General features: G+C 70.6%; 106 protein-coding genes and 2 pseudogenes (2 of these 108 running past the window's edge). 54 read left to right on the forward strand and 54 right to left on the reverse strand.

What is annotated here, in order from left to right; all coding sequences use genetic code 11:
* Both OHA61_RS34535 and OHA61_RS34540 read right to left on the reverse strand, forming a co-directional pair.
* Positions 1-127, reverse strand: partial view of a DUF4139 domain-containing protein gene (locus OHA61_RS34535; RefSeq protein ID WP_406306321.1) — the 5' portion only. Its footprint begins 1,436 nt before the window's first position; only the first 127 of its 1,563 coding nucleotides appear in the window; it begins with the start codon at positions 125-127; the stop codon falls past the left edge of the window.
* A gap of 8 nt (positions 128-135) precedes the next feature.
* Positions 136-2,220 carry a DUF4139 domain-containing protein gene (locus tag OHA61_RS34540; RefSeq protein ID WP_406306322.1) on the reverse strand — a complete coding sequence of 695 codons (2,085 nt, stop codon included), beginning with the start codon at positions 2,218-2,220 and terminating at the stop codon, positions 136-138.
* Positions 2,221-2,330: 110 nt separating this feature from the next.
* Here OHA61_RS34540 and OHA61_RS34545 point away from each other — a divergent pair, with 110 nt between their 5' ends.
* Positions 2,331-2,873 (forward strand): FABP family protein, encoded by a 543-nt coding sequence (locus OHA61_RS34545; RefSeq protein ID WP_406306323.1) that lies wholly within the window; start codon positions 2,331-2,333, stop codon positions 2,871-2,873.
* A 56-nt stretch (positions 2,874-2,929) separates the two neighbouring features.
* Here the strand turns inward: OHA61_RS34545 and OHA61_RS34550 are convergent, their stop codons facing one another.
* Positions 2,930-3,391, reverse strand: coding sequence for a MarR family winged helix-turn-helix transcriptional regulator (locus tag OHA61_RS34550; RefSeq protein WP_406306324.1), 462 nt, complete (start codon positions 3,389-3,391; stop codon positions 2,930-2,932).
* A 96-nt stretch (positions 3,392-3,487) separates the two neighbouring features.
* Here OHA61_RS34550 and OHA61_RS34555 point away from each other — a divergent pair, with 96 nt between their 5' ends.
* Positions 3,488-4,327: an SDR family oxidoreductase gene (locus tag OHA61_RS34555; protein ID WP_406306325.1), complete on the forward strand. Its 840-nt coding sequence runs from the start codon at positions 3,488-3,490 to the stop codon at positions 4,325-4,327.
* A gap of 12 nt (positions 4,328-4,339) precedes the next feature.
* Here OHA61_RS34555 and OHA61_RS34560 read toward each other — a convergent pair whose 3' ends face one another.
* Positions 4,340-5,029, reverse strand: coding sequence for an HAD family hydrolase (locus OHA61_RS34560; protein ID WP_406306326.1), 690 nt, complete (start codon positions 5,027-5,029; stop codon positions 4,340-4,342).
* 25 nt (positions 5,030-5,054) lie between these two features.
* Positions 5,055-5,537, reverse strand: coding sequence for an Lrp/AsnC family transcriptional regulator (locus OHA61_RS34565; protein ID WP_406306327.1), 483 nt, complete (start codon positions 5,535-5,537; stop codon positions 5,055-5,057).
* A 282-nt stretch (positions 5,538-5,819) separates the two neighbouring features.
* On the opposite strand from OHA61_RS34565, the gene OHA61_RS34570 reads away from it, so the two are divergent.
* The 3 genes from OHA61_RS34570 (at position 5,820) to OHA61_RS34580 (ending at position 9,827) form a co-directional block, all read left to right on the forward strand.
* Complete coding sequence (locus OHA61_RS34570; RefSeq protein WP_406307579.1) at positions 5,820-7,322, forward strand: FUSC family protein; 1,503 nt, start codon at positions 5,820-5,822, stop codon at positions 7,320-7,322.
* Positions 7,323-7,565: 243 nt separating this feature from the next.
* Positions 7,566-8,705, forward strand: coding sequence for a nitric oxide synthase oxygenase (locus OHA61_RS34575; RefSeq protein ID WP_406306328.1), 1,140 nt, complete (start codon positions 7,566-7,568; stop codon positions 8,703-8,705).
* A 72-nt stretch (positions 8,706-8,777) separates the two neighbouring features.
* The gene (locus OHA61_RS34580) at positions 8,778-9,827 is read left to right on the forward strand and encodes a lactonase family protein (protein WP_406306329.1); all 1,050 of its coding nucleotides are present in this window, start codon (positions 8,778-8,780) and stop codon (positions 9,825-9,827) included.
* 139 nt (positions 9,828-9,966) lie between these two features.
* On the opposite strand, the gene OHA61_RS34585 is transcribed toward OHA61_RS34580, so the two are convergent.
* The 5 genes from OHA61_RS34585 to OHA61_RS34605 form a co-directional block, all read right to left on the reverse strand.
* Positions 9,967-10,884 (reverse strand): hypothetical protein, encoded by a 918-nt coding sequence (locus tag OHA61_RS34585; protein WP_361906374.1) that lies wholly within the window; start codon positions 10,882-10,884, stop codon positions 9,967-9,969.
* Positions 10,885-10,979: 95 nt separating this feature from the next.
* Positions 10,980-11,981, reverse strand: a complete 1,002-nt coding sequence (locus tag OHA61_RS34590) for an N-acetylglucosamine kinase (RefSeq protein ID WP_406306330.1) — start codon at positions 11,979-11,981, stop codon at positions 10,980-10,982.
* Positions 11,978-12,655, reverse strand: coding sequence for a uracil-DNA glycosylase (locus OHA61_RS34595; protein ID WP_406306331.1), 678 nt, complete (start codon positions 12,653-12,655; stop codon positions 11,978-11,980). The genes OHA61_RS34590 and OHA61_RS34595 overlap by 4 nt, the downstream gene beginning before the upstream one ends.
* 34 nt (positions 12,656-12,689) lie before the next feature.
* A complete protein-coding gene (locus OHA61_RS34600) occupies positions 12,690-13,775 on the reverse strand; it encodes a WD40/YVTN/BNR-like repeat-containing protein (RefSeq protein ID WP_406306332.1) in 1,086 nt (361 codons plus the stop codon).
* 123 nt (positions 13,776-13,898) lie between these two features.
* Positions 13,899-14,654: an SDR family NAD(P)-dependent oxidoreductase gene (locus OHA61_RS34605; protein WP_406306333.1), complete on the reverse strand. Its 756-nt coding sequence runs from the start codon at positions 14,652-14,654 to the stop codon at positions 13,899-13,901.
* A 42-nt stretch (positions 14,655-14,696) separates the two neighbouring features.
* On the opposite strand from OHA61_RS34605, the gene OHA61_RS34610 reads away from it, so the two are divergent.
* The gene (locus OHA61_RS34610; protein ID WP_406306334.1) at positions 14,697-14,837 is read left to right on the forward strand and encodes a hypothetical protein; all 141 of its coding nucleotides are present in this window, start codon (positions 14,697-14,699) and stop codon (positions 14,835-14,837) included.
* A gap of 192 nt (positions 14,838-15,029) precedes the next feature.
* Here OHA61_RS34610 and ddaH read toward each other — a convergent pair whose 3' ends face one another.
* The 3 genes from ddaH to OHA61_RS34625 all read right to left on the reverse strand — a co-directional run bounded on the left by ddaH (position 15,030) and on the right by OHA61_RS34625 (position 17,972).
* Positions 15,030-15,842, reverse strand: coding sequence for a dimethylargininase (gene ddaH, locus OHA61_RS34615; protein ID WP_406306336.1), 813 nt, complete (start codon positions 15,840-15,842; stop codon positions 15,030-15,032).
* 128 nt (positions 15,843-15,970) lie between these two features.
* Positions 15,971-16,462, reverse strand: a complete 492-nt coding sequence (locus tag OHA61_RS34620) for an Lrp/AsnC family transcriptional regulator (protein ID WP_324979545.1) — start codon at positions 16,460-16,462, stop codon at positions 15,971-15,973.
* A gap of 151 nt (positions 16,463-16,613) precedes the next feature.
* A complete protein-coding gene (locus tag OHA61_RS34625; protein ID WP_406306337.1) occupies positions 16,614-17,972 on the reverse strand; it encodes an FAD-dependent oxidoreductase in 1,359 nt (452 codons plus the stop codon).
* A 193-nt stretch (positions 17,973-18,165) separates the two neighbouring features.
* On the opposite strand from OHA61_RS34625, the gene OHA61_RS34630 reads away from it, so the two are divergent.
* Positions 18,166-18,687 carry a DUF6214 family protein gene (locus OHA61_RS34630; RefSeq protein WP_406307580.1) on the forward strand — a complete coding sequence of 174 codons (522 nt, stop codon included), beginning with the start codon at positions 18,166-18,168 and terminating at the stop codon, positions 18,685-18,687.
* 23 nt (positions 18,688-18,710) lie between these two features.
* Here the strand turns inward: OHA61_RS34630 and OHA61_RS34635 are convergent, their stop codons facing one another.
* Positions 18,711-19,385 (reverse strand): DUF305 domain-containing protein, encoded by a 675-nt coding sequence (locus tag OHA61_RS34635; RefSeq protein WP_406306338.1) that lies wholly within the window; start codon positions 19,383-19,385, stop codon positions 18,711-18,713.
* Positions 19,386-19,564: 179 nt separating this feature from the next.
* Here OHA61_RS34635 and OHA61_RS34640 point away from each other — a divergent pair, with 179 nt between their 5' ends.
* Positions 19,565-21,079: a hypothetical protein gene (locus tag OHA61_RS34640; RefSeq protein WP_361906389.1), complete on the forward strand. Its 1,515-nt coding sequence runs from the start codon at positions 19,565-19,567 to the stop codon at positions 21,077-21,079.
* Here OHA61_RS34640 and OHA61_RS34645 read toward each other — a convergent pair.
* The 6 genes from OHA61_RS34645 to OHA61_RS34670 form a co-directional block, all read right to left on the reverse strand.
* Complete coding sequence (locus OHA61_RS34645; RefSeq protein ID WP_406306339.1) at positions 21,052-21,720, reverse strand: TetR/AcrR family transcriptional regulator; 669 nt, start codon at positions 21,718-21,720, stop codon at positions 21,052-21,054. The genes OHA61_RS34640 and OHA61_RS34645 overlap by 28 nt on opposite strands.
* Before the next feature lie 192 nt (positions 21,721-21,912).
* Positions 21,913-22,608 (reverse strand): HAD family hydrolase, encoded by a 696-nt coding sequence (locus OHA61_RS34650; protein WP_406306340.1) that lies wholly within the window; start codon positions 22,606-22,608, stop codon positions 21,913-21,915.
* Positions 22,609-22,627: 19 nt separating this feature from the next.
* Entirely contained in the window at positions 22,628-23,314 is a 687-nt protein-coding gene (locus OHA61_RS34655) for a phosphatase PAP2 family protein (protein ID WP_406306341.1), read from the reverse strand.
* 34 nt (positions 23,315-23,348) lie between these two features.
* Positions 23,349-24,284: a M56 family metallopeptidase gene (locus tag OHA61_RS34660; protein ID WP_361906397.1), complete on the reverse strand. Its 936-nt coding sequence runs from the start codon at positions 24,282-24,284 to the stop codon at positions 23,349-23,351.
* 109 nt (positions 24,285-24,393) lie between these two features.
* Positions 24,394-24,942: a DUF5134 domain-containing protein gene (locus OHA61_RS34665; protein WP_406306342.1), complete on the reverse strand. Its 549-nt coding sequence runs from the start codon at positions 24,940-24,942 to the stop codon at positions 24,394-24,396.
* 119 nt (positions 24,943-25,061) lie between these two features.
* On the reverse strand, positions 25,062-25,448 hold the full coding sequence (locus tag OHA61_RS34670; protein WP_406306343.1) for a VOC family protein: 387 nt from the start codon (positions 25,446-25,448) through the stop codon (positions 25,062-25,064).
* A 120-nt stretch (positions 25,449-25,568) separates the two neighbouring features.
* Here OHA61_RS34670 and OHA61_RS34675 point away from each other — a divergent pair, with 120 nt between their 5' ends.
* Complete coding sequence (locus tag OHA61_RS34675; RefSeq protein ID WP_406306344.1) at positions 25,569-26,120, forward strand: GNAT family N-acetyltransferase; 552 nt, start codon at positions 25,569-25,571, stop codon at positions 26,118-26,120.
* A 6-nt stretch (positions 26,121-26,126) separates the two neighbouring features.
* On the opposite strand, the gene OHA61_RS34680 is transcribed toward OHA61_RS34675, so the two are convergent.
* A complete protein-coding gene (locus OHA61_RS34680) occupies positions 26,127-26,810 on the reverse strand; it encodes a glycerophosphodiester phosphodiesterase (protein WP_406306345.1) in 684 nt (227 codons plus the stop codon).
* A gap of 345 nt (positions 26,811-27,155) precedes the next feature.
* Between OHA61_RS34680 and OHA61_RS34685 the strand changes: the two genes are divergently transcribed.
* From OHA61_RS34685 to OHA61_RS34700, 4 genes are all read left to right on the forward strand, one after another.
* Positions 27,156-28,553: a DUF6421 family protein gene (locus OHA61_RS34685; RefSeq protein WP_406306346.1), complete on the forward strand. Its 1,398-nt coding sequence runs from the start codon at positions 27,156-27,158 to the stop codon at positions 28,551-28,553.
* 26 nt (positions 28,554-28,579) lie between these two features.
* Entirely contained in the window at positions 28,580-29,335 is a 756-nt protein-coding gene (locus OHA61_RS34690) for an SDR family NAD(P)-dependent oxidoreductase (protein WP_266488089.1), read from the forward strand.
* Entirely contained in the window at positions 29,332-30,402 is a 1,071-nt protein-coding gene (locus OHA61_RS34695) for a threonine aldolase family protein (protein ID WP_406307581.1), read from the forward strand. Before OHA61_RS34690 ends, OHA61_RS34695 begins: the two co-directional genes overlap by 4 nt.
* Before the next feature lie 435 nt (positions 30,403-30,837).
* Positions 30,838-31,539: a B3/4 domain-containing protein gene (locus OHA61_RS34700; RefSeq protein WP_266488086.1), complete on the forward strand. Its 702-nt coding sequence runs from the start codon at positions 30,838-30,840 to the stop codon at positions 31,537-31,539.
* A gap of 4 nt (positions 31,540-31,543) precedes the next feature.
* Here OHA61_RS34700 and OHA61_RS34705 read toward each other — a convergent pair whose 3' ends face one another.
* Positions 31,544-32,266 (reverse strand): lysophospholipid acyltransferase family protein, encoded by a 723-nt coding sequence (locus OHA61_RS34705; protein ID WP_324989194.1) that lies wholly within the window; start codon positions 32,264-32,266, stop codon positions 31,544-31,546.
* Between the two features lie 160 nt (positions 32,267-32,426).
* Positions 32,427-32,528, reverse strand: a pseudogene (locus OHA61_RS34710) (DUF4395 family protein); the annotation flags it as partial.
* A 61-nt stretch (positions 32,529-32,589) separates the two neighbouring features.
* Between OHA61_RS34710 and OHA61_RS34715 the strand changes: the two are divergent.
* The 6 genes from OHA61_RS34715 to OHA61_RS34740 all read left to right on the forward strand — a co-directional run bounded on the left by OHA61_RS34715 (position 32,590) and on the right by OHA61_RS34740 (position 39,008).
* The gene (locus tag OHA61_RS34715; RefSeq protein WP_406306347.1) at positions 32,590-33,018 is read left to right on the forward strand and encodes a TlpA family protein disulfide reductase; all 429 of its coding nucleotides are present in this window, start codon (positions 32,590-32,592) and stop codon (positions 33,016-33,018) included.
* A 195-nt stretch (positions 33,019-33,213) separates the two neighbouring features.
* Complete coding sequence (locus OHA61_RS34720) at positions 33,214-33,720, forward strand: flavin reductase family protein (protein ID WP_406306348.1); 507 nt, start codon at positions 33,214-33,216, stop codon at positions 33,718-33,720.
* Between the two features lie 189 nt (positions 33,721-33,909).
* The gene (locus OHA61_RS34725) at positions 33,910-34,695 is read left to right on the forward strand and encodes an electron transfer flavoprotein subunit beta/FixA family protein (protein ID WP_307664943.1); all 786 of its coding nucleotides are present in this window, start codon (positions 33,910-33,912) and stop codon (positions 34,693-34,695) included.
* A gap of 58 nt (positions 34,696-34,753) precedes the next feature.
* A complete protein-coding gene (locus OHA61_RS34730; protein WP_324989200.1) occupies positions 34,754-35,716 on the forward strand; it encodes an electron transfer flavoprotein subunit alpha/FixB family protein in 963 nt (320 codons plus the stop codon).
* A 152-nt stretch (positions 35,717-35,868) separates the two neighbouring features.
* Positions 35,869-37,167, forward strand: coding sequence for a DUF6986 family protein (locus OHA61_RS34735; RefSeq protein WP_406306349.1), 1,299 nt, complete (start codon positions 35,869-35,871; stop codon positions 37,165-37,167).
* Between the two features lie 71 nt (positions 37,168-37,238).
* A complete protein-coding gene (locus OHA61_RS34740) occupies positions 37,239-39,008 on the forward strand; it encodes a serine/threonine-protein kinase (RefSeq protein ID WP_406306350.1) in 1,770 nt (589 codons plus the stop codon).
* Here the strand turns inward: OHA61_RS34740 and OHA61_RS34745 are convergent.
* Positions 38,994-39,980, reverse strand: a complete 987-nt coding sequence (locus tag OHA61_RS34745; protein WP_406306351.1) for a LacI family DNA-binding transcriptional regulator — start codon at positions 39,978-39,980, stop codon at positions 38,994-38,996. The genes OHA61_RS34740 and OHA61_RS34745 overlap by 15 nt on opposite strands.
* 212 nt (positions 39,981-40,192) lie before the next feature.
* Between OHA61_RS34745 and OHA61_RS34750 the strand changes: the two genes are divergently transcribed.
* From OHA61_RS34750 to OHA61_RS34765, 4 genes are all read left to right on the forward strand, one after another.
* The gene (locus OHA61_RS34750) at positions 40,193-41,158 is read left to right on the forward strand and encodes an ROK family protein (protein WP_406306352.1); all 966 of its coding nucleotides are present in this window, start codon (positions 40,193-40,195) and stop codon (positions 41,156-41,158) included.
* A gap of 400 nt (positions 41,159-41,558) precedes the next feature.
* On the forward strand, positions 41,559-42,854 hold the full coding sequence (locus OHA61_RS34755; RefSeq protein ID WP_406307582.1) for an ABC transporter substrate-binding protein: 1,296 nt from the start codon (positions 41,559-41,561) through the stop codon (positions 42,852-42,854).
* A 130-nt stretch (positions 42,855-42,984) separates the two neighbouring features.
* On the forward strand, positions 42,985-43,893 hold the full coding sequence (locus tag OHA61_RS34760) for a sugar ABC transporter permease (RefSeq protein WP_361913739.1): 909 nt from the start codon (positions 42,985-42,987) through the stop codon (positions 43,891-43,893).
* Positions 43,890-44,813, forward strand: a complete 924-nt coding sequence (locus OHA61_RS34765) for a carbohydrate ABC transporter permease (RefSeq protein ID WP_406306353.1) — start codon at positions 43,890-43,892, stop codon at positions 44,811-44,813. Before OHA61_RS34760 ends, OHA61_RS34765 begins: the two co-directional genes overlap by 4 nt.
* Positions 44,814-44,847: 34 nt before the next feature.
* Here OHA61_RS34765 and OHA61_RS34770 read toward each other — a convergent pair whose 3' ends face one another.
* On the reverse strand, positions 44,848-45,024 hold the full coding sequence (locus OHA61_RS34770) for a hypothetical protein (RefSeq protein ID WP_389369020.1): 177 nt from the start codon (positions 45,022-45,024) through the stop codon (positions 44,848-44,850).
* Between the two features lie 242 nt (positions 45,025-45,266).
* On the opposite strand from OHA61_RS34770, the gene OHA61_RS34775 reads away from it, so the two are divergent.
* Entirely contained in the window at positions 45,267-46,298 is a 1,032-nt protein-coding gene (locus tag OHA61_RS34775) for an NUDIX domain-containing protein (RefSeq protein WP_389369021.1), read from the forward strand.
* Here the strand turns inward: OHA61_RS34775 and OHA61_RS34780 are convergent.
* Positions 46,271-46,654, reverse strand: a pseudogene (locus OHA61_RS34780) (MBL fold metallo-hydrolase); the annotation flags it as partial. The gene OHA61_RS34775 and the pseudogene OHA61_RS34780 overlap by 28 nt on opposite strands.
* Positions 46,655-46,815: 161 nt before the next feature.
* On the reverse strand, positions 46,816-48,171 hold the full coding sequence (locus OHA61_RS34785; protein ID WP_406306354.1) for a dipeptidase: 1,356 nt from the start codon (positions 48,169-48,171) through the stop codon (positions 46,816-46,818).
* Between the two features lie 142 nt (positions 48,172-48,313).
* On the opposite strand from OHA61_RS34785, the gene OHA61_RS34790 reads away from it, so the two are divergent.
* Positions 48,314-49,567 carry a geranylgeranyl reductase family protein gene (locus OHA61_RS34790; protein WP_406306355.1) on the forward strand — a complete coding sequence of 418 codons (1,254 nt, stop codon included), beginning with the start codon at positions 48,314-48,316 and terminating at the stop codon, positions 49,565-49,567.
* 162 nt (positions 49,568-49,729) lie between these two features.
* On the opposite strand, the gene OHA61_RS34795 is transcribed toward OHA61_RS34790, so the two are convergent.
* Entirely contained in the window at positions 49,730-50,179 is a 450-nt protein-coding gene (locus OHA61_RS34795) for a nitroreductase family deazaflavin-dependent oxidoreductase (protein ID WP_406306356.1), read from the reverse strand.
* A 127-nt stretch (positions 50,180-50,306) separates the two neighbouring features.
* Between OHA61_RS34795 and OHA61_RS34800 the strand changes: the two genes are divergently transcribed.
* The 3 genes from OHA61_RS34800 to OHA61_RS34810 all read left to right on the forward strand — a co-directional run bounded on the left by OHA61_RS34800 (position 50,307) and on the right by OHA61_RS34810 (position 52,992).
* Positions 50,307-51,008, forward strand: a complete 702-nt coding sequence (locus tag OHA61_RS34800) for a TetR/AcrR family transcriptional regulator (protein ID WP_406306357.1) — start codon at positions 50,307-50,309, stop codon at positions 51,006-51,008.
* 86 nt (positions 51,009-51,094) lie between these two features.
* The gene (locus OHA61_RS34805) at positions 51,095-52,330 is read left to right on the forward strand and encodes a sensor histidine kinase (protein WP_406306358.1); all 1,236 of its coding nucleotides are present in this window, start codon (positions 51,095-51,097) and stop codon (positions 52,328-52,330) included.
* A complete protein-coding gene (locus OHA61_RS34810) occupies positions 52,327-52,992 on the forward strand; it encodes a response regulator transcription factor (RefSeq protein ID WP_324989232.1) in 666 nt (221 codons plus the stop codon). The genes OHA61_RS34805 and OHA61_RS34810 overlap by 4 nt, the downstream gene beginning before the upstream one ends.
* Here the strand turns inward: OHA61_RS34810 and OHA61_RS34815 are convergent.
* A complete protein-coding gene (locus tag OHA61_RS34815) occupies positions 52,953-53,237 on the reverse strand; it encodes a DUF6332 family protein (RefSeq protein ID WP_406306359.1) in 285 nt (94 codons plus the stop codon). The genes OHA61_RS34810 and OHA61_RS34815 overlap by 40 nt on opposite strands.
* A 75-nt stretch (positions 53,238-53,312) precedes the next feature.
* Positions 53,313-54,791, reverse strand: coding sequence for an MFS transporter (locus OHA61_RS34820; protein WP_406306360.1), 1,479 nt, complete (start codon positions 54,789-54,791; stop codon positions 53,313-53,315).
* Positions 54,792-54,878: 87 nt separating this feature from the next.
* Here OHA61_RS34820 and OHA61_RS34825 point away from each other — a divergent pair, with 87 nt between their 5' ends.
* Complete coding sequence (locus OHA61_RS34825) at positions 54,879-55,277, forward strand: MarR family winged helix-turn-helix transcriptional regulator (protein WP_406306361.1); 399 nt, start codon at positions 54,879-54,881, stop codon at positions 55,275-55,277.
* A 6-nt stretch (positions 55,278-55,283) separates the two neighbouring features.
* Here OHA61_RS34825 and OHA61_RS34830 read toward each other — a convergent pair whose 3' ends face one another.
* Complete coding sequence (locus tag OHA61_RS34830; protein ID WP_406306362.1) at positions 55,284-56,027, reverse strand: maleylpyruvate isomerase family mycothiol-dependent enzyme; 744 nt, start codon at positions 56,025-56,027, stop codon at positions 55,284-55,286.
* A 142-nt stretch (positions 56,028-56,169) separates the two neighbouring features.
* Positions 56,170-57,414 (reverse strand): MFS transporter, encoded by a 1,245-nt coding sequence (locus OHA61_RS34835; RefSeq protein ID WP_406306363.1) that lies wholly within the window; start codon positions 57,412-57,414, stop codon positions 56,170-56,172.
* 76 nt (positions 57,415-57,490) lie between these two features.
* On the opposite strand from OHA61_RS34835, the gene OHA61_RS34840 reads away from it, so the two are divergent.
* The 3 genes from OHA61_RS34840 to OHA61_RS34850 all read left to right on the forward strand — a co-directional run bounded on the left by OHA61_RS34840 (position 57,491) and on the right by OHA61_RS34850 (position 60,962).
* A complete protein-coding gene (locus OHA61_RS34840; RefSeq protein WP_406306364.1) occupies positions 57,491-58,705 on the forward strand; it encodes an ROK family protein in 1,215 nt (404 codons plus the stop codon).
* Positions 58,706-58,866: 161 nt separating this feature from the next.
* Positions 58,867-59,718, forward strand: a complete 852-nt coding sequence (locus tag OHA61_RS34845) for a YhjD/YihY/BrkB family envelope integrity protein (protein ID WP_406306365.1) — start codon at positions 58,867-58,869, stop codon at positions 59,716-59,718.
* A 71-nt stretch (positions 59,719-59,789) separates the two neighbouring features.
* The gene (locus OHA61_RS34850) at positions 59,790-60,962 is read left to right on the forward strand and encodes an IS4 family transposase (protein WP_406301143.1); all 1,173 of its coding nucleotides are present in this window, start codon (positions 59,790-59,792) and stop codon (positions 60,960-60,962) included.
* Positions 60,963-61,412: 450 nt separating this feature from the next.
* Here the strand turns inward: OHA61_RS34850 and OHA61_RS34855 are convergent, their stop codons facing one another.
* On the reverse strand, positions 61,413-61,994 hold the full coding sequence (locus OHA61_RS34855; RefSeq protein WP_406306367.1) for a DUF4865 family protein: 582 nt from the start codon (positions 61,992-61,994) through the stop codon (positions 61,413-61,415).
* Positions 61,994-62,575: a TetR/AcrR family transcriptional regulator gene (locus tag OHA61_RS34860; protein WP_406306368.1), complete on the reverse strand. Its 582-nt coding sequence runs from the start codon at positions 62,573-62,575 to the stop codon at positions 61,994-61,996. The genes OHA61_RS34855 and OHA61_RS34860 overlap by 1 nt, the downstream gene beginning before the upstream one ends.
* A 174-nt stretch (positions 62,576-62,749) precedes the next feature.
* Between OHA61_RS34860 and OHA61_RS34865 the strand changes: the two genes are divergently transcribed.
* From OHA61_RS34865 to OHA61_RS34875, 3 genes are read left to right on the forward strand one after another with little or no spacing between them, the layout of a single operon-like run.
* Positions 62,750-63,040, forward strand: coding sequence for an SHOCT domain-containing protein (locus OHA61_RS34865; protein ID WP_406306369.1), 291 nt, complete (start codon positions 62,750-62,752; stop codon positions 63,038-63,040).
* On the forward strand, positions 63,037-63,798 hold the full coding sequence (locus tag OHA61_RS34870; protein WP_361913795.1) for an ABC transporter ATP-binding protein: 762 nt from the start codon (positions 63,037-63,039) through the stop codon (positions 63,796-63,798). The genes OHA61_RS34865 and OHA61_RS34870 overlap by 4 nt, the downstream gene beginning before the upstream one ends.
* On the forward strand, positions 63,795-66,365 hold the full coding sequence (locus OHA61_RS34875; protein WP_406306370.1) for an ABC transporter permease: 2,571 nt from the start codon (positions 63,795-63,797) through the stop codon (positions 66,363-66,365). The genes OHA61_RS34870 and OHA61_RS34875 overlap by 4 nt, the downstream gene beginning before the upstream one ends.
* A 51-nt stretch (positions 66,366-66,416) precedes the next feature.
* On the opposite strand, the gene OHA61_RS34880 is transcribed toward OHA61_RS34875, so the two are convergent.
* Positions 66,417-66,932 carry an ATP-binding protein gene (locus tag OHA61_RS34880; protein ID WP_406306371.1) on the reverse strand — a complete coding sequence of 172 codons (516 nt, stop codon included), beginning with the start codon at positions 66,930-66,932 and terminating at the stop codon, positions 66,417-66,419.
* Positions 66,933-67,111: 179 nt separating this feature from the next.
* Positions 67,112-67,435: a hypothetical protein gene (locus OHA61_RS34885; protein WP_266488005.1), complete on the reverse strand. Its 324-nt coding sequence runs from the start codon at positions 67,433-67,435 to the stop codon at positions 67,112-67,114.
* A 199-nt stretch (positions 67,436-67,634) separates the two neighbouring features.
* Between OHA61_RS34885 and OHA61_RS34890 the strand changes: the two genes are divergently transcribed.
* Positions 67,635-68,768: a PLP-dependent cysteine synthase family protein gene (locus OHA61_RS34890; RefSeq protein WP_406306372.1), complete on the forward strand. Its 1,134-nt coding sequence runs from the start codon at positions 67,635-67,637 to the stop codon at positions 68,766-68,768.
* Positions 68,769-68,772: 4 nt separating this feature from the next.
* Here OHA61_RS34890 and OHA61_RS34895 read toward each other — a convergent pair whose 3' ends face one another.
* From OHA61_RS34895 to OHA61_RS34905, 3 genes are all read right to left on the reverse strand, one after another.
* Positions 68,773-69,255 (reverse strand): SRPBCC family protein, encoded by a 483-nt coding sequence (locus OHA61_RS34895; protein WP_406306373.1) that lies wholly within the window; start codon positions 69,253-69,255, stop codon positions 68,773-68,775.
* A gap of 76 nt (positions 69,256-69,331) precedes the next feature.
* Positions 69,332-69,781 carry an SRPBCC family protein gene (locus tag OHA61_RS34900; RefSeq protein ID WP_406306374.1) on the reverse strand — a complete coding sequence of 150 codons (450 nt, stop codon included), beginning with the start codon at positions 69,779-69,781 and terminating at the stop codon, positions 69,332-69,334.
* 6 nt (positions 69,782-69,787) lie between these two features.
* On the reverse strand, positions 69,788-70,669 hold the full coding sequence (locus OHA61_RS34905; RefSeq protein WP_361903832.1) for a DeoR/GlpR family DNA-binding transcription regulator: 882 nt from the start codon (positions 70,667-70,669) through the stop codon (positions 69,788-69,790).
* Positions 70,670-70,895: 226 nt separating this feature from the next.
* Here OHA61_RS34905 and OHA61_RS34910 point away from each other — a divergent pair, with 226 nt between their 5' ends.
* Complete coding sequence (locus tag OHA61_RS34910) at positions 70,896-73,259, forward strand: hypothetical protein (protein ID WP_406306375.1); 2,364 nt, start codon at positions 70,896-70,898, stop codon at positions 73,257-73,259.
* Here OHA61_RS34910 and OHA61_RS34915 read toward each other — a convergent pair.
* From OHA61_RS34915 to OHA61_RS34925, 3 genes are all read right to left on the reverse strand, one after another.
* Positions 73,229-75,622 carry a right-handed parallel beta-helix repeat-containing protein gene (locus OHA61_RS34915; protein ID WP_406306376.1) on the reverse strand — a complete coding sequence of 798 codons (2,394 nt, stop codon included), beginning with the start codon at positions 75,620-75,622 and terminating at the stop codon, positions 73,229-73,231. The two genes, OHA61_RS34910 and OHA61_RS34915, sit on opposite strands and share 31 nt — an antisense overlap.
* 125 nt (positions 75,623-75,747) lie before the next feature.
* Positions 75,748-76,356: a hypothetical protein gene (locus OHA61_RS34920; protein WP_406306377.1), complete on the reverse strand. Its 609-nt coding sequence runs from the start codon at positions 76,354-76,356 to the stop codon at positions 75,748-75,750.
* 434 nt (positions 76,357-76,790) lie between these two features.
* A complete protein-coding gene (locus OHA61_RS34925; RefSeq protein ID WP_324982990.1) occupies positions 76,791-77,243 on the reverse strand; it encodes a DUF6643 family protein in 453 nt (150 codons plus the stop codon).
* Positions 77,244-77,496: 253 nt separating this feature from the next.
* On the opposite strand from OHA61_RS34925, the gene OHA61_RS34930 reads away from it, so the two are divergent.
* Positions 77,497-78,795, forward strand: coding sequence for a TerD family protein (locus OHA61_RS34930; protein WP_324982992.1), 1,299 nt, complete (start codon positions 77,497-77,499; stop codon positions 78,793-78,795).
* A gap of 4 nt (positions 78,796-78,799) precedes the next feature.
* Here OHA61_RS34930 and OHA61_RS34935 read toward each other — a convergent pair whose 3' ends face one another.
* Positions 78,800-79,975 carry a glycosyltransferase gene (locus OHA61_RS34935; RefSeq protein WP_406306378.1) on the reverse strand — a complete coding sequence of 392 codons (1,176 nt, stop codon included), beginning with the start codon at positions 79,973-79,975 and terminating at the stop codon, positions 78,800-78,802.
* A 57-nt stretch (positions 79,976-80,032) separates the two neighbouring features.
* Here OHA61_RS34935 and OHA61_RS34940 point away from each other — a divergent pair, with 57 nt between their 5' ends.
* The gene (locus OHA61_RS34940; protein WP_406306379.1) at positions 80,033-80,806 is read left to right on the forward strand and encodes a glutamate racemase; all 774 of its coding nucleotides are present in this window, start codon (positions 80,033-80,035) and stop codon (positions 80,804-80,806) included.
* A 106-nt stretch (positions 80,807-80,912) separates the two neighbouring features.
* Complete coding sequence (locus OHA61_RS34945; RefSeq protein WP_406306380.1) at positions 80,913-81,479, forward strand: hypothetical protein; 567 nt, start codon at positions 80,913-80,915, stop codon at positions 81,477-81,479.
* A 31-nt stretch (positions 81,480-81,510) separates the two neighbouring features.
* On the opposite strand, the gene OHA61_RS34950 is transcribed toward OHA61_RS34945, so the two are convergent.
* Positions 81,511-82,590, reverse strand: a complete 1,080-nt coding sequence (locus OHA61_RS34950; RefSeq protein WP_406306381.1) for an O-antigen ligase family protein — start codon at positions 82,588-82,590, stop codon at positions 81,511-81,513.
* Positions 82,591-82,859: 269 nt separating this feature from the next.
* Here OHA61_RS34950 and lnt point away from each other — a divergent pair, with 269 nt between their 5' ends.
* The 4 genes from lnt to OHA61_RS34970 all read left to right on the forward strand — a co-directional run bounded on the left by lnt (position 82,860) and on the right by OHA61_RS34970 (position 88,007).
* The gene (gene lnt / locus OHA61_RS34955; protein ID WP_406306382.1) at positions 82,860-84,479 is read left to right on the forward strand and encodes an apolipoprotein N-acyltransferase; all 1,620 of its coding nucleotides are present in this window, start codon (positions 82,860-82,862) and stop codon (positions 84,477-84,479) included.
* A gap of 129 nt (positions 84,480-84,608) precedes the next feature.
* Entirely contained in the window at positions 84,609-85,091 is a 483-nt protein-coding gene (locus OHA61_RS34960) for an NUDIX hydrolase (protein WP_406306383.1), read from the forward strand.
* Between the two features lie 55 nt (positions 85,092-85,146).
* Positions 85,147-85,962 (forward strand): 3-hydroxybutyrate dehydrogenase, encoded by an 816-nt coding sequence (locus OHA61_RS34965; protein ID WP_406306384.1) that lies wholly within the window; start codon positions 85,147-85,149, stop codon positions 85,960-85,962.
* 80 nt (positions 85,963-86,042) lie between these two features.
* Positions 86,043-88,007: a helix-turn-helix domain-containing protein gene (locus OHA61_RS34970; protein ID WP_406306385.1), complete on the forward strand. Its 1,965-nt coding sequence runs from the start codon at positions 86,043-86,045 to the stop codon at positions 88,005-88,007.
* A 71-nt stretch (positions 88,008-88,078) separates the two neighbouring features.
* Here OHA61_RS34970 and OHA61_RS34975 read toward each other — a convergent pair whose 3' ends face one another.
* Together OHA61_RS34975 and OHA61_RS34980 are read right to left on the reverse strand one after the other, a co-directional pair.
* On the reverse strand, positions 88,079-89,467 hold the full coding sequence (locus tag OHA61_RS34975) for an MFS transporter (protein ID WP_324983072.1): 1,389 nt from the start codon (positions 89,465-89,467) through the stop codon (positions 88,079-88,081).
* Between the two features lie 137 nt (positions 89,468-89,604).
* Positions 89,605-89,754, reverse strand: a complete 150-nt coding sequence (locus OHA61_RS34980) for a hypothetical protein (protein ID WP_406306387.1) — start codon at positions 89,752-89,754, stop codon at positions 89,605-89,607.
* Between the two features lie 53 nt (positions 89,755-89,807).
* Here OHA61_RS34980 and OHA61_RS34985 point away from each other — a divergent pair, with 53 nt between their 5' ends.
* Positions 89,808-90,188: a hypothetical protein gene (locus tag OHA61_RS34985; RefSeq protein WP_406306388.1), complete on the forward strand. Its 381-nt coding sequence runs from the start codon at positions 89,808-89,810 to the stop codon at positions 90,186-90,188.
* A gap of 4 nt (positions 90,189-90,192) precedes the next feature.
* Here OHA61_RS34985 and OHA61_RS34990 read toward each other — a convergent pair whose 3' ends face one another.
* On the reverse strand, positions 90,193-92,640 hold the full coding sequence (locus tag OHA61_RS34990; RefSeq protein ID WP_406306389.1) for a SpoIIE family protein phosphatase: 2,448 nt from the start codon (positions 92,638-92,640) through the stop codon (positions 90,193-90,195).
* A 270-nt stretch (positions 92,641-92,910) separates the two neighbouring features.
* Here OHA61_RS34990 and OHA61_RS34995 point away from each other — a divergent pair, with 270 nt between their 5' ends.
* Positions 92,911-94,551, forward strand: a complete 1,641-nt coding sequence (locus OHA61_RS34995) for a LuxR C-terminal-related transcriptional regulator (protein WP_406307583.1) — start codon at positions 92,911-92,913, stop codon at positions 94,549-94,551.
* 161 nt (positions 94,552-94,712) lie between these two features.
* Positions 94,713-96,098 (forward strand): FAD-binding oxidoreductase, encoded by a 1,386-nt coding sequence (locus OHA61_RS35000; RefSeq protein ID WP_406306390.1) that lies wholly within the window; start codon positions 94,713-94,715, stop codon positions 96,096-96,098.
* Between the two features lie 9 nt (positions 96,099-96,107).
* Here the strand turns inward: OHA61_RS35000 and OHA61_RS35005 are convergent, their stop codons facing one another.
* On the reverse strand, positions 96,108-97,493 hold the full coding sequence (locus OHA61_RS35005) for a tannase/feruloyl esterase family alpha/beta hydrolase (protein ID WP_406306391.1): 1,386 nt from the start codon (positions 97,491-97,493) through the stop codon (positions 96,108-96,110).
* Between the two features lie 157 nt (positions 97,494-97,650).
* Positions 97,651-98,733: an IS110 family transposase gene (locus OHA61_RS35010; RefSeq protein WP_406306392.1), complete on the reverse strand. Its 1,083-nt coding sequence runs from the start codon at positions 98,731-98,733 to the stop codon at positions 97,651-97,653.
* 281 nt (positions 98,734-99,014) lie between these two features.
* Between OHA61_RS35010 and OHA61_RS35015 the strand changes: the two genes are divergently transcribed.
* The 4 genes from OHA61_RS35015 to OHA61_RS35030 all read left to right on the forward strand — a co-directional run bounded on the left by OHA61_RS35015 (position 99,015) and on the right by OHA61_RS35030 (position 103,567).
* On the forward strand, positions 99,015-100,205 hold the full coding sequence (locus tag OHA61_RS35015; RefSeq protein WP_406306393.1) for an IS110 family transposase: 1,191 nt from the start codon (positions 99,015-99,017) through the stop codon (positions 100,203-100,205).
* Positions 100,206-100,504: 299 nt separating this feature from the next.
* Positions 100,505-101,743, forward strand: coding sequence for a sensor histidine kinase (locus OHA61_RS35020; protein WP_406306394.1), 1,239 nt, complete (start codon positions 100,505-100,507; stop codon positions 101,741-101,743).
* On the forward strand, positions 101,740-102,438 hold the full coding sequence (locus tag OHA61_RS35025) for a response regulator (RefSeq protein WP_406306395.1): 699 nt from the start codon (positions 101,740-101,742) through the stop codon (positions 102,436-102,438). Before OHA61_RS35020 ends, OHA61_RS35025 begins: the two co-directional genes overlap by 4 nt.
* 109 nt (positions 102,439-102,547) lie before the next feature.
* The gene (locus OHA61_RS35030; RefSeq protein ID WP_406306396.1) at positions 102,548-103,567 is read left to right on the forward strand and encodes a zinc-dependent alcohol dehydrogenase family protein; all 1,020 of its coding nucleotides are present in this window, start codon (positions 102,548-102,550) and stop codon (positions 103,565-103,567) included.
* A 43-nt stretch (positions 103,568-103,610) separates the two neighbouring features.
* Here OHA61_RS35030 and OHA61_RS35035 read toward each other — a convergent pair whose 3' ends face one another.
* The 3 genes from OHA61_RS35035 to OHA61_RS35045 all read right to left on the reverse strand — a co-directional run bounded on the left by OHA61_RS35035 (position 103,611) and on the right by OHA61_RS35045 (position 106,476).
* Positions 103,611-104,234, reverse strand: a complete 624-nt coding sequence (locus OHA61_RS35035; protein ID WP_406306397.1) for an NAD(P)-dependent oxidoreductase — start codon at positions 104,232-104,234, stop codon at positions 103,611-103,613.
* A gap of 107 nt (positions 104,235-104,341) precedes the next feature.
* Entirely contained in the window at positions 104,342-105,265 is a 924-nt protein-coding gene (locus OHA61_RS35040; RefSeq protein ID WP_406306398.1) for a glutamate ABC transporter substrate-binding protein, read from the reverse strand.
* A gap of 245 nt (positions 105,266-105,510) precedes the next feature.
* Complete coding sequence (locus OHA61_RS35045) at positions 105,511-106,476, reverse strand: DUF3048 domain-containing protein (protein WP_406306399.1); 966 nt, start codon at positions 106,474-106,476, stop codon at positions 105,511-105,513.
* A 189-nt stretch (positions 106,477-106,665) separates the two neighbouring features.
* Between OHA61_RS35045 and OHA61_RS35050 the strand changes: the two genes are divergently transcribed.
* Together OHA61_RS35050 and OHA61_RS35055 are read left to right on the forward strand one after the other, a co-directional pair.
* Positions 106,666-107,019 (forward strand): cupin domain-containing protein, encoded by a 354-nt coding sequence (locus OHA61_RS35050; RefSeq protein ID WP_406306400.1) that lies wholly within the window; start codon positions 106,666-106,668, stop codon positions 107,017-107,019.
* Between the two features lie 42 nt (positions 107,020-107,061).
* Entirely contained in the window at positions 107,062-107,844 is a 783-nt protein-coding gene (locus OHA61_RS35055; protein ID WP_406306401.1) for an amino acid ABC transporter ATP-binding protein, read from the forward strand.
* 12 nt (positions 107,845-107,856) lie between these two features.
* Here OHA61_RS35055 and OHA61_RS35060 read toward each other — a convergent pair whose 3' ends face one another.
* A complete protein-coding gene (locus OHA61_RS35060; RefSeq protein WP_406306402.1) occupies positions 107,857-109,878 on the reverse strand; it encodes a GTP-binding protein in 2,022 nt (673 codons plus the stop codon).
* Positions 109,879-110,232: 354 nt separating this feature from the next.
* On the opposite strand from OHA61_RS35060, the gene OHA61_RS35065 reads away from it, so the two are divergent.
* Positions 110,233-111,618 carry an FAD-binding oxidoreductase gene (locus OHA61_RS35065; RefSeq protein WP_406306403.1) on the forward strand — a complete coding sequence of 462 codons (1,386 nt, stop codon included), beginning with the start codon at positions 110,233-110,235 and terminating at the stop codon, positions 111,616-111,618.
* Between the two features lie 9 nt (positions 111,619-111,627).
* Here OHA61_RS35065 and OHA61_RS35070 read toward each other — a convergent pair whose 3' ends face one another.
* Positions 111,628-112,275: the 3' portion of a YoaK family protein gene (locus tag OHA61_RS35070; protein ID WP_406306405.1), read on the reverse strand. It continues 60 nt past the right edge of the window; 648 of the gene's 708 nt are visible here — the last part of the coding sequence; its start codon lies off the right edge, out of view; the stop codon is at positions 111,628-111,630.

Below are 112,275 nucleotides of genomic sequence, written 5' to 3' on the forward strand. Positions count from 1 at the left end.
GCCCGAGACGCAGCCGCTGGACCCCGGCCTCCAGGTCGAGCACGACGGCGCGCTCGATGTGGGCGCGATCCTCGAGGCAGGTGACGGCGGTGACGGGGAGGGCGATCGGCTTCGGGGCCGTGGGCATGGCGTGTGTCAGCTCCTGCGGTTGCCGCCGACCAGGGCCTTGCCGGTCGGGATGCGGATCTCGTAGCCGCCGTCGAGAGCGGCAGTGGCGCCTGCGTGCAGGTCCAGCCGCCAGACGCGGGTGCCCGGCGCATGGCGATCGGGCCCCGTGCCTTCGTCGGGTGCCGTCCAGTCGGCCCGTTCCTCGATCCGGACCTCCGGTTCGGAGGTGACCGGCACCCGCTCGCGGACTTCGACGGTGACGGGTCTCGCGAGCCGGTTGGCCAGCTCCACGTGGACACGGTGGTCGAGCACGGTGGTGTTGTTGCGCAGGCCCGAGGTCGACTCGTGCAGGTTCGTACGGCGGGTGACGCGGATGCCCTCGGCCGGCCCGAGCCCCACCCGGCGGACACCGCCGGGGGCGAGCGTGGGCAGTGCGGCGGTCAGCAGGAAGTCGTCGTCGACGGTGACCTCCACCGGGCCGGCCAGCAGTGCCTGGTCGGTGGCGTTGGAGAGCACCAACGTCGCGTACACGGTCTGCTCGACGGACGGCACGCAGAGGTACTCGGTACGCAGGCCGACCGGGATCTCGCCGACGGTGACGGTGTGCCAGGTGCCGTCCGACGGAATGTCGGCGCGTGCGGTGGCGTCGAAGCGGTGGTCGAAGGAACCCGCCGACTCGCGGGGCCGCACGGCCTGTCCGGGCAGCGGCAGCGCGGCTACCGCTTCGGCGCGGCGGCGGTACTCGGCCGCCACCGGGTCGAAGGGAGAGTCGGGGAACAGCCGGCCTCTGCGACCCCCCTGCTCGTCGGGCCCGCACAGGACAAGGGCGGCATAGTCGAGCTCGGCGCCGCTCGGCTGCGGCGGAGCGGCTACCGGTGCCGGAGGGGGTGGCGGCGGCGCGGCCGCGCCGGGAGCCACGGGTGCCGTGGGAGCGGGGGCTCCGGCGAAGGTTCCGCCGCCGGCACTCTGCCTGCCGGCCCCTCGCGACCGGGCCGGCTGCGCAAGGTCGGGCATGCCGCCGCCGAAGGCCTCCGGGGGAGCGCCGTACGCGCCGCCGGGCACCGGGAGCGCCGAGGGCGGCCCGCCGTAACTTTGCGGTGCCGGCGGGGGAGGGGGCGGTGGCGGTACGGGACCGGGCGCGGAGCCGGCCCCGACGGCCACGGGTCCGGACCCGGCGATCGGGGCGGGGCGAGGGCCTGCCGCGTCGTAGCCGGCGAACAGGTCGGCCAGACCCGCCGGGGGCTCGCGCCAGCCGGACGACGCGGGGGCGGGCTGACGGCGTCCGATGCGGACCGAGCGGAGCCTGGGCAGGTCGGTGCGGCGCCGAAGATCGGCGGTGGCCAGGGCGATGCGTACGCCGGCCCAGTCCTCGCCGGTCCGCTGGGCGACCGAGGCGCGCAGCACCAGACGGCCGCTGCCGTCGCCCTGACGGTGAGCGAGACGGTATGTCGGCACCCAGACGGCGCCGGGAACCCCGTACTCCAGCTCCAGTTCTACCTCCGCGTCAGCGGTGCCGTCGAGGGTCAGGACCGCGCAGACAGCGGTCTCCACGTGCGCCGGCGGTGCGTCGGTGGAGGCGCGGTCAAGCCTGTCGGCGGCGAGGTCGAGCTCGTGCTCGACCTCGCGCAGCGCCTCCTCCAGCTCGACGAGGCGGGTGTGCAGCCCCGTCAGCCGTTCGTCGACGAAGTCGGCGAGCCCCAGCCACGCGTCGACCGGGGTGCGGCGGTGCGGGTCCTCACGCTTGCGGGCAGGCGGAACCGGGTGGAGAGCCCTGACCTCCTCGATCAGACTCAGCTGCCGATCCCGGCGTCCCTCGGCCGCCGCGTACTCGTCACGCAGCCGCTCGACCTCGCGTCGCAAAGCGTCGGGCGTCCCCGCTGCGAGCGGCTCGGCCTCGACTTCCACCCGAGCCTCGGTGACGCGCACCCCGGGGGCGCCCACGGCACGGGCCCGCAGCGAACCCGGGTCCAGCGAGCGGGGCAGTCCCGTCACCCGCACCCGGCCGTCGGGCGGCACGCTGCCCCGGGCCAGACGGCGACAGACGGCACCCTGCGCGTACACCACGACCGAATCGAGGGTCGACCCCCACCTGTGTGCCGGCTCAGCCGTCATGTACTCCGCCCCCCGCGCCGCGTTCATGCTGAGCGAAGCCTACGCTCGGCCGGTTGGCGCGTCCGCCTAAGCTGCCATCCGGCACCGGCCGCGACCCAGGAGCGCACATCATGTCCGACCCCGCCCAGAAGCCCCCGTATCCCGACGCCCTGCGCCTGGATGACGCGCCCGCACCGCACGCACTGCTCGCGCCGGTGATCGGGCTGCTGGGTACCTGGGCCGGCCGGGGCCGGGGCGGATATCCGACGCTCGACGAGGAGTTCACTTACGCGCAGGAGGTCACCTTCAGCCACGACGGGCGGCCGTTCCTCCACTACGAGGCGCGCGCCTGGCTGCTCGACGCGGACGGTACCCCGCTGCGGCCGTCGGCACGGGAGGCCGGCTGGTGGCGGCTCCAACCCGACGGACGGGTCGAGGCGTTGATCACCCAGCCCACCGGCATCGCGGAGATCCTGGTCGGCAGTGCCGTCGCCGACACGGTCGACCTCAGCACCCACGAGGTGGCTCTCACGCCCACGGCCAAGGAGGTGAACGCGACCCGCCGCCGGTACACCGTGATTGAAGAGGACACGCTCGACTTCGTCCACGACCTCGCGGCGGTGGGTCAGCCCCTGCAGCACCACCTGTCCGCACGGCTTCGACGGAAGCCCTGACCAGGCGTCAGGCGCGCGGTGTCGGCTGATCGGCCGAGCCGGTCCGGCCGACTTGCTCAGGCGTCCTTGCTGGCCTTGAGCTTCTGCCACACCGTGCTGAGCGCTTCGAGATCCTCCGCGTCGAGAAGGTCGGTGAAGACCGGGGCAAGGCAGGCGCGTCGCGTCGCGTCGGCCTCCTCGAAGAGCCGCCTGCCCTCCGGCGTGAGCGCCACCTCGACGGAGCGCGCATCCCGCGGGGACGGGGTGCGGGTGACCAGACCGCGGCTCTGCAGGGCGTCGACCACGCGGGAGACCTGGCTGCGGCTGAGCATGGTGCTGTTGCCCAGCACGGAGGCCGGAACCGGATCCGGGCTGGAGGCGAGCCAGAGCATGACCTCGAACCAGGAGACGGGCAGATCGTGGGCCTTGGTCAGGGCGCGGTCCACACGTTCGGTGAGGACGGTTCCGGCCCAGACGAGGCCATAGAAGGCGTGGTCGGCGACCGGCATCTCCGTCTGGGTGAGCTTCCTTTGTGCCATGAGTCGGATCCTACCTATTGCGTGTGCACACACGGAATGATTATAGTGTGTGTACACGCACTGAAAATTTCGGCGCTACCGAAGAAAGGGCGCACCATGTCTTCCAAGGTTGTTCTGATCACCGGCACCTCCTCCGGCATCGGCCTGGCCACCGCCGTCGCCACGGCGAAGGCCGGCTGGCGGACCGTGGCGACCCTGCGCGACACGAGCCGCGCCGACGCGCTGCGCAAGGCGGCCGCGGACGCGGGGGTCGAGCTCGACATCCGGCAGCTGGACGTCACCGACGAGGCTTCGGTCGCCGCCGCGATCGACAGCGTGATCGCCGACCACGGCCGCCTCGACGCCGTGATCAACAACGCGGGCGCCGGACACCTCGGCACGCTCGAGAACGAGACCGTGGCCGACGTGCGCCGAGTCATGGAGGTCAACTTCTTCGGAGTGCTTCACGTCTCCAAGGCCGCCCTGCCCCACCTTCGCGCGTCCGGCGGCCGGCTGATCACCGTCACTAGTGTGGGCGGGGTCATCGGGCAGCCGTTCAACGAGGCTTACTGCGCTGCGAAGTTCGCCGTCGAGGGCTACATGGAGAGCCTCGCGCCGGTGGCGGCCAAGCTGGGCGTGAGCGTCTCCGTCGTCGAGCCGGGAGCCGTGGCCACCGAGTTCGTCAACAACCTCGGTGTCGACCCGGAGGCCGCCGTCGCCGCCGCGGGTCCGTACACCGACGCGCTGCGGGCTTACGTGGACCGCACCGTCTCGCAGTTCCTCAGCGGCGCGCAGACCCCGGCCGAGGTCGCGGACAACGTCATGGAGACGCTCGAGGCGGACCGGCCCGCGTTCCGTGTCCAGACGTCCGACTGGGCTCGCGCCTTCACCGGCACGAAGCTCGCCGACCTGGACGGCTCGGCCGTGCAGGGCCTCACCGGCGGCTGGGTGGGCTGACTCCGCGCGGCGTCAGGCCTGCGCCGACCGCAGCCAGTCGTACGCCGCCCGCGCCGTGAACTCGCCCTGCCCGCCGGCGAAAAGCAGCCCCGCCGCCCCGAAGGCCGGGTCGCCGGCCGTCTCGGGGACGTAGGGCACGGCGATGCAGCGCATGCCCGCCGCATGCGCGGCCGCCGCGCCCGGAGCCGCGTCCTCCAGGACTACGCACTCGGCGGGAGGGGCACCCAGGCGGCGCGCGGCCTCCACGAACACGTCGGGCTCCGGCTTGCCCCGCGCGACCTCCTCGGCGGAGACGGCCGTGGTGATGAGCGCGTCAAGACCGGTGCCCGCCAGGACCGCCTCGATGGCAGCGCGTGAGGAGCCCGAGGCCACCGCCATCGGCACTTCCTCCGCGTGCAGCAGCTCCACGAACTTCCGCATCTCGGGGAACACCTCCGTCGAGGCCCGGGCCAGCTCCAGATAGTTCCGGTTCTTCCCGGCGAGCAGCTCGTCGACCGGAGCCTCGATCCCGTACTCCCCGCGCAGGATCTCCAGGGTCTCCCGCGTCCCGATGCCGATGAACCGCGTGTGGTGCTCCCAGCTGAAGTCCCTCACGCCGTACTGGGCCAGGAGTCGGCGCCCCGCCTCGTAGTAGTTCGGCTCGCTGTCCACCAGTGTTCCGTCGAGATCGAAGATGACCGAAGCGGCGCGCACGATGCCCATGCGCTCCAGGATGCCAAGGCGTGGCTCACCGTGCTGCGCCGGCCGCCCGGCCCACCGACTCGACCAGCGGCAGCAGCCGCTGCGGCACCCGCTCGCGCAGCGCCATCTCGGTGCGCGTGCGTACCACGCCAGGCAGCTGGATGAGCCGCTGGATGACGTCTTCGAGATGACCGTTGTCCCGCGCGGCGACCCTGGTGAGCAGATCCCCGCCGCCGGTGATCGAGAAAGCCTCGATGATCTCGGGTACGGCGGCGAGCGCGTCGCCGACGTCGTCCAGATGCCCTTGGGTGACCTCGATATGGACGAAGGCGAGCACCGGGTGCCCGAGCGCGGCGGGGGAGAGGTACGGGCCGGTGCCGGTGATCACGCCCTCCCGCTCCATCCGGTCGATCCGGGCCTGGACGGTGCCGCGAGCGATGCCCAGAATCCGGGCGTACTCCCGCACGCTGGTGCGCGGCTGCTCCATCAGCAGCCGCAGGATCCGGGTGTCGAGAGCGTCCACCGTCATGTTTCTGTGTCCACCGCCATGGTCCGTTGGTCTCCGTCTGGTACGGATTTGCCGACTGGAACTGTACCAATGGCCCACCCCCTGGCCATCGAGTTGAGCCGGTGTCCTCCGTGATGCTTTCCTCTGGGGAGAGACGGCGCCGTGCAGCGCCGGAACGGCGACGGAGCCGGACCGGACCCGCGGCGCCTTTGCCATGTCCGCGGAACGTGTCGGTCCGCACAGCACGTCGAACAGCAAGGGGGCGGGACGGCCGCGGTGAAGAGCCTGACCGGTGTGAAGAGGATGTTCGTCGCCCCCGATCCGGGGCGCGTACGGCTGCGCGTCTCGACACGCGCCGTACTCGGCGTGGCACTCGCGGTCGCCGCCGCCGAGCTCGCCGGTCTCTCCCTTGTCGCCTCCATCACCGGTGGTCTGGCGGCGATGCTCGCGCTGTTCACCGTCGCCGACACCGGCGTGCGCGGCCAGGCGGTCACCACCGCCCTGCTGCCCGCCGCCGGTTTCCCCGTGCTCGCGCTCGCGACGACCCTGCACGATCAGCCGCTGCTGCGCGCCGCCGCCTGGCTCGCGGTGGTCTTCTGCGGTGTCTACGCCAGGCGATGGGGCCCGCGCGGACACGCGCTGGGGATCTTCGCCTTCATGATGTTCTTCGTCACCCAGTTCCTGCACGCGCTACCGGCCCAGCTGCCGGAGTTGTACGGAGCGGTCGCGCTGGCCGTCACCGCCTCGTCGGCAGTCCGCTTCGGGCTGTGGTGCATCGAGCGGCGTACGCCTCCGCCGGCCCCGCCCGCACCGCTCCCCGGCCGCCGACTGGCCCGCCCCACCACCCGCCAGGCCTTCCAGGCGACCTTCGCCTGCGCCGTCGCGCTGGCCGCCGGCCAGCTGATCTCGCCGGACCGCTGGTACTGGGCCGTCGGCACCGCCTGGTGGATCTTCGTCAACACCGCGTCGCGCGGCGAGACCCTCGTACGGGGATTCCGCCGGGTCGTCGGCACTGTCACGGGCATCGCCGCCGGTCTGCTGATCGCCATCCCGCTCGCGGGCGCGCCGGCGCCCACCGCCGCCCTGGTCGCGGTGTGCGTCTTCGGGATCTTCTACACGGCCGCGCCCTCGTACAGCTGGATGATGTTCTTCGTCACCGTCATGGCCGGTCTGCTGTACGGACTCCTCGGCGTCCTGCACCCGGGCCTGCTCCTGCTCCGCCTCCAGGAGACGGCGGTCGGCGCCCTCGGCGCGGCACTCGGTGTCGCGCTGATCCTGCCCGTGACCACGCATGCCGCGACCAACGCCTGGATCCGGCGGGCGCTGAGTTGCGTCCACGGCTGCACCACCGAGGCTGCGCGACGGCTGGCGGGGGACGAGCAGGCCGACCCCGCGCCGCTCGCCGCCGAACTGGAGCTGCTGCTGGGGCGCGTACGGCTCTCCCTCGCGCCGCTCGTCCACCCGCTCAGCCCGCTGCGGGCCCGCAAGGCGCGCGCCCGCCAGGTGATTCGGCTGCTCGACGACTGTGCGCGCGAGGTGCGTGGCCTGACCGCCGTGGCCGCCGACCCCGACGCGTCCCACGACGCACGGCTCGCCGCCGCGTGCAGCCGCGTCGAAGCTGCCGTGCACGCCCTGGTGCCGCCCGCCACCCGGCAGACCGAGGTCCACATCCACTCCGTACCGGCGCCGCGGCACCACCCCGGGGCCGAGGCCGCGCTCACGCACCTTGAGGCACTCGAGCAGGCGCTCGGCGAACTCGACGCGCCCCTGCATACCTCTCCGCGTGCCCCACTCGTGCCTGCCTGACCTGGGGAACCGCCATACGGCTCTTGGGCGGGGCACATTCCACCGGCACACACAGGGTAGATCAGTGTGTTCGGGGGGTAACCAGAGCGGCATCCACGTACGTCCTGTGGGACCCAGGAGGTGCGCACCATGCGGAAGTCACTACTGAGATATCTGCGCCGGAACGGAGCACGTGACGGAGCGCGTAACGGAGGACACAGGGACAGACCGGAGCCGCCTCCATCTGCCGCGGCGCACTGCCCGGTGAGCCACACCGAGCCGCCCGCGTCCGCCACGGACACCGAACTGCGCAAGGAGGCCGAGGACTTCATCCGGCTCTTCCACCGGGAGGAGGCGGTAGGGGACCCGGAAGCCCGGATCGCCGCCGTACGGGCGGAGATCGATGAGAGTGGCACCTACCGCCACACCCGGGCCGAACTCGTCTACGGCGCGCGTGTGGCCTGGCGCAACAGCAACCGCTGCATCGGCCGCCTGTACTGGCGCTCGCTGCGCATACGCGATCGCCGGCACATCGACGACGCCGACTCCGTGGCACGTGAGTCCGTGGAACATCTGCGGGTGGCCACCAACGGCGGCCGCATCCGCCCCCTGATAACCGTCTTCGCCCCGGACGCGCCCGGCAGGCCGGGGCCGCGGATCTGGAACGAGCAACTGGTGCGGTACGCGGGCTACGGCCCCGCACAGGGGCCCGCCGTCGGCGATCCGCGCAATGCCGGGCTCACCGACTTCGCACTCCGGCTCGGCTGGGCGGGCGGGCCCGGCACACCCTTCGACCTGCTGCCCCTGGTCATCGAGGACGGCGACGGCAAGCCGCGCTTCTTCGAGCTGCCGCGCGACGCCGTGCTCGAAGTGGAACTGCACCACCCGGAGGAGAGCTGGTACGCGGACCTGGGGCTGCGCTGGCACGCAGTGCCCGCGATCGCGAACATGTGCCTGGAGATCGGCGGGATCTGCTACCCGGCCGCTCCCTTCAACGGCTGGTACATGGGCACCGAGATCGGCGCGCGCAATCTCGCCGACACCGACCGCTACGACCAACTGCCGCGTATCGCCGAACGGCTGGGCTTCGACACCGCCGACGACCGTTCCCTGTGGAAGGACCGGGCGCTGGTCGAGCTGAACCGCGCGGTGCTGCACTCCTTCGACCGCGCGGGAGTCACCGTCACCGACCACCACACGGAATCGCGCCGCTTCCTGACCCATCTGGACCGCGAGCAGAGCCGCGGCCGCGGCGTGGGCGCCGACTGGTCGTGGATCGTGCCGCCGATGTCGGGCTCCGCGACGCCCGTGTTCCACCGGACCTACGACCCGACGCAGTGGCGTCCCGCCTATGTGCACCACCCGGAGGCCCAGGCGCGCGCCCGCGGCGAAGGGAGCGGGTAGGGGGATTGGTCTAGACCGACTGCTACTGTCGGCCCCGCAGCAGGAGATCAGAGGGCGGAGAGGGGACACGCTGTGGGCGAGGCAAGCGCGGGACGGGCATTCATCGGGTCGTTCACCTCGGCCGGTGGCCGCGGGATAATCGCGGCCACCGTCGACGGGGATACCGGCGGGCTGACGGAGACCGGAGTGAGCGACGCCCTCGCGGACCCCTCGTATCTCGCCCTCGCGATCGGGCTCCGAGGTCCGGTCCTTTACGCCGTCTCCGAGACGCAGGAGGGCGCAGTCGCCGCCTTCGACATCGACGGGCCCTCCCCGAGGCCCGTCGGCTCCAGGGTCCCGGTGTGCGGCGAGGGGCCGACGCATCTCGCCCTCGCCGCAGGCCACTTGCTGACCGCCAACTACAGCTCAGGCAGCGTCAGCGTGCTCCCGCTCGGGACGGCCGGGGAGCCGGGCGGGGCCACCGGCGTCCTGCAGCACGAGGGCACGGGCCCCGACCCGGAGCGCCAGCGCAGCCCGCACGCCCACCAGGTGTTGCCCGACCCGAGCGGGCGCTGGGTGCTCGCGGTCGACCTCGGCACCGACAGCGTACGGATCCTCGCTTTCGATCCGGAGGCGGGCGAGCTGATACTCCACGGCGAGACCGCGCTGCGTCCCGGGACCGGGCCGCGCCATCTCGCCTTCCACCCGGCGGGCAGCCACGCCTATGTCCTGAACGAACTGGAGCCGACCCTCACCGTCTGCCGCTGGGACGCGGATGCCGGTGTGCTGGAACCACTCGGCGAGCAGTCCGTGCTGCCTCCCGGCGTGGCAGGGCGCGTTTATCCGTCCGAGGTAGTCGTCTCGCACGACGGACGCCACCTCTGGACCGCCAACCGCGGCCACGACAGCATCGCCGTCCTCACGCTCGACGAGACACGCGAGCGGGCGGAGCTGGTCACCACCGTGCCGTGCGGCGGGCACTGGCCGCGCGATCTGGCCCTCGACCCCACGGGACGCAGGCTGTACGCCGCCAATGAGCGCTCCGGGGACGTCACCTGGTTCGACATCGACCCGGACACCGGCGTGCCGCACAGGGCGGGCTCCCTGGCCGCCCCTGCGGCTTCCTGCGTGATCTTCGCCTGACCGGTACAGGCACCCGCTCGACCGGTACAGACACCCGGCGTGCCGGTGAAGGCACCCGCACCGGACGCGTCCTGCCGAAGGGCCCGCACCGTTCGAGTGGTGCGGGCCTTCGGCGTACGTGCGGCAGACCGCCGGACGGTCAGCGCGAGGGCGAGCCCTGAGGCGGGGTGATGCCCAGCGCGGTCGTGTACTGCGCCAGAACCAGCTTGCCGATCGCCGGGTAGGCGCCGAGCGCCTCGGCGGCGGCACAGCCGGCCTCCTTCGCGGCGGCGTCGAGCAGGCCCTCGGGCAGCTCGGGTCCGACGAGATACGGGGCCAGCGCGAGCTGGACCGAGCCGGAGCCCCGCAGCTGCTCGGCGATCGCGCCGACGGCGCCCTCATGGTCGAGCGCGGCCGCCATCACCGGCACCGCGAGGCGCGCGGCCAGCAGCATGCCGGTGATCCCGGCGGCCTGGACAGCCTCCTCGCCGCCGACCGTGGCCAGGATGATGCCGTCGGCGGCGGTGGCCACGGTGAACAGCCGGGCCCGGTCGGCGCGCGCCAGTCCCGCCTCCGAGAGCCGGACGTGCAGGGCCTCGGCGAGCAGCGGGTGCGGGCCGAGGACATCGGTCAGCTCGGCGGCGGAACGGCTGTCCATGACGGCCTGGCGGATCCGGCGCATCAGGGCGTTGTCGGGACCGGCGAGGAGCGGCACCACCACGGCGGCGGGCCCTTCGGGCGCGGCCACTTCACGGCCCGCGGCCTTCGCGATCTCGTACCGCTCGGTGCGCCGGGCGGCGTTCTGCGCGAGGACGGTCTCGAGCGTGGGGTACTCGGCGTCGTCGCCGTCCAGGTAGCCGATGCCGACATCGAGGCCGGGCAGCTCGGAACGGGCAATGCTTATGACCTCTTCGGCCAGGCTGCGCGTGGCGGGCGCGGGAGCGCCGGGCACCGCGAGAACCAGCGCGGGCGCACCCTCGGGAGCCGCCACGGGTTCCGGGCGGCGGTGCCGCCCTGACTGGCGGGGTCGCGGCATTCGTACAGGCAGGCCGGATGCCGGCCCAGTGGGGGAGCTCATGGCGCCGCATGCTACTGGTTTTGTGTGCTCCTCTGTTCGGGGAGGGGGCAGTCAAGCGTTATCTGTCCGCATTTATCCGATGAATGCAGTACGCCTCACCTGTGCGGCTCTGTCGGTGCGTGCAACAGTGTCGGATGGCGTGGCAGGAGCAGCGAATCGGTGGCGAGCGCTGCCGCCAGGAGCACCGCGCCCGAGAGCGGATCACCGGCCGCGGACACGAGCCGCGCATGGGGTAGTTGACCAGCCAGTTCTGCCCTCAGCGGCTTCAGAAGCGGCTCGCCCAGCTTCAACAACCCGCCGGTGAGGGCGACTTGGGATCCTTCCGGATCCTCCGATACGGGCGGGCACACGGCCGAGGCCGACTCCGCGACATGCCGGGCGGCCGCCGCGAGGATCCCCGCCGACACCTCGTCACCGGCCGCGGCGCACCCGGCGACCTCCGGCGCGAAGGAGGCGAGCACCGCGGGCCGGTCGGAGCGCGGATACAGCAGTCCCGGCAACTCCTGTGCCGGACCGAACACCGACTCCATCCTGGTCAGCAGCGCGGACGAACCGCCACGCCGCCCGTCGTGGGCGCGCAGCGCGGCCTCCAGACCGGCCCGGCCGATCCACGCCCCGCCCCCGCAGTCGCCCAGCAGATGGCCCCAGCCGTCCGCCCGGTGCCACGCCCGAAGATCCGTGCCCATCGCGATCATGCCGGTGCCGGCGGCGACCACGGCTCCCGGACGCTGGCCGAGTGCCCCCGCGTACGCGGTGACCGCGTCGGCGGCGAGCGCGAGGCGCCGTACGCCCAGCGACCGGTCCAGTGCGGCGGGGAGTTCGGCACGCAGGGCGCCGCCGAGCGTCGCCATCCCGGCGGCGCCGATCGCGACGGCCGACAGGGAGCCACCGCCGGTCCGCTCCAGCAGCGCACGCGCCATCGGCAGCAACTGATCCAGCAGATGGTGTGCGTCGATCCCGCCGCTGCCCGTACGCACGGGTTCGCGGGACTCGGCGGTCTCCAGACGCTCAGGATCGGCCGCGTCGGCAAGCGCCGCGCGCAGCGCGGAGCCGCCGGAGTCCACCCCGAGAACCCAGTGGCCGCGGCGAACGGTCACGGAAGCCGCCAGTCGACCGGCTGCGCCCCCTGGCGTTCGAGGAGTTCATTGGCGCGGCTGAAGGGGCGGGAGCCGAAGAAGCCGCGATCGGCGGACATGGGGGAGGGGTGCGAGGACTCGATCGCCGGGAGATCGCCGAGCAGCGGACGCAGATTGCGGGCATCACGCCCCCACAGCACGGAGACCAGCGGCTTGCCTCGCGCGGCAAGGGCCACGATGGCTTGCTCGGTCACCTCTTCCCAGCCCTTGCCGCGGTGGGCGGCGGGCTTGCGGGGCGCGGTGGTGAGCGCCCTGTTGAGCAGCAGCACACCCTGCCGGGTCCAGGGCGTGAGGTCGCCGTTGGCAGGCCGGGGGTGCCCCAGGTCCGCGTGCATCTCCCGGAAGATGTTGTCCAGACTGCCGGGCACCGGCCGCACCTCGGGCGCCACCGAGAAGCTCAGCCCCACGGCATGCCCGGGTGTCGGATACGGATCCTGACCGACGATCAGGACACGCACGTCCTCGAAGGGCTGCTGGAAGGCCCGCAGCACATTCGGTCCGGCCGGCAGATAGGTGCGTCCCGCGGCGATCTCCGCGCGCAGGAAGTCGCCCATCCCGGCGATGCGTTCGGCCACCGGCGCGAGGGCGTCGGCCCAGCCCGGCTCGACGATTTCGTTCAACGGTCGTGCTGCCATGCGGCGTCACTCTACTGGTGCGGCGATGCCCGTCTCACGCCATGGCCACCGCCCGTACACAGAGCACATCCGGCAGATGGGAGGCGAGCAGCTGCCAGCTGTCACCGTCGTCCGCGCTGGCGTACACCTCGCCGTTGCGATTGCCGAAGTACACCCCGGCCGGATCCGCGTCGTCGGTGCACAGGGCGTCGCGCAGCACGGTGCCGAAATGGTCGCCCTCGGGCAGCCCGGCCGACAGCGCCTCCCAGCTGCTGCCCGCGTCGCTCGTACGGTAGACGCGGCAGCGGCGCCCGGCGGGCACGCGGTCCGCGTCGGCCGTGATCGGGAAGACATAGGCCGTGCCGGGGCGGTGCGGATGGGCGGCCACCGCGAATCCGAAGTCGGACGGCAGGCCCTCACCGATGTCGTTCCACTTGGCGCCCCCGTCGTCGCTTCGGTAGACGCCCCAGTGGTTCTGCAGATACAGCCGGTCCAGATCGCCCGCGTCCTGCGCGATCTTGTGGACGCACTGGCCGAACTCCGGGTCGGGGTCGGGCAGAAAGACCGCCGACACCCCCTGATTGGACGGCGCCCAGCTCGCGCCGCCGTCCTTGGAGCGGAACACCCCGGCCGTCGACACGGCGACGGTCACCGACTCCGGATCCCTGCGGTCGGTCACCACCGTGTGCACCGCCTCACCGCCGCCGCCCGGCACCCACTTGGAGCGGGTCGGGTGCTCCCACAGCGGCCGTACGAGCTCGAAGGTCTCGCCGCCGTCGTCCGAGCGGAACAGCGCGGCGGGCTCCGTCCCCGCGTACACCACATCCGGAGCGGATGGACCGGCCGGATGCAGCTGCCAGACCCGCTCCAGCGAGGCTTCCGTGTCCTTGGGGAATTTCACGGCCGGTTTCGGCGGCTCGATCCATGTCGCGCCGAGGTCGTCGGAGTGGAACACCGAGGGGCCCCAGTGCGCGCTGTCGCCCCCGACCAGCAGCCGGGGCACGGAACGGCGGGTGTCGATCCCGATCGAGTACACGGCCTGAGCGTTGAAGTGCGGGCCGTCGAACTCCCATGTGCCGCCGCGCCTGCGGCCGATGAAGAGTCCTTTTCGGGTGCCTACGGTCAGAAGTACATCGGTCATGGCCTACTGCCTCCAGGACGACTCTGTCGCGGATACGGGCCAGTCTGCACCTGTCCACTGACAGTGGCTCGTGGACGGGGCTTTGCGCAGGTCAGCCCGGTGGGGATGGGGTGAGCAGGGGTTTCAGTCGACGACCGAGCCGCCGGTGATGTTGAGAGCCGTAGCGGTCATCGAGCGGGCCATGTCCGAGGCGGCGAAGACCGCCGCATTGCCCACGTCCTCCAGCGAGGCCGCACGCCCCAGCATCGTCTGCCCGGCGATCTCATCGGTGATGGCATCGCGGTAGTCCAAGCCCTCGGGGATCGTCTCGGGTACGCCGCCCGTCTGGAGCGTGAGGACGCGGATGCCGTGCGGCCCCAGTTCGACGGCGAGATTCCGCCGAAGCGACTCCATGGCTCCGAACGCCACCTGGAACCCGCCCATCTTGTGCGCGCGGGGCGGGTCGCCGTAGCCGCCGAACGCCAGGATCACGCCGGACTTCTGCAGGATCATGTGCCGAGCCGCGGACCGTGCGGTCAGGAACATCGCGCGTACGGCGTTGTGCACAGGACGCTCGAAGTCCGCGAGGGAGATCTCGGTGAGCGCGATCCCCTGGACCTCCGCGAACGAGATGAGGCTGAAGGAGACATCGAGGCTCCCGGCCCGCTCGACCACCGCGTCCGTGAACCGGTCCACCGCCGCCTCGTCGAGGGCATCGACCTGATCCGTGTCGGCCCGGCCTCCGGCGGAGCGGATGGACTCGGCCACCTCCTCCAGGCCCTTGCGGGTGCGCCCGGCGAGATGGACCCGCGCTCCCTCGCGGGCGAAGGCGCGGGCGACCGCCCCGCCGATCGCGCCGCCCCCTCCGTAGACGACGGCGTTCCTGTTCTCGAGCAACACGATGTACCTCCTTGGTACGGACGTCCTCAGTGGAGACGCTCCTTGGGTCCGGAACTCATCGGTGCCGCGCGGGTGAGCCTGCCGGAGCGGTTCAGCCGCCCGCGCAAGCGCCGCGGCCGCGCAGCCGAGCCCGAGGACAAGAAGCGCGAGCCGGGGCAGTTCCGTGCTCGAAGGGGTACGTGATCATCGTGCCGAATGCCAGCAGCAGCGCCGAGAGCAGAGGCGGCACGCAGGCCGACAGTCACCCAGCGGCTCATACGCACGCCCGCATGCGCGGCCACGGAACGGGCGAGGGGCAGAGCGTTCCGGCGATGTGCCGGAACGCTCTGCCCCATGGCGTGCTGCCTGGCCCCCCGTCTCAAGGGGGAGCTACCGCTACCCGCGGAGCTCCTGCGTGCAGCACTTCGCCCCGCCGCCCGCCTTGCGGAACTCCGAGAGATCCACGGGAATGGGCTCGTAACCGTGCGCCGCGACGCTCTCCATCAGCCCCGTGGCGTCCTGCGCCATCACCACATGGCGGCCGTCCGATATGGAGTTGAGCCCAAAGGCCAGGGCGTCCTGGCGGGTGGCTATGACGGCGTCGGGGAAGAGCTTGTTGAGGACCTGACGGCTGCCGTTCGAGAAAGCGCCGGGATAGTAGGCGATGTTGCTGTCGTCGAGCGCGAAGAGTGCCGTGTCCAGATGGTAGAAATGCGGATCCACCAGATGCAGGCTCACGGTCGGCGTGCCGAAGAATTCCTGCGCCTCGTGGTGAGCCGCGGGGAGGGTACGAAAGCCCGTACCCGCGAGAATGAACCCGCCCACCGGGGTGAAGTCACCTTCCCCTTCGCAGGTGTGGGACGGAACGAGCGTCTCGAAACCGGCACCTTCGAACCAGGTCAGGTAGTGGCCGGCCTCCGGCTGCCGCTGCGGTGCGTGGAATTTCGCGCCGAATGCCCGGCCGTCCAGAACGAGCGCCGAATTGGCCGCGAACACCATGTCGGGAAGATCCGCGACCGGCTCCACCGTCTCGACGGTGTGCCCCAGCTCGCGATACAGGGATACGAGCGAGTCCCACTGCTTATGGGCCAGCGGGATGTCGACCGGCTCCAGTGAAGTCATCCAGGGGTTGATGGCGTACCGGACGTCGAAGTGCTCCGGAGGGCAGACAAGGTACCGGCGCTGCTCCGCAGTTCGGGTGGGCGGCATCCTCGGCTTCCTTTCCTCGGACGGGGGATGCTCACCACGCTAGAGAGAGGTGACGCACAGCAACAAGACGAATGAGTTGCGTGCACTCGCAACTATGTTGCGTTTCCGGGGCCGGGAGCGACTACTTGTTACGTCATCTCCGGCGAGATGCGTCCGGATCCGGCCTCGGGGCTGCTCGGCAGCAGATGATTGAGCACGATGAAGCTGTTGGTGGCCTTCACGAAGGACTCCGACCGGATGCGTTCCAGGACGTCCTCGAAGTGGGCCACATCCAGCGCCCTGATGTGCAGGATCGCGTCCGCCCGGCCCGTCACCGTCACCGCCGACTGGATCTCGGGGTGATTGCGGACCACCTCCGCCAGCCTTCGCGGCGGAGCGGCATCGTCGCAGAACACCTCCACGTACGCCTCGGTGTGCCAGCCCAGCGCCGAGGGTTTCACCACGGTGGTGAAACCGGCGATCACCTCTTGCTCCCGCAGCCGGTCGACACGGCGTTTCACGGCGGGCGCCGAGAGGCCGATGGACACACCGATCTCCCGCAGGCTCGCGCGCGCATCCGCCATCAGCGCCGCGATGATCTTACGGTCGAGTTCGTCGAGCTCAGCTCCGCGCCGGGACATGAGGCAGCTCCTTTCGGTCCGCGGTGATCCTGCCACCCGCCACCGCTTGGCGTCCGCGCGGCACTGCCTTCGGGGCACGGCCAGGGCGAACGGGTTGCGGCGCGAGGACCGGGCGGCCGAGGACATGCGGCCGAGGGCCGCCCCCGTCGCGTCACCCGCCCCGGACGTCCGCCGCCGTCAACAGCCCCGACCAGTCAGGGATCTTGACGGACCGCCGGCCCAGCGTCCGCCCCAGCGCCGCCTCGGCCACCTCGATCGCCAGCCAGCCCGGCCACTGGACGGGACGGTGCCCGGACTCCCGCAGCACGGCGAGCGGATCCGCCGCGACCGGGCGCAGCGCCAGCGCCGCCGCGTCGTCGAGCAGTGAGTTCACCGTCTCCTTGGCGCACGGCCTGTTCGTGCCGATCACCCCGGTGGGCCCCCGCTTGATCCAGCCCGCCACGTACTCGCCGGGCGAAGCAACCCCGTCCCGCAGCACCCGGCCCGCCGCATGCGGCACTGTGCCGTGACGCTCGTCGAAGGGCAGGCCGGGCAGCGGCACCCCGCGGTAGCCGACCGCCCGCAGCACCAATTGCGCCTCGATCTCCTCGTACGCCCCGGTGCCCCGCACGCCCCCGTCACCGTCCGGAACAGTGCGCTCGAACCGTACGCCGCCGACCCGCCCCATCCGCTCCAGCAGTTCCACCGGGCGCAGGAAGAACCGCAGATGGATGTGCCGCTCCCGGCCCGGGGAGGGCTCTACGGCCCAGCCGCGTACGACATCGAGGTTGCGCCGGTTGACCGCGGGCAGCGCGGCCGCGGCCGAGGCGTCCTCGTACGCCGGATCAAGGGCCAGGTCATCGGGCTCGACCAGCACGTCCGCCGAGGGCAGCGTGCCCAGTTCCCGCAGCTCCTTGGTGGTGAACTTCGCCTGCGAGGGTCCGCGCCTGCCCACCATGTGCACCTCGCGCACCTGGCTGAGCGCGAGCGCTCCGAGCGCCGCCTGCGGAACGTCGGTGGGGCGCAGCTCGTCCGCGCCCCGCGCCAGGATGCGGGCCACGTCCACGGCGACATTACCGACGCCGATCACGACGGCCGAACGGGCCGCGAGCGCGAAGCCGTTGCTCGCCGCGTCGGGGTGCGCGCTGTACCAGGAGACGAAGTCGGTGGCCGAGTGGCTGCCCGGCAGATCCTCGCCGGGAATGCCGAGCCTGCGGTCCCTGGCGGCCCCTACGCAGTACACGACCGCGTGATAGAGCTCCAGGAGCTGCTGAGGCCCGAGCCCGTGCGCCCCGACCTCCACATTGCCGATGAAGTCGATCCGCTCGTCCTCCAGCACGGTGCGGAGATTGTTCTGCAGCGACTTGATCTTCTCGTGGTCGGGCGCGACCCCGTAGCGCACGAGTCCGTAGGGGCAGGGGAGCCGGTCGAGCACGTGGACCCGCACATCGGGCACCCGGCTCTGCTGGACGAGATCCTGCGCGGCGTAGACCCCGCTGGGTCCCGATCCGACAACGGCGACGCGAAGCACAGCTGCGCTCCTTCCCGCAGGGGACTCCAGCATCGCACCGGGGTGCGGGGCTGGGGAGATGAGCTGACGGGGTGCCTTGGTGCGGTGCGGCGTGCGTGCCGCGGGGGATGCAGACTATTTGGCTGGTTACGTGTTAATTGTGCAAGAAACTACGTTTCTTACCAGTAATGATCAGTATGGCCTGAATGAGGTGCTGCCGTACCCGCCCGCCTGGGAGCTGCAGGGCGCCGGGAGGGTCACCTCGGAGCCAGGCGGCCACGCGATCCGGCCGCCGTGGTTCAACGTCCGGCTGGCCTTCGCCGACGGCGCCCACATCGACGTACTCGCCGTCGTCGACGACGGGCGGATCGCCATCGAGGACCTGCGGGCCGACCCGCCGCTGCCCCTGGAGAGCCTTGCGGTGCTCGCCGACCGGATCGAGGAGCCCCTCGAAGACGCCTGCGGGGTCACCGAGCGGCTGCCCGAACCGCCGGTCGAGGCGGCGCCCTCGCGCGGCTCCCCGGCCCGCCGTCGCCGGCCCGTCGTGGTGCGCGGCAGTGCAGGCCGGCGACTCGCGGCCGACGCCTACCGGGCCGCGCAGCTGGACGGGCGCGACCCCGTGCTCGCGGTGATGGCCGTGACCGGGCGCAGCCGCCGCAAATCGCTCCGGCTCATCGCGGGTGCCCGGGACGAGGGCTATCTCGCGCCCCGCCACAACCGCCGCCGGACCCGCTGAGCCTCTGCCCCTCGCGCTGTGCGTCACATCGAGCGCATCCGGTTGATCTCACTGGTCTGCTGGGCGATCACATCGTTGGCCATCTCCTCGATCAGGACGTTGTTGCCGTCCGAGAGGACCTCGGTGGCCATGGTGAGTGCGCCCTGGTGGTGAGTGATCATCAGCGTCAGGAAGAGTTCGTCGAAGGCGGTGCCCTTCGCGGCGCGCAGCTGGGCGAGTTGGGCGGCGGTGGCCATCCCCGGCATCGCCGCGTGAGAGTGGTCGTGGCCGCCCGCTCCCCCCTTGTCCTTGTCCCCTCCGTTGGTTTTCAGCCAGCCCGCCATCGCGGCCATCTCCGGCTTCTGCGCGGCCGCTATGCGCTCCGCCAGCCGTTTGACCTGTGTGGATCCCGCCCGCTCCGGTGCCAGGGCGGTCATCTGCAGTGCCTGGCCGTGGTGCGTGATCATCATCTGCGCGTAGGAGAAGTCCGCCGAGTTGGGGGAGTCGTCGGGGACGGCCTTCGCGGCCTCTTCGGCGGAGAGTGTCCTGGCCGGTTCGCCCGGCTTGCCGGGCGCCACCACTGACGGCCCGGTTTTTCCCTCGGCCCTGGCCGGCGCGTCGGAGTCCGACTCGCAGGCGCCCAGGGCGAGTACGGCGACAGCGACCGCGGCAGCGGCGACGGGTCTGCGGGCACGCGCGGTCCTGTGACGGTTCAACACGGTGACCTCCTGTGGCACTTGGGGTGTTCGGGGACGGTCTTAGCACTCTTCCGCACGTGGTTGATCAAAAACTCTCATGAAGTCTCTGTTGCCATCTATTGAGATGTACATGGAAGGGAAGATACTGCCGGGGTCCGTGAACTGTTCAACTGCGAACGGATACAAGGGAGGACACCGCAGTGACCCTGTTGCATACCACCCGAGTGCGGCGCAGACGGCTGGGCGTGGCGGCAGCCGCGGCCGGGCTCCTCGCCACCCTGCTGACGGCCGGACCCGCGGCCGCCACGCCGGACCCTGGGGACACCCCCGCCCAGGCAGCGATCTCGTCGGAACAGGCCGCCGCCACCAAGTCGGCCATTCGGAGCGGCGAGATACCCCCTGTGGACGCGGTCGTCCACAGCGACAACATCGAACACCTCGTCAACATCCCCAAGGACGCCCTCAAGGGCACCAACTCGGACCTGGCCTTCCAGGGCAAGTACGCCTACGCGGGCAACTACGACGGCTTCCGGATCTTCGACATCAGTAACCCCAAGGCCCCCACCACGGTCGCGCAGGTTCTGTGCCCGGGATCGCAGAACGACGTCACCGTCTCCGGCGACCTGCTCTTCCTCTCCACGGACTCCTCGCGCAGCGACAACTCCTGCAGCAGCACCTCGCAGCCCGCGACGGAGAAGTCGTCCTGGGAGGGCATGAAGATCTTCGACATCAGCGACAAGCGCAACCCGAAGTACGTCGCGGCCGTCGAGACCGCGTGCGGCTCCCACACGCACACCCTGGTGCCGAAGCGCCGCAACGTCTACATCTACGTGGCCTCGTACTCACCGAACGCCACCTTCCCGGACTGCCTGCCGCCGCACGACGGAATCTCCGTCATCAAGGTGCCGCGCAAGGCCCCCGAGAAGGCGGCCGTCGTCAACTTCCCGGTGCTCTTCCCGGGTGAGGGCCCCGACGGCGGCGGAAACCCCGGCTCGCCCACCAACCCCGGCGTTTCCAAGACCACCGGCTGCCACGACATCACGGTGCTGCCCTCCAAGGACCTGGCCGCCGGCGCCTGCATGGGTGACGGCATCCTGTTCGACATCGAGGATCCCGAGCACCCGAAGGTCATCGACCAGGTGCAGGACAACGTGAACTTCGCGTTCTGGCACTCGGCGACCTTCAACCAGAAGGCCAACAAGGTCATCTTCACCGACGAGCTCGGCGGCGGCGGCGCGGCCACCTGCAACGCCGCGATCGGTCCCAACCGCGGCGCCGACGGCATCTACGACATCGTCGGCAGGGGCAAGCACCGCAAGCTCGTCTTCCGCAGCTACTACAAGATCCCCCGGCACCAGGCGGACACCGAGAACTGTGTCGCCCACAACGGTTCGCTGATCCCGGTCAAGGGCCGCGACATCATGGTCCAGGCCTGGTACCAGGGTGGCGTCTCCGTCTGGGACTTCACCAACTCCAGCAAGCCCAGGGAGATCGCCTACTTCGAGCGTGGCCCGCTCAGCGCGGACACGATGATGACCGGCGGCTCCTGGTCGGCGTACTACTACAACGGCTACATCTACTCGAACGACATCGCCAAGGGCTTCGACGTGCTGAAGCTCGACGACCGGCGGACGGATCCGGCGAAGCGGGTGCGGATGGACGAGCTCAATGTCCAGACCCAGCCCGACTACTTCGACGACTTCGACCGCGACTGAGCCAGCGGCTCAAGAACGGTGACATCGAGTGTTCCGCCGGGCGGCTCGTCGTCCGGCGGAACGCCGAGTTCCCACTCCAGCCCGTAGCGCTGGAACAGCTCCGCGCGCAGCCGCGCGGGCGGCATCGGCACGCCGGGCAGCAGGATCGCGAAGACCGCCCCCATCAGCAGCGCCCGCAGCAGCGGATAGTCGGCGTCGATGTTCTGCGAGCCGTAGCGCTCCACTGTGCCGCGCAGCAGCGCCGCCAGACGCTGCTGCTCGGGGCACTGCCTGAACCCGTCGGCCTGCAGCACCCCCGACATGTGGGTACGCATCAGTACGGGATGGTCGACCGCCAGCCCGAGAATCGCGTCGATCGCCCGCGCCAGCCGCTCCCGTCCGTCGTCGGTGGGGGGTTCGCGCTCCAGTGCCGTATCGAGGGTGAGATGCATCAGGCGATGCACGGCCGACTGCAGGAGCTGTCGTTTGCCCGGGAAGTAGTACGAGACCAGGCCGCGCGCCGAGCCCGCTCTGTCGGCGATGTCGCCGAGCGTCGTGGCTTCGTAACCCCGCTCTCCGACCAGCTCCACGGTTGCCTGGAGCAGCCGCTCCCGGGAACGCCGACGAAGCTCTTCATTGACCGATGCGCTCCGCGGGGACATGCTTAACTCCTGCGTTGACTGGCTCGGAGCCAGTATACTCAACGTGTCCCGCTGGGAGGCCTTCAGGGCCTGGTCGGCGGGGGTGCTGCCCGAACCGGGCGACGCGGGGGATCGTCCGGTTTGGGTGGCTTTGACGTGTCTGCGGCGTGCCCCTGTGGGCAGTTTTGTCGCCTTTCGTGGTCCATGCCCCTTTCACTCGACGAGTCCGAGTACCGGGCGCAGGCCCGCCGGCCGGTACTCGACCGGAAGATGGTCCACGAAGTGGACAGCGCATCCCAGATCCGCGGCCCCGCCGTCCGCGCGCCGGTCGTCACCGACCATCAGGGCATCGGCCGGATCCTGGCCCAGTGCCTCGCATGCCGCGCTGAAGAGCCGTATGTCCGGCTTCTGCACTCCGTGCTCGTACGACAGCACATACGCGTCCACCCACCGGTCGAGGCCATGGGCACGGAAGACGGGCCGCGGGTCCCAGCCGATGTTGCTGACCACCGCGATGCCCACGCCCCGCTCCCGCAGCGTGCGCAGCACCTCGGCCGCGTCGGGGTAGGCGCGCCAGGCGGCGGGCGTCATATGACGTTCGTAGAGCGCGTCGTACAGCCCCGGGTCGGGCAGCTCCACCTGGCGGGCGAGCCCGGTGTAGGCGGCACGGTGCCGCTCCGCGCTCTCGTCGCGGGTCGCCCACAGCTCGGCGAGGTGGGAGGGCATCCGCTGCGGGTACGAACCGCCCGGCAGCGCCCCGGCCCCTGCCAACTGCTCGGCGTACCCGGCCAGTTCGGCCTCGGACAGAGGGCTGCCGCGTTCTTCCAGGACCGCCTCCAGCCAGTCCCGCACCGACTCGACGCAAAAGAGGGTTCCGGAGAAGTCGAAGAGCACACCCTTGATCGCCATGACCGCGATCCTTCCGGGATCAGCGTTCCCGGGACAAGACCACACGCTCGTACGCCGCGATGGCAAGGGCCACCCAGCAGGCGCCGAGCAGCCAGCCACCGAGTACGTCGGAGGCCCAGTGCACGCCGAGGTAGAGCCGCGTGAAACCCACCCCTGCGACGGACACGGCCGCGGCGATCACACTCACCTTCCACAGCATGCTCCGGCCCCCGTACCGCCTGAGCAGCCACAGCAGCAGCCCGCAGCTGACCACGGCCGTCATCGCATGGCCGGAGGGGAAGGCCGCGTAGTGCGCCGTGTCGACCGGATCGGACCATCGCGGCCGCTCGCGGCCGACGGCGGCCTTGAGCCCCTGCTGGACTTGGGTGCCCACCGCGCTCGTCAGCGCGATCCAGGCGGCGAGCAGCCACTGTCTGCGCCACAGCAGCCACAGGACCGCGACGGCGAGCAGCGCGCGCATCGTCCACGGGTCCCACACCCAGTCCGTGAGCACCCGGTTGAACCGGGTCAGCCCCGGCTCGGCCACCGCCGAGCGGTGCAGTGCGTACGCGGTCGTCCGGTCCAAGGAGATGAGCGGCGCCCACGAGATCGCGACCAGGGTCAGCAGCAGCGCCGCGAGGGCGCCGAGCACCGCGGCCGCACGGGCGGCTGACGAGAACGGGACGGGCGCCGGCGGAGTGGGGTGTGCTGGGCGCGGGAGGTGCATGGGGGAGATCTTCGCCGCCGACGGCCGCATACGGCTATCCCAGCGCGCGCAGTCCCGGCACGAATGCGACCAGCAGGGGAACCACCGGAACCAGCGCGGCGGCCGCCGTCAGCCGCAGCCGTCGGCCCGCGGTCAGTCGCGGCACCGGCGTGAGCAGCCGGTTCACCCGCTGCGGCAGCTGGGCGTCCGGGGTGGGGCAGGGCCCGAACACCCCGCGGTCCTCGTTGAGTTCGACCAGTGCCAGCGCGGTCGTCAGCCGGCCGAAGCGCCGGGAGGCGACATCGTCGGCGGCCAGCTCGACCAGGCGGTGCATCTCGTCGCGGAACGCCGCGAACACCGGGATCTGCGGAAAGCCGTATGCGAGCGCGGCGGAACAGTGCAGCAGCCAGTCGTGCCTGGCTCGCGCGTGCCCCTGCTCGTGCGCCAGTACGGCATCGAGCCGGCGGCCCTTCAGCCGGCGCAACGCGGCCGTGGTGATGACCAGTTGGGGCGCGGCTCCCGGCAGCCACCAGGCGTCGGGCCGCTCGCCCTCCAGGACGACGAGCGGTTCGCTGCCCGGCTCCTCGCCCGGCATCAGGGGGGAGCGCACGAGCAGTTCCGTGCGCCGCCGCTTGCGACGGACATGGGACCGGTAGATCTCCCGGGTGAGCATCGCGCCGGTCCACAGCCCGCAGGCGGCCAGGACCACGGCGAGGACGGCGGAGTACGGTTCGCCCGCGCCGAGGGCGTACGCCTCCATCACGCGGTGCGGCGCGGACGCGAAGACCGGGCCGCGTACGAGCTGCCAGGCCGCTGCCGCGCTGAAGGTCATGGAAAGGGCGAAGCACAGAAGAACGGCCGCCACCACGCACTGCCAGACCCACAGTGCCACCACGGGCTCCCGCTCCGGCCAGTCGGCGCGCGACACGAGTCGCGGGGCCACGACGGCGGCCAGTGCGCCGAGACCCAGCAGCACGAGGGAGACCAACATGCTGTCAGCCTATGAGCGCGGGACTACTTGCGGGTATGGCCGCGGGTCCCAAGTGACGTACGACACGGTTTCGGTGCCGTGTGCCCGCGGAGACTCACAGCGGCGAGACTCAGAGCGTGAGCAGCATCGCCAGCATGGCGAGGCCCATCGCGAGCCTGCAGGCCGGCGCCAGTTCGGGACGCTCTCCCCAGGAGACGGCCGCCGCGCCGCCCGCGGGGGCTGCCAGGGGCGCCAGCCGGGCGCCCGAGCGCAGGACGTAGACGGTGTAGTACGCCAGCAGTCCGCCGGTGAGCAGCGGGATTCCGGCGGCCTGATGCCCGGCGTGGGCCACGGCGCCCGACGGCATGGCCACCGCCATGTAGACCATCGCGAGTGAGCCGACGAGATGGTGCAGATGGTGAGTGCTGAGCCGGGCGGGTAAGAGGGCGCGCAGTGCGGCGGCGCCGAACACCGTCGCGTACATCACCCACACCCACCGGGGCAGCGCGAACACGGCAGCAGGCACCGCCATCGCGGCCATCCCGAGCCCCATCAAGGCCTCGCCGCCTGCCGCCTCGCGCGCCTGACCGGAGCAACTGCGCATGCGCACCAGGCAGTACGCGCCGGTCGCCCCGCACAAGGTCACGAGCAGCCAGCCGGACACCGCGGGTCCGTGCACGGCGTACCTCCCCCTCAGACTGCGTCAAGGGGTCGATGCCCGGCTCCCGAGAGGCCTACGCGAGCGCACAGGGGTGCGCAGGGAGCACGGACGGTGGTGCGAGCGGGCGCACGCGGCCGTCAGGGGCGATGGCGCAGCGGATGATCGGCGGGAATCTCGACGATCGCGATGCGGTGCCCGTCCGGGTCGGCGATCCACATCTCGATCAGCCCCCACGGTTCACGCACCGGCGGCCGCAGCACCTCGACGCCGAGCCCGGAGAGCTCGGTGTGCACGGCGGCCGCGTCCTCGACCTGGAGCCACAACCGCACGGTCGGCGACGGCACGTCCGCCGAGCGCCCCGACACCTCCAGAAAACCGCCGCCGAGGAAGTAGACCGTGCCCCGCTCGGGGCCGGTGCCGAACTCGCGGTAGACCGGCAGGCCGAGCGTCTGCCCGTAGAAACGCCTGGACCGCTCGGGGTCGGCGGGGCGCAGAAGGATCCGGCTGCTGAGCACATGAACCATGGCCGAACCCTAGGTCCTTCCGGTCGGCGAGCCCGGCAAGATCGGCCGGACAGGGCCTGGATCGGGAGGCGCGGGTTAGTCTCGGGACACCTGTAGACAGTCGAGACGGGAGCCCACCTCATGGACACCGCACCACTCCGGGACTCCGGCGAGCTCACCTACCGTGACGCGGTCGAGGCCGATGTGCCGGCGCTCGTCCCGCTGATCGAGTCCGCTTACCGAGGTGACACGAGCCGGACCGGCTGGACCACCGAGGCTGACTACCTCGACGGCCAGCGCACCGACCCGGAAGGCGTCCGCGGGGTCATCACCGCCTCCGGCAGCACCCTGCTCGTCGTGGAGCGCGACGGTGAGCTGATCGCCTGCTGCCAGCTCGAACACCGCGGTGAGGCCGCCTACTTCGGCATGTTCGCCGTCCGCCCCGAACTGCAGGGCGGGGGCCTCGGCCGGCTGATCATCGCCGAGGCGGAGCGCAGCGCGCGCGAGCGCTGGGGTGTGAGCGAGATGCACATGATCGTGATCTCGGTACGGGACGACCTGATCGCCTGGTACGAGCGGCGCGGTTACCGCCGTACGGGAAAGCTGAGCCCCTTCCCGTACGGCGACGAGCGCTTCGGTATCCCGCAGCGGGACGATCTCGCCTTCGAACTCCTGGTGAAGGACCTGCCGTAGCGGGCTTCAGGCCGTGAAGCGGCCGGTGCGCCGGATCTCGGGGAAGTCGGTGGTCGCGCCGTCGAGTTCGAGCGCGCGCACCAGCCGCAGATGGTCCTGGGTGTTCACGACCCAGCCGATGACCTGAAGTCCTTCGGCGTGCGCGTGCTCGACGGTCTCCAGGGTCAGTCTGCGGATGTTCAGCGCGAGCGCGGCGGCGCCGGCTGTCTTCGCGCGGTCGGAGATGTCGGCGCCCCAGCGGCTGGCGACCAGCACGGTCCGTACACCCGGCACCATGCTCGCGATCTCGGCGATCGCGTCGTCGTGGAAGGACGACACCTCGACACGGTGGACGAGATCGCGGCGGAGCATCACGTCCGCGAGCACCCGGGCGGCGGCCACGTCCTTGATCTCCACCTGGAGGGGGGCCCGTACGGCGTCGAGGACCTCGTCGAAGACCGGCACCCGCTCGCCCCCGCCCGCGTCGAGCTCCCGCAGCTCGGCGAGGGTCTTGTCGGCGATCGGCCCGTTTCCGTCGGTCGTACGGTCCACGTCCGCGTCGTGCATGACGACGAGCGCGCCGTCCTTGCTGAGATGCAGATCCAGTTCGATGGCGTCCATGCCGGACTGTTCGGCACGGATGAAGGAGCGCAGGGTGTTCTCCGGCTCGACGCCCATGACCCCGCGATGACCGATGGTGAGGAAAGTCAAGATTCTCTCGCTTCCGTCGACTGCGGCTCCCGCGCGGCGCATCCCGGCAGCCGCACGGCAAGCTCGCAGCCTAATGGCCCGCCTTCGCGATGGGACCGCTCGCGCGCGGGGGAGTGGAGTGCTCCGCTCTGCCCACCGCGACGCCGGCGGGCCCGTCGGCGTCGCGGTGGCGTGAACCGTGTCACTCGCCCGTGGGCGCGTCATGCCCGGGTTGACGGGCGTCGGCCGCAAAACCTCCGGTGATCATGTGGCGGGGCAGGATAATTTCCCAAGGCTTCACTTGTACGGGATAACCATGCACGGATACGGTGTCTTGACGCGAGGTTCTCCTGTGGAGGAAGTGACATGACGGAAATTCTTGTGCAGGACCCAGCAGTGGGGGGCATACCGAATGCTGCCCCGGTGATTGAGCACCCGGCCTGGCCGAAGCTCAAGAGTGCCGTCGAGGAGATCCGCCCCTGGCAGTCCAAGGACGGCTCGATCGACTTCGACGCCGAGGGCGCCCCCGCCCGTGTCACCGTGGAAGCCGCGCTCGACCGCGTGATCGACGCCGTGGAAGAGCTGTCCCCGCTGGTGCCGCACGATGCCGCCTACCACCGTGCGCTCGTCGCCGATCTGCACAAGTGGGCCGACAGCTCCTTCACGGTCCCCGACTTCCTGGACTCGCTGCTCGCCTTCCAGCCTGCCGCCGCCCGTGTCGACGGGCTGCAGCACCTGGTCCTCTTCCCCATGTACACGCAGAACGGCAACCCGGACCGCAACTTCGAAGCGGTCGTGCTGCGCATGGTCTGGCCCGAGTGGCTCGCCGAGCTCGAGCGCACCCGCTACGACAACCCCCTCTTCTGCGGCATCACCTTCGAGGACTTCACCGCGGGCTACGACACCAACTCCGCGGTTCTCTTCCCGGAGACGATCGCCGTGCGCGAGGCCCCCGAGCGCTTCGCCTGGGGCGGCATCTTCTGCGACCGCGAGGCGGCCCGCTTCCGCGCCGTCACCGAGGAGGCCGTGAACATCCTCGGTCTCGAACTTCCCGAGGACATCAGCGAGATGGTCGCCGACCAGTCGCGCTGCGAGCAGGCGTTCGTGCTCTGGGACATGGTCCACGACCGCACCCACAGCCATGGCGACCTGCCCTTCGACCCCTTCATGATCAAGCAGCGCCAGCCGTTCTGGATGTACGGCCTGGAGGAGCTGCGCTGCGACCTCACCGCCTTCAAGGAGGCCGTGAAGCTGGAGGCCGAGGGCAACCGGCACGGCCGCGACGTGCAGTACGCGGTGCTCTTCGACCGGATGTTCCGCTTCCCGGTCTCCGGCGACCGGGTGCGCAACTACGACGGTCTCGGCGGACAGCTGCTCTTCGCGTACCTCCACAGGCACGAAGTGGTGCGCTGGACCGACAACAAGCTGAAGATCGACTGGGACCGCGCCCCGCAGGTCACCAACGAGCTCTGCGCCGAGATCGAGAAGCTCTACCGCGACGGCATCGACCGTCCCAAGCTCGTGCACTGGTTCGCCGCGTACGACCTGGTCTCGACGTACCTCGCGCCGCACCCCGGCTCCCGCTGGGCCAAGGGTCCCGATGCTCTCGATCTGACGCAGCCGCCGCGCAAACTTGTCGACGACGTGCTTCCTGACGAGTTTCCGCTCAGCATGTTCTATGAGGCGCTCTCCAAGAAGCTGAAGAACGTGATCGCCTCCACCAAGGGGATCACCGCGGCGAGCGTCGAGCAGGCAGCCGCGTGAGCACTCGTACCCAGGAGGCCAGGTCTATGAACACGAACGGCAACGGGGCGCTGGACGGTGCCGTGATCGCGGTGGCCGGAGCGGCCGGTCCTGCGGGCCGCGCCACCCTGCTCAAGCTCGCCGACGCCGGGGCGATCGTCGTGGCCTCCGACGCGGACACCGCCCGCCTTGCCGAGGCGGTCGACGCCGCCCGGTACGCGCACGGCGGAGCGACCGTCACCGGCGACACGGTCGATCTGCTCGACCTGGCCGCGACGCGGGACTGGGTGAACCAGACCGAGAAGGAGTTCGGCCGCATCGACGGCCTGGTCCATCTCGTCGGCGGCTGGCGCGGCAGCGCCACCTTCGCCGAGACCGAACTGGCCGACTGGACCTTCCTGGAGAAGCTGCTGATCCGTACGGTTCAGCACACCTCCCTCGCCTTCCAGGAGCCGCTGCAGCGCAGCGACAGGGGCCGCTTCGTACTGGTCAGCCAGTCCGGGGCGAGCAAGCCCACCGAGGGCAACGCCGCCTACGCCGCCTCCAAGGCCGCGGCCGAGGCCTGGACGCTCGCCCTCGGCGACGCCTTCCGCAAGGCGGGGGGCGAGGACGGCCCGAAGGCCGCTGCTGTCATCCTGATCGTCAAGGCACTCGTGCACGACGCCATGCGCGCCGAGCGCCCGAACGCGAAATTCGCGGGCTTCACGGACGTGGCTGAACTGGCCGAGGCCATCGCCGGAGTCTGGGACCGGCCCGCCCGGGAAGCGAATGGACAGCGCCTGTGGCTGACGCCCAAGCCGTGACACCGCCGAAGACCGACGCCCGACGCCATCACGACCCAGCGGTACGGGGCTTCGCCAGCGACAACTACGCCGGCGCCCACCCCGAGATCCTTGCTGCGCTCGCGCTCGCCAACGGCGGTCACCAGGTCGCGTACGGCGAGGACGCGTACACCGAGCACCTCCAGCGGGTCATGCACAGCCACTTCGGCCCGACGGCCGAGGCCTTCCCGGTCTTCAACGGCACCGGCGCGAACGTCACGGCGCTCCAGGCGCTCACGGACCGCTGGGGCGCGGTGATCTGTGCCGAGTCGGCGCACATCAATGTCGACGAGGGCGGCGCGCCGGAGCGGATGGGCGGGCTGAAGCTGCTGACCGTACCGACTCCCGACGGCAAGCTCACGCCCGAGCTCATCGACCGGCAGGCGTGGGGCTGGGACGACGAGCACCGGGCGATGCCGCAGGTCGTGTCGATCACCCAGAACACCGAACTGGGCACGGTCTACACGGTGGAGGAGATCCGGGCGATCGTCGACCACGCCCACGGGCACGGCATGAAGGTCCATCTCGACGGGGCCCGGATAGCCAACGCGGCCGCGTCGCTGGATGTGCCGATGCGCGCCTTCACCAACGCCGTCGGCGTCGACGTCCTGTCCTACGGCGGTACCAAGAACGGCATGCTGTTCGGCGAGGCCGTGGTCGTCCTCAACCCGGACGCCGTGAGCCATATGAAGCATCTGCGGAAGCTGTCGATGCAGCTGGCCTCCAAGATGCGCTTCGTATCGGTGCAGTTGGAGGCGCTCCTCGCCCGCGATCTGTGGCTGCGCAACGCCCGGCACTCCAATGCCATGGCCCAGCGGCTGGCCGACGGCGTACGCACCGTGGACGGTGTGGAGATCCTTCATCCCGTCCAGGCCAACGCCGTCTTCGCGCGTCTGCCGCACGATGTGAGCGAGCGGCTGCAGAAGCGCTTCCGCTTCTACTTCTGGGACGAGGCGGCCGGCGATGTCCGCTGGATGTGCTCCTTCGACACCACCGAGGACGATGTCGACTCCTTCGTCCAGGCGCTGAAGGAAGAGATGGCGCACTAGGCCCTGTCCTGCCGATCTTGCCGGGCTCGCGTGCCCTGGCACGGCACCTCTCCCCCGTAGCCCTCCGGGCACGGGAGGTACCCCCACCGTTGTCGTAGTCGCCTACGCTCCGGGTGGGCTCGCCCCCTGCCTTCGGCGGGGGGACCCCCATCCTCCGGCCTGCGATGCACCACGCCAGACCCCGCTCGCTGATCCGGCCTGATCGACCGGACAGGACCTAGGGCCGGCGCGAAGCCTGCACACCTATGTGGTCGGCCGGAAAGTCATTGACTTCCGGCCGGCCACTTCCTTACGCTCGACCGAGTCCAATGAGATGCACTATTCGGTGCTCTATGATGTACCGCATCCGGTCGTGCTCGACGCCCTCAGGTCCGGCGTCCGGCCAGAACATCCTCCGGACCCTGTACCCAGCCGAACTGTGAGGCACGAAGAACCATGACGCTCACGCTCACCGTCTCCGACGAGGTCCGGGCGATCGCGCCCGGCTTCACCCACGTCGCCGTCGAGGCTCGCGGTCTGGTCAACGGGCCCAGCAGTGCGGACAGTTCGGCGCTCCTCGACGACGCCGCCCGCCGGCTCGCGGAGCGGCTCGGCGCGCGCGCCCCGCACGAGGACCCGCACATCGCCGCCTGGCGCGAGGCGTACGCCGCCTTCGGCGCCAAGCCGTCGCGCACCCGCAACTCCGCCGAGGCGCTCGCCAGGCGCGCGCTCGCGGACGGCGGCCTGCCGCGGATCAATCTGCTGGTCGACGCCTACAACGCGGTCAGCGTGGCCCATCTCATCCCGGTCGGCGGCGAGGACACCGACCACATCAAGGGCGGGATGAGGCTGCTGCGCGCCACGGGAGACGAGCCGTTCGTCACCGTCGCGGGCGGCGAGGAGACCGTGGAGCATCCGGAGGCGGGCGAGGTCGTCTGGTGCGACGACGAGGGCGTCACCTGCCGGCGCTGGAACTGGCGGCAGGGCGTACGGACCCGGCTCACCGAACAGTCCGTGAACGCGCTGTTCCTGCTGGAGTCCATGGCCCCCATGACGATCGGCGAGCTCGGGGCCGCAGCCGCCGAACTCGCCGAGTCGCTGGAAAAGCTGAGCCCCGGGGCGCGGATCACGGTCCACCCGCCCCAGCCCCAGGTGTAACGCTTCAACCCGCCTCGCGGACCTCGGCGGGCGTCGGCGCCGTACCTCCGAGGTGCGCGGGCACCCACCAGGTGTCGCTCGCGTCCTTGGGGCGTACGGGATAGGCGCGCTGCGCCGCTTCCAGAAGCTCCTGCACCCGCTCGCGCAGCCGGCGCGTGATCGCGCCCGCGTACTGGTCGGCGGGAGCCTCCACCGGCTCGCCCACCCGGATCGTCACGGGGATGTGGCTGCGCTTGAAGTTGCGCGGGCGGCCCTTGGTCCAGATCCGCTGGGTGCCCCACAGCGCCATCGGGATCAGCGGTACGCCGGCCTCCTGGGCGAGACGGGCCGCACCCGACTTGAAGGACTTGAGGGTGAACGACTGCGAGATCGTGGCCTCGGGGAACACGCCGATGATCTCGCCGGCGCGCAGCGACGCCAGCGCGTGCGCGTAGGCCTGCTCGCCCTGCTTGCGGTCCACCGGGATGTGCTTCATTCCGCGCATCAGCGGGCCGGAGATCTTGTGCCGGAAGACGGACTCCTTCGCCATGAAACGCACGAGGCGCTTCTGGGGGAGCGCCGCGAGGCCGGTGAAGACGAAGTCCAGGTAGCTGATGTGGTTGCTCACGAGCACAGCGCCGCCCGAGCGCGGGATGTTCTCCGAACCCTGAGTGTCGATCTTCAGGTCCAGCGCCTTGAACATGGTTCGAGCGGCGCCGATGACCGGCCGATAGACGAGCTCTGCCATCTGGAGAAGACCCTTCTGTTGTGCCCGGGGAGGGTACTCCCGGCGGAAGTTACGCAGCCGTAGGTTTTCGGCATTGGGCAGATCGTGCCCCATGTGCGGCGTGCTGACCAGTCCTGAGGCCTTGGGCGGGCGAGATTCTTCTCACGTCCTTCTTGTCACATCATGACCGGACAGGCGCCCCGCGGCGCAGCAGCAGAAACAGCTCACACCCCAGGCAGTACCCGAATGCGGCGTTGAGGAACGCGGCGGCGAGTGCGCATCCGGGTCTCAGTATCGCGCAGCCGATCGGCGGGAGCGGTGCGGGAATCCTTGCAGTCTCGTGAATGCTGGAGTCTGGGACGACCGCATCTTTGGTGTGTGCGGTGGCGCTCGCGGCGGCGAGCGTGTTCGGCGTGTGGCGGCAACGCAGCGGCGGGAGGCTGAAGGTGCGCGGACGGGATGCCGGCAGACGGCTCGGCGCGGACGAGCTGGGTGCCGAGCTCGGTGAGCGGGCGACGCTCGTGCAGTTCTCCAGTGCCTTCTGTCAGCCGTGCCGGGCCACCCGGCGCACCCTCGCCGAAGTCACCGGCATGGTCGACGGAGTCACCCATGTCGAGATCGACGCTGAGGAGCGGCTCGAGCTGGTCCGGGAGCTCGGCATTCTGAGGACGCCGACCGTGCTGGTGCTCGACGCGGACGGCCGTATCGTCACCCGCGCTTCGGGGCAGCCCCGCAGAGCGGATGTCATCGCCGCACTGGGGCAGGCGGTGTGACGCCCCGTGACACGTGTCGCACATCGTGGAACGCGCTTGACTGCACCCGCCATGCATCGTCACGCTGACGCAGTGCCTTCAGAACTCCTTCTCCACCGGCGGGCTCATGTGGACCTCGCCCGGAACGCGAGCGCGCGCTGTCCGGCTGTGTGAACAACCACCGCCGCCCCGCTCGCATCCCTCCAGAAGGACAACATGACGGCCTCGCCCGAACTCGGCACTCCTCAGCTGGCCTCTCCCGACCTGCTTCGCTCCGTCTTCCGGCAGCATGCCGCAGGCGTCGCGGTGATCACCGCCCAGGGTGAGAACCCTGTCGGATTCACCGCCACATCTCTCAACTCGGTAGCCGCCGAGCCCCCGTTGATCTCCTTCGGGGTGGGGGCCTCGTCCTCCAGCTGGCCGGTCATCGCCCGGGCCGAGCACATAGGCGTCCACATACTCGGTGAGCACCAGCGCGATCTGGCCGCCACCTTCGCCCGCAGCGGCGCCGACCGCTTCGCACCGCCGACCTCCTGGCGCACCGGCCCCGAAGGCGTGCCCGTTCTGGACGGCGTACTGGCCTGGCTGGTGTGCCGGATCATCAACCGTGTCCCGGCCGGGGACCATCGCATCGTGATCGCCGAGGCCGTCGTCGGCGACCCCGCGGGAGCCGGCCGTCCGCTGCTCTATCACCAAGGCCGTTTCAACGCCCTGAGGGACTGAGAGTTAGCGGTTACGCAGCGTTGGCAAGGTCACAGTACTAAGCGCTTGCATATGGGGAAAGAGCTGGGTGTACTGACGAGTAATATTTCGTTCGGTGCGCGGCCCGCCCCAACCGGGATCCGCGGTGCAAGGCGCCTATGCTGCCAACAGAAGGCAGCTCAGTAGAGACGATGCAGTAGGAGAGCCGGCGTGAGCCTGAGGATCGTTGTCTGTGTGAAGTACGTGCCCGACGCCACCGGCGACCGGCACTTCGCCGATGACCTGACCGTCGACCGCGACGACGTCGACGGCCTGCTGTCGGAACTGGATGAGTACGCGGTCGAGCAGGCGCTGCAGATCGCCGACGAGGCGGACGACGCGGAGATCACCGTGCTGACCGTCGGTCCCGAGGACGCCAAGGACGCCCTGCGCAAGGCGCTTTCCATGGGCGCCGACAAGGCCGTCCACGTCGAGGACGACGACCTGCACGGCTCCGACGTCATGGGCACCTCGCTGGTGCTCGCCAAGGCGATCGAGAAGACCGGCTACGACCTGGTCATCGCCGGTATGGCCTCGACGGACGGCACCATGGGTGTCCTCCCGGCGATCCTCGCCGAGCGGCTGGGCGTCCCGCAGGTCACGCTGCTCTCCGAGGTCTCGGTCGAGGACGGCGTCGTCAAGGGCCGTCGCGACGGTGACACCGCGAGCGAGCAGCTCGAGGCGTCCCTGCCGGCCGTCGTGTCCGTGACGGACCAGTCGGGCGAGGCCCGCTACCCGTCCTTCAAGGGCATCATGGCCGCCAAGAAGAAGCCGGTGGAGTCCCTGGACCTGGAGGACCTCGAGATCGACGCCGACGAGGTCGGCCTCGAGGGCGCCTGGACCGCGGTGGACTCGGCGGCCGAGCGTCCGGCCCGCACCGCCGGCACGATCGTCAAGGACGAGGGCGAGGGCGGCAAGCAGCTCGCAGAGTTCCTCGCGAGCCAGAAGTTCATCTGAGCTTCGGCCAGTTCCCCAACCGCCCCCAGACACTTCGCATTCGCAGGAGAGCAATCCCATGGCTGAAGTTCTCGTCTACGTCGACCACGTGGACGGCGCCGTCCGCAAGCCCACCCTGGAGCTGCTGACCCTGGCCCGCCGCATCGGCGAGCCGGTCGCCGTCGCGCTCGGCTCCGGCGCCGAGGCCACCGCCCCCGCCCTCGCCGAGCACGGCGCGGTCAAGGTGCTGACCGCCGACGCCCCCGAGTTCGCCGACTACCTCGTCGTGCCGAAGGTGGACGCGCTGCAGGCCGCGTACGAGGCCGTCTCGCCGGCCGCCGTGCTCGTCCCGTCCTCCGCCGAGGGCAAGGAGATCGCGGCCCGCCTCGCGGTCCGTATCGGCTCCGGCATCATCACCGACGCCGTCGACCTCGAGGCCGGCGACGAGGGCCCGGTGGCCACGCAGTCCGCGTTCGCCGCCTCCTTCACCACCAAGTCCCGTGTCTCCAAGGGCACTCCGGTCATCACGGTCAAGCCGAACTCGGCCGCCGTGGAGGCCGCCCCGGCCGCGGGCACCGTCGAGGCCCTCGCGGTCTCCTTCTCCGAGAAGGCCACCGGCACCAAGGTCGTCTCCCGCACCCCGCGCGAGTCGACCGGCCGCCCCGAGCTGACCGAGGCCGCGATCGTGGTCTCCGGCGGCCGTGGCGTCAACGGCGCCGAGAACTTCCACATCATCGAGTCACTGGCCGACTCGCTCGGTGCCGCCGTCGGCGCCTCGCGTGCCGCGGTGGACGCCGGCTGGTACCCGCACTCCAACCAGGTCGGCCAGACCGGCAAGTCGGTCTCCCCGCAGCTGTACATCGCCTCCGGCATCTCCGGCGCGATCCAGCACCGGGCCGGTATGCAGACCTCGAAGACCATCGTGGCCATCAACAAGGACGCCGAGGCCCCGATCTTCGACCTGGTCGACTACGGCGTGGTCGGCGACCTGTTCGAGGTCGTCCCGCAGCTGACCGAAGAGGTCAACAGCCGCAAGGGCTGACCTGCGCAAGTCTTGAGCGGCCGGGGCCGCGCGGTGTTGGTCACCGCGCGGCCCCGCCGTCATTCGGGCGACCATTGACGCAGGTCGTCACCGCCTATTAACTTCGCTATACGGATTGTTGATTCCGTGGAGCGGAAAACAGGAGGGTACGGATGGGTCAGCAGGAGAAGGTGGCAACGAGCCTCGCCGGCGTGGTCAGCGAGGGCATCAGCGCCTCCCTCGCGCCGGTGGACGCGGAGCTCGCCCGCCGCTACCCGGGAGACCCCGGCACGCGCCAGCCCGTCCACACCGTCTACGTCCCCGGTGACGCCTTCGCCGCCGACAGCATCCGCTCCTGGGGCGACCAGGCGCTGGCCGCGCTCGACGAGCACGCCCCGGACGCCGCGTCCTTCGCCGCCGTCCTCGGCCTCTCCGACGAACTCGCCGCCCCCGTCCACGACCGCGTACGGGCCAAGCTGGAGCGCGAGCCCATCGAGGATCTGCGCATCGACTTCGAGGACGGCTACGGCGGCCGCGGCGACGCCGAGGAGGACGCGCACGCCGCCCGCGCCGCCCGGCTGATCACCGAGGCGTACCGCAACGGCACCGCCGCCCCGTACATGGGCATCCGGATGAAGTGCATGGAGGCCGCCGTACGCGAGCGCGGCATCCGCACCCTCGACATCTTCCTGACTGGCCTGACGGAGGCCGGCGGACTGCCCGACGGACTTGTGCTCACGCTGCCCAAGGTGACGTACCCGGAGCAGGTGACCGCGTTCGTCCGGCTGCTCGAAGCCTTCGAGAAGGCCCGCGGCCTGGACGCGGGTCGCATCGGTTTCGAGATCCAGATCGAGACCAGCCAGTCCATCCTCGCTGCCGACGGGACCGCGGCCGTGGCCCGGATGATCGACGCCGCCGAGGGCAGGGCCACCGGACTGCACTACGGCACCTTCGACTACAGCGCCTGCCTCGGCGTCAGCGCCGCCTACCAGGCCAGCGACCACCCGGCCGCCGACCACGCGAAGGCCGTCATGCAGGTCGCCGCCGCGGGCACCGGCGTACGTGTGTCGGACGGCTCCACCAACGTCCTGCCGGTCGGCACCACGGAGAAGGTCCACGACGCCTGGCGGCTGCACTACGGCCTGACCCGCCGCGCGCTGGCGCGCGCCTACTACCAGGGCTGGGACATGCACCCCGGCCATCTGCCGACCCGCTACGCCGCCGTGTTCGCCTTCTACCGCGAGGGCTTCGAGCAGGCCGCGGCACGCCTTCGTGCCTACGCCAACCACGCGGGCGGCGACGTCATGGACGAGCCCGCCACCGCCAAGGCGCTGAGCAGCTATCTGCTGCGCGGCATCGACTGCGGCGCCCTCGACACCGCCGAGGTGGCCCGGCTCACCGGTCTGACCCGTGCCGATCTGGACGGATTCGCCGCGCCGCGCCGCGGAGACCTCACTGCCACAGCCGAGTAACAGCCGCCGGGGCTGTCACCGCTGACCCTTAGTCTGTACGCGACCACAGTCGCATCAGGATCGGGGCAGCGGTGTCTTCGGGGGAGAACGAGCGGCTCGCCGGCCGCTACCGGGTGATCGAACAGCTGGGCCGCGGCGGCATGGGCGTCGTGTGGCGGGCCTTCGACGAGGTGCTCGGCCGCGAGGTCGCCGTCAAGGAACTGCGCACCTATACCGACTCCTCGGGCCCCGAACTGGCCGACCTGACAGTGCGTATGCAGCGCGAGGCCCGTGCCGCCGCGCGCGTACGCCACCCCGGGGTCATCGCCGTCCACGACGTCGCCGAGCACCAGGGCCGCCCGGTCATCGTCATGGAGCTCATCGACGGCCCCTCGCTGGACGATGTGCTGAGCGAACGCGGCGTCATCGACGCGCGCGAGGCCGCCGCCATCGGCGCCAGGGTGCTGGAGGCGCTGGGCGCCGCCCATCGCGCCGGCGTGCTGCACCGCGACGTCAAGCCCGGCAATGTGCTGCTCGAAGGTGGGGGTACCTCCCATGCCGAAGGCTATGGGGGAAGCCGGGTGGTGCTCACCGACTTCGGCATCGCCGCGATCGACGATCCGGGCGACGGTTCCACCACCCATCTGACACGCAGCGGCGAACTGGTCGGCTCGCTAGACTACTTGGCGCCCGAACGCGCCCAGGGCCAGAAGCCCGGACCGGCCTCCGACATCTGGGCACTGGGCGCGACCCTGTACGCGGCTGTCGAGGGCTCCGCCCCGTTCCGCCGCACCTCCACCTGGTCGACGCTGAACGCCATCGTCGTGGATCCGCTGCCCGAGCCGCGCCGGGCCGCGGCGCTCGCACCCGTACTGCGGCAGCTGATGCACAAGGACCCGGCGCAGCGACCCGACGCGGACACCGCGGCCCGCCTGCTGACTGCGGTGGCCGGGGGTCAGGACACCGGCACACCGACCGTGTCGCTCGGGTCCGTGGCGCGGCCTGCGCCGGACCCGTCGACCCGGGTGCCGACCGAGCTCAACGCGATGCCGCACCGGCCCGAGGGCTTCGGCCCCGCCGTGCCGCAGGCCGCGCCGCAGCCTGACGCCGCCGCGGCTGCGCATGCCCCGGCTCCCGCGTCCGGCGGCCGTGGTCGGGCGCGGGCCCTGGTCGCCGCCGGAGTCCTCGCCGTCCTGCTTGCCGGAGGAGGCGTGACGTACGCACTCGTCGGCCGGGGCGGGGACGGCACCAAGGGCAGCGAGCTTGCCGGCGGCAGGGGCGAGAGCCCGGCCGCCAGTTCCAGCGAGCCCGGGGAGCCCGGCGGGAGCCACACGGACAGGAAGCAGAGCCCGAGCGGCGAGCCCACCGACAAGGGCGCCACCAGGCCGCCGTCGAAGTCGGCGAAGCCGCCGGCGCCCGGCACGGCCTCCGGAGGTTCCGACTCCGGTACCACGGGCGGCAGTTCGGCCACCGGGGGATCCTCCGGCACCACCGGCGGCACCAGTACTACGGGCGGCTCCGGCACCACGACCACGGGCGGCGGTTCGTCGACCGGCGGCGGGCCGGACCCGACCCCGGCAGCCGCCTGCCACGCGATCGGCGGCGGGAAGTACAACTGCGAGGTCTGGCGCACGGCGAACTCGTACACCGCGTCCGGCACCAGGGTGGGCACGCTGAACGCGGGCACCAACTACTTCTACTGCCAGCTGAATCTGGGCCGCCGCGAGACCTACGGCCAGTGGACGAACGTCTGGTGGGCAAAGACCGACGACGACAGCGGAAACACCAATGTCCTCGTCAGCGACGTCTACATCAAGGGCGGCGACAACGACGAGCCGGTGCCGGGCCTACCCGTCTGCTGACGGGGGGATCTCGCCCGAACCGCGCGGGATCAGCATCGTCTCCAGCGCCACCTGCGAGGGCGCGTCGTCCGCGCCGTCGAGACGCCGGAACAGCCGCTCGGCCGCGGTACGTCCCAGCGTCGCGGCGTCCTGGGCGATGACCGTGATGCCCAGCAGGTCGGCCAGCTCGATGTCGTCGAAGCCGACCAGGGCGACCGGCCGCTCGCGCTCGGCCAGCGCCCGTACCGCCGTCACCGTCACGCGGTTGTTGCCCGCGAAGATCGCGGTGACCGGGTCGCGACCGGTCAGCATCGCGGTCACGGCGGCACGCACCCGCTCCGGCCCGGTGGAGCCCAGGGACACCCAGGACTCGTCCACCGTGAGCTCGGCGTCCTCCATGGCGGCGCGATAGCCGCGCAGCCGCTCGACGGCCGTGTGGATACGGGGCTGGTCGCCGATGAAGCCGATGCGGCGGTGTCCGTGCGCGATCAGATGGGCCACGCCCGCGCGGGCGCCGCCGAAGCTGTCCGAGAGCACCACGTCGGCGTCGATCTGACCGGGCGGCCGGTCCACGAACACCGTCGCTATACCGGCCTTGATCTCGGGTTCCAGATAGCGGTGGTCATGACCCGCGGGAATCACGATCAGCCCGTCGACCCGGCGGGCGCACAGGGCCAGCACCAGCTCCTGCTCACGGTCCGGGTCCTCGGCGCTGGAACCGTTGATCAACAGCGCGCCGTGCGCGCGGGCGACCTCCTCGACTGCGCGGCTGAGCGGGCCGTAGAAGGGGTCGGCGAGATCTTCGAGGACGAGCCCGATGGAGGCGGTGCGGCCCTTGCGCAGGACGCGCGCGCTGTCGTTGCGGCGGAAGCCCAGGGACTCGATGGCCTCCTGCACCCGGCGCTCGGTGTCGGGGGTGACACCCGGTTCGCCGTTGACCACCCGGGAGACCGTTTTGAGGCCTACGCCCGCCCGGGCTGCGACATCCTTCATGGTGGGCCGATTGCCGTAGCGGGGCTCGGGGCCTCTGGGGCGCCCGGGCGAAGCCAGGGGATGGTCGGTCTCGGCCACAGTGCGCTGTCCTGTTCGTCGTCGGGTGTGCGAGGGTGTGGCGTCGAGCATAGGCCCTGGACAACGTTGTCAGGGGAATGGAGACTGTTACCGAACCCGCAGGTCCGACAGCTCCCATGGGGGATCCCACACCGATGCATACCGACCTCGTCGCCGCGCTGGACATCGGCGGCACCAAGATCGCCGGCGCGTTGGTGGACGGCAGCGGCACGATCCTGGTGCGGGCCCAGCGCCCGACTCCGGCCAAGGAGGACGGCGAGACGGTGATGCGCGCGGTCGAGGCGGTCCTCGGCGAGCTCGCCGCATCCCCGCTCTGGGTGCGAGCCGGCGCCGTCGGCATCGGCAGCGCCGGACCCGTGGACGCATCCGCAGGCACGGTCAGCCCGGTCAATGTCCCCGGCTGGCGCGGGTTCCCCCTGGTCGCGCGGGTGCGCGGGGCCGTGGGCGGGCTCCCCGTGGAGCTGGTCGGGGACGGTGTCGCGATGACGGCGGCCGAGCACTGGCAGGGCGCGGCCCGCGGCTACGACAACGCGCTGTGCATGGTCGTATCGACCGGTGTCGGCGGCGGACTTGTCCTCGGCGGCAAGCTCCACCCGGGACCCACCGGCAACGCCGGGCACATCGGTCACATCAGCGTGGACCTCGACGGCGACCTCTGCCCGTGTGGTGCCCGCGGCTGTGTCGAGCGCCTTGCCAGCGGCCCGAACATCGCACGCCGGGCACTGGAGAACGGCTGGCTGCCCGGCCTCGACGGCGACACCTCGGCCGCCGCGGTGGCGGCCGCCGCCCGCGCGGGGAACCCGGTCGCCATCGCGTCCTTCGAGCGCGCGGCCCAGGCGCTCGCCGCCGGCATCGCCGCCACAGCGACCCTGGTGGAGATCGAGATCGCGGTGATCGGCGGGGGAGTGGCAGGCGCGGGCGAGGTGCTGTTCGCTCCGCTGCGCCGCTCGCTGCGCGACTATGCCGCACTCTCCTTCGTCCAGCGCCTCACGGTGGCCCCGGCGTTGACGGGCACGGACGCCGGTCTGGTGGGTGCGGCGGCTGCCGCCCTGCTCGGCAGGCAGGGCGAGGCGGCAGCCGTCGTCAGCGGCCGGTCCTGAGACCGGCCGTTCAGCAGTGGCCGGTCGGCGTGGCCGGAGTCGAGACGGTTCCCGCCGTCGGTGACCAGCGCGCGCCGCGGCCAGCGCTCCGACGACTCTGCGGGCGGGTTACTGCGGGTAGGAACGTGATGCATCGTTACGTTCCTCCGCACTCGCGCATTTTGAGACGGCTACAGGTGTGAGTCAGTCGCGAGCGTTTACGGTAGGGCGTGTTGGAGTCTGTTGAAAAGAAGCGGTAACGGTTGTTCGATGTCTCGCCAAAACCCTTGACGACACCCCTTTCTGGGAGTGAGATCCAATCCTCGCGTTGGGTTGTGTTGGGTTGCACCCCGGAGGAGGGGACATGGCGCAGTCATCGTTCAACGGTCCTGCCGCGCCCGGGAGCGTGGCAGGACATCGGATGTCCCGGCGGAGTCTGCTGCGCGGTGCGGCAGTGGGTGCAGGTGCGATCGCGCTGCCCTCGCTGCTCGCCGCCTGCGACAGCGGCCCCGGCGGGGACGGCAAGACCATCAAGCTGGGATCCAACTCGTCCGACCCTGTGCCGAAGAAGGCGTTCGCCGACGCCTTCGCCGCGTACGCGGAGCAGTCGAAGGACGGACGGAAGGTCAAGGTCAACACCGTTGACCACAACACCTTCCAGGAGAACATCAACCGCTATCTGCAGGGCAAGCCGGACTCCGTGTTCATGTGGTTCGCGGGCTACCGCATGCAGTTCTTCGCCAAGAAGGGCCTGCTGCACGACATCAGCGACAACTGGGCGGGCTACCAGGGCTTCTCGGCCGCGCTGAAGGCCCAGTCGACGGGCGAGGACGGCAAGCAGTACCTCACCCCGTACTACTACTACCCCTGGGCCGTCTTCCACCGGAAGAGCGTCTTCCAGCAGTACGGCTACCAGGCTCCCAAGACCCTCGACGCGTACATAGCCCTCGCCAGGCAGATGCAGAAGGACAAGCTCGTCCCCATAGCGTTCTGCGACAAGGACGGCTGGCCCGCGATGGGAACGTTCGACTACATCAACATGCGCAGCAACGGATACGAGTTCCACAAGAACCTGATGGCGGGCAAGGAGGCGTGGACCGACAAGCGCGTCAAGGACGTCTTCGACACCTGGCGCAGCATCCTCCCGTACTGCCAGCCCGGTGCCAACGGCCGCACCTGGCAGGAGGCCGCGACCAGCCTGCAGAAGAAGGAGGCGGGCATGGCCGTCTTCGGACTCCCGCACCCCGGCGCCCAGTTCCCCAAGGGAGAGCAGGCCGACATCGACTTCTTCCCCTTCCCGGAGATCAACCCCGAGCACGGCCAGGACGCGGTCGAGGCGCCCATCGACGGCTTCCTGCTGGCGAAGAAGTCCAAGGAACTCAAGAACAGCAAGAGCATGGAGAGCGCCAAGGACCTGCTCAAGTGGCTGGCCACCGGCAAGGCGGAGGACATCTACCTCGCCAGTGACCCCAACAACATCGCGGTGAGCGACCAGGCCGACACCTCGAAGTACTCCCCGCTGCAGAAGAAGGCGGTCGATCTCGTCTCGGGCGCCAAGCAGATCTCGCAGTTCCTGGACCGCGACACGAGGCCCGACTTCTCGTCGACGGTGATGATTCCGGCCATCCAGACCTTCATCAACGAGCCGAAGGACGTGGATGGGTTGGTCAACAGCATCGAGAGGCAGAAGAAGACCATCTTCGCCGCCGAAGGCTGAACCGACACCGGCCGCAACCGACTTGGAGCCACCAGCCGTGCCGCTGCTGCAATCTTCCGGGGAACACCTCCCCGGCCCGGAACCCCAGGCCGCCGGGGGCACCCTGAAGGACTCCGGGGGGCGATCGAGCGTGAGCACCACAAGGCGCGCCGCACGGCGGGGCCCGCGGCGCTTCACCCGCCGCGACCTCGCCGTCCTCGGCGTGCTGCTGGGAATACCGATCCTGCTCGACCTGGCCATCGTGTGGGGACCGACCCTCGCGTCCGTCGTCCTCTCCTTCACCAGCTGGGACGGCATAGGCGACATCTCCTGGGTCGGTACGAAGAACTACGAGACCCTCTTCACCGACTATCCGCAGTTCTGGCCGGCGGCCCGGCACAATCTGCTCTGGCTGGCCTTCCTCGGGCTGGTCGCCACCCCCTTCGGGCTGCTGCTGGCCGTCCTGATCGACAGGGGCGTGCGGTTCAGCCGCTTCTACCAGTCCACGCTGTACATGCCGGTGGTGCTCTCGCTCGCCGTCGTCGGCTTCATCGCCCAACTGGTCTTCTCCCGCGACCAGGGCGCGCTCAACGCGATCCTCGGGGACACCGAGAATCCCACCGACTGGCTCGGCGATCCCGACATCAACCTCTGGATGATCCTGCTGGCCGCGGCCTGGCGGCACACCGGCTATGTGATGATCCTCTACCTGGCCGGGCTCAAGGCCGTCGACCCCTCGCTGAAGGAAGCCGCCGCCATCGACGGCGCCAGTGAGGCGCAGACCTTCTTCCGCGTCGTCTTCCCGACCCTGCGGCCCGTCAATGTCATCGTCGGCGTCATCACCGTCATCGAAGCGCTGCGCGCCTTCGACATCGTCTACGCGGTCAACAAGGGCAGAAACGGCCTGGAGCTGCTCTCCGTCCTCGTCACCGACAACATCATCGGCGAGGCCAGCCGGATCGGATTCGGCTCCGCCATCGCCGTCGTCCTGCTGCTCGTCTCCATGGGATTCGTCGTGACGTACCTGGTCCAGGAGATCCGTGGGGAGAAGAACCGATGACGATCGACACCGCCCCGGCGCCCGCTGCCGCCCGGCCCGCCCCGCCCGCACAGCCCCGAAAGCGCCTCCTGCGCCCCGGACGGCTGGGCCTGCACGCCTTCTTGATGACCGTCTCGCTTGCCTTCCTCGCGCCGCTGCTGCTCGCGGTCTACGCCTCGCTGAGGCCGTACGACGAGACCTCCGAGCACGGGTACTTCTCGCTGCCGAAGAAGCTCTCCTTCGACTACTACCAGCAGGCCTTCAGTGACTCGGAGATGACGAAGTACTTCGTCAACACCCTCATCATCGCCGTGCCGGGGGTGCTTCTCGCGCTGTTCTTCGCCTCGTTCGTCGCCTTCGCCGTGGCGCGGCTGAAGATGCGTGGCTCGATCCTGCTCCTGATGCTGTTCACCGCGGGCAATCTGCTGCCCCAGCAGGTGATCGTCACTCCGCTGTACGTCATGTTCAACCGCATCCCGCTGCCGTACTGGATGTCCGACTCGATGACGATGTTCGACTCGTACTGGGCCGTCATCTCCGTCCAGGTCGGCTTCCAGATCGGCTTCTGCGTCTTCGTACTCGCCAACTTCATGCGCACGCTGCCGCAGGAGATCCTGGAGGCGGCGATCGTGGACGGCGCGAGCGTGTGGACGCAGTACTGGCGCATCACGCTGCCGCTGTGCCGACCGGCCCTCGCGGCGCTCGGCACGCTCCAGTTCACCTGGATGTACAACGACTTCCTGTGGGCGCTCGTCTTCATCTCCGACGGCGACAAGCTCCCCGTCACCTCGGCGCTCAACAATCTCCGCGGCCAGTTCTTCACCGACTACAACCTGCTCGCCGCGGGCTCGGTGATCGTCGCGCTGCCGACACTGCTCGTCTTCCTGCTGCTGCAGCGGCACTTCATCGCCGGGCTCACGCTCGGCTCCACCAAGGGCTGATCCGCAGGCCCCCGCCCCGGGCGGGGGCCACCCCCTAGGTGACCGCGTCCGCGGTCTGCTGCGGCACGACGACCAGGAACGCGTCCGACTCCAGGTCCATCACGACCTCCGCCGCCAGGCCCTCGTCCCGGCGGGCGCATGCGAACTCCTCGGCCGGCCAGCTCCCGCGCGGGCCCCCGGCGGGAAACCTCTCCAACACCGTACGGCGCATCCCGCACCCCCTTGTCTCTCCCGCTCCAACGACGCTCCCCGCCCCCGTGTCACGGTCCGGCGAAGCCGTCGGTTCGTAGGCCAAGACGCACCAGGTTCCCGCACGGTGGTGGTGAACCGGCAACAGCACGGCCACAGTTGGGTCCGCGACGCCGTCCACGATCAACCGGCGGGTTCCCGAGACGGGTTTCCGTGGCAGGGTGTTGCGGGCAATCCACTGTGGGCTACGGAAGAGGGGGAACCGTGATTGTCTGGATCAACGGTGCGTTCGGAGCGGGCAAGACCAGTACCGCGCGCGAACTGATCGATCTGATCCCGAACAGCACGCTGTACGACCCCGAACTCATCGGCGGCCAGCTGCGCCGTCTGCTGCCGCAGAAGCGCCTGGCCGAGGTGAGCGACTACCAGGATCTGCCGATCTGGCGGCGCCTCGTGGTGGACACGGCGGCGGCGCTGCTCAGCGAGCTCGGCGGAGTGCTGGTCGTGCCGATGACCTTGCTGCGCCAGGAGTACCGCGACGAGATCTTCGGCGGTCTCGCCTCTCGCCGGATTCCGGTGCGGCATGTGCTGCTCCGACCGGATGAAACGATCCTGCGCGAACGGATCGCCACCCGCGAGGAGCCGGACATCCCGGATGCCGACCAGCGCGTGAGGCAATGGGCGTACGACCACATCGAGCCGTACCTCGCCGCCCTCGACTGGATCGGGGGCGACGCGCATGTCATCGACACCAGCCTGCTCGACCCCGTTCAGACGGCACGGCGCATAGCCACGGCGGTACGCAGCGGGGACGCCGCGGTCTGCGAGATCGTGCAGACCCCCGAGCCGACCGCCGAAACACTGGCCGCCGGAGTACTGCTCTTCGACGAGGAGGACCGGGTGCTCCTCGTCGACCCCACCTACAAGCCCGGCTGGGAGTTCCCGGGCGGCGTGGTGGAGCGCGGCGAGCCACCCGCCCGCGCCGGGATGCGCGAGGTGACCGAGGAGCTGGGCATCGAACTCGCCGAGGTGCCCCGGCTGTTGGTGGTCGACTGGGAGGCGCCGCGGCCACCTGGCTTCGGCGGACTGCGACTGCTCTACGACGGCGGCCGGCTGGACAGCGGTGAGGCAGGGCGGGTGCTGCTGCCCGGATCGGAGCTGCGCGGCTGGCGGTTCGTCGCCGAGGAGGAGGCCGCCGAGCTGCTGCCGCCGACGCGCTACGAGCGGCTGCGCTGGGCGCTCAGGGCGCGGGAGCGGGGCTCCGCGCTCTACCTGGAGGCGGGCGTCCCGGTCTGATGGGCCGCTCTCGGGGGGCGTTGGCTGTGGTCGCGCTCGAACGCCTCCCGCAGGGCGGACGAGGCGTCGCCGATCACCGGATCGCCGTGGCCGAAGCAGGCGACGTCCGCGTCGAGAGCGGCCAGCTTCCGGAACGACTCCACGGTGCGCGTACGGTCCAGGTTGAACGCGCCCATCACAACGCCGCCGTGCTCCGGTGCGGCGGCGACCGCGTCCCCGGTGAACAGGACGCCGTGCGCCGGGAGATGGAGTCCGATGCCGCCCTCCGTGTGCCCGGGCACGGACACCACGCGCGCCCCGCCCCCGAAGTCGAGGACTTCCCCGTCCTCCAACTCCCGTACGCCGGACGGCAATACGGGCGTCCATGCGCCGACCGTGGGAAAGGCCCCCGCCGCAAGGCGAGGGCCCTTCACTGCGGGCGTACGGCTTCAGCTTCGCGCGTACGGTCTCAGCTCTGCGCGTACCGCTTCGGGTCTGCGCGTACGGCTTCGGCTCTGCGTGGACGTGCGCCCGACGGTCAGCTCGCGGCGTAGTTCTGCAGGAACAGCGCCTCCGCCACGGACAGCCGCTCCAGTTCCTCGGGCGAGACCGACTCGTTCACCGCGTGGATCTGCGCCTCCGGCTCGCTCAGGCCGATCAGCAGGATCTCCGCCTCGGGGTAGAGCGCTGCGAGCGTGTTGCACAGCGGGATCGAGCCGCCCATTCCGGAGGCCTGCATCTCCTCGCCCGGGTAGGCGACACGCATCGCGTCGGCCATCGAGGTGTACGCCGGGCTCGTGACGTCCGCCTGGAAAGCCTGGCCCTGGCCCACCTGCTCCAGCGAGACCCGGGCGTTCCAGGGCGTGTGCTTCTCGATGTGGGCGTACAGCAGCTTGGTCGCCTCGGCCGCGTCCTGGCCGGGCGGCACGCGCAGGCTGATCTGGGCCCGGGCGCTTGCCGGAATGGAAGGGGTCGCGCCCGCCACGGGGTGGCAGTCGATGCCGATCACCGTGACGGCGGGGCGCGCCCAGATGCGGTCGGCGACCGTGCCGTTGCCGGTCAGAGAGACACCGGCGAGGACCTTGGCGTCCTTGCGGAACTCGTCCTGCGGGTACTGCAGTCCGTCCCACTGGGCCTGCGCGGGGAGCCCGTCGATCACCGTCGAACCGTCCGGGGCACGCAGCGAGTCCAGTACGCGGATGAGCGCGGCCAGCGCGTCGGGCGCGGCGCCGCCGAACTGGCCCGAGTGCAGATTGCCGTCAAGGGTGTCGATCTGGACGCGGATCATCGTCATCCCGCGCAGCGTCGCCGTCACCGTCGGCAGCCCCACCCGGAAGTTCCCGGTGTCGCCGATCACGATCGCGTCGGCCGTCAGCAGCTCGGGGTGCGCCTCCGCGTACTGCTCGAGGCCGCCCGTGCCCTGCTCCTCCGAGCCCTCGACGATCACCTTCACGGTGACGGGGACGCCGCCGTTCGCCTTGAGGGCGCGCAGCGCGAGCAGATGCATGATGAAGCCGCCCTTGCAGTCGGCGGCACCGCGCCCGTACCAGCGGCCGTCGCGCTCGGTCAGCTCGAAGGGCGGGCTCACCCAGGCGGTCTCGTCCAGCTTCGGCTGGACGTCGTAGTGCGCGTAGAGCAGCACGGTCCGCGCACCCTCCGGGCCGGGCAGCAGCCCGTACACCGACTGCGAGCCATCAGGGGTGTCGAGCAGCGCGACGTCCTGGAAACCCTCGGTGCGCAGCGCGTCGGCGACCCAGTTCGCGGCGGCCTCGCACTCGCTCTTCGGTGCCACAGCCTCGTCCGCCACCGACTGGAAGGCCACCAGTTCCGTCAGCTCCGCCTTGGCGCGGGGCATCAGGGACGCAATGGTCTCGGCGATCGGATTGGCGGTCATGGGCACGCTCCTTGTGGGTGCGACGTTGTGCGATATGTGTACGGCGAATGTGTGGTTGATCCTCCCACGGGCAGGAAGTGACCGCGCCGTAGGATGCCGTCGAGAGCATGATCACGCCTCGGATGGGGAGCAGAAGCACATCGTGAGCAGCGAGAACGCAGACGCCGTGGGTGAGCACGACGAGCCGGGGCAGGACCAGCCGGTGTGGGACGTCGTCGTGGTCGGCGCCGGGCCCGCCGGGGCCTCGGCCGCCTACGCCGCGGCAGTGGCCGGCCGTCAGGTGCTCCTGCTGGAGAAGTCCGAACTGCCCCGCTACAAAACCTGCGGCGGAGGGATCATCGGCCCCTCGCGCGACAGTCTGCCGCCGGGCTTCGAGCTGCCGCTGCTCGACCGGGTGCACGCCGTCACCTTCTCGCTGAACGGCAAGTTGACGCGTACGCGCCGCTCCAAGCGGATGCTCTTCGGGCTCATCAACCGGCCGGAGTTCGACGCCGGTCTCGTCGAGCAGGCGCAGAAGGCGGGAGCCGCGCTGCGTACGGGCGCGACCGTCTCCCGGGTCGAGCAGCACGGACCCTCCGTGCCGGACCGGCGCACGGTCGCCGTGGTGCTGGCCGACGGCGAGACCGTGCTGGCCCGCGCGGTCGTCGGCGCCGACGGCAGCGCCAGCCGGATAGGCGCACATGTCGGGGTGAAGCTCGACCAGGTCGACCTGGGCCTGGAGGCCGAGATCCCGGTACCGGCGACGGTGGCCGAGGACTGGGCGGGGCGCGTGCTCATCGACTGGGGGCCGATGCCGGGCAGTTACGGCTGGGTGTTTCCCAAGGGGCGGACCCTGACCGTCGGTGTGATCTCGGCCCGGGGTGAGGGCGCGGCGACCAAGCGCTATCTGGAGGACTTCATCGCACGGCTGGGGCTCGCCGGGTTCGAGCCCGCCATCTCCTCCGGACATCTGACCCGGTGCCGCAGTGACGACTCGCCGCTGTCGCGAGGGCGGGTGCTGGTGTGCGGGGACGCGGCCGGTCTCCTCGAACCGTGGACCAGGGAAGGGATCTCGTTCGCGCTGCGGTCGGGGCGGCTCGCGGGGGAGTGGGCGGTACGGATCTCGGAGGCCCATGACGCTGTGGACGCGAGGCGTCAGGCGCTGAACTACGCGTTCGCGATCAAGGCCGGTCTTGGCGTGGAGATGGGAGTCGGACGGCGGATGCTCGCGATCTTCGAGCGCCGTCCGGGGCTTCTCCATGCGGCGATCACCGGTCTGCGGCCCGCCTGGCGGGCGTTCGCGGACATCACGCGCGGATCGACGACGCTGGCGGGGCTGGTGCGTACGCACGCGATGGCGCGGCGGGCACTGGAAGCGTTCGACCGCCGCGCGGAGCCGAGCGAACCGTCGGCCTGAGCGGCCGGGGCCCGGACTCGCTGGGGACGGGCGCCTCGCCGTTCACCGAGGCGTCTCGCCGCTCGCCCGTGGCTTGCGCGCCGGGCGCCTGGTCGGTCGCTGTGGCTTGCCCGCCTGGCGCCTCGTCCGGCACCGCGAACTGCGCGTCGGCCGCCTCTGCGCTCACTTCGTCACGGTGATCCGGAAGACAGGGTGCTTGTGCGCCGCGGAGAGGAGTTCCTCGTCCGTGGACTTGGCGTTGACGTCACCGAAGAAGCGTCCGACCTCCCAGCCCCAGCGCTCCAGGTAGGTGCGCAGCAGCGCCGGCTTCTCCTCGTCGGGCAGCTCGACCGCCGTGAACTGCTGGGTCTTGCGGCCGACCTGGAGCTGCCCGCCGCCGGCCGCCCGCAGGTTGCGGACCCACTGGGAGTGACCGCGGGCGGAGATCAGATACGGGCCGCCCTCGTAGGGGAGCGGGTTGACCGGGATGCGCCGCCATTCGCCGCTGGTGCGGCCGCGTACGGAGAGCTCGGCGGTGCCCATGAGGCTGATGCCGTGGCGGGCGAGCCAGGCGACAGTGCCGTTGAGCATGTTGTCGAAGCGGCCGGGCTTGATGTAGTGCGCCTGCGACATCGTGGACTCCTGTGGTTGGGAGAGCAGTGCTCTCGCTTAAGAGCAGTGTGCACTGGATTGGCGATCTAAAGCAAGAGCACTGCTCTCATTGTTGGGCACTGCTCCGAAACGTGAAAGAATGGGCACCATGACCACCATCCGAGGGGCCAGGGAACGAGCCCGAGTCGAAGTCACCGCAGCGATCAAGGACGAGGCCCGCAGACAGCTTGCCGCCGAGGGCGCCTCCAAGCTCTCCCTGCGCGCCGTCGCCCGCGAACTGGGCATGGTCTCCTCCGCCCTCTACCGCTACTTCCCCAGCCGCGACGACCTGCTGACCGCCCTCATCGTCGACGCCTACGACGCCGTCGGTGCAGCGGCCGAGACCGCACTGGCCGCCGCCCCCGACCCCCAGGATCACCCGGCCCGCTGGGTCGCGCTCTGCTCGGCCGTCCGCGCCTGGGCCCTCGCCCACCCCCATGAGTACGCGCTGATCTACGGCTCCCCGGTCCCCGGCTACTCCGCGCCCATGGACACCGTCGGACCCGCCTCCCGCGTCGGACTCGCGATGATCTCGATCGCCCGTGACGCCCACCGCGCGGACGGCATCGCGCTGCCCCCGCTCCCCGAGGAGCTGCGCCCCGAAGCCCACCGCCTCACCGCCACCGTCGCGCCCGATCTGCCGCCGGCCGTCGTGGTGGCCCTGGTGAGCGCCTGGCCGCAGCTGTTCGGGCTGATCTCCTTCGAGCTCTTCGGCCAGTTCAACCGTGCCGTCGAGGACCGGGACGACTTCTTCGTCCATGCCGCGGCCCGCATCGCGCACGAGGTCGGTCTGCGGGGTGTGCGGGCCTGAGGCAGATCACGTACTGCACAGGGAGTACGTGTGATCGCCACGCCGGGCTGACGCCCGGGTCGCCCGGCCCGGTCTAGCGTGGCCGTATGGATGAGCAGCGCACCCCCTTCTGGGGTGGTCCCCCCTGGGCGCGGGGCGGAGGACCACCGCCGCCGTTGCGTCGCTGGGACGCCCGGCGCAGCACCGGCAGGGTGCCCTGGCCCTCGACGATCGCCCTGGCCGTGTTCGCGATGGTGGGGTCGACCTTCGCCGCGCACGGCCAGCCGGACCGTGAACCTCTCGACGCCTTTGGGTACGTGCTGCTGCTTGCCGGTCCGGCGATTCTGCTGCTGCGCAACCGCCGGCCCGTCGCCTCCGTATTCGGCGTGTGCACGATCGCGCTCGTCTACATCGGGGCCGGTTACCCCTACGGCCCCGTCTTCCTCACCGTCGCCGTCGGCGCTTTCGCGGCCGTCATCTCCGGGCACCGGCGCGCCGCCTGGTGGGCCGTCGGCGGGCTCGGGGCAGGACATCTGCTGATCGCGCACTGGTTGTACGAGTATCTGCCACCGGGCCATGACGACGCGGCGCCGTGGGGAGAGGAACTGGTCGTCCTCGCCTGGGTGGTGGCGGTCCTCGCCGCCTCGGAGCTCGTCCGCGTACGGCGTGAGGTGTGGGCCCGCGAGGTTGCCGAGCGCGCCGCCGCCGAGAAGCGCCGCGCCGACGAGGAACGGCTGCGGATCGCCCGTGAACTCCACGACGTACTCGCCCACTCCATCTCGGTCATCAACGTGCAGGCGGGCGTAGGCCTCGCGCTGCTCGACACCAACCCGGAGCAGGCCCGTACCGCGCTCACCACGATCAAAGCGGCGAGCAAGGAGGCCCTGGGCGAGGTGCGCCAGGTCCTCGACACACTCCGTACGCCGGGCGACGCCCCACGAGCGCCCGCACCCGGACTCGACCGGCTCCCCGAACTCGTCGAACAGGCCGCCGGCGCCGGACTGAGCGTGGAGATCGAGACGGAGGGGGAGCGCACCGCGCTCTCGCCCGGCACCGATCTGGCCGCCTTCCGCATCGTCCAGGAAGGCCTGACCAATGTCGTACGCCACTCGGGATCACGCACCGCGCGCGTGCGGATCGCGTACGCGCCGAGCCGGCTCGGACTGCGGATCGACGACGACGGCCCGGCCACCCGTTCGGACGCGGGCGGCAGTGGCAACGGCCTCGTCGGAATGCGGGAGCGGGCCGCCGCACTGGGTGGCACGATCGAGGCGGGACCACGGCCGGACGGTGGCTTCCGGGTGCTGGCCGACCTCCCTGTGCAGCCGAAGGAGACGATGTGATCCGCGTACTGCTCGCCGACGACCAGCTGCTCGTGAGGGCAGGCTTCCGCGCGCTGCTCGATGCCCAGCAGGACATCGAGGTGGCGGGCGAGGCGGCCGACGGCGAGGAGGCGGTGCGGCTGGTGCGCGAACTGCGCCCCGACGTCGTGCTGATGGACATCCGGATGCCTGAGCTCGACGGTCTCGCCGCCACTCGGAAAATCACCGAGGACGAGCAGCTCGGGGAGGTGAAGGTGGTGATGCTGACCACGTTCGAGCTCGACGAGTATGTCTTCGACGCGATCCGCTCCGGAGCCTCGGGCTTCCTGGTGAAGGACACGGAACCCGAGGAACTGCTGCGTGCGGTACGGGCGGTGGTGCAGGGCGACGCTCTGCTCTCCCCGGGCGTGACGCGCCGTCTGATCGCGGAGTTCGCGGCCCGCTCCAAGGCACCCACGGACGCCGAGGGTCTTGGCGAACTCACCGAACGGGAGCGGGAGGTGATGGCCCTCGTCGGCATCGGCCTCTCGAACGAGGAGATCGCCCGCAGACTCGTGGTCAGCCCGCTCACCGCCAAGACACATGTGAGCCGCACGATGGTCAAGCTCGGCGCCCGCGACCGGGCGCAACTGGTCGTGCTGGCCTACGAGTCGGGGTTGGTGCGCCCGGGCTGGCTCGGCTGACGGGCGTTGCCCGCCCCGCCGGGAAAGCGCCACAGGACGTGCACGACGCGTACGGCGAAGACGGCCAGGCCGGCCACGGCGCCCGCGAGGACCAGTCGGTGCTCGGCGCCGGACGACATCGGGATCACCATCATCGGTCCGGCGATCGCCAGGAACGTCAGTCCGCCCACCAGGACCCCGGTGACGACGGCGAAGCCGATCTCGACCGTGATCGCGTCCCGCTGCGCCTGTGTCCGTCGCCCCATGTACGGAGTGTCACAGGGCGGCGGCAGACGGGCAAGAACTCCCGTCGGCCGCCGCCCCCTTGAGCACGGTGCCGGTCAGTCGCCGGCCGTCACCCGCTCCGGCTCCGTCTGCGGTACGGACTTCGCCACCAGGACGGTCGCTCCGCTGCGGCGCGTACGAAGACCGGTCAGCGTGATCAGCAGCCCGGCCGCCGCGATCGCGGTGACCACCACCAGGCCCGGCCGGAAGCTGTCGAGCACTGCCTGCGCGGAGCGGCCCGTGCCGCCGCCCGCCGTGATCACCGCGGTGACGACGGCGAGGAAGATCGCCCCGCCGACCTGGATCGAGGTGTTCAGCAGGCCGGAGACCATGCCCTGCTCGTGGTCCTCCACGCCGCTGGTGGCCTGGATGTTGAGCGAGGGGAAGACCAGGGCGCAGGCCGCGCCGAGCAGCAGCATCGAGGGCAGGATCACGGCAGCGTAGGTCGGTGTGAGGTCGATCTGGAGGAAGAGGGCGTACGCGACGACCAGGAGGCTGAAGCCGGCGGCGATCACGCGCGGCGTGCCGAACCGGTCCACGACCGAGCCGATCTTCGTCGAGGAGAGTGCCACCAGGGCGCCTGCCGGAAGGAAGGCGAGTGCCGTCTGGAGCGCCGACCAGCCCAGCAGGGTCTGCATGTACTGCGTGACGAGGAACTGGAAACCGACGTACGAGCCGAAGAAGAGGGCCGCGCCGAGATTGGCCCGGATCTGGCTGCCCGAGCGCAGCACGCCCAGCCGGATCAGCGGGTGCGGGCTGCGCCGTTCGATGATGATGAAGGTGGTGAGCAGCAGGGCCACGGCCAGGAAGGACAGCAGGGTGCGTGCCGATGCCCAGCCCGCTTCGGGGGCCTGGACGACGGTGAAGACGAGCAGCAGCATCGAGGCCGTGCCGGTGACGGCGCCCGGCAGGTCGTATCCCTTCCCGGAGTCCTCGCGGCTGCTCTTCGGGATCAGCCTGATGCCGGCCAGCAGCGCGATCAGGGCGATGGGCGCGGGCAGCAGCATGGTCAGGCGCCAGCTCACCTCGGTGAGCAGCCCGGACAGCACCAGGCCCATGGAGAAGCCGGTGGCCGCGCAGGTGGTGTAGATGGCCAGCGCGCGGTTGCGCTGGGGGCCCTCCTTGAAGGTGGTGGTGATGATGGAGAGTCCGGCGGGCGCGGTGAACGCCGCGCTCAGGCCCTTGATGAAACGGCTGGCGATGAGCAGCGGCCCGGAGTCGACGAGCCCGCCGAGGAGCGAGGCGAGTGCGAAGACGGCGAGCGCGATCAGGAACACCCGGCGCCGGCCGAGGAGGTCGGCGGCGCGGCCGCCGAGGAGCAGCAGGCCGCCGTATCCGAGGATGTAGCCGCTGACGATCCACTGCAGGGTCGAGGTGGAGAGATCGAGATCGGTCCCGATCGAGGGCAGGGCGACGCCGACCATCGATACGTCGAGGGCGTCGAGGAACATCGCCGCGCAGAGCACGAGCAGGGTGCCCCAGAGTCGCGGGCTCCAGCGCTCCTGCGCTACGGGGACGGTGAGCGGAGAGGTCATGGGCAGGACAGTACATGCGCATGCATTGAATGCAAATACATTTAATTCCGATGCAACAAAGTCCGTCTTTTCTGCTACCGTGCCGTCATGGCGGCGAAGAAGTCCGAGCGAGCGCTCGTGGACGAGTGGCGGGGGGTCCTCGCGCTGCATGCCCGTACGATCTGCGAGCTCGACCGCGAGCTGCACCGGCACGGGCTCGGCGCCAGTGACTTCGAGGTCCTCGATGTGCTCGCCGAGAACCCCGGGGAAGGCGACTGCTCGTTCCGGGTGCAGGAGCTCGCGTCCCGGGTCCATCTGAGCCAGAGCGCCCTGTCACGGCTGGTCGCGCGGCTGGAGAAGGACGGCCTCGTCACCCGCGGGATGTGCAGCGAGGACCGGCGCGGTGTGCGGGTCGCGCTCACGGAGGCGGGCCGGGCCCGGCACGCCGAGGTGCAGCCGCTGCAGCGTGCCGTGCTCTCCCGGATGCTGGCGAACCCGACAGCCTGATCCGGGCTACGACCAGGTGATCGGGGACATCTCGCACCACAGCCGGGCGAGGTCCGCCTCGCCCGTGACGGACACGGCGGACAGCGGCAGCCGGTTCCACAACGTCAGATAGAGCTGCTCGGCGGTACCACTCAACTCGCAGTCCGCGGGCCCCTCTTCGCTGGGCTCCGTACGGGGCGCGTCGGTGGACACCCATACGGTCCACACATCATCCGTGTCGACCGGCCGTACGCGAAGTGAACGCGGTGCCTCGGAGCGCACCGGGCTGCGGGAGCGGCCGTGAAAGCCGGTCAGCAGCTCGGCGATGCCGTCGGCGGCGAACTCGGCGGCGACCGGGCTCGGTGTGCCGCCCAGCGCCGACTCGGCGTCCACGCGGTGGATCGCCGTCTCGTGCGCCTGCCGCCGGGCCCAGAAGGCGAGCGGCGACGGCGCGGGGAGGAAGGTCCAGCAGTGCAGGTCCGCGGGCGCCTCGCTCAGCGCCGCCACCAGCAGCCCGTGTCCCTCCCGGAACCACTCCACCAGCTCGTCGCCGTCGAGCTCGGACCGTTCCTCGGCAGGGTGGTATTCGGTACGGCCCTCGGTGACGAAGGCGGTCGCCCAGCGGTGGACCATCCCGACGTGCCGCAGCAGGTCCCGCACCTGCCATTCGGGACAGGTCGGCACCATCGCGTCGGAGCCCGCCTCGGCGGCGGCAGCCGCCAGCAACTGGCCCTCGTGGACAAGGAACTTGATCAGCCGGGCGGTCTCCATGCTCCAGATTGTGCCACTGCGCTCACGCTCCCCGGGGGCAGCGGTACGGCGCGGACCCGGAAACCGCGTCCCCGGTTCTCCCGCAGGGGCGACGTCGCTCCCATGGTCCGCCCGCAACGGGGGGCGGACTGAGACGGCGTGCTCAGCCGCCCTGGGGTACGGACGCCTTCCGCGCCGAGTAGCCGATCAGGGCCGCGCCACCGGCGAGCGCGGCCACGGTCGTCAGCGCCACCGGCAGTGAGAACCAGTCGGCGAGAAAGCCGATCGAGGGCGGGCCGAGCAGCATTCCGCCGTAGCCCACCGTCGACGCGGCCGCGACCCCGCCGGGTCCCGCGAGTGCGCCCGCCCTGGCCACTGCCACCGGGAAGATGTTCGCGAGTCCCAGGCCGGTGACCGCGAAGCCGAGCAGGGCGAGCCACACGGTGGGCGCCAGCGCGCCGAGCAGCATGCCGGCAGCCGCCGTGGTGCCGCCCGCGACCAGCGTGCGGGTCTGGCCGAGCCGCTCCAGCAGGGTCGTGCCCGAGAGGCGGCCGGCGGTCATGGCGAGCGCGAAGAGCGAGTATCCGACGGCGGCGATGCCCGCGTGGGCGTGCAGGTCCTGTTCGAGATGGAGCGCGCCCCACTCGGCCATAGCGCCTTCTCCGTACGCCGTGCAGAGCGCGATCACGCCGAAGAGGACGACGATCCGGCGCGTACGCCCCTCGAGCCTGCGCGGCGCCGGGTTGCCCGCCGGGTCCTTCCCCGGGCCCTTCGCCGCGTGCCCGGCGACCGGCGCCGGGTGGCGCAGGAGCACGGGTCCCGCGGCGGCGGTGACCAGCAGACCGATCGCCGTGAGGGTGATGAGATGCGCGGTGGGGGAAAGCCCGCCCGCGACGAGTCCGCCCAGACCCGCGCCGATCATGCCGCCGAGGCTGAAAGCCGCGTGGAAGCTGGGCATCACCGGCCGCCGCATGGCCGCGACCAGATCGACCGCCGCGCTGTTCATCGCGACATTGACCCCGCCGTAGGCGGCCCCGAAGACCAGCAGCACCAGTCCGAGCGCGAGCGTCGAATGGGTCAGCGGCGGAAGGGCGATGCTCAGCGACATCAGGGCGCCGCTGACGACGGTCACCGGATGGCTGCCGTAGCGGCGGCAGAGCCGGCCGGTCAGCGTCATCGTCACCACCGCACCCGCCGAGACGCCGAGTAGAGCGAGCCCCAGATCGCTCGCCGACGACCCGGTCTGTTCCTTGATCGCGGGGATGCGGACCACCCAGCCGGCGAAGAGGAAGCCGTCGAGGGCGAAGAAGACGGTCAGCGCGGCACGGAGGCGAGACAGGGAGGGCGAGGCGATGTCTGCGCCGGGCCCGCCGGGAACGGCCGTCCTTGGTTTGTTTAGTAGCGGCACAAAGTCAGGATAGAGGCCGGAGGCCGATCCGGACAAGGCGGCTGCTCAGCCTCCGGATCATGGGAGACTCGCATCCATGAACGGCAAGGCGACAACCATCAAAACGAGGCTGGAGAGGGGCCGAGGCGCCCTCGGCCCCGCGCTGGAACTGGTTCATACGGGCCGCGCCCCCACCCGCGCCGTCCTCACCACCGAGCTCGGCGTCACCCGCGCCACCGCCGGTGCCGTCGCCGCGGAACTCGAAGCGCTCGGGCTGATCCGGGTCGACTCCCGGCCCGGCGCCGCCGCGGGATCCCAGGGCCGTCCCTCGCACCGGCTCGCCGTCAACGACGCGGGCCCGGTCGTCCTCGCCGCCCAGGTGCACGCCGACGGATTCCGAGCCGCGCTCGTCGCACTCGGCGGCCGTACCGTCGCCACCGCGCCAGGCTGTGTCACCGTCTCCGAGGACCCCGCCCAAGTGCTCGGCGAGGTAGTCGACGCGGGCGCGGCGCTGCTCCGCGAGAGCGGCCGCAGATGCGTGGGGGCGGGCCTCGCCGTGCCCTCCGCGGTCGCCGAACCGGAAGGCACCGCGCTCAATCCGCTGCACCTCGCCTGGCCCGCCGGGGCGCCCGTCCGCGACATCTTCGCCGAGCGGGTCCGCGCGGCGGGCATCCAGGGACCCGCGTTCACCGGCAACGATGTCAACCTCGCGGCGCTCGCCGAACACCGCCACGGCGCGGGCCGCGGCGCCCAGCATCTGCTCTGCGTCGCCACCGGCCACCGAGGCGTCGGCGGGGCTCTGGTGCTCGACGGCCGTCTGCACACCGGCAGTTCGGGCCTTGCCCTCGAAGTCGGCCACCTCACCGTCAATCCGGAGGGACGCCCCTGCCACTGCGGCAGCCGCGGCTGCCTCGACGTCGAGGCCGACCCGCTCGCCTTCCTCATCGCCGCGGGACGCGTCCCCGGCCCCGAGGTCTCACTGCTCCAGCAGTGCCGGGAGCTGCTGCGTACGGAGTACGACGACCCCGCCGTACGCAACGCGGCCGAGGAACTCGTCGACCGCCTCGGCCTCGGGCTCGCCGGTCTGGTCAACATCCTCAACCCCGACCGCATCATCCTCGGCGGACTGCACCGCGATCTGCTCGAGGCCGACCCCGAGCGGCTGCGCGCAGTGGTCGCCGACCGCAGTCTGTGGGGGCGCAGCGGCGGGGTGCCGATCCTGGCCTGCACGCTGGATCACAACAGCCTGGTCGGAGCCGCCGAGTTGGCCTGGCAGCCGGTGCTCGACGACCCGCTGGCCGCGCTCGGCTGATCGCCGGTCGGGTCCTGAGGAATGTGTACACGGTGCGGCGAACGCCGGGGTAACACGAACTGGCCCGGCCGGATGGGCAGCCCGTGGGCGGCACGGGCGGGAACACCCGTCCGGGGGCACGATGGAAGCGTGGCGATGCACTTCCGGGTAGTCGACGACCTATGACCCACAAGCCCTCCGGCGCGGCTTCCCACGCGCACCGGCTCCACGACCTGGGCCGCAGGATCGCTGCGTCACCGGTCGGGCTGGCCTGGAACCGTGGCCGCGAGATGGAGCTGATGCACCGTGCCATGGGCTTCGCCGCACTGGGCTTTCTGACGCTGGTTCCGCTGCTCGTCGTCGTCGCGGCGGCCGATCCGGCGAGCGGACAGGGCTTCGCCCGCTGGCTGGGCCAGGCGCTGGGGGTGTCCGAAGCCTCCCAGGACGAGGTCCAGCGGCTGTTCGGCCTGCCGGGCGCGACGCTGCAGCGCACGACCGCCTTCGGTCTCGCCGCGCTCACCGTCTTCGGCCTGACCTTCGGCGGTGCCGTACAGACGGGCTACGAGAAGGTCTGGGACCTGCCGACCGCCCGCTGGCACACCATGTGGCGGCATGTCGTCTGGCTCGCCCTGCTGATCTTCGCCCTCCTGGCCTTCGTCAACACACCCCTGTCGGCCCAATCGGTCCCGGTCACGATATTCAACGCCGTGGGTGATCTCGTCGGCACCGTCCTGTTCTTCTGGGTCTCGCAGCGCGTGCTGCTCGGCGGCCGGGTCCGCTGGCGCGCCCTGCTGCCAGGGTCTGTGGCCACGGCCGTGGGCATGCTGGGTCTGCGGGTCTTCTCACAGCTGGTCTTTTCGCCGCTGATCGCGTCGAACGCCGTCACCTACGGCTCGTTCGGGACCGTGCTCGTCATCCAGTCCTGGCTCGTCGGAGTCGGATTCGTCGTGTACGGCGGAGCGCTTGTGGGACGACTCTTCCACGAGGAGCGCGTACGGCGGCGGCTGGAGCGCGAGTTCGCGGGCCCCGTCTAGGGCCAATGCCGTTGTTTTAGGTTGCGGGCGTAGGCTGCTTGGCAGTGGTCCCGGGGGTGGTTCGGGTGGCTGTGAGTGTCTCTGAGTTATCGGGTCTGGGGCTGTTGACCTGGGTGTATCCGCCGGGGTTGGTGGATCGGGTGGTGGCCGCTTGCGGCTGCGCGGAACAACGCAAGCGACTGCTTCCCGCCCGGCTGGTGCTGTACTTCGTGCTGGGGCTCGCGTTGTTCTCTCCGGCTCCGTATCTGGAAGTGATGCGGCACCTGGTGGAGGGTCTGCGAAGCCAGGGACTGCTCGGTGCCTGGCACGTGCCGGCGAAGTCCTCGCTGTTCCGGGCCCGGCAACGGCTGGGCTCGGAGCCCTTGCGGGTGCTGTTCGCCACGACGGCCAAGCCGATGGCCACCGAGGCGACGCCCGGGGCGTTCTGGCGGGGGCTGCGGCTGCTGGCGGTGGACGGGACCTGCTGGGACGTCGCGGACACCGCGGCCAACGAGGCTGCCTTCGATCGTCCGGGCAGCGGCCGCGGGACAGGCCGGAGTGCGTTTCCACAGGTGCGGATGGCTGCCCTGGTAGAGCTGGGCAGCCATGCGGTGCTGGACGCGGAACTGGCCGGCTGCCGCACCGGTGAAGTCACCCTGGTGGCCCGTCTGCCGCGTTCCTGCGGTCCCGGCCAGCTCGTCCTGGCCGACCGGGAGTTCCTCGGTGTCCCGTTGTGGCAGGCATTCACCGCCACCGGCGCCGACCTGCTCTGGCGGGTGCCCGCCAACCGCGTCCTGCCCGTCACCAGGCAGTTCCGTGACGGGTCGTGGCTGTCACAGATCCGCGCAAGCAGCGACCCTGCCCGGAACGAGCCCATCGTGGTCCGGGTCCTGGCCTACCGGCTCAAGGACCAGCTCGGCGAGGATGCAGCCGGCGGATACCGCCTGGTCACCACCCTGCTGGACGCCCGACGGTATCCGGCCCGGCAACTGGCCGCGCTCTACCGCGAACGCTGGGAGATCGAGTCCGTTTTCGCTGAGATCAAGACTCATCAGCGCGGCGCACGCGTCGTCCTCAGCAGCAAAACCCCCGACGGCGTCCGCCAGCAGATCTGGGCACACCTGCTGGTCCACCACGCCCTGCGCGAGCTCATGCTGAGAACGGCCGCCACCCGTGGCCTGGACCCCGACCGGGTCTCCTTCACCGAAACCCTGCGCTCTGCCCGCCGCAGCGTGACCGTCACGCCCGGCAGCTTTTCCCCCTGACCTCCTGGTCAGAGCCCTGGTGATACTCGAACAGGACCTCCTGGAACGACTCCTGCCCAACAGACGCCTGCGCAGCCAGCCCCGCGTCGTGAAACGCAAGATGTCCAACTACCGGCTCAAACGACCTGAACACCATGACTGGCCCCAGCCCACCCGCACCGGCACACGAGCCGTCCTGATCACCAGACCCCAACCAGCAGATCCGTAAAGCAACGGCATTGCGTCTAGGGCGTGTTTTCGAAGTTTCGCCTGCCCCGCGGCGCCTGGCACGCGCACTCGCGGTGTTGTCGGAGTCGCCCAAGTACGTCCAGTACGAGGACGATCTCCCCCAGACGTCGTCCGGGGGTGCCCCCACCGCCTTGCGATTGCACGCACCAGACGCCGCGGGGCCCGCCCTTCGGGCGGACGGCGCCACTTCCAAAACACGCCCTAGGACCGTTCGGCCGAGGCTCACCAGTGCCGTCCGCGAGGCAGCTCAGCACGCTGCGGGGCCGACAGATGCAGCACCTGGAAGGCATCGCCGACCTCCTCGGGCGCGTCCTCGGCCCAGAGGGTGAAGTACACCAGCTCCCAGTGCCGGGGATCGATGCCGACGGCGACCGTGACCGCGCCGTCCGCGCTCGCCAGACGCCGGTGCTCTTCCAGCGCCCGCTCCACCGCCGCGGCGGGCGGGTCGTACTCCGGCAGGCGTACCCGACGGCGTGTCGCGGTGCGCGGCACGGCACCGGACGCGGGCCCCTCCTCGTAGGCCAGTCCCGTCCAGTGCTGGACGACTGGACGTCCGAAGTCGTTGACGATGCCCTGGAATCCCGGCCCCCACAGGAAGCCGTTCATGCCTTCGGGTGCGGCCCACAGATAGAACGGCGCGTACTGGTTCACCGGGGAGCCGTCGGCGCTCTCGCGCATCAGATACGCCTTGAGGCCCAGCCCCAGGAAGTCGTCCAGGAGATGCCCCCGCGTCGCGACCCGCTCACGGATGATCCCCATGTCGTAGTCGGCCGGCAGCGTGATCTCGTACTGCATGGCATGCATCAATTGCTCCCGTTGGTCCGCAGCAGGGCCAGCAGGCCCCGCACGCCCGCGTCGAACGCGGCCGCCGAGCCCGAGGCCCGGGCCAGCACATAGCCGCCCTGCACGGTCGCGACAATCGTCGCCGCGATCTCGGCGGGCACCAGCGCCGTGCTCAACTCGCCCCGCTCCCGGCCCTCCTGGACGATTGCCGCGAGCCGTCCGCGCAGCCAGTCGAGTGTCTCCTCGACCGGTGCGCGCAGCTCGTGGTTCGCGATGACGTCCGGGTCCATCGTCAGCCGTCCGACGGGGCAGCCGCGCAGCACGTCCCGCTCGCGCGACAGGTACGAGCTGATCCGCTCGTACGCCGTCCCCTCGACGCCCAGCGCCGCCTCGGCACTCGCGCGCATCTCTTCGGCCGTGCGCCGGATCGCCGCCAGCGCCAGATCGGGCTTGCCCGCGAAGTGGTGGTACATGCTGCCCTGGCCGGCGCCCGCCTGCTGCTGGATCGCCTTGGGGCTGGTGCCCACGTAGCCGCGCTCCCACAGCAGCTCGCGGGTGGCCTCGATCAGCCGTTCTGGGGTACTCATACAGCGACTGTACATACTAGTAGGTACAGAATCCAGGACAGGTCGGGAGCAGGCGTGAAAGCCCTGCGTACTCCCAGGGTGGTACGCGCAGTGCCGCTGGCCGTACGACGACTTCGACCCCCTCCCGGCGGGAGCCTCGGAAGCGACAACGAACCGCGTACCACCATCCCACCGAGGAGCTGAACCGAGATGAACACCCTGGCGTACGACGGGCCCGGCCCGTGGATTCTGTTCCTCCCCCTGATCTGGGCGGCTGTCGTCGTCTCCGTCGTCACCGTCCTGCGCCGCACCGGCATCTGGCGCGGCCGCCGCGGCCCGTGGCAGGGCCCCCGCGTGACCTACGGCGAGAACTCGCCGATCGCGATCATCGGGCGACGCTTCGCCGCCGGTGAGATCGACGAGGACGAGTACTGGCGCCGACTGTCCGTCCTGGACGAGCAGTTCGGCCGTACGGCGGGCGGCAAGGACGGTGCGGCATGACCACCACCGCCACCCTGACCCGCATCGCCGCCCGTGTCGTCGACGCCGTAAAGGTCTACGGCAAGGGCGACACCGAAGTGAGGGCTCTGGACGGGGTGAGCGTCGACTTCCCGGTCGGCCGCTTCACCGCCATCATGGGGCCCTCCGGCTCCGGCAAGTCGACGCTGATGCACTGCGCCGCCGGGCTCGACACCCTCACCTCGGGCTCCGCCCTCATCGGCGACACCGATCTGAGCGCGCTCGACGACCGCAGGCTCACCCTGCTGCGGCGCGAGCGCATCGGCTTCGTCTTCCAGGCCTTCAATCTCATCCCCACGCTCACCGTCGCCGAGAACATCACTCTCCCCATGGATCTGGCGGGGGAGCGGGCCGACGGTGAGTGGTTCGACGCCCTCGTCGACACCGTCGGACTGCGCGACCGGCTGCACCACCGGCCGAGCGAACTCTCCGGCGGACAGCAGCAGCGTGTCGCCGTGGCCCGCGCCTTCGCCGGCCGGCCCGACGTGGTCTTCGCCGACGAGCCCACCGGCAATCTCGACTCCCGCTCGGGCGAAGAGGTGCTGCGGCTGCTGGGCCGGGCAGTGCGCCAGACGGACCGTACGGTCGTCATGGTCACCCATGACCCGGTCGCCGCGGCCCACGCCGACGAGGTCGTCTTCCTCGCCGACGGACGGCTCGTCGACCGGATGGAGGCCCCGACCGCCGAGCGCGTCCTGGACCGTCTCAAGGCCTTCGACGCCCAGGGGGCGAAGACATGAGCGGCAGCCGCGCCGCGCTGCGCATCAGCCTCAACTCCCTGCGCGCCCACAAACGGCGCTTCGCCGGCACCTTCACCGCCGTACTGCTCGGTGTGGCCTTTCTCGCGGGCACGCTCATCATGGGCGACACGCTCCGCGGCAGCTTCGACACCATGTTCGCCAGCGCCAACGGCGGCACCGACGCCGTCGTCCGCAGCTCCAACGTCGTCACGGTCTCCGGCGAGGGCCAGGGCACCCGGCAGCCCGTAGGGACCGACCTCGTGTCGAGGATCGAGAAGACGCCGGGCGTCGCCGCCGCCGTGCCCAGCATCCAGGGCGCGGGACAGCTCGTCGGATCGGGCGGCAAGCCCGTCGGCGGACAGGGCCCGCCGACGCTCGCCGGCAACTGGATCACCGACCCGGAGCTCAACCCGTACCAGCTCGCCGAGGGACGTGTCCCCGCCAGGAGCGGCGAGGTCGTGGTCAACCGCGGCGCCGCGGAAAAGGGCGGGCTGAAGATCGGCGACCGTACCGTGCTGCGCACGCCCGACCCGGTGCAGGTCACGATCGTCGGACTGGCGACCTTCGGCGGCGAGGACGGCATGGCCCAGGTCACCTTCACCGCGATGACCCTCGCCGACGCCGAGAAATACCTCACCCCCAAGCCCGGTCAGGCCTCGTCCATCCAGGTCCGGGCCGGACCCGGCACCAGTCAGCAGGAGCTCGTGGACGCGCTGACGCCCGTACTTCCCCAGGGAGTCGAGGCGGTCACCGGCCAGGAGGTGACGGAAGAGAACCAGGACATGATCTCGGGTCAGTTCCTGAATCTGTTCACCACCCTGCTGCTGGTGTTCTCCGGCATCGTGCTGCTGGTCGCGACCTTCTCCATCTACAACACCTTCGCGATCGTCATCGCCCAGCGCACCCGCGAGAACGCGCTGCTGCGCGCGCTCGGCGCGTCGAGGCGCCAGGTCGTCGGCTCGACGCTCGTCGAGGCGGCCGTCGTCGCGCTGACCGCGTCTGCCGTCGGTCTGCTCGGCGGCATCGGGATCGCCGCGGGACTGCTGGCGCTGTTCCCCGTCATCGGCTTCCCCTTCCCGGAGGGCAGCCTGGTCATCAGCGGCCTCTCGCTGCTGCTGCCGCTCACCGTCGGCGTGATCGTCGGCCTCGGCTCCGCGCTGATGCCCGCTCTGCGCGCCGGGCGGACCGCTCCGCTCGCCGCGCTGCGTGAAACCGCCGTCGACCAGTCGGCGGCCTCCCGGAAGCGTGCGTACATCGGAACGGGCGTCGCGCTGGCCGGTATCGGCATCATCCTGCTCGGCGTCGTGGCCTCGCCGTCCATCTGGCTCGCGGCTGCAGGCGCAGTGCTGGCCCTGGCTGCCTTCGTGGTGCTCGGCCCGGTCGCGTCCTCGTATGCCGTACGGATCCTTGGCGGACCGCTCGACCGGCTGCGCGGCGTCTCCGGCAGCCTGGCCAAGCGCAACGCACTGCGCAGCCCCAAGCGGACCGCGGCCACCGCGACGGCGCTGATGATCGGTGTCGCCGTCGTCTCCCTGTTCACCGTCTTCGGCGCCTCGCTGAAGGCGACCATGGACCAGACGGTCTCCCGGTCCTTCGCCGGTGATGTGGCCGTCAGCGTGCCCGCCTTCGGCGCGGGCGGCAGCGGGCTCAGCCCGAAGCTCGCCCCCGCCGTCGCCGCGCAGCCCGAGGTGGAGACCGCGGTCGGCCTGGGCAAGGGCGTCGCGGAGGTCGACGGCGCGGGACGCCTGCTGACTGTCACCGACCCGGTGGCGCTGGGCAGGTCCTTCGACCTCGGCACCGTGCAGGGCTCGCTGGACGGCCTCGGCACCAGCGCAATGGCCGTCGCGGACACCGAGGCCGACAAGAAGGGCTGGAAGCCCGGATCCACCGCCGAACTCGCCTTCGCCGACGGCCAGAAGCAGACCTTCACCGTCCGCGCCGTCTTCGAGCAGTCGGAGCTTGCGGGCGACTACGTCATCACCCGCGAGGCCTGGGCTCCGCACCGGGGCCAGGACTCCGACACGCTGATCGCGGTCACTTTCAAGGACGGCGTGTCCACCGCGGACGGCGCGGCGGCGGTCGAGAAGACAGCGGCCGCGTACGGCAACCCCGAGGTGCAGACCCGGGAGGAGTACGCGCAGAGTGCGGCCGGAGCCATCGACATGATGCTCACCCTGGTCTACGCCCTGCTCGCGCTCGCCGTGGTGATCGCGCTGCTCGGCATCGCGAACACGCTTACCCTCGCGATTCACGAACGCACCAGGGAACTGGGCCTGTTGCGGGCGGTCGGACAGACCCGGAGGCAGCTGCGCTCGATGGTGCGCTACGAGTCGGTGCTGGTCGCCGCATTCGGTACGGCGGGCGGACTGGCGCTGGGCGGGCTGCTCGGCTGGGTGCTCGTCAAGGCGTCCGAGGGCGCGGGCGACACCGCCTTCGCGTTCGCCGTACCGCCCCTTCAGCTCCTGGTGGTAGCGCTGGTCGGCCTGGTGGCCGGAGCGGTCGCGGGCTGGCGGCCGGCGCGGCGGGCGGCACGCCTGGACGTGCTGCGCGCCATCGCCACGGAGTAGTCCGCGTGGCTTCTCGAACGCCGGACGGGCCCCGAGCCCGTCCGGCGCCTCTCACCCGGCGACGGTCGATCGCGCTGTGGCGCGTTTGCGCGCACCGTCCTGCGTTGTTGCGAACGGGCCGTCAGGCGTCGCTCCGTACACCATCGGATACGCCGGCACAGCCACCGCGGGTGACGGCGCCGAGAGCGTGAACCACACGATCTTGCCCGTGTCGCCCTTGGGCCGTACGCCCCAGCTCTCGCTCACCGCCGCTATCAGCGCGAGCCCGCGGCCGGAGGTGGCCAGCGCATCGGAGTCGCGCACGGTCGGAAGCCGCGGATCGTGGTCATGGACCGAGACCGTGAGCCGGTCGAGCAGCAACTCGATCTCGACAGTGCACACTTTGTCGGGCTCGGCATGGCGGTGGACATTGGTCAGCAGTTCGGTGACGCCGAGCGCTGCCTGGTCGATCAAAGGATCGAGATGCCAGTAGCGCAGTTGCGCCGAGATGATTCTGCGGACCTGACCGATCCGCGACGGCAGGGCTTGGAGCTCCACCGTGCAGTGCCTGCTTGGCTGGCTGATCACGGCTGCGACTCCCCGAATGAGGTCCGGAAGACGAAGGATCGGATCCAGCAGTTGGCTGGCTGCTGATGTGTCCGGCGGGGCTGGATCACAGCGTGACCGCCGGTAAACCCTGAGTGACGTGATACAAGCGTGAACCAGTGCAGACAGTTCCGCAACTCACCGCACTCGGGTGATTACTCTCAGCTCCTGGTGCCGCCTGCGCCGCGCACGGCCTCCAGGAAGCGCCCGGCCAGTGCCCGGCCCTCCGGCCTGCGGCTGCGCTGCCCCATCGTGAGCCGGTACCTCTTGCCGTTGAGCGTCGCAACCGTGCTCGCGTCATCGGCGAACCAGGGCTTACCGGCCCTGACCGCGCGCACCGGCGCGCTCTCGATCACCCGGCCGTAGCTCGTGAGCAGCGCCAGCCTGCCGTCCTTGATCAGCACTTGCCCGGCCCTTGTCAGTGATCGCGGCCACCGCTCGATCCGCACGCCCGTAGCGCTGAATTCGGGCTCTGCCATCGCCATCGAGTCTCCGCCCCCTTCGCACGTTTCCTCCTTGCAAGTCTGCACAACTCGGGGCGAGTTCACCAGTACGTGCGGAAAGGCAGGGGCGGCTCCTGGCCTGCAAGTGACTCCTATGGATCCCCAAAGTGAACGTTTGTGCAGGTGAGGGGCTTACTGTGACGAGTGGGGACCGGAGTCGACAAGGCGAGGAACGGCACGCATGAGTACGAGTGGGAAGTCTGTGACGGACGGGGCGATGGTGACCGTCGATGTGGACCGCAGCGATCCGCATTACCGGGCATGGCTGAAGGAAGCGGTCCGCAAGGTCCAGGCCGACGCGAACCGCTCTGCTGACACGCATCTGCTGCGTTTCCCCCTGCCGGAGGAGTGGGGAATCGACCTCTACCTCAAGGACGAGTCCACCCATCCGACCGGCAGCCTCAAGCACCGCCTCGCGCGCTCGCTGTTTCTCTACGGCCTGTGCAATGGCTGGATCCGGCCGGGCAAACCGGTCATCGAGGCATCCAGCGGTTCGACCGCGGTCTCCGAGGCCTATTTCGCCAAGCTGATCGGTGTCCCCTTCATCGCCGTGATGCCGCGCACGACCAGCCCCGAGAAAATCCGGCTGATCGAATTCCACGGCGGGCAGTGCCACTTCGTGGACGACTCGCGCAAGATGTACGAGGAGTCGGCGTCCCTCGCGGAGCGCACCGGCGGCCACTACATGGACCAGTTCACCTACGCGGAGCGGGCCACCGACTGGCGCGGCAACAACAACATCGCCGAATCGATCTACCAGCAGCTGCGCTCGGAGCGCTATCCCGAGCCGGCCTGGATCGTGGCGACGGCGGGCACCGGAGGAACCTCGGCGACCATCGCCCGCTATGTGCACTACATGCAGCACGACACCCGGGTCTGCGTCCCCGACCCGGAGAACTCCTGTTTCTTCGAGGGCTGGACCCAGGGCGACCCGGGCGCCAGCAGCGACTGCGGCTCCCGTATCGAGGGCATCGGGCGGCCGCGTATGGAGCCCAGCTTCGTGCCCGGTGCCATTGACCGGATGATGAAGGTGCCGGACGCGGCGAGTGTCGCCGCCGTACGTGCCCTGGAGAAGGCCATAGGCCGCAAGGCGGGCGGCTCCACGGGCACCGGACTGTGGAGCTCGCTGAAGATCATCGCCGAGATGGTGGCCGAAGGCCGCAGAGGCAGTGTGGTCACGCTCCTCTGCGACCCGGGTGACCGCTACCTCGACAAGTACTACTCCGATGCCTGGCTGGACGAACAGGGCCTGGACATCGCCCCGTACACGGCGACGATCGAGCAGTTCCTGGCTACGGGGGAGTGGGCCCGCTGATCTCTCACTGCGCGGCGGAGTGGGCGAGTTTCCGGTCGAGCTTGCGCATGGCGCCCCGGAAGGATGCGGCGAGTCCCGCCCGGCTCAGCTTCAGTACGCCGCGCATCGGCGCCGGGGCGTCCACGGCGAACGTCCACTGCACCCGGGTGCCGGACGTACTGGGCGTGAGCCGCCACTCCTCCAACAGGGCACGCAGACCAGGGGCGTTGGTCCGGTCCACGCGGTACGCGTAGCGTTCGCCGGGGTCGGGGGCGAGGATCGTCTCGGCGAAGAAGATCCCGCCCCTGAGCCTGACCTCGCGGCCCGCGCCGCCGTGTGTCGGAGTGGCGGAGGCGACCGCGCCGAACCAGGTGGGCAGGCCCGCGACATCCTCGGCGAGCGCCTCGTACACCGCCTTCGGTGCGGCCGACACCTCGGCCGAGAAGACCAGGCGCAGGGGGGCGGACTCGACGAAGTCGAGTTCCACGGGGCTCAGTAGGCGTGCCATGGGACCGTACCTCCGGAGGGGAGACGGGTGGGGTCGCACACCTTAGTTGACAGATCGTCAGTTGTCCGCAGGTGCTTCAGAGGTGAGACGAGGATCTCCGCAGGAGTCCGTCCAGGGCGCGGCCGAACACCAGCCGACCCGCCCGGGCGACCAGCGGATCCAGCAGCCGGGGCAGGAAGCGGATACGCAGTTCCTCCACCCAGACCACCACGGCGCCGGGACCCTCCGGAAGCACCTCGATCTCGGCCCAGCCCGTGATGACGGAGCCACGCTTCTCCAGACGGCAGCGCCCCGGCCTGCCGCCCGCGGGCGGTTCCCAGCGGACGACCTCCATCGGATCGTCGAAGCCGGCGCGGCCCACTCCGGAGCGTGCGACGAAGCGGGTGCCCACCCGGGTCGGCGGCGGCGTCACGACCCGGACGGCCGTCAGCGGCACCTGAGCCCCGTGCCCGCGCCAGTCGGTGACGCGCGAGAAGACCTCGCCCGCCGGCAGCGCGACGGCCCGCGTGATCCGGAAGGCGCCCACGCGGCGTCAGCCGTCCTGTCCGCCGTCACTCGTGGGACCACTGGAGGTCTCGGGACCGCCGGAAGTCTCGGGACCGCCTGCCACCACCAGACCCGGCAGATGCTCGGCGATCTCCTCGCGCGCCTCCTCGGACAGCCCCGAGTCCGTCACCAGCGTGTCGACCTCTGCCAGCGCGGCGAAGGAACTCAGGCCCACCGTCCCCCACTTGGTGTGGTCGGCGACCACAACGACCCGCCGCGCCGCCTGGACGAAACGGCGGTTCGTCTCCGCCTCCGCGAGATTCGGCGTGGACAGCCCGGCCACGACCGAGATCCCGTGCACGCCGAGAAAGAGCACATCGAAGTGGAGGGAACGGATCGCCTGGTCGGCGACCGGGCCCACGAGTGAGTCGGACGGCGTACGCACGCCTCCGGTGAGGACCACCGTGGCCGCGCCGGGCCGCTGGCCGCCCGCGGCACCCGCGCGCTGCGCCGCGTGGAACACGTCCGCGACCCGCACCGAGTTGGTGACCACCGTCAGATCGGGCACGTCGAGAAGGTGGTGCGCCAGGGCATAGGTCGTGGTGCCGCCGGACAGCGCGATCGCACTGCCGGGCACCGCCATCCGGGCGGCCGCCCGCGCGATGTCTTCCTTGGCGCTCAGCTCCAGCGCCGACTTGGCCTCGAACCCGGGCTCGTGCGTACTCGGCTCGACCACCGGCACCGCGCCGCCGTGGACCTTCTCGACGACCCCCTGCCGGGCCAGAGCGTCCAGATCCCGGCGCACTGTCATGTCGGAGACATTGAGTTTGCGGGTGAGCTCGTTGACCCGCACCCCGCCGCGCCTGCGCACCTCGTCGAGGATCAGGGCGCGCCGCTGCTCCGCGAGCAGGTTCTGGTTGTCGGTCACTGCCGGGGCCGGTCCTTCCATGTCGTCGTACACCGGGTGTCGTACACCGCCTGTGGCCAAGGCTGCTCATCCTCGCACGGCCGGTGCCGACGGGGCTCGGGGAGATTCCGTAAGTGCCGTGCGGTGAACTGCCATGATCCGGGATGGTGGTCATGAACCACCGCGCGGCCGCGCACTGATCGATTCTCCCATCGAGAGCTTTACATCGAGAGAGCGAGCCACAGAAGTGTCCTCTGCCACTCCGGTCCCGCCGAACGGAGGGCCCGCGCTGGAACTGCTGGTCCACGGCGTCGGCGGAGCCACCCCGCAGGACATGCTCGGCGACCCCCGGACGATCCGGATCTCCGGTGACGAGAAAGCCGCCGTGTTCCGGCGTACCGACGACGAGAAGGCGGAGAGCCACCCCGAACGGTACGAGGACCGGCCCGTCCCCGAGGCGTACTGCTGGTCCAACCTCACCTCCGGCAACAGCGCACGTGCCCTGTGGCTGCTGCTGCTCCCCTTCATGGTGGCCAACCTCGCGCACTGGATGCGCCCGCGCGCGAAGGGCCGCAGGACCACGACACGGCTGTACGGGGTGCTCGTGCGGCTCGTCGCCCTCAGCCTCACCGTGCTGCTGACGGCCGCCGCCTGCGAGGTCGCGCTCGATCTGCTGGCCTGGCAGTGCGCCGGCTCCGCCGCATGCACCCGGGAAAAGTCCTGGCTGGGATTCGTGTCCGCTGCTCAGGGCGGCTGGTGGTCACAGCCCGGAAGGCGCCTCGCGCTCGCCTCGGTCGTACCGGCCGCGCTGGTCGGGCTGCTCTGGTACCTCTCCAACCGCACCTGGAGCGCGTACGAATCCCAGCGGCCGCCGACCGGCGAGGACATGGGCGAGGAGGAGGGCCTGCAGGAGATCGAGGAGGACGCCGACGGGCCGAAGGACCCCGTCGTACGGCCCGCGCTCGGCCGCCCGGGATTCTGGTACGGCCGCCGGCTCGTCGCCAGGCTGCGCGCCGCACACACCGCCGCGGGCTTCCTCACCGTCGCAGCCGCCGTCGCCGGAGCCGCCGCACGCCACGACCGGCGCGGCGACGACGCGCTGCTCGAAGTCTGCGGATGGCTGCTGGAAGGGGCCCTCGTCATCGGGCTGCTCGGCGTGCTGTGGGTCGTGGTGCGCAGGGGCCGCAGCGAGAAGCAGTTCGATGTCCGCGTCGACCGCGCCGCCGTGCGCTGGCTGCCGGGTGCCGCACTCGCTGTGTTAGCCCTGGCGCTGCTGTACGCCTCCTGGTCGCGGCCCGGCTGGGCCTCCACCGCCACCCTCCCCGGCGATGTCACCTTCCGCGTCATCGCCCTCGCCCAGGGGGCGCTGGTCATCGCCCTGGCTGTCGTCGCCTGGATCCTGCACCGCCGCGCGCGTCATGCCCGCACCGCCCTGTACGGCCTGGGCGGGCCGGCCGTCGCGATGCTCGCCTGCGCCCTGGGCGGGGTGATGACCGGTGGTGTCGCCCAGCGCGTCGCCGACTGGCTGGACGGCCCCGGCACGCCCGGCATGGACGGCGAAGGCTCCATTCCGGGGCCGCCCGTGCTGCTCAGCTGGCAGGCCTCGGTCATCCCCGTCCTGCTGATCGTCCTGTTCGTCCCCGCCGTCGTCCTTGCCGTACGCACCTGGCGGACGGCCCGCGGTCTCGGGGAAGACGTGGAGGCGGAGTACGAGGTCGGCCGTCCCGACGAGGGCCGCACCCGGCGCATCGCGGGCACTCGCGCACGGGCCGCCCTCACCGACGCCGCGCCCTGGATCGTCGGCATCGTCTCGGGCGCCACCCTGCTCCTCGGCGCGGGCGCGGTCGTCGGGGCGTGGGCGAGCGGCGACGTACCCGGCGAGGCCTTCGGTGACGGCTTTGCCCAGTCCGTTGCCGAGGCCGCGCAGTCCGCCGGCTCCTGGCTGATCGGCTTCGGCTTCATACTGTTCGTCACCTGGGGCCGTCGCGCCTACCGTGACGCCTCCGCCCGGCGCACCATCGGCATCCTGTGGGACGTCGGCACCTTCTGGCCGCGTGCCGCCCACCCCTTCGCGCCCCCCTGCTACGCGGAGCGCGCCGTCCCCGACCTCACCTGGCGGATGTGCACCTGGACCGCACGTACCGGCGGGCGGCTCGTCATCTCCGGCCACTCACAGGGCAGCGTGCTGGCGGCGGCCGCCGTCTGGCAGCTGCCCGCGGCCACCCGGCGCCGGGTGGCGCTGCTGACGTACGGATCACCGCTGGAGCGCCTGTACGGCCGGTGGTTCCCCGCCTACTTCGGGCCCATCGCGCTCGCCGAGCTGAGCGGTCAGGTAAGCACCTGGCGCAATCTGTGGCGGCTGACCGACCCGATCGGCGGGCCCGTCCGGGTCCCCGCCGACGGCGCGCGCCCGGGAGTCGACTGCGAGGCGTTCAAGGACCCGCTGGTGTATGGACGTTCCAACCTGCATCCCCTGCCCGAGCCGATCCTCGGGCACTCCGAGTACCAGGCCGACCCGGAGTTCGAAAAGGAACGGCGCGAGCTGCTCGACCGGCTCACGCCCGTCGTTCCCCGTCAGGCTCAGGGAAGTTCGGGCAGGTCGTCCGGGTAGAGCAGGGTCAGGTCGTCGGTGTTCACCTCGGTGAGCTCGGCGACCCGGCCCGCGTGCCGCTCCACCATCGACTCGAAGGTCTGGCGGGCGGTGCGGCCGTTGCCGAAGGCAGGCCCCTTGGGCAGCGCGGTGAAGTACTTCAGCAGTGCTTCACCCGTGCCCGCGCCCAGCCGGTACTCATGGTCCTCTGCCTGCTGCTCCACGATCCGCAGCAGCTCTTCTGGCACGTAGTCGTGGAAGGTGATGGTCCGTGAGAACCGGGATGCCACACCGGGGTTGACGGACAGGAACCGCTCCATCTCCGCGGTGTACCCGGCGACGATCACCACCACCGCCTCGCGGTGGTCCTCCATCAGCTTCACCAGGGTGTCGATGGCCTCCTTGCCGAAGTCCCGCCCGGAGTCCTCGGGGGAGAGGGCATAGGCCTCGTCGATGAAGAGCACACCGCCGCGCGCCCGGTCGAACGCCTCCTGCGTACGGATCGCGGTGGAGCCGATGTGCTCACCGACCAGGTCGACGCGGGAGACCTCGACGAGATGGCCGCGCTCCAGCACTCCGAGCGAGGCCAGGATCTCGCCGTACAACCGCGCCACGGTCGTCTTGCCGGTGCCGGGGGAGCCGGTGAAGACCAGATGGCGGCGGACGGACGCGGCCTTCAGGCCCGCCTCCTGGCGGCGCCTGCCGACCTCGATCATGTTGGTGAGGGTGCGGACTTCGCGCTTGACGCTCTCCAGACCGACGAGCGCGTCCAGTTCGCCGAGCACGGCACCCGAGGTCCGTACGGGTTCGGCGGGTACGGCTTCGGGGGCGGGCTGCCCGGGAACCGTGGTGAGCAGCCCCGGGGACTGGGTCGCGGTCAGCAAGGCCGTCGTCGGCTCGGGCGCGGTCCGTATGCCGCTCTCGTCGCTGGTGCAGTCCTCGGCGACCACGCCGTCGGAATCGGCGAACTCGTAACCGCCGCGCGCACAGCGCTCGGTGCGGCAGCGGCTCAGCGTCGTACGGCAGCCGTCCATCACATGGAAGCCGTAGCCGCCGCTGCCGGTGACCCGGCAGCCGCGGAAGGTGCCGCGGCCCTCCGCCGAGACATAGAAACCGGCCTCGGCGGGCGAGGTGACCGTGCAGCGCTCGATCACCGGATCCGCGCCCTTGGTGACGATCACGCCGGTCTGCGCCGCGTCGATGGTGCAGCCATTGAGGGTGCCGCCGCTGCCGTGGTCGCGGAACCAGGCGCCGGTGGAGGCCTCCCTGATCCGGCAGTCGTCGAGCTGCGCGGTCGCGCCGTCGCTCACCGACACGGCCGTGTTGCGGATCTGGGAGAGATCGCTGTCGACGACATCGACGCGTGAGCCGCGATCGAGGACGAACAGCGCGTCCGGGACGTCGTGGACTCGGCACGAGTCGAGGACGGCACTCGCGCCGTCGCTGACCCAGACGGCCGGATAGTCGCCCGTGCTGTCGTGGATCTCGCACTGGTTGGCATCCACGCGCGTGCCCGGATCCCACACCGACAGACCGTTGCGCCCGAAGCGGCGCACGGTGGAGCGGGTGAGCGTGAGCACCGACCGGGAGCGCAGATCGATCGCGTTCTCCGGAATGTCATGAATATCGCAGTCGGAGAGCGTGAGCACGGAGTCCGTGTCGAGCGTGATGCCGTCCGCCGACGTGCGGTGCACGGTGGAGTCCGTCAGATGGGCCGAGGCGCGCGAGGCGATCTGGACACCGGTGCCCTTGATCTCGTACACCTCGCAGCCGATCGCCTCCAGTCCGCTGCCCTCGCCCGTCACGCTCAGGCCGGCGCCCGAGGCGTGATGCACCCGGCAGCGCTCGAAACGCGGATGCGCACCGCCGCGCACGGAGATGCCCGACTGACCGGCCGCGACGACCTCGCACTCCTCGAACACCCCGCCCGCGCCGTCGAGGACGCCGATGCCGACGCCCCCCGGATTGTCGACGGTGCAGCGGCGGACGGTGGGCCGGGCCGCGCCACGCACCTCGAGACCGGCCGCGGAACGGGTCACGATCCGCAGATCGATCAGCTCGGGTGTGCCGTCCTCCACGAGCAGCGCGGGGGCCGCCGAGTCCTGCCCCTCCACATGGAGGTCCTGGACGGTGGCCGATGCACGCACGGTCAGCGCGACCCCGTCGGCGGGCGCGATGCGCACCGAACCGACCGCGCCCTCGGAGCCGCGCAGGGTCACCGCCCGCTGGACGACGAGGTTTTCGCGGTACGTCCCCGGCGCGACGGTGAGGATGTCGCCGTCACCCGCGGCCTCCAGGGCTGCGGCCAGTGAGGGGTACTCGCCCGTGCGGCGCCGCCACCGCGATGTGCCGGTGTGCGTCACCTGGACCGTGCCCTGTGCCATCGTGCTGCTCTGCCCCCACCTCGTGAAACTGCTCGGCCGCGCCTCTGAGGGGACGCCCCCTCACCCCCGAGGGGTCGCACCACCGTAGCGCGCGCGACGAGCGGGAGTTGACGAGATGTGACCGGTCAGCTGCCCGCGCCGGTGCGGCCCCAGTCGGGGCCCGCCGCGGCCCAGGCCCGGTCCAGGCGTGCGTGTCTGCGTCGTACCAGCCGCCACATGACCAGCCGTCTGGCACCTTCGACGAGCCCAGCGGCGCTCAGGGCGGCTGCGACGCCCGCGAGAACGGCGTGCACCCGCGCGGTCGCCGCGTCCATCGGACGACTGACGATCCGCCCCGTACGGTCGGTCCAAATGGTGAAGGTGTCACCGGCCCGCGCGGTACGCAGCACCGTGGAGACCGTGCCGGTGTGCCGACTGCCGTCCACCGCCGTCCACTTCGCCACGACGGGCCGGCGCTTCTCACGGGCCGCCACACCCTCGGGGTCGTACGCCGCGGGTCTGGGCTCCTCGGCCGGTCTCAGCACCGTCGCGATGACCGGATGACGCTGCTGGCGCTGGATCCGCACCGACTGCCGCAGCGAGTCGTCGGTCAGACTGCCGCAGAGCCAGCCGACGGCCGGAGCGGCGGTGACGAGAAGCACGGCGGCGGCGAGCGCCAGCCATGCCTCGAAGAGATCGGTCGCACGGCGCAGGGGATTGCGGCGCCAGCGCCAGACTCCTGCGGCTGTTCGCACGTCCTGCACCCCCTTCCGCATCCGTCATAGTCCGGTACGGCACGGCACAGGCACGGGTGGTGCGATGAGAGAGCAACCTCACCCCTGCCCCTCGACACGCTCCGGCCACCGCCAACCGTCCAACGCGCCCGGCACCGCGGAGGGTTCCCCTAAACACGCATCGGTGCTCATCGGTCCCGGATCGGCGGGATCGGCGCGGATCGGCGCGGATCGGCGGGATCGGTGGGAGCGGCCGGAATCCGCCGCCCGGCCGGAGGGCTCAAGGGCCCGGACATGCGCCAACGCCGGCAGTCGCTGCCGGCGTTGGTCGGCCACCGTGGCCGAAGGGTCGATCAGTGTCCACCGACGGTCCCCCGGCGAATCCCCGCGGCTTCTCAGCCGTTTCGCCGGTGCGCACCCCGCGTCCGAATCGGACCGGGTGGACAGTCGGTCGGTCAGTACCCCCGGCCGCCCTGGTACGGCCGGTTGTACGGGTCGTCGTAGGGCGTGGGCGCCGGAGCGGGACGGGCGGCCGCGGGCCGCATCGCCTCGTAACCGGTGGCGACCGGACGGGGCTGCTGCTGGGAGTAGCCCTGGGGTCCGGGATACCCGCGCGGCACCTGGGGCTGCTGCGGGATGTACGGGGCAGGTGCGTGCTGCAGCGGCATGGGCTGCTGCATCTGCTGCGGATAGCCGTAGGAGGGAGAGGAGGGAGCCGCCGGGAGGGCGGGCAGGGCCGCGGGGAGCGCCGGCAGGTAGCTGTTGCCGGTGTCGTACGCGGAAGGCACTCGGATCGGCGCGATCTGAGGTGTGCCCCGCTCCGCGACCAGGGAGTCGTAGATGGGGGTGTCGGGGAACGACGGAGCGGAGTAGTAACCGCCGCCGTAGGTGGCGCGGGGGGAGGTCATGGCACATAAGTTAAGCCCACGATGTGCCGGTTGGGGAGTCCGATAAGAGGGTTGTTTCGGGAGATGCGAGTGACCATGGATCCCCAATGTGAGCGAATCTGGGGAAATCGGTCGCAGGCAAGTGCTTAGATCGTGTAAAGGGCAAGCTGAGAGCGGGTTACCCACGGGTCGGCCGGGGTGTTCGGGCCGCTCGGATGATTAGGTGGTCGCCAGATGAACTTTCCGGGCACCCCGACTCGCGATGGGGGCGAGCATGTCCATGCTTAAAGGAGCCAATACTCCGGTTTCGGCGCCGCAGGTTCGCGTCGAGTTGGGCTGGCGTTCCGGTCCGGGCGTGCCGGACGTCGACGCCTCGGCGCTCCTCCTGGCGTCGGGAAAGGTCCGTTCCGACGCCGACTTCGTCTTCTACAACCAGCCTTCGCACGCCTCGGGGGCCGTACGCCACGAGGGCAAGCAGACCGCACCGGACGGTGTGAGGGACCAGGTTTCGGTCGACCTCGCGCGCGTGGAGCCCGCGATCGAGAAGATCGTGCTGGCCGCCTCGGCCGACAGCGGCAGCTTCGGGCAGGTGCCCGGTCTCTACATCAAGGTGCTCGACGCGGGCTCCGGCGCCGAGATCGCGCGCTACGACAGCCAGGACGCGACCGTGGAGACGGCCTTCGTGCTGGGCGAGCTGTACCGGCGGCAGGGCGCGTGGAAGTTCCGTGCCGTGGGGCAGGGCTACAGCAGTGGTCTTGAGGGCCTTGCGACGGACTTCGGCATCACGGTCGACGAGCCGCAGCAGGCGGCGCCCGCTCCGGCTGCCCCGATTCCCGCCGCGCCCGTCATGCCTCCGGCGCCCCCGGCACCGATGCCGCAGCCCGTGGCGCCCCCGGTTCCGGCGCCGCCTGCGCCCGCTGCCGCGCCCTCCGCTCCCGTACGTCTCACCAAGGTGACGCTCACGAAGGACACCCCGTCCGTCTCCCTCACCAAACAGGGCGGCACGTCGGGCGCGATGCGCGTGAACCTCAGCTGGCAGGTGCGCAAGCAGTTCCAGGGCTGGGGCGCCAAACTCGGCAGAGCGGTCGCCATGCACGGCGACCTCGACCTCGATCTGTGCGCGCTCTACGAACTCACCGACGGCCGCAAGGGCGTGGTCCAGGCCCTCGGCAACGCCTTCGGCGCGCTGCACCAGCCTCCGTACATCCATCTCGACGGGGACGACCGCACCGGCGGCACCTCCGGCGAGAACCTCACCATCAACCTCGATCACAAGGACCGGCTGCGCCGCGTCGTCATCTTCGTCACCATCTACCAAGGCGCGCGCAGCTTCGCCGATCTGGACGCGACGGTCACACTCCAGCCGCAGCACGGCGCCGCGATCGACTTCTCGCTCGGCGAGTGCACCGTGCCGTCGACGGTCTGCGCGCTGGCGCTGATCACCAACACCGGGTCTGATCTCGTCGTCCAGCGCGAAGCCCGCTTCCTGGTCCCGGAGCGCGGCGTGAGCCCGCAGCGCACCATCGACTACGCGTACGGCTGGGGCATGAACTGGACGCCCGGCAGGAAGTAGGGCCTCAGCGGTCGGGAGCCGTCTCGGGACGTGAGTACGTACGTCCCTTCCAGGCGGCTCCCCTGCCGCGGTAGTGCTGTACCGCCGAATCGACCGTCATCAGCAGGTACAGCAGCGCGGTGAACGGCAGCAGGGGCGCGAGCAGCGGCGATTGGCGGTAGTAGCGCAGCATCGGGAGATACGTGCCCGTCATCACCGCCCACGCCAGGCCCCCGGCCCAGCCCGCGGCCGCGTCGTTCCCGAACACCCCGAAGCACAGCGCGACGGGTGGCACGAGATAGACGAGCGCGAGCCCCACCACCGTTCCGGCCAGCAGCAGGGGACTGTGAAGCAGTTGCGCGTACGCGCTGCGCGACACCATCCGCCACAGGTTCGCCAGCCGCGGATACGGCCGCACGCTGTCCACCCGCTCGGCAAGGCCCAGCCAGATCCGCCCGCCCGCGCGCTGTACCGCCCGCGCCAGCGACACATCGTCGATCACCGCCTGCCGGATCGACTCCGGGACGCCCGCCCGCTCGGCTGTCTCGGTGCGCAGCAGAACGCAGCCGCCCGCCGCGGCCGCCGTGCGGGCGCCGGGGCGGTTGACCCACCGGAAGGGGTAGAGCTGCGAGAAGAAGTAGACGAAGGCGGGCACCACCAGTCGCTCCCACCCGCTCGCGACCCGCAGCCGGGCCATCTGGGAAACCAGGTCGAGACTCTGCGTGCGGGCGGCGGCCACCAACGCGCGCAGGCTGTCCGGCTCATGGGCGATGTCCGCGTCGGTCAGCAGCAGATACTCGGGCTCGCGCGCGGCCCTGGCCACGGCGATGCCGTGCCGCAGCGCCCAGAGCTTGCCGGTCCAGCCGGGCTCCGGCTCACCGGGGGAGACCACCCGAAGGGGCAGCCCGCCGTGCTGCCCGGACAGCGCGCGGGCCACCTCCCCGGTTCCGTCCGTACTGCCGTCGTCGACCAGAACGATCTCCGCGCGACCGGGATAGTCCTGGGCGAGGAGCGAGGGCAGGCTGACCGGCAGCACCTCCGCCTCGTCGCGCGCGGGCACGACAACGGCCACATCCGGCCATTCGGCAGGCGCCTCGCGCCGGGGCAGCCGTTGATCGGTACGCCAGAAGAAGCCCTGCCCGAGCAGCAGCCATCCCCACGTGGCGAGTGATCCGGCGGCGATCCAGGCAATGGCGCTCATTTGCCGCAGTCTGCCCCACCACGCCGGTACCGCAAGGCAGTCGACTAAGGTGACCGGGTGAAGATCGCGCTCATGGACTCCGGAATCGGCCTTCTCGCGGCGGCCGCCGCGGTGCGCCGGCTGAGGCCGGACGCCGATCTGGTCCTGTCCTCAGATCCCGACGGCATGCCCTGGGGGCCGCATACACCCGGCGATATCACCGAGCGTGCGCTCGCCGTGGCCCGTGCGGCCGCCGCGCACGAGCCCGACGCGCTGATCGTCGCCTGCAACACGGCCTCTGTGCACGCCCTGGCCACGCTGCGCGCGGAGCTGGAGCCCGCGATCCCGGTCATCGGGACGGTGCCCGCGATCAAGCCGGCGTCGGCGGGCGGCGGCCCCGTCGCGATCTGGGCCACACCCGCCACGACCGGCAGCCCCTACCAGCGCGGCCTCATCCGGGACTTCGCCGACTCGGTCACCGTGACCGAGGTGCCCTGCCCGGGACTTGCGGACGCCGTGCAGCATGCGGACGAGACGGCCATCGACGCGGCTGTGGCGGCAGCGGCTGCCCTCACTCCCGGTGATGTAAGGGCCGTCGTCCTGGGCTGCACCCATTACGAGCTGGTCGCCGACCGCATCAGGGCAGCCGTCGGCGGGGAGGTCGTCCTGCACGGTTCGGCCGAGGCCGTCGCCGCGCAGGCGCTGCGTCGTATCGGCGAACTGCCCGCCCCTGACGCCACTCCGGGAAGCAGGCTCACCGTGCTGCTCAGCGGCCGTGAATCCGCTCTTCCCGAGCAGTCGATGAGCTATGCCGAAGGCTGTCTGCTCCAGGCAGTGACCCCCGCACACTGACGGTCACCGCCCCCGTCCGGCCCCGCCCGCGAGCCGCCCCCGTCCTTGGCCCGAACTCGATTCCCGAGTCCCTGCCGAGCCGCCGGAAGGTCGGTACTCTGCGTCCATGACGGACCACCCCCACGACTCGTCGCCCACCGTGGAGCCGCGGCCAGCGGTCTGGACCGGGCGTGCCACCAACCGCATTCAGTGGCTGCTCGCCGCGGCGGGCGCGGCCTGCATGGCGCTGGGTGTCGAGCTCGCCGTCGACTCCACATGGACCTCGGGAATCGTCGCCCTGCTGATGTCCGTGATCGGCTGTGTCGCGGCAGGGCTGTTCATCCTGTACGGGACCCTCGCCTTCGTCCATGTGGCGGTACGGGTGGACCGCGATGCCGTCGAGGTGCGCTGCGGCTACATGGGCCTGCCGCGGCGAAGGATCCCGCTCTCCCATGTCGTGTGCGCGGAGTTCGACCCGAAGGTCAATCCGCGGCATTGGGGCGGCTGGGGGTATCGCTGGCGCCCGGAGAAGGGCACGGCCGTGGTCGTACGCCGGGGTGAGGGCATCGTCGTCACGCTGGGCGACGGCAGGACCTTCACCGTGACCGTCGACGACGCGGAAGAGGCCGTCAGGGTGATCCGCCACTGCCTCGGCCTGGCGGGCACCGGAGCGGGCCGGCCCGCGGAGGCCTGAGCCTCCGGCTGCCGCGGGAGCCCATGCGGCCTTACAGAACCGGGGTGTCCGCGTGCCTCTGCCGTGCCGCGTGCCGCTGCGCTCCCGTGCTGCCCTCGCCCGGCATGCGGGCAGTCACCAGACCGGCGAGCAGTCCCGCACCCGCCGTCACCGGGGTGAAGCTCAGAGCGTTGCCGACGCTCGCGAGGAACGCCAGTGCCGTCAATGTGGCGCCCGCGCTCAGCACCACCGGGGTGGACCGGGGCGAGCGCCACAGGCCGTAGAGCATCCAGCCGAAGACCGCCCCCAGCAGGGCCACCCCCACGACACCCTGCTCGGCCGCCTGCTGCAGCGAGGCGGAGTGCGGCTTGCCGTCGGAGCCCAGCGACTGCTGCGCGGTGGTGCTCAGCTTGCCGAAGCGGTCGGGGCCCACGCCCCGTACCGGATCCTCCTTGGCGAGGGCGACCGCGTCCTGCCACAGCGCCACGCGGTTCTGGGTCAGCTGGCCCTCCAGCGAGACCGTGAGTCCCTCCGGCAGGGCGTCCTCGGCCACGCCCCATGTGGTGGCGACGACCAGGGCGGTGGCAACGGCGAGTCCGCCCAGCGCCAGGGTCCGCCAGCGCATCCGGGCCGCCGCCAGCGAGCAGAGCAGCACGCCGATCGCGGCGGCGAACCCGGTCACGGAACCGAGCGCCAGCGCGGTGGAGGCGACGGCGAGAGCGAGCAGACGCAGTGCGAGGCGCAGCACCGGCGGGCGGGCTGCGGCGGCGGCGCAGCAGCCGGCGCCCGCGGCGAGTACCAGCAGGGCTGCGGCCGCCCCGGTGTGACCCGGCTGGATGGGCGCGCCCGCGTTGGCACCGGGCACCCCCTCCCGTGATGCGAGCGCCAGACCGAGGGCGGCGAGCGCCGCCGCGGAAGGGGCGGCGACCGGCAGGAGTGTGCCGCAGATACGGCCGCAGGCGTAGCCCGCGGCGACGGCGAACACGGCGAGCAGTACGCCCTCAGGCCGTGCCTCGCGTCCGGCCGCGCTGACGAGCGACCACACGACGCATCCGCTGAGGACGACGACGCCGGCGACGTCGGTCGCGCTGCCGCGCTCGCGCGCAGCGGACCGGCTGTCCGGTGCAGCCATCCCGTCGACCCCCCGAACTGTGACGGGCCCTGCCGCAGCAGCCGAACCGGATCGGGTGGCAGGACTGGCGCACACGGTAACGGCAGATGCGGGTGTTTGTGGATGGGTTGCGCAGGAACGTTGCAGCAGTGGGCCTGGCAGCCGGTCCCGGAGTCGCGGCAGCGGGTGGCCCCGCGGCGGCAGGCGGCCCGACCCGCAGACCTGTCAGCTGATCCGGTGATCCGGACCGGACTGCCGAGAGCACAGCCACCCGCCGTAGACTCCGCTGGGTGAGCGCCACCGTCACCTCCGTCGACACCCCCCAGCCCGCCACCGCCGCAGGCCACCCGCTGCTGCGCCGGTCCGTACGGCCGGGTGCCGCCGCGCTGTCCGGGGCGATGCTGTTCCTCAGCTTCCCGCCGCGACCCCTGTGGTGGCTGGCCCTGCCCGCGTTCGCCCTGCTCGGATGGACCTTGTACGGGCGCAGGTTGCGGCCCGCCTTCGGCCTCGGCTACCTGACCGGCCTCGGCTTTCTGCTGCCCCTGCTCGTCTGGACGGGCGAGGAGGTCGGCGCCCTGCCGTGGGTGGCGCTGACGGCGGCGGAGGCGGTGTTCGTCGCCCTCGCCTGCATGGGCATCGCCGCGGTGTCCCGGCTGCCTCTCTGGCCGGTGTGGGCCGCGGGCGTGTGGATCGTGGGCGAGGCGGCCCGCGCGCGGATGCCGTTCGGCGGCTTCCCCTGGGGCAAGATCGCCTTCGGTCAGGCGGACAGTGTCTTTCTGCCGCTGGCCGCGGTGGGCGGGACGCCGCTGCTCAGCTTCGCGGTCGTCCTGTGCGGCTTCGGCCTGTACGAGACCGCGCGCCGCGTTCACGCGTATCGGCGCAGCGGCGAGCTGCCGCGCGGTGCAGCGCTCGCAGCGGTCCTCACCGTTCTCGTCCCCGTTGCCGGGAGCCTCGCCGCCCTGCCGCTTGTCGACGACACCGCCGAGGACGGTACGGCGACCGTCGCCGCGATCCAGGGCAACGTGCCGCGCCTGGGGCTCGACTTCAACTCGCAGCGCCGCGCCGTCCTCGACAACCACGCCCGCCGCACCCAGCAGCTCGCCGCCGATGTGAAGGCGGGCAAGGTGGCGAAGCCGGACTTCGTGCTGTGGCCCGAGAACTCCTCGGACCTCGACCCGTACCGCAATCCCGACGCCAAGCTCGTGATCGACCGGGCGGTGAGGGCGATCGGTGTACCGACCGTCGTGGGCGCCGTCGTCACTCCCGACACCGGCAAGCTCCGCAACACCCTGATCGAATGGGACCCCGTGGGCGGGCCCGTCAACACCTACGACAAGCGTCATGTGCAGCCGTTCGGCGAGTACATCCCGATGCGTTCCTTCGTACGGCTCTTCAGCGCCGACGTCGACCGGGTACGGCGCGACTTCGGCCCCGGCCACAAGGTGGGTGTCTTCGATCTGGCTGGTACCAGGGTCGGGCTTGTCACCTGCTTCGAGGCGGCGTTCGACGACGCCGCGCGGGACACGGTCACCCACGGCGCGCAGCTGATCTCCGTACCCAGCAACAACGCCACGTTCGGTCGCAGCGAGATGACCTACCAGCAGCTGGCCATGTCGCGGGTGCGGGCCGTCGAGCACGGGCGCTCCGTTGTCGTCCCCGTCACCAGCGGCGTCAGCGCGGTGATCATGCCGGACGGGAAGATCGTCCAGAAGACCGAGATGTTCACGCCGGACGCCCTGGTCGCCAAGGTGCCGCTGCGTTCCTCGCTCACTCCGGCGACCCGGCTCGGTACCTGGCCCGAGCGGATTCTGGTGCTGGTCGCGGCCGGCGGAGTGGGCTGGGCCGTCGCCCGTGCGGCTGCGGCGCGCAGGCTGCGGAAGGCGGGGCAGGGCACGGTCGAGGCCGGCTAGGACCCGGTGACCGTCGGCTGGGGCACCGCGACGTCGGCTAGAACACGGTGCCGTCGGCTGGGGCACGGGTGACCCCCGTGAGGACGCCTCCGCCGGTGAGGACGGCCGACGCCGGTTAGGGTCGAGTACATGGCAACCCCTGACTTCATCCGCCAGATCCGGGCCGATGCGGGCCATCAGCTGCTTCTCCTGCCCGGCGTCAGCGCGGTCGTCTTCGACGACAAGGGCCGTGTGCTGCTCGGCAGACGTGTCGACACCGGCAAGTGGTCGGTCATCGGCGGGATTCCCGAGCCGGGGGAGCAGCCGGCCGTGACGGCAGTGCGCGAGGTCTACGAGGAGACCGCGGTGCGCTGTGTCGCCGAACGGGTCGTGCTCGTCCAGGGGCTGCCCAAGCCGGTCACCTACCCGAACGGTGACCGGTGCCAGTTCATGGACATCACCTTCCGCTGCCGCGCGGTGGGCGGACAGGCGCGTGTCAACGACGACGAGTCGCTTGAGGTGGGGTGGTTCTCCGCGGACACCCTGCCGGAGCTCAAGGACTTCGCCCTCTTCCGGATCAAGCAGGCCCTGACCGAGGGTCCTGCATGGTTCCAACCCACCACCCAGCGGTGAAGTATGGGCGCTGACCACATCGGTCGGCGGATCATCACTGCCTAGGGTGCGAAGCATGACCGCCCCCACCACACCAGGTCCCGCACCCCACCTCGCTGCCCCTTCTGTCGATCTCGACCTCGGCGGCCGTACGGCACTCGTCACCGGCGCGGCCGGCGGTATCGGCCGGGCGTGTGCGCTGCGGCTGGCGGCCGCCGGAGCCAAGGTCAGGGCCGTCGACCGGGACGCCGACGGCCTCGACTCCCTCGCCGGGCACGCCGACGGGCTGGCGGGCGCCGTCGAACCGGACGTCCTGGATCTCACCGATCTCGACGCGGCCGAGGCGGCCGCGGCCGGCGCCGACATCCTGGTCAACAACGCGGGGCTGCAACTGGTCCGGCCCATCGAGGAGTTCCCGCCGGACGTCTTCCACACCGTGCTCACCGTGATGCTGGAAGCGCCGTTCCGCCTGATCAGGGGCGCGCTGCCGCACATGTACGCGCAGGGGTGGGGCCGTATCGTCAATATCTCCTCCGTCCATGGGCTGCGCGCCTCTGCCTTCAAGTCCGCCTATGTGGCCGCCAAACACGGTCTTGAGGGGCTCTCCAAGACCGCGGCACTCGAAGGCGCCCCGCACGGGGTGACATCGGTCTGCGTCAATCCCAGCTATGTGCGCACGCCCCTGGTGGAGCGGCAGATCGCCGACCAGGCAACAGCCCACTCCGTGGCCGCGGAGCGTGTGCTCGCCGACGTACTGCTCAAGGACTCCGCGATCAAGCGGCTGATCGAGCCGGAGGAGGTCGCCGAAGCGGTGCTGTATCTGTGCACCCCGCAGGCGTCGTTCATCACCGGCACCTCGCTCACCCTCGACGGCGGCTGGACCGCTCATTAGTGGGTGACGAGGTTGTCCACAACGGCTTCGTCGTCCACAGGTCTGGTGCGCCCACCCGTACGGCAGGTAATCCTGTGTCCATGTCCCACGATCAAGCCTCCTACCTGGAGCTCCTCGCCCGCGGTGCCGCCGCCGAAGCGTACGACCGGCCGCTGCTGCTCGCCCGCGCGAGCGGCGCCGGACCCGACGAGCTCGCCGCACTCGACCAGGCCAAGCAGCTCGCGCTTCGGGTCCGGGCCGAGCTGGAGGGACGGCGACGGCGTGAGGCCGAGCTGTCCGCGCTCTTCGAGACCGCGCACGATCTCGCGGGACTGCGCGATCTCGACGCCGTGCTGCGGGCGATCGTGCAGCGCGCCCGCTCGCTGCTCGGCACCGAGGTCGCCTACCTGAGCCTGAACGACCCTTCGGCGGGCGACACCTATATGCGGGTCACCGAAGGCTCGGTCTCAGCACGCTTCCAGCAGCTGCGCCTTGGCATGGGGGAGGGGCTCGGCGGGCTCGTCGCCCAGACCGCACGGCCGTATGTCACCGACAGCTATTTCGACGACGCCCGCTTCGAGCACACCAGGGCGATCGACACCGCCGTCAGCGACGAGGGCCTGGTCGCGATCCTCGGAGTGCCGCTGATGCTCGGCAGCCAGGTCATCGGTGTGCTCTTCGCGGCGGACCGCCGCGCGAGAGTCTTCGAACGGGAACAGGTCGCGCTGCTCGCCTCGTTCGCCGCGCATGCCGCCGTCGCCATCGACACCGCGAACCTGCTGGCCGAGACCCGTTCCGCCCTCGCCGAGCTGGAGCGGGCCAACGAGATCATCCGGGACCACAGTGGCGTCATCGAGCGTGCGTCGGAGGTCCACGACCGGCTGACCGAGGTCGTCCTGCGCGGTGGCGGCGTCCATGATGTGGCTGCCGCGCTGTCCGAAGTCCTCGACGGCACGGTCGAGTTCAGGGACGACGACCTCGAAGCGGCCGGCGCCGACGGGCGCGCGATACAGCACGGGGACGACTGGGTGGCCGCGGTGTCGGCGGGCGGTGAGCTGCTGGGGGCCCTGGTGCTCCGCGGGCACCGCGACCTGGACCCCGTCGACCGGCGCACCCTGGAGCGCGCCGCCATGGTCACCTCACTTCTGCTGCTCGCCCGGCGCTCCGCCCACGAGGCCGAACAGCGGGTCCGGGGGGAGCTGCTCGACGACCTTCTCGACGCGGCGGACCGGGACCCGCGGCTGCTGCGCGAGCGAGCGGCCCGCCTGCATGCCGATCTCGACGTGCCGCATGTGGTGCTGGCCGCACGGATCGACGCACCCGGCGCGGACGGCTCGGGGCGGGGCGCCAAAGGGGTCGCGGCCGGACAGAGCGCCGGTTGCGGCCGGGACGACAAAGGGCGCGGCAGCGATGGGGCGGCCACCGGGGAGCGGGAGACCGCGGACCGGCAGCGGCTGTGGTCGGCCGCCTCGCATCTGGCCGCGACCCGCTCGGGTCTGGCGGCCGCCCGCGACGGCGGCGCCGTCCTGCTGCTGCCTCTCGGCCCCCGCGACAGCGCGTCCGATCTCGCCCGCAAGACAGCCAGACAACTGGGCAGCACGCTCAGGGAGTTGGTCACGGTCGGCGCTTCCTCGCCGGTCGCAGCGCCTGCTGGCGACCCCGGCCCGATAGCGGGAGCGTACGAACAGGCGCGCCGCTGCCTCGACGCCCTGCGTCTGCTCGGCCGTTCCGGGCAGGGAGCGGCGGCGCAGGACCTGGGTTTCCTCGGTCTGCTGCTCGCCGACCCCGGTGACATCGACGGCTTCGTCCGGCGGACGATGGGCGAGGTCGTCGAGTACGACCGCAAGCGCGGCACGGACCTGGTGCGCACGCTCGACGCGTACTTCGCGAGCGGCATGAGCCCTGCCCGTACGAAGGACGATCTGCACGTTCATGTGAACACCGTGGCCCAGCGCCTGGAGCGAATAGGCCGGCTGCTCGGCCCCGACTGGCAGTCACCGGGCCGTGCGCTCGAGATCCAGCTGGCGCTGCGTCTGCATGCCATGTCCGTCTCGGTCGCCCGCTGAGCCGGACGCGCCGCCGCGCGGACCCCCCTCGGGAGTCCGCGCGGCAGACGGGAGTCTGTGTCCTGCGTCCGTCAGGCGGTGCGCACATCAGCCGATCGGGCAGCGGGCGCTTCCTCCGCCGGCTCCGCCTCGACAGCGTTCAGATCCCGCTGCCGGGTCTCGCGCGCACATCCGATGGCCACCACCGTGATCAGCGCCGCGGCGATCACATACAGGGCGATCGGGGTCGACGAGTCGTAGTCGGCGAGCAGCGCGGTGGCGATCAGCGGCGCCGGGGCACCGGCCGCGACCGAGGAGAACTGCGCGCCGATGGAGGCACCGGAGTACCGCATGCGGGTCGCGAACATCTCGGAGAAGAAGGCTGCCTGCGGTGCGTACATCGCTCCGTGGAACACCAGCCCGACCGTGACGGCGAGCAGCAGATTGCCGAAGCTGCCGGTGTCGATGAGCGAGAAGAACGGGAACATCCAGGCGCCGACGCCGATCGCGCCGATGAGATACACCGGCCTGCGCCCGATCCGGTCCGAGAGCGCGCCCCACGCCGGGATGACCGCGAAGTGCACCGCGGAGGCGATGAGTACGGCATTGAGCGCGGTCTGCTTGCTCATCTCCACGGCGGTCGTCGCGTACACGAGGATGAAGGCGGTGATGACGTAGTAGCTGATGTTCTCCGCCATGCGGGCGCCCATCGCGACCAGCACATCGCGCCAGTGGTGCCGAAGCACGGCGACGAGCGGCATCTTCTCGGCCTGCCCGGCCGCGGCCTTGCGCTCCTCGGCCTGTGCCAGCGCGGCCTTGAAGACCGGTGATTCATCGACAGAGAGACGAATCCACAAGCCGACGATCACCAGCACACCGGAGAGGAGGAAGGGTATGCGCCAGCCCCATGAGGTGAACGCGGCGTCCGACAGCAGCGCGGTGAGCGCCGACAGCACCCCGGTGGCGAGCAACTGCCCGGCCGGAGCGCCGGTCTGCGGCCAGGAGGCCCAGAACCCGCGCCGTTTGGCGTCCCCGTGCTCCGACACGAGCAGCACGGCACCGCCCCACTCACCGCCGAGCGCGAATCCCTGCACCAGCCGCAGCGCGGTGAGCAGGACGGGCGCGGCGCTCCCGACGGTGGCATGCGTCGGCAGCAACCCGATGGCGAAGGTCGCCCCACCCATCAGCAACAGGCTCAGGACCAGCAGCTTCTTGCGGCCGAGCCGGTCGCCGTAGTGCCCGAAGACCAGCGCACCGAGGGGGCGGGCGGCGAACCCGACGGCGTAGGTGAGGAAGGAGAGCAGGGTTCCGACGAGCGGGTCGGAGCCGGGGAAGAACAGCTTGTTGAAGACCAGCGCAGCGGCCGATCCGTAGAGGAAGAAGTCGTACCACTCGATGGTGGTGCCGATGAGGCTCGCGGCGACGATGCGCTTGAGGGAGCTGGGGGCGGTGGCTGGTGGGGCGGATGCCGAGGCGGCCATGGTCACCACTTCCGGGCGGGGACGGGAATGTCGTTGTGTCGCCACACCGTAGAAACGCGCAGGTCACGGGCACATGTGGTGGGACACCATACTTGAGTCGCCCGGTGTGCGTGCAGCGCCCATGAAGGCCCGTGCACTCAGGCGTGCAGGGTCGCCTCGCCCGTGACATGGATGCCGGTGCGCTGGCCGGGGTGTACGGCAACGGGTCCGGCGAGCCGGATCTCCACCGGGCTCGCCAGTCCGTCGATGTCGACGGTGACCATGGCGTCGTGGCCGTAGAAGCTCACCTCGGTCACGGTGCCCTGGACTGCCGTTGTGGGCCGTCTTCTGGCTCTTCGCCATGGGGTGGGCCGCCGCGAAGGCGACCACTGTGCGGCAGCGGCTGCTGGTAACGGCCGCAGCTGTGGCGACAGTTCTGGGCCTCTTCGGGCAGCCGGCCCGCGAGGCGGTCATCATCGGCGGCCTCGCCCTCCTGGTGTGGGTGCGGAATCTGCCGAGTCTGGCCTCCGTCAACCGTGTGGCAGGCGTACTGGCCGGCAGCTCGCTCTACATCTACGTGACGCACTGGCAGGTTTTCCCGCGCCTGGAGGACCAGTTCGCGGTGGTGTCCATGATCGTCTCGCTCGTGGTCGGCATCGCATACGCCGCCGTGGCAACCCGCGTGATGCGGTGGCGGCCCTCTCGCCGGTTCGGCCGTAAAGAGGCCGCCGGCAAGCACTGAGCCGTCACCGCAGGGGCTCGGGCAATGGCTGCTCGGTCCAGATGCACTTGCCGTCGGAGGTGTAGCGAGTGCCCCAGCGATGACTGAGCGCGGCCACCAGTTGGAGTCCGCGGCCTCCTTCGTCGGTGTCCAGGGCACGGCGGATACGGGGCGTGGTGAGACTGCCGTCCGAGACCTCGCAGATGAGCGTCCGGCTCCGAAGCAGGCGCAGCCGGACGGGGCCTTTCGCGTGCCGCACCACATTGCCCACCAGCTCGCTGGCGATCAGCTCGGTGGTCATGACGAGTTCGTCGAGCTGCCATGAGGACAGCTGATGCCGGACATGCTCGCGGGCCAGGCCCGCCGCGAGGGGGTCCTCGGGCAGGGGCCAGGTGGCCATGTCCTCGGCCGCGAGCGTGTGAGTGCGGGCAACGAGCAGAGCGGCATCGTCGTTGGTCTCCTCCTGGGCGGGCAGGAGAGCCGAGACAAGCGAATCGCAGAGCCGGTCGAGATGCCCGGCTTCGGTGTGGCGGTGGGCTGCTGTCCACTCGGCACTCGGTGAGGCTCCCCGGACCTCGGCCGGTCCCGATTCCCGCGCGCCGTCGAGGCCGACGGTGAGTGCCTTGGCCAACTGCTCGATGCCACTGTCGATGTCGCGCCGGGCGGATTCCACGAAACCGTCGGTGTAGAGCACCAGGAGGCTTCCCTCCGGCAGCTTCAGCTCCGTGGTTTCGAAGGGCGGCGTGGCCGCGCCCAGCGGAGGGTTGGCGGCGACATCGGGAAAGTGCACCGTGCCGTCGGGGTGGACGACAGCCGGTGGAGGGTGTCCGGCACCGGCGAACGTGCAGAGTCCGGACGCGGGATCGTAGAGGGCGTACAGGCACGTGGCGTAGAAATCGTCGCCGAGCTCGCTGACCAGGTCGTTGAGGTGGGAGAACAACTCGTCGGGAGGCAGTTCGAGACCGGCCAGGGTGTGTACGGCGGTGCGCAGTCTGCCCATCGTGGCGGCCTCGGGGAGGCCGTGGCCCATCACGTCGCCGATGACCAGCGCGACGCGGTCGGCGGAGAGCGGAATGACGTCGTACCAGTCGCCGCCGAGCGTGCCTTCGCTGGCCGGCAGGTAGCGGGCGGCGGCGGCGACGGCCGGCAGGGACGGCAGCGCGCGGGGGAGCAGGCCGCGTTGCAACGCCTGCGCACGGCCGTGCTCGGCGTCGTACTGCCGGGCCCGTTCCAGGGCCTGGGCGACCAGTCCGCTGAGCGCGACCAGCAGGGTGCGCTCCTCCCCGGTGAGACGGCGGGGCCGGTCGAAGGAGACCACGCAGCCGCCGACCGCGCGGCCGGAGACCATCAGCGGCAGGAATGCCCAGGCCTGCTTCCCGCTCATGCTCGGGAGGCCGCTCATCCCCGGGTAGTCGGCCTCCATCTCCTCCAGCGAGGCGATGAACCTCGGGATGCCGTCCTGCAGCGCGAGTTCGCTGAGGGAGCCGGCGGGGATGCCGCCCCTGGCCAGCTGGTCGAGGAATGCGCGCGGGTATCCGACCGACCCGACGGGCTGTACCCGGCCGCCTTCACGGGCCTGCACGATCAGCCCCGTCGCGCCGAACAGCGGCAGCACCCGCTCGGCGGCCGCGGCCACCACGTCCTCTGCCGTGAGTGCCTCGGCGAGCGCCGCTGTCAGCTCCCCTATGCGTGCGGCTCGTTCGGCGGCCGCGTGTTCCGCCGAAAGGCGCTCCTCCTCCAACTGGCGTCTCTCGGTGACATCGGTCAGATAGACCGTCAGTCCGTCGGGCACCGGGATCAGCCGCAGGTGGTACCAGCGGCCGTCGGCGGGCAACCGCAGATCCAGCCCCGTCGGCCTGCGGTCGGCGACGGCTTGGCGGCACCCCGATTCGAGGCCGGGCGCACTGACTTGCGGGATGTCCCACAGCGTCCGGCCGACGAGTTCCCGCGAAGGGCCGAGGAGTCGCTCGGCCAGGCCGTTGACGTAGAGGACTCTCCAGTCGGCGTCGACGGCGAGGAATCCGTCGCTCATGTGCCGCAGGGCGCGGCCGACCGAGTCCAGGGCGGCCAGGCTCTCGGTGGTCTCCCAGAGCCGCCCCACCATGTGGGCCGGTGCGCCGTCCTCGCCGAGGACGATCCGGCCGCGGACCGCGACCCAGCCGACGGTGCCATCGGGCCGGCGCACCCGGTGTTTGGTGTTGTACTCGGCGCCCTCCCTCAGGGCATGCTCGGCCTGCGCCAGCACAACGGGCAGGTCATCGGGATGGATCAGGCTCCGCCAGGTCTCGATCCGCCCGTCGAAGACGTCCGGGCCGATGCCGAGGACCAGGGGCATCTCTTCGTCCCAGGTCAGGTCGCCGGTGCGGATGTCCCAGTTCCAGGCCCCGACCCTGACCGCGTCGAGCGCCTGCTGAAGGAGGTGGGCATCGTCCGGCTGCGTGGCGGACGACGGGCCGGGCTCTTGTGTCGCCATAGAGAGCACCAAAGGGTCATATAAGACCAAAACGGTCAGCGTCAAGTCTATAGATGCGCCCCGAACGCGGCTGTGAGCCGTGGTGGTCCCCGGCGGACCGGGGCGCGGTCGGCCCGGAGCGGCGCCGTCCGGTCCCTGCGCGGTCCCTGGAGCTGCGCGCTCCTATGCTGGTGAGGGGGGGTCCGGCTCGCGGAGAGCGAGAAGGGAGCCGCCGTGGCTGAGCAGATCACCGGCAGAGATCCGCCCGTCGATCAGGCGATCGAGAAAGCGATGGACGCTGTGGCGCGGGAGGCCTGGGCCGACGCGTACGCAGCCCTGCGTGCACTCGACCACGACCGCATGGGCCCGGACGACTTCGCCGCACTTGCCGACGCCGCCTGGTGGACCAGCCGCGTCGAGGAATCGATCGCCGCGCGGACCAAGGCCTACTCCGGGTATGTGGCCGCGGGTGCCGCCCGGCGGGCTGGATTCAGCGCCTGGATGCTCTTCTACGAGTTTCAGCTCGCAGGGCGTACGGCCGCGGCCGCCGGGTGGCTGCGCCGGGCGCGGCAGCACCTCAGCGGCGAGCCCGAATGCGTCGAGCAGTGCTATCTCGCCTGGGTGGAGGCAGAAGACGCGCAGCGACGTGGCGCGTTCGACGAGGCCATGAGCTGTGCCCGCCGCATGGCCGGTGTCGCACGGCGCTGCGGTAGCCCGGACCTCCTCGCCATGAGCACCCAGGCGCAGGCGAGCGTGCTGCTGGCCGAGGGGCGGATCGCAGGCGGGCTCGCCCTGCTCGACGACGCCATGTGCTCGGCCATGGCGGGCGAGCTCAGCTCCTTCTTCACCGGGTGGATCTACTGCCTGGGCCTCCAGCAGTGCATGGCCTCCGCCGACCTGGAACGCGCCGCCGAGTGGACCGACGCGGCCATGGCCTGGTGTGCGTCGATGCCCGAGGAGAACAACTTCCGGGGTCTGTGCCGGGTGCACCGGGTCGAGGTGCTCGAACTGTCCGGTCAATGGTCCCGGGCATCAACCGAAGCCGCCCTGACCTGCAAGGAACTGCTGCCTTACGAGGCGAGGGCCGCCGCGGAGGCGTTCTATCTGACCGGCGGTATCCAGCGGCGGCGCGGCGAGCCGGCCGCGGCCGAGGCGTCGTACGACCGCGCGCACGAGCTGGGCCGCGACCCGCAGCCGGGGCTCGCGCTGCTGCGCCTGGCCCAGGGCAAGGCCGACTCCGCGGCCGCTGCCCTGCGGCTCGCACTCGCGGCCGACGACGGTGGTTTCGCTGGCGGTGGCCCCGGCCGACTCGGGCACTGCCGGCTGCTCGCGGCCCAGGTCGAGGTCTCGCTCGCCCTCGGCCGGCTCGACCAGGCCCGTACGGCGGCGGGCGAACTGGAGGCGGCCGCGCGCGAGTGGCAGCAGCTGCGCGAGTCCGAGACCACGGTGCTGCATGCGATCGCCGCCGCGGCGGGCGGCGCGGTGGCATTCGCCGAGCGTGACCTGGAGGGTGCCCTGCCACTGCTGCACCGGGCGCTGTCGCTGTGGCTGGACCTGGGAGTGCCGTACGAGGCCGCGCAGGTCCGCATGACCCTGGCTGCCGCCGACCGCGCCGCCGGGGACGACGAAGGCGCACGGCTGGAACTCCGGGCCGCCCGGGCGGTCTTCGAGCGACTCGGCGCGGTGCCCGACGCGCGGCGGGCGGCGGCCCTGCTCAGCACCGTGCGCCGGCACCTGCCCGGCGAGCTCACCGAGCGCGAGGTCCAGGTCCTGCGCCTCGTGGCCGCGGGCCGGACCAACCGCGCCGTCGCCTCCGAGCTGGTCATCAGCGAGCACACCGTGGCCCGCCACCTCAACAACATCTTCGCGAAGCTCGATGTGTCATCGAGGGCCGCTGCCACGGCGTACGCGTGCACACACGGCCTCGCCTGACCCCTGCACCGTGCGGCGCATGGGCCGTTCTGGCCATGCCCGCACAGTCGGCATGGGCGGTTCCGGCGATGAGCCCTGCCCGGCCCCGTGCCTACAACAGAGCCGTACCCATCCCCTGATCCCCGACTGATCCCCGACGACGTGGAAAGCGGGTGGCGGTCATGACCACCTCCACACCAGCCCTCGACGGCAAGCTGCTGGAGCGGCTGCAGGGGGCCGTACGCGGCGAGATCATCCAGCCTGCCGACCCCGACTACGACGAGGCGCGCAAGGTCTACAACGCGATGCACGACAAGCGCCCGGCGATCATCGTCCGGGCCGTCGACGTGGGCGACATCGTCGCCACCGTGGACTTCGCCCGCGAGCAGAACCTGCTGCTGGCGGTGCGAGGCGGCAGCCACAGCGTCCCCGGTTACGGCACCTGCGACGGCGGCGTGGTCCTCGACCTCGGCCGCATGCGCGGGATCCGGGTCGATCCGCAGGCGGGTACGGCCCGGGCCGAGGGCGGCTGCACCTGGGCCGATGTCAACCACGCGACGCATGCCTTCGGTCTGGCCACCACGGGCGGGGTCGTGTCCAGTACCGGTATCGGCGGGCTGACCACCGGTGGCGGCATGGGCCATCTGGCCCGGCGCTGCGGGCTGGCCTGCGACAACGTGCTCTCGGCCGACCTGGTCACGGCGGACGGGGCCTTCCGTACCTGTACCCGGGAGCAGAACGCCGACCTGCTGTGGGCGCTGCGCGGCGGAGGCGGGAACTTCGGGGTCGTCACGTCCTTCGAGTACCGGCTGCACCCCGTGGCCGGCATTCTCGGCGGGCCGACCTTCTATCCCCTCGACGGCGACGTCATGCGGCGATACCGCGAGCTGATCGCCGATTCCGACGAAAAACTCGGTGCGCTGCTCGTCGTCGCGCTCGGCCCGCCCGTGCCGTTCCTGCCCGAGCGCTGGCACGGGCGGCCGCTCTGCGGTGTGGTCACCTGCTGGACCGGCGCCGAGGACGAGGACGACCGGATCCGTGCCCGTCTCGCCGACCTCGGTCCGGTGGTGGGGCAGTACGTCGAACGCATGCCGTACCCGGTGATCAACACGCTGTTCGACGAACTGCTCCCCGCGGGTCTGTTCCACTACTGGAAGGGCACCTTCAGCCACGGTCTGCCGGACGGAGCCATCGACGCGTACGTCGAGTACGGCGCCACGACGCCCACCATCCAGAGCGCGACGGTGATCTTCCCCATCGACGGCGCCTGCCACCGGGTGGGCCCCGAGGAGACCGCGTTCGCCTACCGGGACGCCGACTTCGCGACGGCACTCAGCCCGACCCTCATGACCCGCGCCGACTGCGAGGCCAGCGTCCCCTGGGCACGGGCCTTCGCCGCGGCCCTCGCGCCTCACTCCCTGGAGGGCGGCTACGTCAACTTCATGGACAGCGATGACCAGGACCGGGTCCGGGCCAATTACCGTCAGAACTACGACCGCCTGACGGCCATCAAGCGGCGCTACGACCCCGGCAATCTGTTCCGCCTGAACCACAACATCGCGCCATGAGCCGGCGGTTCACAGTGAGCAGGAGTCCACGCCTGCGTCGTCGTCCGGCCGGGGCACCGTGCGGCTCCTGGGTGGGGTGACACTCCGCTGCGTCCAGTCGACCATCGCGTCGAACGCGGCACGGAAGCAAGGCAGCATCGGCCGGACCGTTTCGGGATGGGCCGCGTACAGACCGTCGGTGTGGGATCCGTCGGTGATCCGGAAATAGCGGTGCAGGTCCCCGCGGCCGGCGTCCTTCACCATCCGGGCGTACACATCCCCGCTGCGGCTGATCGGCAGCAGCACGTCACGCGTGCCGTGCAGGGTGATCAGCGGCTTGCCGATGCGCCCGGTCAGCGACACCCGTTCGACGGCTTTGTGCACCGAGCGGGGGCGCGAGGCGTAGTCGTAGTCGGTGTCGCAGCCGGGCCCGGTGCCCTCGGGGCAGAACGGTGTACCGCCCTCGGCCGCGCCGTCGTACCCGGGGTCCAGTTCCTCCCGCACGATGCGCTGGAACGCGTCCCACTGCGTGCGGTAGTGCAGGCCCCACAGCGGCTCGGTGCCCGCCGGGTAACCGGCGGCCAGCATCTCCTCGTGCGCGCCGGGCCGACCGGCCAAGTAGCGGGGATACGCGCGCAGCGCCGGTGGCAGGGTGGTCAGCAGATTGGGCGCGTCGCGGGTGAACAGCAGGCCGTGCCAGTCGATACCGCCGCTGTAGAGACCCGGATGCCGTTCCAGCTGCCAGCGCACGAGGTAGCCGCCCGCGGAGGCCCCGGCGGCGTACGTGTGGGAGGGCGGGCGTCCGTACCGCTGGGCCGCAACGCGCTTGGCGGCGACGGTCAGTTGGGTGACGCGCCGGTGCCACTCGAGGACGGCGTCGCCCGGGCGGCGGCCGTCCTTGTAGATCTCCGGTCCGGTGTTGCCCTTGTCGGTGGCGGCGAACACGAATCCCTTGGACAGCGCATAGTCGCCGATGATGCGGTCATTGGCGTACTGCTCGCGGATACCGGGCGGGCCCGCGACGATCAAGCCGCCGTTCCACCGCTCGGGGAGTCTGATCACGAACTGGCTGTCGTGGTTCCAGCCGTGGGTCCGGTTGGTGGTGGAGGAGTCGGGGAAGTAGCCGTCGAGCTGGAGCCCCGGAACAGCGGGCGGGCTGACCGTGCCGGGCGGTTCCAGGCCGGCCCAGTCGGCCGGGTCGGTGTGACCGCTTGCGACGGTTCCACCGGTGGTGAGATCCGGCAGGCAGGCGGAGATCATGAACTCCGCTCCCGGCACGCGCGGCGGATGCCCGCCGCATCTCGATCCTTCGCCTGCAACGGTCCCTGCGGTCCCGCCGCCAGTGGCGAGGGCCGGGGTCAAGGTCGCCGCCAGCACGAGCGCGGTCAGTGCGGCGAGACGGCCGAAGACAGTCATGCGGTCCTACCTTGTTGGTGGGTTGGACGGGCCGTCGTAAGGTCCAGAGGCCCAGAGACTCCGGGTATGGCTTTCATGCGGTTGCCCTCGATGGTTCGAGACACCTGGCCGCCCGGAGTCTCACGGCGACTCGGCCACTGATTAGCGCCTCTGTGTGTCAAGCAGCTGCGGCAAGTTGGGTTCGCTGATCGCGTTTCATGATCCGGTAGACGACGTTGGACAAGCGGCGCTTGAGCGCCCGACGGGCCTCGGCCGGGGTCTTGCCTTCGGCGATCTTGCGGAGGTAGTACTCCTGGCCGCGCCCGCCGTCGCGGATCTGGCAGATGGCGATGATGTGGAGTGCGCTGTTCAGAGCCCTGTTGCCTCCGGTGTTGAGGCGATGGCGGACGTTCTTGCCGCTGGAGGCGTCCAGGGGCGCGCTGCCGACGTAGCTGGCGAAGTGGTGCTCGGTCGGGAAGCGGCTGATGTCTCCGATGTGGCCGAGGACCTTCGCAGCCAGCACCGTGCCCAGTCCGGGCAACGACGTCAGGCTGGTCCGTGCGGCGGCGAGAGCGTCACGCATCTGGGCCTCGTTGTCCTTGACCTGGCGGTCGAGCCTGCGTAGGTCGGCCAGCAGATCGCGCGCGATATCGCGCCGACAGTTGTCCGTCGCGGTGGTCGGCCGGATGCCCTTCATCAAGATGGCGGCCTTCTCAGACGACAGACGGGTGGGGGCTCCGCCGGGCAGCAGGTCACGCAGGACTGCGTGGAGGCGGTTGATTATGCGGGTGCGCTCGTTGACCAGGTCGTTGTGTCGCTCGGTCAGCAGCCGCAGGATCGTGGACTGGTCCTCTGCGGTGACCTTACGCAGGTCGGTGCGGAACAGTGCGACTTGGGCGACGTGGAGGGCGTCGGCGGGGTCGGTCTTTCGGTCCCCGCCGGTGGCCAGGAGGCGGGCCCTGGCTGACAAGGTCGAGGGCACGTCGACGACGTCCTCGCCTGCGGCGGCGAGCTGCTGGGCGAGAGTCCGTCCGAGGCCGCCGGCGCCTTCCACCGCGAACCGGCGCTCGGGCCATTGGTCGCTCCAGCGCATCAGCTGTCCGAAGGTGCCGGCGTTGACGACGAAGCGCCGCTGGCCGATCTTGTGGCCAGCGGAGTCGATAGCGACGGCGGTGTGTGAGGACTTGTGGGGGTCGATCCCGATCGTGATCACGCGCGTCCTGACCTGGTGCTCGATGGGGCAGAAGTGTGCGGTGGGCACCCTGACTTGAAGTAGCGGTCACACACATTCATGCCTCTGTCGAGCCACACCGCGCGGGTGCCGGCCAGCGGCGGCACGCTAATCATGAGCCAGCCCGCAGGGCGGCAAGGAGCTATGCGAGCCCGTGCCGACCGGCACCCTGGACGCTACGGCTGCAGACCGGGCGTCTGGGGTCGATTCAACAAGTCAGGAGCTGCGAGCACCTGCGGGCGCATCGCTGAGTAGGACCACGTCGGCGAGGTCGTCCGGGAGCACAGAACATCGAACGACCGGAGGAACTGGTGGCCCTGATCTGGGCGGGTACGGATATCGGCAAGACCCACCACCACTGTGTGGTCCTGGGAGCCGAGGGCGAGCGGCTGTTGTCGCGGCGCGTGCTGAACGACGAACCGGAACTGCTGGCCCTGCTCGCTGACGTGCTGGCCATCGACGAGGACGTGGTCTGGGCGGTCGACGTCGCCGACGGCATGGCCGCCCTGTGGATCAATGTGCTGCTCAACCATGGTCAGCACCTCGTCTACATACCGGGGCTGGCGGTCAACCGGGCCTCGGCTGGCTACCGGGGCATGGGCAAGACCGATGCCAAGGACGCGACCGTCATCGCGGACCAGGCCCGGATGCGCCGGGACCTGACGGTCCTGCGGCCGGACAGCGAGCACGCCGTCGAGTTGCAGGTCCTCACCGGCCGCCGGGCCGACCTGAATGCCGACCGGACCCGCCGGATCAACCGCCTGCGCGGTCAACTCACCGGCATTTTCCCCGCGTTGGAGCGCGTCCTGGACCTGGGCAACGTCGGTCCGCTGGTCCTGCTCACCGGATACCAGACTCCGGCTGCCCTGCGCCGCACCGGTGTCAAGCGGCTGGAGACCTGGCTGCGCAACCGCAAGGTCCGCGGCGCCGAGGACCTGGCCGCCGCCGCTCTGGAAGCCGCCGAGCGCCAGCACACCGCCGTCACCGGGGAGAAGGTCATCGCGCAGGTGATCCACACCCTGGCCAAGGAGGTGATGAGCCTCAACGAGCAGATCGCGGAGATCGACAAGCTCATTGGGGCCCGGTTTCGCGAACACGACCTCGCCGAAGTGATCTCCAGCATGCCCGGCATCGGCCCTCTGCTGGGTGCCGAATTCCTCGCTGCCACGGCCGGCGACATGAGCCGCTTCGGCACGGCCGACCGCCTGGCCAGCCTCGCCGGTGTCGCCCCGGTGCCCCGGGACTCCGGCAACGTCAGCGGCAACCTGCACCGCCCCCGGCGCTACCACCGCGGCCTGCAACGCGTTTTCTATACCTCTGCGCTCATCAGCATCCGCAACTGCGACGCATCCCGGCGCTTCTACGAACGCAAGCGCGCCGAGGGCAAACGACACACCCAGGCCGTCCTCGCCCTGGCCCGCCGCCGAGTGAACGTCTTGTGGGCTCTGATCCGTGACGAACGGTGCTACCAAAGCAACCTCCCCGTCACAACTGCCGCTTGACAACTTCATTAGGAGGTGTCCTTTCCGGGGAAGTCCGACGTGAACAGGACGACCGTAGAAAGGCATGGGAGCGCGCGGTGAGTGCCCTGCGGCCACACCGAGGAGCGAAGGTCACGCGCCCTGCCGCAGCCGCACGGCCGGACGGCACATGACCTGTGGCCACATCTGCCGCGGGCCGGGCGGGAGTCGGGGGCGTGGTCGTGACCGCGACGTATCCTGCTGGGACACGACCGGCGCGCGCAGCAGCGCCGCTCGCCTTGTGCCGGGGAGCAAGTGCCGCAGTTCCGCAGGGGGTTGGTATGGCCGCACCACCGAGACCTCCCAGGCCACTGCGCTGGGTCCCGTCCGCGCTCTACGCCGCGGTGCTGGCCGGCGGGCTGTACTACGAGACCCTCGGAGAGGGCAGCCTCCGACTCGCGGGCACGGCGGGCTTCGTGACCTGCCTGCTGCTGCTGTTCGCTCTGGAAGCCGGCGAGCGCGGCCGCTACCCCAAACACACGCCGGCCCGCCCCGCGGTCGTCCTGCTGGCGGCCCGTCTCGGGCTGTACGCAGCGGTGAGCGGCTTCGACGAGGCAGGTGTCTCGCGGGCACTGTTCGTACTGGTCCCGTTCACGGCCTACTTCGCCCTGGGCCGCACGGTGGCCCTGGTCGCGAGCGCCGGATGCCTCGGGCTGCTGCTGACAGGCAATGTGCTGTGGGTGCCGCGGTGGTGGGCGACGGCCGAGCACATCTCCGACCTGCTCATGCTCGGCATCGGTCTGGTGCTGGCCGTGTCCATGGCTGCGGTGGCGGTCGGCGAACAGGAAGGCCGGGCGCGGCTGGAGCACGCCTTGCGCGACCTGAGCGACTCCCACGAGCGGCTGGCCGACTATGCCGAGCGGGTGGAGGAGCTGTCGACGGCCAAGGAACGCAACCGGCTGGCCAGGGAGATCCACGACAGTCTCGGCCACCATCTGACGGCGATCGCCGTCCAGTTGGAGAAAGCCGAGGCCTTCCACGACCGGGACGCCGAGACCGCGCGGCAGGCGGTCGGCCATGCGCACTGGTCGGCGGTGCGCGCGCTCGACGAGGTACGTCATTCGGTACGCGCGCTGCGCGACGAGGGTGAGCCGTTCTCGCTCTCCCGCGCCCTGGCCGACCTCGCCCGGCACGCCGACGGGGGCCGATTGAAGATCGTCACGCAGGTGAGCGGCGACGAGCGGGGCTTTTGCACCGGGGCACTCACCGCCCTGTACCGCGCGGCGCAGGAGGGACTGACCAACGCCCATCGCCACGGGCACGCGACCCGGGTGTCCGTCACCGTCGCGTTCCCCGGCGACGGCGCGCGACTCGCCGTCACCGACAACGGACGCGGTTTCCCGGACGATGCGTGCGAGGGATACGGCCTGCGCGGCATGCGGGAGCGGGTGGCGCTGCTCGGCGGCACGGTCGACATCCACTCGGCACCGGATGCCGGGACCGCGGTGACCGTGACGCTGCCACCGGCCGCCGCCTCGCTGCCCGAGGTTCAGGTCACACCGGCAAAGGCGTTGCGATGAGCACGCGCCCTGCGGGGACCCGAGACATGGTGGCGGTGCTGGTCGTCGACGACCAGGAGCTGGTGCGTGAGGGAATCGCCTCCCTGCTGAGCCTGCAGCCCGGGATCACCGTGGTCGGCGCGGTCGCCGACGGACGACAGGCCGTCGAGGCCGCCGTGACGGACTCGCCCGACGTGATCCTGATGGACGTCCGCATGCCGGTGATGGACGGTGTCGAGGCGGTGACCCAGCTGAGCAAACGCGCCCCGACGTGCAAGGTCGTCATGCTGACGACGTTCGACGACGACGAATACGTGGTGCGGGCACTGCGCGCGGGGGCGGCGGGCTATCTGCTGAAGAACCTGCCCGCGGCAGAACTGGCCGACGCGGTGCGGCTGGCGCATGCCGGGGTCACCCAGCTCGACTCCTCCGTGGCCCGGATTCTCACCGGCGCGCTGCTGCCCGCCGAGCCAGGCCCTGGCGCCGGGGATTCGGCCGCTGCGTCCTCCAACGGCGCTCCGCCCAGCGGTTTGACCGCCCGTGAGGTCGAGGTGCTGCGGCTGATCGCCGCCGGCTCCACCAACCGTGAGATCGCGTCCCGGCTCTACGTCAGCGAGGGCACCGTCAAGAACCACATCTCACGGATCCTGGGCAGGCTCGGTCTGCGCGACCGCACCCAGGCCGCGATCTACGCGCACGACCACGGACTCCTCTAGCGCTCGGCCGGCAGGTGGCCATGCTGGAGGCGCACGCACTCGCTGCTGAAGAAAGCGCCGGCGAGGACGACCATGGACAAAGAGCACTTGCGCGGACAGGAGGGCGACGATGGCATCCCCGAGCCCCGCGGCCACATCCGCGTGGGTGGTCGAGCACCCCGGACCGGTCACGTCCGCCCCGCTGCGGCTGGTCGAGCGCGAGACGCCCGAGCCCGGGCCGGGCGAGCTGTTGCTGCGCGTACGCACCTGCGGAGTCTGCCGGACCGACCTGCACCTGGCCGAGGGTGACCTGCCACCCCACATGTCACGGTGTACGCCGGGTCACGAGGTCGTGGGCGAGGTCATCGCCACCGGGCCGGATGCCGAGGACTTCCGCCTCGGCGACCGGGCGGGCGCGGCCTGGCTTGCGGAGACCTGCGGGCAGTGCCGCTACTGCCGAAGCGCGCGCGAGAATCTGTGCCCCGACTCCCGCTACACCGGCTGGGACATCCACGGCGGCTACGCCGACCACCTGCTCGTGGACGCGCGCTTCGCCTACCGCCTGCCGGAAGGGTGGAGCGACGAGAACACCGCGCCCCTGCTGTGTGCGGGCATCATCGGCTACCGGGCGCTGCAGCGGGCCGACCTGCCGTCCGGCGGCCGGCTCGGCATCTACGGATTCGGCGCCTCCGCGCATCTGACCGCCCAGCTGGCCATCGCCAGGGGCGCCGAGGTCCATGTCGTCACCCGCTCGCAGGGTGCGCAGCGGCTGGCGCTCGAACTGGGGGCGGCATCGGCCGGAGCGGACGCGCCCCCGAAGGCTCTGGATGCGGCGATCCTGTTCGCCCCGGCGGGGAGCCTGGTGCCGGTCGCGCTCGCGGCGCTGGACCGTGGCGGCACCCTCGCGATCGCCGGGATCCATCTGAGTACGGTCCCGCCGCTCGACTACGACCGGCACCTGTTCCAGGAGCGGACCGTGCGCAGCGTCACCGCCAACACCCGAGAAGACGGCCGCGCCTTCCTGGCAGAGGCGGCACGTCTGCGGCCCACCGTGCGGGTCACCCGCTACCCGATGCGACGGGCCGACCGGGCCCTGGAGGATCTGGCGGCCGGGCAGATCACGGGCGTGGCCGTACTCGTGACGGACTGATCAGAGGTGCCGAAACCTGTGACCGCCGGCAGGTTGAGCCAGGTCAGTTGGTGAGGATGACCGTGCGGCGGTACCAGGTCGGGTCCGTGAGCTGCGTGAGCATGAAGTGGGCGACGTCCGCCCGGCTGATCTTGGGCATGCCCTTGAACTCGAAACTGTCACCCACGCGGTAGGTGCCGGTGAAAGGCCGGTTGGTCAGCGTCACCGGATAGACAAGGGTCACGTCGAGGTCGCCGGCGAGGAGCGTGCGGTCCGCCTTCCCCTTGTCGGGGTAGATCTTCCTCAGCATCGTGCGGTAGAAGAACCGCTGCGGCAGCGAAGCCTGGGCGTAGGTCTCGTTGACGCCGAAGGCCGAGAGGAAGATCAGTCGGTCGACTCCCGCATCGTGCATGGCGGGGACGAGTGCGTCCACCGTGCGGCTGACGATGTCGGACGTGAGGCTCCTCCCCGTCCCCATCGTGCTCAGCACGGCGTCCTGGCCCACGGCGGCACTGGCGAGCTCCTGCTCGTCGGTGACATCACCGACGAGCACGGTCAGCCGACCGCCGACCCGAGGCAGCTTTTCCGGACTGCGGACGAGCGCGGTGACGTGATGGCCCTGGTCAAGGGCCTGACCGACCAGCTGGAGGCCGGTGGGTCCGGTCGCGCCGAGAAGCAGCAGTCTCATGCCCTCCAGCCTGGGCCAGACGGGGGCAGGGCGCTACCTCGCTCGTCAGCACACCGAACCGGCTTCCGGTCCGGAAGCCCGTTCGGTATCAGCTGTCAGTCAGAGCGTCAGTAGCGCTCGACGACGGGCGCCCCGCCGTACTTCGAGCCGGAAAGGCCCAGCGTCGCCGCGTACGCCCTCTTGTGGTCGCCGTTCTCGTCGTGCGCCTCGAGCGCGTCCGTCACTGCTTCCCGCAGCGCCTTGTCGTCCTTGTTCATGCCGATGCCGTAGGGCTCCTCGGTGAAGGGGTTGCCGACGACCTTCAGTTTGTCCGGGCGCTGGGCGGCGTAGCCCATGAGGATGGCGTCGTCCGTGGTGACGGCGTCGACCTTCTTGTCGAGCAGCTTCTGGACGCACTCGAAGTACTTGGACGTCTCGACCGTCGTCGTGTTGTAGTCGGGCTTCTTGATCTCCCGGAGGGCGGTCGATCCCTTGACCGAGCAGACCGTCTTGCCCTCAAGGGAGTACGGGCCCCCGATCGTGCCGTCGTTCTTGCGGACCAGGAGGTCGGCGCCGGCCTTGTAGTACGGCCCGGCGAAGCCCACCTTCTTCTTGCGCTCGTCATTGATCGTGTACGTGCCGACGTACAGGTCGACCTGGCCGCTGGAGATGGCGGCCTCGCGGTTCTTCGTGTCGACCGTCTTGAACTCGATCTTCTCGGGCGAGAACCCGAGACTCGCCGCGACCATCTTGGCGATCTCGATGTCGAAGCCGGACCGCCTGCCGTCCTTCTCCTCGAAGCCGAGGAACGGCTGATCGTTCTTCGCGCCGATGATGAGCTTGCCGGCCCGCTGCGCCCTCTTCAGGGTCTGGGAGTCGATCTTGACGTCCTTGGCGACCGTGTACGTGGGCAGCCTCGGGTGGCTCCCGTTCGCGCTGCTGGTGGGCTCGTCATCGGAGCCATTGCCGGACCCGCCGCTGCAGGCGGTGGCGGTGAGGGCTACCGACAGCACAGTGATCGCCGCGACGGCGGCGGACTTGCACGACTTCATGGTGGAACATCCTCAAAAATCAACAGATGGAGCAGAGTGCACGAGGAGGCTGAATGACGGGACGGCGCCCTCAGGCCGTCGAAATGTCCGTCATCGGTGCATTGCTCCGGCCTTCTCGATGGGAAGACAGCTGGGAGGACGATAAGCCTGAGTCCTCGCATCGTCATCACATCTGAGCGGAACTTGAGCATTACAGTCCGGCCACGGAAGTCCCCTCCCGCCCTCGGACCGGTCGCGAGCCCGGATCAGCGAGCCGCGTACACGATCCAGACCTGTCCCGGGGCGAACGCCATGGGCCTGCCCTCCGGTGTCGTGAACGTCGTGCCGGACTCGGCGGTCGGGCGCTTCCACTCGGCCTTGTGCGCCTTGCTGTCACGCAGGACGAGCGCCGTGCCGGAGCCCACGGTCTCGGTGTACGGAGAGATGTTTCCCGACCGGTCGTGGAACTTCGACGGATGCACGTTCACGTACTGCACGACGACGGTGGCGGCCCCCAGCTGCTGCCCCGCCTGTGTGCGGGAAGGGGTGCCGTCCATGGCCACCAGCCACTGAGCCCTCTGTGGCGACCATGTGAAGGCGAAGCGTGCGGCCGGATAGCGCACGGAGTACGTGGCAGTCGGTTTCCCTCCGGCGGGCTCGGGACCGAAGGTGAAGCCGGCGTACGTGGCCGCGTTCACTCCGGAGGTGTCCCGCAGAACGCGCTCCGGCCGTAGATAGAGGTTGTGCGGGGCGGCGCGGTCCTGGCTGCGGAAGTACGCGTCCCCCGGTGCCTTTCCCGGCGGAACCGGGTTCACCGGGGCTGCGTCGATGACCGGCAGGAGCTTGCTCTGCGCCCCGGAGAAGGCGAGGGTCGGCCGGTCGAACTGCCTCAGCAGCTCCAGATCGGATTCACGTGCACTGCGCACCGGGCCGACGACGGGCGGAAGTCGGGAGGAGTAGACGGCGAGGATCCGGCTGAGGCCCGCCTCGACCCGCTCGACGTAGACGATGTCCGCCTTTTCGAGTCCCGTCGGGGGCCGGGCGGGAACGACGTTGTCGATTTTCACCGCGAGTACATGCGCGGGCGGGACGGACGCGCTCGCGGACGGCGTACGGTCACGGGCCGGCGGGGTGCTGCCGTCGCCGCCCTCGCACCCGGAGGCGGCGAGGGCGAGCGTCACAAACAGCATCGCGACGGCGGTGGCCGATCTCTTCTTCGTCTTCGCGGGCATGGCGGACGCCCCTTCGAGTCACCCGCCGGCGCCCGTGGCGAACCGTCGGCAGCGGCGTCATGATGCACCTACTCTCTGTAGTCCGAGAATACGGCGCACCGGGGACGAACGTTCTGTCGTCCCGGAGCGCGGGGAGAGCGGCACTGTGTACCTGCCCCGCGCCACCCGGTATGGCCTAACGTCGCGATCATGACGACGTACAACAGTTTTGCCGTTCACATCCCCGACGCCGGCCTCGAGCCGGACCCGCTGGACCCGGCACAGATCGTCCGGGGCACCCCCGAGGTGTCGGGCAAGGTGCTCTGGGAGTCAAAGGACGGCAAGAACATCCGGGGAATCTGGCAGATCACCCCCGGCGTGGTGACCGACACCGAGGCGAACGAGCTCTTCGTCGTCGTCAGCGGCCGGGCAACCATCGCGGTCGAGGGCGGCCCCACGTTCGACGTCGGCCCGGGCGACGCGTGCGTCCTGCGCGAGGGCGACCGGACGACCTGGACCGTCCACGAGACATTGCGGAAGGCGTACCAGATCACCACAGCCTGACCGCGTAACTTGGCACCAGGTAGCTGCGTACGTCCGAAGCCGATGAGCGGAGCAACAGTGACCAAGGGCAATGCCACGCAGGCCAGGAGCGACGCCCTCATCGCGCTGAGCAACGTCAACAAGCACTTCGGCGCGCTGCACGTGCTCCAGAACATCGACCTGACGATCGCCCGTGGCGAGGTCGTGGTCGTCATCGGGCCCTCCGGCGGAGGGAAGTCGACGCTGTGCCGCGCCATCAACCGACTGGAGACCATCGATTCCGGCGAGATCGCCATCGACGGCAAGCCGCTGCCCGCGGAGGGCAGGGAGCTCGCCCGGCTGCGGGCGGACGTCGGAATGGTCTTCCAGTCCTTCAACCTCTTCGCGCACAAGACGGTGCTGGAGAATGTGATGCTGGGCCAGATCAAGGTCCGCAAGAAGGACAGGAAGACCGCAGAGGACAAGGCGCGCTCTCTGCTCGACCGGGTGGGTGTCGCCACCCAGGCCGACAAGTACCCCGCGCAGCTCTCCGGCGGCCAGCAGCAGCGCGTCGCGATCGCACGCGCTCTGGCCATGGATCCGAAGGTCATGCTCTTCGACGAGCCCACCTCGGCCCTCGACCCCGAGATGATCAACGAGGTCCTCGAGGTCATGCAGCAGCTCGCCCGTGACGGCATGACGATGGTCGTCGTCACCCACGAGATGGGCTTCGCCCGCTCTGCCGCCAACCGTGTCGTCTTCATGGCGGACGGCAGGATCGTCGAGGAGACGACACCGGAGGAGTTCTTCACCAATCCGAGTAGTGAACGCGCGAAGGACTTCCTTTCGAAGATCCTTCACCACTGAGCCCGGCCGCGACTACGTGCCTTCCCGGTGCCCACCGACCCTGCGCACGACGTGCAGCAGGTATTCCTTGCGGTTGAGGGGATTGTGGTCCGTCCGCGGCCGGCTCGGGATCGCGCACCGGACCGGCTGGTAGCGTTCGAAGGCGTATTCAAGTACGCCCTCACCGCGTGTGAGTCCCGGCAGTTGCTGCTCCAACGCGTACATCCGATCCGCCGGAATCTCACCCTCCAATACGCAGGCGGAACCCCGCACGACAGGTGTCTGCGGAACGGCACCCAGCCGGGCCAGCACCGGCAGAACCGGCCCGAGCGCGTCCGCCGGAAGCTCGATCCGGAAGTAGTGCAGCGGCTCGTAGACCGTGGTCCCTGCCTGTCGCAGTGCGCTCATCAGGACCAGCGGCGTCAGATTGCGGAAGTCCCCGGCCGTGCTCGACATGCTCTTGTCGAAGGTGCCGTGTGCATGGCTCTGCCGCGCCCAGTAGCCGGAGTGCGTCATGATGACCGTGCAGTCGGTGACCTGCCATCCGTAAATCCCTTGCCGCAGCGTCTCCTTCACGGTTTCTTCGACCGCCTTGATGAAGGAGTACGGCATCGACCCGAGCTCCACTTCCAGCCGGAATTCCACGCCGCTGCCGATCGGAGCGGGCTCGATACGCAGCCCGACCGTGGCGAGAAACGGATTGGGCTCTTTGTCGATGATCTCGGCACTGGCCCCTGTGCCGATGGGTCGCTCCAGGCAGATCGTCGTCGTCTCGCGGAAGGTGACGTCAATGCCGAAGTCGTTCGCCAGCGTCGCCTGGATGACTTCCTTCTGCACCTCTCCGTAGAGCGAGACGGATACTTCCTGGCGGATGTCGTCCTGCCGCAGATTGATCAGCGGGTCCTGTTCGGCGAGCTGGGCCAGCGCGAGATGCAGCGCCCCCTTGTCGCAGGCCCGGCCGGGAACCACGACCGTTTCCAGTGTCGGCGGAGCGAAATACCGCTGCCCGGCTGCCTGCTCCGGTGCGACCCTCGGTGCGTCGCCGATCGCGTCGCCGATCCGGATGTTCCCAAGCCCCCAGAGTTTCGCGATCCGTCCGGCGGCGGCCGAGGCGTGCCGGACGGCCGCACCACGGTCGAAGACGCTGATCGCGGTCACTCTCTCCTCGCCGTCGCCGCGGATCCGCAGCCGGTCTCGGATTCGTACGGTCCCGGACAGCATGGAGACGTACGCGATCTTCTCGCCGGACGGGCCGCGCTCGATCTTGAACACGGTGCCCGAGACCGGGCCTTCGGTGCAGCCCTCGCTCGCGGGCAGCAGCTCCCGGACACCGGCGATCAGCGCGTCCACGCCCGCGCCGGTGATGGCCGAGCCGAAATACACGGGATGCACGAGCGCCCTTTGCGTCTGCGCCGCGAGCTCGCCGCGGAGTTGGGCGTACGAGAGGGTGCTCTCGTCGTCGACATAGGCGGCGAGCAGCGCGTCGTCATGGCCCGACAACAGATCGACCAGCGCGGAGACATAACCCGCGTCGGCTGCGGTGCAGGGCGTGGGCAACGCGCTATGGGTGCCCAGGCCGGCGGCCGAACCCATCGGGACGATGTCCCGGCTCAGCTTCTCGGCGATGCCCCGCAGCACTTGCTCGTACTGTGCTCCCCGGCGGTCGATCTTGTTCACGAAGATGAGGGTCGGGATGCGCAGCCGCCGCAGCGTCCGCATCAGCACACGCGTCTGCGCCTGCACGCCCTCCACGGCGGAGATGACCAGCACGGCACCGTCGAGCACGCTCAGCACCCGCTCCACCTCGGCGATGAAGTCCGGGTGACCGGGTGTGTCGATCAGATTGACCGTGATGTCTTCGACGACGAAGGACACGACCGCGGACTTGATCGTGATTCCGCGCTGTCGTTCGAGGTCCAGTGAATCGGTCTGCGTACTTCCGTCGTCGACGCTGCCGATCTCGTCGATGACTCCGGCGGCGTGCAGCAGCCGCTCGGTCAGGCTTGTCTTACCGGCGTCGACATGCGCCAGAATTCCCAGGTTCAACGTTCGCACTGAGCGTCAGGTCCTCAAGATAGGTGTCAATTGCCTTCTGGATGGACGTGAACGCTCCGCGCATAATCATCTCCTTGGTCGATCAGCTGTCATCGCGAGTCCAGCAGACGACTGCACCGAGGGGCAACCGATTTGCCGGGCTCCAGTGCGCCCCGCGTTTGCGCAGTCCCCGGCCCGGCGTGAGGCTTGATGTATCAGCCCCGCGGCGCCCGATTGTGCCTGCGGCCCGTGAAGTGCCCGGGCGCCAAGACTCCGCCGACGGGGGACACCGCGGCGGCGAGGCGTTGGATGCCGCGGCCGGCACGGCCGGGAGGCCGGGTGGGCTGCGGTCCGCACCCCGCGTGGGAGACGGCGATGGACGGCACAACCTTGGAAGCGATGCGGTCCGCCCTGCGCGGTCCGGTGATCGGCTCGACGGACCCGGAGTACAACGAGGCCCGCAAGATCTACAACGCGATGATCGATCGGCGCCCGGCGGCCTTTGTGCGCTGCTCGGACGCGGCAGACGTCATGAACGCGGTCGACTTCGTCCGCGACCACGGTGTCGAACTCGCTGTCAGGGGCGGCGGACACAGCGGACCTGGGCTCAGTCTCGTGGACGACGCTGTCACGGTCGACCTGTCGCCCATGCGCTGGGTGCGCGTCGATCCCGCCACCAGGACCGCGCAGGTCGGCGGCGGCTCACAGCTCGGCGACCTCGACCACGCCGCTCACGGCTTCGGCCTCGCCACCCCCGCCGGCATCATGTCGACGACGGGCGTCGGCGGCCTCACCCTCGGCGGCGGTATGGGCTACCTCACCCGCAAGTACGGCCTGACGGTGGACAATCTGCTCTCCGCCGACGTCGTGCTCGCGGACGGCAGCTTCGTCACCGCGAACAAGACCGAGCACCCGGACCTCTTCTGGGCGCTGCGCGGCGGTGGCGGGAACTTCGGCATCGTCACCTCCTTCACCTTCGGGTTGCACCCGGTGCACACCGTGGGTGTGGGGATCACCGTCTGGCCGGTCGACCAGACACGCGAAGTCCTGCGCTGGTACCGCGAGTTCCTGCCGCAGGCAGCCGATGACCTCAACGGCTTCTTCGCGCTGCTGGCAGTGCCTCCCGGCCCGCCGTTCCCGGAAGAGCTCCACGGACACAAGATGTGCGGCGTGGTGTGGTGCTGGACGGGGGACCTGGCCCAACTGGACGAGGCCCTCACCGCCGTGAACGAGCCCGGCCGGCCCGCCTTCCACTTCACGACACCGATGCCCTACCCCATGCTCCAGAGCATGTTCGACGAGCTGATCCCCACCGGACTGCAGTGGTACTGGCGCGGAGCCCTCTTCGACCGGATCACGGACGAATCCATGGACGTCCACCTCAAGTACGGTGAGAACCTCCCCACCGGCCTGTCGACCATGCACCTTTACCCGGTCGACGGCGCCGCCGCCCGGGTCGCCGCCGACGAGACCGCGTGGGCCTACAGGGACGCAGTCTGGTCCGGCGTGATCGCCGGCATCGACCCCGATCCGGAGAACGCCGAGGCGATCAAACAGTGGGCCGTGGACTACTCGGAAGAGCTGCAGCCGTACTCCATGGGCGGCTCGTACGTGAACTTCATCGGCGCGGGCGAGGGCCAGGAGCGGGTCAGGGCCACCTACCGCGACCACTACGACAGGCTCGCGGAGATCAAGCGGACCTACGACCCGCACAACCTCTTCCGCGCGAACCAGAACATCGAGCCGGCCAAGCAGGGCTGACGGCGCGGGCTACGTCCCGACCGGCTGGGCGCGCCGGGTTGTGGCTGTCGTCGCGGCCGCGATGGCGAGGATGAGGGCGGCCACCAGAAGCAGTACCCCCGTGGGCGGCCACTCCAGCCGGATGAGCCAGGCACCCAGAACGCCGCCCGCGAACAGCGCCAGCACACCGGTGCTCCTGCGGACCCAGGCACGGCTGCCGTAGCCCAGGGACGCGTCGTGACCGAGAGGCGACCCGCTGATCAGCGCCGTGAGCGTCCGGGTCACCAGCGTGGTGGGCAGGTCCGGTACGCGCGCACGCATCGCTGTCACATTGCGCATGCCCATCGCGATCGCCACCACGGCCGCCGTCGCGATGTGCCGCGCGGACGGTGAACCGGCCGCCCGCTCAAGACCCCAGGCGACGAAGGCGGCTCCCGCGACGAGCGCCGATTCCGCGAAGAGTGCGAGGACGAACCAGCGGTGGCCGCGGGCCTCGGCCGTGGACTCCATCCGTGCGCCGATGAGCGCTCCGACGGCGAACGCGCCGAGCGACACGGACGTTGCGACGGCGGACACCGGGCCCTCGCCGACGAGCGCGAAACCGAGGAAGAGCGTGTTGCCCGTCTGGATCGCGGTGAAGACGGGACCGAGAGCGAGAAGGCTGACGGCTTCGACCAT

The sequence above is a fragment of the Streptomyces sp. NBC_00885 genome (genome assembly GCF_045207475.1).
Taxonomy (GTDB): Bacteria; Actinomycetota; Actinomycetes; order Streptomycetales; family Streptomycetaceae; genus Streptomyces.

Bases quoted from the DNA above. Each gene is read 5' to 3' on its own strand.
- OHA61_RS34540 (WP_406306322.1), bottom strand. From the start codon at position 2,220: ATGACGGCTGAGCCGGCACACAGGTGGGGGTCGACCCTCGATTCGGTC.
- OHA61_RS34545 (WP_406306323.1), top strand. From the start codon at position 2,331: ATGTCCGACCCCGCCCAGAAGCCCCCGTATCCCGACGCCCTGCGCCTG.
- OHA61_RS34550 (WP_406306324.1), bottom strand. From the start codon at position 3,391: ATGGCACAAAGGAAGCTCACCCAGACGGAGATGCCGGTCGCCGACCAC.
- OHA61_RS34555 (WP_406306325.1), top strand. From the start codon at position 3,488: ATGTCTTCCAAGGTTGTTCTGATCACCGGCACCTCCTCCGGCATCGGC.
- OHA61_RS34560 (WP_406306326.1), bottom strand. From the start codon at position 5,029: ATGGGCATCGTGCGCGCCGCTTCGGTCATCTTCGATCTCGACGGAACA.
- OHA61_RS34565 (WP_406306327.1), bottom strand. From the start codon at position 5,537: ATGACGGTGGACGCTCTCGACACCCGGATCCTGCGGCTGCTGATGGAG.
- OHA61_RS34570 (WP_406307579.1), top strand. From the start codon at position 5,820: ATGTTCGTCGCCCCCGATCCGGGGCGCGTACGGCTGCGCGTCTCGACA.
- OHA61_RS34585 (WP_361906374.1), bottom strand. From the start codon at position 10,884: ATGAGCTCCCCCACTGGGCCGGCATCCGGCCTGCCTGTACGAATGCCG.
- OHA61_RS34595 (WP_406306331.1), bottom strand. From the start codon at position 12,655: ATGGCAGCACGACCGTTGAACGAAATCGTCGAGCCGGGCTGGGCCGAC.
- OHA61_RS34600 (WP_406306332.1), bottom strand. From the start codon at position 13,775: ATGACCGATGTACTTCTGACCGTAGGCACCCGAAAAGGACTCTTCATC.
- ddaH (WP_406306336.1), bottom strand. From the start codon at position 15,842: ATGCCGCCCACCCGAACTGCGGAGCAGCGCCGGTACCTTGTCTGCCCT.
- OHA61_RS34620 (WP_324979545.1), bottom strand. From the start codon at position 16,462: ATGTCCCGGCGCGGAGCTGAGCTCGACGAACTCGACCGTAAGATCATC.
- OHA61_RS34645 (WP_406306339.1), bottom strand. From the start codon at position 21,720: ATGTCCCCGCGGAGCGCATCGGTCAATGAAGAGCTTCGTCGGCGTTCC.
- OHA61_RS34650 (WP_406306340.1), bottom strand. From the start codon at position 22,608: ATGGCGATCAAGGGTGTGCTCTTCGACTTCTCCGGAACCCTCTTTTGC.
- OHA61_RS34655 (WP_406306341.1), bottom strand. From the start codon at position 23,314: ATGCACCTCCCGCGCCCAGCACACCCCACTCCGCCGGCGCCCGTCCCG.
- OHA61_RS34660 (WP_361906397.1), bottom strand. From the start codon at position 24,284: ATGTTGGTCTCCCTCGTGCTGCTGGGTCTCGGCGCACTGGCCGCCGTC.
- OHA61_RS34670 (WP_406306343.1), bottom strand. From the start codon at position 25,448: ATGGTTCATGTGCTCAGCAGCCGGATCCTTCTGCGCCCCGCCGACCCC.
- OHA61_RS34675 (WP_406306344.1), top strand. From the start codon at position 25,569: ATGGACACCGCACCACTCCGGGACTCCGGCGAGCTCACCTACCGTGAC.
- OHA61_RS34685 (WP_406306346.1), top strand. From the start codon at position 27,156: ATGACGGAAATTCTTGTGCAGGACCCAGCAGTGGGGGGCATACCGAAT.
- OHA61_RS34690 (WP_266488089.1), top strand. From the start codon at position 28,580: ATGAACACGAACGGCAACGGGGCGCTGGACGGTGCCGTGATCGCGGTG.
- OHA61_RS34700 (WP_266488086.1), top strand. From the start codon at position 30,838: ATGACGCTCACGCTCACCGTCTCCGACGAGGTCCGGGCGATCGCGCCC.
- OHA61_RS34705 (WP_324989194.1), bottom strand. From the start codon at position 32,266: ATGGCAGAGCTCGTCTATCGGCCGGTCATCGGCGCCGCTCGAACCATG.
- OHA61_RS34715 (WP_406306347.1), top strand. From the start codon at position 32,590: ATGCTGGAGTCTGGGACGACCGCATCTTTGGTGTGTGCGGTGGCGCTC.
- OHA61_RS34720 (WP_406306348.1), top strand. From the start codon at position 33,214: ATGACGGCCTCGCCCGAACTCGGCACTCCTCAGCTGGCCTCTCCCGAC.
- OHA61_RS34730 (WP_324989200.1), top strand. From the start codon at position 34,754: ATGGCTGAAGTTCTCGTCTACGTCGACCACGTGGACGGCGCCGTCCGC.
- OHA61_RS34735 (WP_406306349.1), top strand. From the start codon at position 35,869: ATGGGTCAGCAGGAGAAGGTGGCAACGAGCCTCGCCGGCGTGGTCAGC.
- OHA61_RS34745 (WP_406306351.1), bottom strand. From the start codon at position 39,980: ATGAAGGATGTCGCAGCCCGGGCGGGCGTAGGCCTCAAAACGGTCTCC.
- OHA61_RS34750 (WP_406306352.1), top strand. From the start codon at position 40,193: ATGCATACCGACCTCGTCGCCGCGCTGGACATCGGCGGCACCAAGATC.
- OHA61_RS34755 (WP_406307582.1), top strand. From the start codon at position 41,559: ATGTCCCGGCGGAGTCTGCTGCGCGGTGCGGCAGTGGGTGCAGGTGCG.
- OHA61_RS34765 (WP_406306353.1), top strand. From the start codon at position 43,890: ATGACGATCGACACCGCCCCGGCGCCCGCTGCCGCCCGGCCCGCCCCG.
- OHA61_RS34770 (WP_389369020.1), bottom strand. From the start codon at position 45,024: ATGCGCCGTACGGTGTTGGAGAGGTTTCCCGCCGGGGGCCCGCGCGGG.
- OHA61_RS34785 (WP_406306354.1), bottom strand. From the start codon at position 48,171: ATGACCGCCAATCCGATCGCCGAGACCATTGCGTCCCTGATGCCCCGC.
- OHA61_RS34795 (WP_406306356.1), bottom strand. From the start codon at position 50,179: ATGTCGCAGGCGCACTACATCAAGCCCGGCCGCTTCGACAACATGCTC.
- OHA61_RS34800 (WP_406306357.1), top strand. From the start codon at position 50,307: ATGACCACCATCCGAGGGGCCAGGGAACGAGCCCGAGTCGAAGTCACC.
- OHA61_RS34805 (WP_406306358.1), top strand. From the start codon at position 51,095: ATGGATGAGCAGCGCACCCCCTTCTGGGGTGGTCCCCCCTGGGCGCGG.
- OHA61_RS34815 (WP_406306359.1), bottom strand. From the start codon at position 53,237: ATGGGGCGACGGACACAGGCGCAGCGGGACGCGATCACGGTCGAGATC.
- OHA61_RS34820 (WP_406306360.1), bottom strand. From the start codon at position 54,791: ATGACCTCTCCGCTCACCGTCCCCGTAGCGCAGGAGCGCTGGAGCCCG.
- OHA61_RS34825 (WP_406306361.1), top strand. From the start codon at position 54,879: ATGGCGGCGAAGAAGTCCGAGCGAGCGCTCGTGGACGAGTGGCGGGGG.
- OHA61_RS34830 (WP_406306362.1), bottom strand. From the start codon at position 56,027: ATGGAGACCGCCCGGCTGATCAAGTTCCTTGTCCACGAGGGCCAGTTG.
- OHA61_RS34840 (WP_406306364.1), top strand. From the start codon at position 57,491: ATGAACGGCAAGGCGACAACCATCAAAACGAGGCTGGAGAGGGGCCGA.
- OHA61_RS34845 (WP_406306365.1), top strand. From the start codon at position 58,867: ATGACCCACAAGCCCTCCGGCGCGGCTTCCCACGCGCACCGGCTCCAC.
- OHA61_RS34855 (WP_406306367.1), bottom strand. From the start codon at position 61,994: ATGCATGCCATGCAGTACGAGATCACGCTGCCGGCCGACTACGACATG.
- OHA61_RS34860 (WP_406306368.1), bottom strand. From the start codon at position 62,575: ATGTACAGTCGCTGTATGAGTACCCCAGAACGGCTGATCGAGGCCACC.
- OHA61_RS34865 (WP_406306369.1), top strand. From the start codon at position 62,750: ATGAACACCCTGGCGTACGACGGGCCCGGCCCGTGGATTCTGTTCCTC.
- OHA61_RS34870 (WP_361913795.1), top strand. From the start codon at position 63,037: ATGACCACCACCGCCACCCTGACCCGCATCGCCGCCCGTGTCGTCGAC.
- OHA61_RS34875 (WP_406306370.1), top strand. From the start codon at position 63,795: ATGAGCGGCAGCCGCGCCGCGCTGCGCATCAGCCTCAACTCCCTGCGC.
- OHA61_RS34885 (WP_266488005.1), bottom strand. From the start codon at position 67,435: ATGGCGATGGCAGAGCCCGAATTCAGCGCTACGGGCGTGCGGATCGAG.
- OHA61_RS34890 (WP_406306372.1), top strand. From the start codon at position 67,635: ATGAGTACGAGTGGGAAGTCTGTGACGGACGGGGCGATGGTGACCGTC.
- OHA61_RS34895 (WP_406306373.1), bottom strand. From the start codon at position 69,255: ATGGCACGCCTACTGAGCCCCGTGGAACTCGACTTCGTCGAGTCCGCC.
- OHA61_RS34915 (WP_406306376.1), bottom strand. From the start codon at position 75,622: ATGGCACAGGGCACGGTCCAGGTGACGCACACCGGCACATCGCGGTGG.
- OHA61_RS34925 (WP_324982990.1), bottom strand. From the start codon at position 77,243: ATGACCTCCCCCCGCGCCACCTACGGCGGCGGTTACTACTCCGCTCCG.
- OHA61_RS34930 (WP_324982992.1), top strand. From the start codon at position 77,497: ATGTCCATGCTTAAAGGAGCCAATACTCCGGTTTCGGCGCCGCAGGTT.
- OHA61_RS34935 (WP_406306378.1), bottom strand. From the start codon at position 79,975: ATGAGCGCCATTGCCTGGATCGCCGCCGGATCACTCGCCACGTGGGGA.
- OHA61_RS34945 (WP_406306380.1), top strand. From the start codon at position 80,913: ATGACGGACCACCCCCACGACTCGTCGCCCACCGTGGAGCCGCGGCCA.
- OHA61_RS34950 (WP_406306381.1), bottom strand. From the start codon at position 82,590: ATGGCTGCACCGGACAGCCGGTCCGCTGCGCGCGAGCGCGGCAGCGCG.
- OHA61_RS34960 (WP_406306383.1), top strand. From the start codon at position 84,609: ATGGCAACCCCTGACTTCATCCGCCAGATCCGGGCCGATGCGGGCCAT.
- OHA61_RS34965 (WP_406306384.1), top strand. From the start codon at position 85,147: ATGACCGCCCCCACCACACCAGGTCCCGCACCCCACCTCGCTGCCCCT.
- OHA61_RS34970 (WP_406306385.1), top strand. From the start codon at position 86,043: ATGTCCCACGATCAAGCCTCCTACCTGGAGCTCCTCGCCCGCGGTGCC.
- OHA61_RS34975 (WP_324983072.1), bottom strand. From the start codon at position 89,467: ATGGCCGCCTCGGCATCCGCCCCACCAGCCACCGCCCCCAGCTCCCTC.
- OHA61_RS34985 (WP_406306388.1), top strand. From the start codon at position 89,808: ATGGGGTGGGCCGCCGCGAAGGCGACCACTGTGCGGCAGCGGCTGCTG.
- OHA61_RS34990 (WP_406306389.1), bottom strand. From the start codon at position 92,640: ATGGCGACACAAGAGCCCGGCCCGTCGTCCGCCACGCAGCCGGACGAT.
- OHA61_RS34995 (WP_406307583.1), top strand. From the start codon at position 92,911: ATGGACGCTGTGGCGCGGGAGGCCTGGGCCGACGCGTACGCAGCCCTG.
- OHA61_RS35000 (WP_406306390.1), top strand. From the start codon at position 94,713: ATGACCACCTCCACACCAGCCCTCGACGGCAAGCTGCTGGAGCGGCTG.
- OHA61_RS35005 (WP_406306391.1), bottom strand. From the start codon at position 97,493: ATGACTGTCTTCGGCCGTCTCGCCGCACTGACCGCGCTCGTGCTGGCG.
- OHA61_RS35020 (WP_406306394.1), top strand. From the start codon at position 100,505: ATGGCCGCACCACCGAGACCTCCCAGGCCACTGCGCTGGGTCCCGTCC.
- OHA61_RS35025 (WP_406306395.1), top strand. From the start codon at position 101,740: ATGAGCACGCGCCCTGCGGGGACCCGAGACATGGTGGCGGTGCTGGTC.
- OHA61_RS35030 (WP_406306396.1), top strand. From the start codon at position 102,548: ATGGCATCCCCGAGCCCCGCGGCCACATCCGCGTGGGTGGTCGAGCAC.
- OHA61_RS35035 (WP_406306397.1), bottom strand. From the start codon at position 104,234: ATGAGACTGCTGCTTCTCGGCGCGACCGGACCCACCGGCCTCCAGCTG.
- OHA61_RS35040 (WP_406306398.1), bottom strand. From the start codon at position 105,265: ATGAAGTCGTGCAAGTCCGCCGCCGTCGCGGCGATCACTGTGCTGTCG.
- OHA61_RS35045 (WP_406306399.1), bottom strand. From the start codon at position 106,476: ATGCCCGCGAAGACGAAGAAGAGATCGGCCACCGCCGTCGCGATGCTG.
- OHA61_RS35050 (WP_406306400.1), top strand. From the start codon at position 106,666: ATGACGACGTACAACAGTTTTGCCGTTCACATCCCCGACGCCGGCCTC.
- OHA61_RS35055 (WP_406306401.1), top strand. From the start codon at position 107,062: ATGAGCGGAGCAACAGTGACCAAGGGCAATGCCACGCAGGCCAGGAGC.
- OHA61_RS35065 (WP_406306403.1), top strand. From the start codon at position 110,233: ATGGACGGCACAACCTTGGAAGCGATGCGGTCCGCCCTGCGCGGTCCG.